This window comes from Prevotella sp. P3-122 (assembly GCF_002251365.1).
Classification (GTDB): Bacteria; Bacteroidota; Bacteroidia; order Bacteroidales; family Bacteroidaceae; genus Prevotella.
The window spans coordinates 57672-171197 of sequence record NZ_NPJH01000041.1 but is presented as its reverse complement, the minus strand read 5'-3'; the positions used below and the strand labels follow the sequence as shown (position 1 = coordinate 171197).

The 113526-nt window shown below is 50.1% G+C and carries 75 protein-coding genes (1 of these 75 cut by a window edge); 31 read left to right on the top strand and 44 right to left on the bottom strand.

Going from position 1 to position 113526, the window contains the following annotated elements:
• Positions 1–158 precede the first annotated feature (158 nt).
• The 5 genes from ltrA to CIL02_RS08150 all read right to left on the bottom strand — a co-directional run bounded on the left by ltrA (position 159) and on the right by CIL02_RS08150 (position 9632).
• Complete coding sequence (gene ltrA, locus CIL02_RS08170) at positions 159–1598, bottom strand: group II intron reverse transcriptase/maturase (RefSeq protein WP_094400737.1); 1440 nt, start codon at positions 1596–1598, stop codon at positions 159–161.
• Positions 1599–2106: 508 nt separating this feature from the next.
• Positions 2107–3552 carry a DUF5115 domain-containing protein gene (locus CIL02_RS08165; protein WP_240513586.1) on the bottom strand — a complete coding sequence of 482 codons (1446 nt, stop codon included), beginning with the start codon at positions 3550–3552 and terminating at the stop codon, positions 2107–2109.
• Positions 3553–3672: 120 nt separating this feature from the next.
• Positions 3673–4824 (bottom strand): SusF/SusE family outer membrane protein, encoded by a 1152-nt coding sequence (locus tag CIL02_RS08160; RefSeq protein ID WP_094400733.1) that lies wholly within the window; start codon positions 4822–4824, stop codon positions 3673–3675.
• 91 nt (positions 4825–4915) lie between these two features.
• A complete protein-coding gene (locus tag CIL02_RS08155) occupies positions 4916–6568 on the bottom strand; it encodes a RagB/SusD family nutrient uptake outer membrane protein (protein ID WP_094400731.1) in 1653 nt (550 codons plus the stop codon).
• A 19-nt stretch (positions 6569–6587) separates the two neighbouring features.
• Positions 6588–9632: a TonB-dependent receptor gene (locus tag CIL02_RS08150; protein WP_094400729.1), complete on the bottom strand. Its 3045-nt coding sequence runs from the start codon at positions 9630–9632 to the stop codon at positions 6588–6590.
• A gap of 384 nt (positions 9633–10016) precedes the next feature.
• Here CIL02_RS08150 and CIL02_RS08145 point away from each other — a divergent pair, with 384 nt between their 5' ends.
• From CIL02_RS08145 to CIL02_RS08100, 10 genes are all read left to right on the top strand, one after another.
• A complete protein-coding gene (locus tag CIL02_RS08145; RefSeq protein ID WP_094400727.1) occupies positions 10017–11042 on the top strand; it encodes a LacI family DNA-binding transcriptional regulator in 1026 nt (341 codons plus the stop codon).
• 127 nt (positions 11043–11169) lie between these two features.
• Positions 11170–12483, top strand: a complete 1314-nt coding sequence (locus CIL02_RS08140) for an MFS transporter (protein WP_094400725.1) — start codon at positions 11170–11172, stop codon at positions 12481–12483.
• Positions 12480–13055, top strand: a complete 576-nt coding sequence (locus CIL02_RS08135; protein WP_094400723.1) for a phosphatase PAP2 family protein — start codon at positions 12480–12482, stop codon at positions 13053–13055. Before CIL02_RS08140 ends, CIL02_RS08135 begins: the two co-directional genes overlap by 4 nt.
• Before the next feature lie 106 nt (positions 13056–13161).
• Entirely contained in the window at positions 13162–15894 is a 2733-nt protein-coding gene (locus CIL02_RS08130) for a 4-alpha-glucanotransferase (protein ID WP_094400721.1), read from the top strand.
• A gap of 70 nt (positions 15895–15964) precedes the next feature.
• Entirely contained in the window at positions 15965–18115 is a 2151-nt protein-coding gene (locus CIL02_RS08125) for a glycoside hydrolase family 97 protein (protein ID WP_094400759.1), read from the top strand.
• A gap of 293 nt (positions 18116–18408) precedes the next feature.
• Positions 18409–20283 carry a type I pullulanase gene (gene pulA / locus CIL02_RS08120; RefSeq protein ID WP_094400719.1) on the top strand — a complete coding sequence of 625 codons (1875 nt, stop codon included), beginning with the start codon at positions 18409–18411 and terminating at the stop codon, positions 20281–20283.
• A 23-nt stretch (positions 20284–20306) separates the two neighbouring features.
• Entirely contained in the window at positions 20307–22226 is a 1920-nt protein-coding gene (locus CIL02_RS08115) for a glycoside hydrolase family 13 protein (RefSeq protein ID WP_094400717.1), read from the top strand.
• Between the two features lie 209 nt (positions 22227–22435).
• Complete coding sequence (locus CIL02_RS08110; protein ID WP_094400715.1) at positions 22436–23422, top strand: metallophosphoesterase; 987 nt, start codon at positions 22436–22438, stop codon at positions 23420–23422.
• Between the two features lie 43 nt (positions 23423–23465).
• Positions 23466–26159 carry a TonB-dependent receptor domain-containing protein gene (locus tag CIL02_RS08105; RefSeq protein ID WP_094400713.1) on the top strand — a complete coding sequence of 898 codons (2694 nt, stop codon included), beginning with the start codon at positions 23466–23468 and terminating at the stop codon, positions 26157–26159.
• A 44-nt stretch (positions 26160–26203) separates the two neighbouring features.
• Positions 26204–27799: an Ig-like domain-containing protein gene (locus CIL02_RS08100; RefSeq protein WP_094400711.1), complete on the top strand. Its 1596-nt coding sequence runs from the start codon at positions 26204–26206 to the stop codon at positions 27797–27799.
• A gap of 825 nt (positions 27800–28624) precedes the next feature.
• Here CIL02_RS08100 and CIL02_RS08095 read toward each other — a convergent pair.
• On the bottom strand, positions 28625–29092 hold the full coding sequence (locus CIL02_RS08095; RefSeq protein WP_170935049.1) for a C-GCAxxG-C-C family protein: 468 nt from the start codon (positions 29090–29092) through the stop codon (positions 28625–28627).
• Positions 29093–29508: 416 nt separating this feature from the next.
• Between CIL02_RS08095 and CIL02_RS08090 the strand changes: the two genes are divergently transcribed.
• From CIL02_RS08090 to CIL02_RS08080, 3 genes are all read left to right on the top strand, one after another.
• Complete coding sequence (locus tag CIL02_RS08090) at positions 29509–32661, top strand: alpha/beta fold hydrolase (protein WP_094400709.1); 3153 nt, start codon at positions 29509–29511, stop codon at positions 32659–32661.
• 110 nt (positions 32662–32771) lie between these two features.
• Entirely contained in the window at positions 32772–33812 is a 1041-nt protein-coding gene (locus CIL02_RS08085; protein WP_094400707.1) for a YeiH family protein, read from the top strand.
• 16 nt (positions 33813–33828) lie between these two features.
• Positions 33829–34836, top strand: coding sequence for a glycosyl hydrolase 53 family protein (locus tag CIL02_RS08080; protein ID WP_094400705.1), 1008 nt, complete (start codon positions 33829–33831; stop codon positions 34834–34836).
• Positions 34837–35284: 448 nt separating this feature from the next.
• Here the strand turns inward: CIL02_RS08080 and tsf are convergent, their stop codons facing one another.
• The 7 genes from tsf to dacB all read right to left on the bottom strand — a co-directional run bounded on the left by tsf (position 35285) and on the right by dacB (position 41893).
• Entirely contained in the window at positions 35285–36289 is a 1005-nt protein-coding gene (gene tsf, locus CIL02_RS08075) for a translation elongation factor Ts (protein WP_094400703.1), read from the bottom strand.
• Between the two features lie 29 nt (positions 36290–36318).
• Positions 36319–37131 carry a 30S ribosomal protein S2 gene (gene rpsB, locus CIL02_RS08070; RefSeq protein WP_094400701.1) on the bottom strand — a complete coding sequence of 271 codons (813 nt, stop codon included), beginning with the start codon at positions 37129–37131 and terminating at the stop codon, positions 36319–36321.
• Between the two features lie 151 nt (positions 37132–37282).
• Positions 37283–37669, bottom strand: a complete 387-nt coding sequence (gene rpsI, locus CIL02_RS08065; protein WP_094400699.1) for a 30S ribosomal protein S9 — start codon at positions 37667–37669, stop codon at positions 37283–37285.
• Between the two features lie 10 nt (positions 37670–37679).
• Complete coding sequence (rplM, locus tag CIL02_RS08060) at positions 37680–38141, bottom strand: 50S ribosomal protein L13 (protein ID WP_094400697.1); 462 nt, start codon at positions 38139–38141, stop codon at positions 37680–37682.
• A 320-nt stretch (positions 38142–38461) separates the two neighbouring features.
• Complete coding sequence (locus tag CIL02_RS08055; protein ID WP_094400695.1) at positions 38462–39244, bottom strand: glycosyltransferase family 2 protein; 783 nt, start codon at positions 39242–39244, stop codon at positions 38462–38464.
• A complete protein-coding gene (locus CIL02_RS08050; protein ID WP_094400693.1) occupies positions 39241–40515 on the bottom strand; it encodes a glycosyltransferase family 4 protein in 1275 nt (424 codons plus the stop codon). Before CIL02_RS08050 ends, CIL02_RS08055 begins: the two co-directional genes overlap by 4 nt.
• A 64-nt stretch (positions 40516–40579) precedes the next feature.
• Positions 40580–41893 carry a D-alanyl-D-alanine carboxypeptidase/D-alanyl-D-alanine-endopeptidase gene (gene dacB, locus CIL02_RS08045; RefSeq protein WP_094400691.1) on the bottom strand — a complete coding sequence of 438 codons (1314 nt, stop codon included), beginning with the start codon at positions 41891–41893 and terminating at the stop codon, positions 40580–40582.
• A 227-nt stretch (positions 41894–42120) separates the two neighbouring features.
• Here dacB and nadB point away from each other — a divergent pair, with 227 nt between their 5' ends.
• Together nadB and CIL02_RS08035 are read left to right on the top strand one after the other, a co-directional pair.
• Positions 42121–43710 (top strand): L-aspartate oxidase, encoded by a 1590-nt coding sequence (gene nadB, locus CIL02_RS08040; protein WP_094400689.1) that lies wholly within the window; start codon positions 42121–42123, stop codon positions 43708–43710.
• 14 nt (positions 43711–43724) lie between these two features.
• A complete protein-coding gene (locus CIL02_RS08035) occupies positions 43725–45308 on the top strand; it encodes a beta-N-acetylhexosaminidase (RefSeq protein ID WP_094400687.1) in 1584 nt (527 codons plus the stop codon).
• A 233-nt stretch (positions 45309–45541) separates the two neighbouring features.
• Here CIL02_RS08035 and CIL02_RS08030 read toward each other — a convergent pair whose 3' ends face one another.
• The 4 genes from CIL02_RS08030 to CIL02_RS08015 are packed head-to-tail and all read right to left on the bottom strand — an operon-like array spanning position 45542 to position 49310.
• The gene (locus CIL02_RS08030; protein ID WP_094400685.1) at positions 45542–46240 is read right to left on the bottom strand and encodes a T9SS type A sorting domain-containing protein; all 699 of its coding nucleotides are present in this window, start codon (positions 46238–46240) and stop codon (positions 45542–45544) included.
• Between the two features lie 45 nt (positions 46241–46285).
• The gene (locus tag CIL02_RS08025) at positions 46286–47119 is read right to left on the bottom strand and encodes an Omp28 family outer membrane lipoprotein (protein WP_094400683.1); all 834 of its coding nucleotides are present in this window, start codon (positions 47117–47119) and stop codon (positions 46286–46288) included.
• A gap of 16 nt (positions 47120–47135) precedes the next feature.
• The gene (locus tag CIL02_RS08020; RefSeq protein WP_240513590.1) at positions 47136–48803 is read right to left on the bottom strand and encodes a DUF6029 family protein; all 1668 of its coding nucleotides are present in this window, start codon (positions 48801–48803) and stop codon (positions 47136–47138) included.
• Between the two features lie 15 nt (positions 48804–48818).
• Positions 48819–49310 (bottom strand): peroxiredoxin, encoded by a 492-nt coding sequence (locus tag CIL02_RS08015; RefSeq protein ID WP_094400679.1) that lies wholly within the window; start codon positions 49308–49310, stop codon positions 48819–48821.
• Positions 49311–49453: 143 nt separating this feature from the next.
• Here CIL02_RS08015 and CIL02_RS08010 point away from each other — a divergent pair, with 143 nt between their 5' ends.
• On the top strand, positions 49454–53257 hold the full coding sequence (locus tag CIL02_RS08010; protein ID WP_094400677.1) for a choice-of-anchor J domain-containing protein: 3804 nt from the start codon (positions 49454–49456) through the stop codon (positions 53255–53257).
• Between the two features lie 388 nt (positions 53258–53645).
• Positions 53646–54986 carry a DUF6080 domain-containing protein gene (locus CIL02_RS08005; protein WP_094400675.1) on the top strand — a complete coding sequence of 447 codons (1341 nt, stop codon included), beginning with the start codon at positions 53646–53648 and terminating at the stop codon, positions 54984–54986.
• Positions 54987–55281: 295 nt separating this feature from the next.
• Here CIL02_RS08005 and CIL02_RS08000 read toward each other — a convergent pair whose 3' ends face one another.
• The 9 genes from CIL02_RS08000 to CIL02_RS07960 all read right to left on the bottom strand — a co-directional run bounded on the left by CIL02_RS08000 (position 55282) and on the right by CIL02_RS07960 (position 67260).
• Positions 55282–55491, bottom strand: a complete 210-nt coding sequence (locus tag CIL02_RS08000) for a hypothetical protein (RefSeq protein ID WP_094400673.1) — start codon at positions 55489–55491, stop codon at positions 55282–55284.
• A gap of 102 nt (positions 55492–55593) precedes the next feature.
• A complete protein-coding gene (locus CIL02_RS07995; RefSeq protein WP_094400671.1) occupies positions 55594–57960 on the bottom strand; it encodes a TlpA disulfide reductase family protein in 2367 nt (788 codons plus the stop codon).
• Positions 57961–58420: 460 nt separating this feature from the next.
• A complete protein-coding gene (locus tag CIL02_RS16315) occupies positions 58421–58591 on the bottom strand; it encodes a hypothetical protein (RefSeq protein ID WP_170935047.1) in 171 nt (56 codons plus the stop codon).
• Between the two features lie 57 nt (positions 58592–58648).
• On the bottom strand, positions 58649–59323 hold the full coding sequence (locus CIL02_RS07985; RefSeq protein WP_094400668.1) for an ABC transporter ATP-binding protein: 675 nt from the start codon (positions 59321–59323) through the stop codon (positions 58649–58651).
• Positions 59324–59361: 38 nt separating this feature from the next.
• Complete coding sequence (locus CIL02_RS07980) at positions 59362–61695, bottom strand: ABC transporter permease (protein ID WP_170935046.1); 2334 nt, start codon at positions 61693–61695, stop codon at positions 59362–59364.
• A gap of 76 nt (positions 61696–61771) precedes the next feature.
• Positions 61772–63022, bottom strand: a complete 1251-nt coding sequence (locus CIL02_RS07975; RefSeq protein WP_094400663.1) for an efflux RND transporter periplasmic adaptor subunit — start codon at positions 63020–63022, stop codon at positions 61772–61774.
• 11 nt (positions 63023–63033) lie between these two features.
• Entirely contained in the window at positions 63034–64518 is a 1485-nt protein-coding gene (locus tag CIL02_RS07970; RefSeq protein ID WP_094400661.1) for a TolC family protein, read from the bottom strand.
• Between the two features lie 148 nt (positions 64519–64666).
• Positions 64667–65848 carry a PAS domain-containing sensor histidine kinase gene (locus CIL02_RS07965; protein WP_094400659.1) on the bottom strand — a complete coding sequence of 394 codons (1182 nt, stop codon included), beginning with the start codon at positions 65846–65848 and terminating at the stop codon, positions 64667–64669.
• 17 nt (positions 65849–65865) lie between these two features.
• A complete protein-coding gene (locus CIL02_RS07960; RefSeq protein ID WP_094400657.1) occupies positions 65866–67260 on the bottom strand; it encodes a sigma-54 dependent transcriptional regulator in 1395 nt (464 codons plus the stop codon).
• A 224-nt stretch (positions 67261–67484) separates the two neighbouring features.
• Between CIL02_RS07960 and CIL02_RS07955 the strand changes: the two genes are divergently transcribed.
• The 5 genes from CIL02_RS07955 to sprA all read left to right on the top strand — a co-directional run bounded on the left by CIL02_RS07955 (position 67485) and on the right by sprA (position 80230).
• The gene (locus CIL02_RS07955; RefSeq protein ID WP_141210171.1) at positions 67485–67670 is read left to right on the top strand and encodes a hypothetical protein; all 186 of its coding nucleotides are present in this window, start codon (positions 67485–67487) and stop codon (positions 67668–67670) included.
• Between the two features lie 539 nt (positions 67671–68209).
• Positions 68210–69808, top strand: a complete 1599-nt coding sequence (locus tag CIL02_RS07950) for an ATP-binding protein (RefSeq protein ID WP_094400653.1) — start codon at positions 68210–68212, stop codon at positions 69806–69808.
• Positions 69809–69828: 20 nt separating this feature from the next.
• Positions 69829–71427, top strand: coding sequence for an ATP-binding protein (locus tag CIL02_RS07945; protein ID WP_094400755.1), 1599 nt, complete (start codon positions 69829–69831; stop codon positions 71425–71427).
• A 395-nt stretch (positions 71428–71822) separates the two neighbouring features.
• Complete coding sequence (ruvA, locus tag CIL02_RS07940; protein WP_094400651.1) at positions 71823–72440, top strand: Holliday junction branch migration protein RuvA; 618 nt, start codon at positions 71823–71825, stop codon at positions 72438–72440.
• Between the two features lie 122 nt (positions 72441–72562).
• Entirely contained in the window at positions 72563–80230 is a 7668-nt protein-coding gene (sprA, locus tag CIL02_RS07935; RefSeq protein ID WP_094400648.1) for a cell surface protein SprA, read from the top strand.
• A 100-nt stretch (positions 80231–80330) separates the two neighbouring features.
• On the opposite strand, the gene CIL02_RS07930 is transcribed toward sprA, so the two are convergent.
• The 4 genes from CIL02_RS07930 to CIL02_RS07915 form a co-directional block, all read right to left on the bottom strand.
• Positions 80331–81137: a phosphorylcholine transferase LicD gene (locus tag CIL02_RS07930; protein ID WP_094400753.1), complete on the bottom strand. Its 807-nt coding sequence runs from the start codon at positions 81135–81137 to the stop codon at positions 80331–80333.
• Positions 81138–81191: 54 nt separating this feature from the next.
• Entirely contained in the window at positions 81192–81905 is a 714-nt protein-coding gene (locus CIL02_RS07925; RefSeq protein WP_094400646.1) for an SDR family NAD(P)-dependent oxidoreductase, read from the bottom strand.
• On the bottom strand, positions 81902–82354 hold the full coding sequence (locus CIL02_RS07920) for an adenylyltransferase/cytidyltransferase family protein (RefSeq protein WP_094400644.1): 453 nt from the start codon (positions 82352–82354) through the stop codon (positions 81902–81904). Before CIL02_RS07920 ends, CIL02_RS07925 begins: the two co-directional genes overlap by 4 nt.
• Positions 82355–82433: 79 nt before the next feature.
• Positions 82434–83882, bottom strand: a complete 1449-nt coding sequence (locus CIL02_RS07915; protein ID WP_094400642.1) for a lipopolysaccharide biosynthesis protein — start codon at positions 83880–83882, stop codon at positions 82434–82436.
• A 125-nt stretch (positions 83883–84007) separates the two neighbouring features.
• Here CIL02_RS07915 and CIL02_RS07910 point away from each other — a divergent pair, with 125 nt between their 5' ends.
• From CIL02_RS07910 to CIL02_RS07895, 4 genes are all read left to right on the top strand, one after another.
• Positions 84008–85000 (top strand): glycosyltransferase, encoded by a 993-nt coding sequence (locus tag CIL02_RS07910; protein ID WP_240513585.1) that lies wholly within the window; start codon positions 84008–84010, stop codon positions 84998–85000.
• A gap of 25 nt (positions 85001–85025) precedes the next feature.
• Positions 85026–85505 (top strand): GAF domain-containing protein, encoded by a 480-nt coding sequence (locus CIL02_RS07905; RefSeq protein ID WP_094400636.1) that lies wholly within the window; start codon positions 85026–85028, stop codon positions 85503–85505.
• Positions 85506–86134: 629 nt separating this feature from the next.
• Complete coding sequence (locus CIL02_RS07900) at positions 86135–86605, top strand: virulence RhuM family protein (protein WP_094400634.1); 471 nt, start codon at positions 86135–86137, stop codon at positions 86603–86605.
• Positions 86606–86696: 91 nt separating this feature from the next.
• Positions 86697–87185, top strand: coding sequence for a 3'-5' exonuclease (locus tag CIL02_RS07895; RefSeq protein WP_094400632.1), 489 nt, complete (start codon positions 86697–86699; stop codon positions 87183–87185).
• Positions 87186–87209: 24 nt separating this feature from the next.
• Here the strand turns inward: CIL02_RS07895 and CIL02_RS07890 are convergent, their stop codons facing one another.
• Both CIL02_RS07890 and CIL02_RS07885 read right to left on the bottom strand, forming a co-directional pair.
• Positions 87210–87407 (bottom strand): hypothetical protein, encoded by a 198-nt coding sequence (locus CIL02_RS07890; RefSeq protein WP_094400630.1) that lies wholly within the window; start codon positions 87405–87407, stop codon positions 87210–87212.
• A 111-nt stretch (positions 87408–87518) separates the two neighbouring features.
• Positions 87519–89993 carry a glycoside hydrolase N-terminal domain-containing protein gene (locus CIL02_RS07885; protein ID WP_094400628.1) on the bottom strand — a complete coding sequence of 825 codons (2475 nt, stop codon included), beginning with the start codon at positions 89991–89993 and terminating at the stop codon, positions 87519–87521.
• A gap of 137 nt (positions 89994–90130) precedes the next feature.
• Here CIL02_RS07885 and CIL02_RS16025 point away from each other — a divergent pair, with 137 nt between their 5' ends.
• A complete protein-coding gene (locus tag CIL02_RS16025) occupies positions 90131–90571 on the top strand; it encodes a hypothetical protein (RefSeq protein ID WP_141210170.1) in 441 nt (146 codons plus the stop codon).
• Positions 90572–91373: 802 nt separating this feature from the next.
• Here the strand turns inward: CIL02_RS16025 and ispF are convergent.
• The 6 genes from ispF to CIL02_RS07850 all read right to left on the bottom strand — a co-directional run bounded on the left by ispF (position 91374) and on the right by CIL02_RS07850 (position 99762).
• A complete protein-coding gene (gene ispF, locus CIL02_RS07875; protein WP_094400624.1) occupies positions 91374–91850 on the bottom strand; it encodes a 2-C-methyl-D-erythritol 2,4-cyclodiphosphate synthase in 477 nt (158 codons plus the stop codon).
• A 73-nt stretch (positions 91851–91923) separates the two neighbouring features.
• The gene (porV, locus tag CIL02_RS07870) at positions 91924–93060 is read right to left on the bottom strand and encodes a type IX secretion system outer membrane channel protein PorV (protein WP_240513588.1); all 1137 of its coding nucleotides are present in this window, start codon (positions 93058–93060) and stop codon (positions 91924–91926) included.
• A gap of 110 nt (positions 93061–93170) precedes the next feature.
• Entirely contained in the window at positions 93171–96710 is a 3540-nt protein-coding gene (gene porU / locus CIL02_RS07865) for a type IX secretion system sortase PorU (RefSeq protein ID WP_141210169.1), read from the bottom strand.
• Positions 96711–96735: 25 nt separating this feature from the next.
• A complete protein-coding gene (locus CIL02_RS07860) occupies positions 96736–97353 on the bottom strand; it encodes a fumarylacetoacetate hydrolase family protein (protein ID WP_094400619.1) in 618 nt (205 codons plus the stop codon).
• Positions 97354–97744: 391 nt separating this feature from the next.
• Positions 97745–98827: a linear amide C-N hydrolase gene (locus CIL02_RS07855; RefSeq protein ID WP_094400749.1), complete on the bottom strand. Its 1083-nt coding sequence runs from the start codon at positions 98825–98827 to the stop codon at positions 97745–97747.
• 158 nt (positions 98828–98985) lie between these two features.
• A complete protein-coding gene (locus CIL02_RS07850) occupies positions 98986–99762 on the bottom strand; it encodes a M15 family metallopeptidase (RefSeq protein ID WP_240513584.1) in 777 nt (258 codons plus the stop codon).
• Between the two features lie 237 nt (positions 99763–99999).
• On the opposite strand from CIL02_RS07850, the gene CIL02_RS07845 reads away from it, so the two are divergent.
• Entirely contained in the window at positions 100000–100821 is an 822-nt protein-coding gene (locus CIL02_RS07845; RefSeq protein ID WP_094400617.1) for an AAA family ATPase, read from the top strand.
• Positions 100822–100870: 49 nt separating this feature from the next.
• Positions 100871–101917 carry a DUF4435 domain-containing protein gene (locus tag CIL02_RS07840; RefSeq protein WP_094400615.1) on the top strand — a complete coding sequence of 349 codons (1047 nt, stop codon included), beginning with the start codon at positions 100871–100873 and terminating at the stop codon, positions 101915–101917.
• A 15-nt stretch (positions 101918–101932) separates the two neighbouring features.
• Here the strand turns inward: CIL02_RS07840 and CIL02_RS07835 are convergent, their stop codons facing one another.
• The 4 genes from CIL02_RS07835 to dxs form a co-directional block, all read right to left on the bottom strand.
• The gene (locus CIL02_RS07835) at positions 101933–102898 is read right to left on the bottom strand and encodes a type I phosphomannose isomerase catalytic subunit (RefSeq protein WP_094400745.1); all 966 of its coding nucleotides are present in this window, start codon (positions 102896–102898) and stop codon (positions 101933–101935) included.
• A gap of 87 nt (positions 102899–102985) precedes the next feature.
• Positions 102986–104443 carry a TrkH family potassium uptake protein gene (locus CIL02_RS07830; protein WP_094400612.1) on the bottom strand — a complete coding sequence of 486 codons (1458 nt, stop codon included), beginning with the start codon at positions 104441–104443 and terminating at the stop codon, positions 102986–102988.
• Positions 104440–105783 carry a Trk system potassium transporter TrkA gene (gene trkA, locus CIL02_RS07825; protein ID WP_094400610.1) on the bottom strand — a complete coding sequence of 448 codons (1344 nt, stop codon included), beginning with the start codon at positions 105781–105783 and terminating at the stop codon, positions 104440–104442. The genes CIL02_RS07830 and trkA overlap by 4 nt, the downstream gene beginning before the upstream one ends.
• Positions 105784–105841: 58 nt before the next feature.
• Complete coding sequence (gene dxs, locus CIL02_RS07820; RefSeq protein ID WP_094400608.1) at positions 105842–107722, bottom strand: 1-deoxy-D-xylulose-5-phosphate synthase; 1881 nt, start codon at positions 107720–107722, stop codon at positions 105842–105844.
• Between the two features lie 295 nt (positions 107723–108017).
• On the opposite strand from dxs, the gene CIL02_RS07815 reads away from it, so the two are divergent.
• Positions 108018–109424 (top strand): aminopeptidase C, encoded by a 1407-nt coding sequence (locus tag CIL02_RS07815; RefSeq protein WP_094400606.1) that lies wholly within the window; start codon positions 108018–108020, stop codon positions 109422–109424.
• Positions 109425–109457: 33 nt separating this feature from the next.
• Positions 109458–110606, top strand: coding sequence for a metallophosphoesterase (locus CIL02_RS07810; protein WP_170935045.1), 1149 nt, complete (start codon positions 109458–109460; stop codon positions 110604–110606).
• Between the two features lie 536 nt (positions 110607–111142).
• Here the strand turns inward: CIL02_RS07810 and CIL02_RS07805 are convergent.
• Positions 111143–112042 (bottom strand): diaminopimelate dehydrogenase, encoded by a 900-nt coding sequence (locus CIL02_RS07805; RefSeq protein WP_094400604.1) that lies wholly within the window; start codon positions 112040–112042, stop codon positions 111143–111145.
• A 197-nt stretch (positions 112043–112239) separates the two neighbouring features.
• Positions 112240–113526: the 3' portion of a carbohydrate-binding domain-containing protein gene (locus CIL02_RS07800; RefSeq protein ID WP_170935044.1), read on the bottom strand. 174 nt of this gene lie beyond the right edge of the window; only the last 1287 of its 1461 coding nucleotides appear in the window; the start codon falls outside the window, past its right edge — the gene reads right to left on this strand; it ends in the stop codon at positions 112240–112242.

Here is a 113526-nt window from a genome sequence, read left to right as displayed (position 1 = left end):
TTTCGTTTTATTTGTTTCAACCAAAAGCAATATAATATTTAATGCGAACATTTACAAATCTAACCAGCACTATTATATATGGAAACAACAAGAAGTTCGCATAAAATGGAAATTCGCATAACACACCACCGTACATGCGGTTCCGCATACGGCGGTTCCTATTTTGGATTCCATTCGAGATGCGAATCAAGCAGACAAGGAAAGCCTGCCTTTCGAAGATTGGCTGTAGAGGCTGCCATCTGCATTATTGGCGAGCCACTCACTCTCCAATACCCCCTGCAATATCCCCATTTGCGGGCATTGTATTCGTTTATCCCGCATTTGATAAGATTCCTGATTCGGGTTCTCGGGAGTTTCCAAGCCTTCCATATACACATGCGTATCCGTCGCCTTAACCACTCGTCGGTTTCAAGGCAGAGACGTTTCATGTTCGCAAGGTGGTAGTACCCTACCCAACCACCTATGTACTCTTTCAGTTTCTGCTTCCTCTTCTCATATCCCCACCCGTTGCTCCGACTTGTCAACTCTTTAAGAGCCGATTTCATCTTTGCCTTGGACTTGGGATGTACAGTGAGTTGGCATCTACCTTTGTGTATGTAAAAGGAATAGCCGAGATACTTCACACCTCTTATATACGAAACAACCGCCTTTTCCTTGTTCACCTTGAGGAAGAGCTTCCCCTCTATGAACTGGGTTATGGACGATTTCACACGCTCCGCAGCCCGCTTGGACTTGCAGAATATCATCGAGTCATCGGCATAGCGGACAAAAGGGAGACCTCTACGTGTGAGTTCCTTGCCCAACTCATTAAGCATGATATTGCTCAAGAGTGGACTTAACGGTTCTCCTTGGGGAGTGCCTTCCTCACTTGCCTCGAACATACCTTTGTTCATCACACCACTGCGGAGATATTTGTGGATAAGGCTTATCACCCTACCGTCCTTTATCGTGCGGTTGAGGATTTCTATGAGTTTACTGTGGCTCACCGTGTCGAAGAAACGCTCCAAGTCGAGGTCAACCACATAAATGTAGCCATCATCGATTATTTTCTGAGCACCTCTTAGGGCATCATGGCAGCCTCTTCTCGGACGGAAGCCGTAGCTTCTTGGAGAGAATTGACGCTCATAGAGGGGAGTTAGGGTCTGGTTGATGGCTTGTTGAACCAGACGGTCTATGACCGTGGGAATGCCCAACAGGCGCATCTTGCCATTGTCTTTGGGTATCTCTACCCTTTTTACTGGGTTCGGACGGTATGAACCGTCAAGCAGGGAACGGATTAGGGCATCCTTGTTAGCCAGGAGCCAAGGGAGCATTTGCTCACATGACATCTTGTCGATACCGCTACAGCCCCTGTTACGCCGCACTGCCTTGTAGGCTTTGAGTAGGTTATCAGGACTGATGATGCGCTCCAATAGGTGTTCCTTGTCGAATGGTACTTCCACGATGTTCTTGCTCTGGCAAGCGTCTCCTAACGTCGCCGAGCGGTCTTCCGTCATCCACATGAAGGTCTGCACTCCCACATATCCTTCGGATTCCGTCCTATCTTTCTGTGGGCAGCCCTTGACTTCTGCCAATGTTTTCTGCATTCTTTCCTTCATAAGGTACGTTTCAATTACTATCGTTTAATTTATAGGTTCTGCCCTTCATGGAGCGTTATCGAGAACTCCACTACTATGGCATCTGCTGACTTCTCACAGCAAGCTTTACTCCATGACTTTCGTAAAGGCAACTAATCGCCATGTCCGTGAGACCTCCTCGGATAAGGGCTTATTCTTTCCATCTTATACCCACTTCATTTACACCAACCATTCCGAATAGCTATAGGACTTTGATTTGTTCGGCAATCTCATCCATGGTCAAATGCCTTATATGAAGTTTCTGTACGTTAGGTCAGATGTTTGCCGCCAGCTTCTTTCAGATTCCACCTCGCAGTGGCCACCCTTGCTATTGGCTATACAATTCCCGCTATTAGGGCTTGTTAGGGACTTGCACCCATTAGAATAAACTCATGCCGAGCATACCGAAAAAAAGCGGCTCTCGCATTCCGAGAGCCGCCTTTTAATTATGAACACACACGACATATGTGTTTATATATTTGGCAAAGTGTTATTTTACTTCAACAAAGGCATAAGCACCTGTGATATCATTGAAATAGATGTTGTATGTACCTGCAGGAACAGAAATATTGCCACTGCCACCAGAAGTGATAAGAGTTCCCTTATTCTCATAGTTCTGACCTTCAGCAAAACCCCAGTTACCATCATCGCGCCACTTGTGATCAGCACGAATCTTCAAACCACCAGCAGGAATCTCTTGCTTGGCAAGATACCAATTGTGAGGAGCCACTTGCTTCAAGTCGATGTCATCACCATCACTCCACTTACCACCTACACCAATTAAGCCGACATACTCAAACTCAGTAGGATTCTGGTTAGCAAGTTTAGTCCACTTGTAAGTCATGGTTGAGAAATCTGCTGTAAATGTATAGTAAGCATTCTTCTCTGGACAAACGATAGCACCACCGTTGGCCTTCAACTTACCCTCAGCAGCACTTACGCCGTCACCAGCAGCAGAACCAAAGGCATTATCCCACTTACCAAAGTCACTGCCGAGCCAAATCTTCAAGTTTGCATCACCTGTCCACTTCGTAGTAAAGTTCTGAACCATAGCAGTTTCAGCAGTCATCAAGCAAGACATGTTTTGGTCGCTCCAGCTTTGCAAAGCACCTACAAGATAGTATTCTGGTGCGATTTGTTTGATGGAATAAGTGTAGTCCATCATGTTGATTGTCATTTGATAGGTACCAGCCTTTGCAATCTTACCAGCGTTAGCCTTTTCACCCTTTGAAGTAGTAGTGAGAAGTGTACCGCTCATTGCGTCGTCACCATCTTTTTCTACACCAACAACACCCTTAGGATTGTTTTCTACTGCCCAAATATTACCTGCATCTACATTACCCTGAGGAATAATCTTCCAGTATTGGTTATCGTCTGTTGTAGTAAACATAATGGTAAATACTGGATCCTCATAAACGTCTGCGTCTGAGTGAGTGAATTTGAATTTGGTGTCCAAACTCCAATCTGTCATTTGTCCAACCAGATAGTAGTTAGAGTCAATGAATGGAGCCTTTGGAGTCACTACGAGGTTAATCTTGCCTGCATCGATGAGAACAGCCTGACCATCCTTTACTGCGTCAACCAATACCTTGCAGTTGAATGTGCGCTGAACAGGCCGACGACCGAATGTCTCTACTGTAAGAGCTTCAAGAACAGATGCGTCCACGGTACCGTCATTTGCAAGGTCAATTTCTGTTTCCGTTGCACCCTCCACGCCTTCGGGAGTTGCTAAGAGGCGAATATTTTGCAGAGAAAAGCCTTCGGGAAGAGCTTCGCCAGTGAGATTTACAATCTTCACGTTAGCAGGAGCCTGTGCCATGTCAATGACTGCTCCCTCTGCTGCTGATGCGGTATAGCCAGGAATTGTTACAGCCTCTTCTTCTGGATATGACTGAGGGGAAGCCCAATCGTCAAAGTCTTCATCGCAGGATGCCATGAGGACTCCAGCAAGAGCAAATGCTAAATATTTTGAGATTTTCATATTGTCGGTTTTTATATAATTATGGTTTCTGTTTTTCCAGTGGGAGTTGGCTCCCACTGGAAGGAAAAGTATTTATTATTTTATTTCACCCGTCTCGGTGCCGAAGTTGATGTAGAGCTTCTGACCGATGGAACCTGAAACACGCTCCTGGTCGCCGCCTGTACCACGGTAGAGGAGTTTCTTATCAAATACCATGAACTCTGTATGCCACCACTCGTGACCCGGAACCTTCACATATGCACGTACACCCTGGGCAGCAGCAGGAACACCGAGGAATGCCGGAGATACGAAATCACCGTCGGCAGTCGCAGGAACAGTGAACATAGCACCCGGATACAGCTCGCCCCAGTTGGCGTCGCCGATACATGGTCCCATGAGCCATACCTCAGGCTTGTTGAACTGTACCTCGTAAGTGATGTTGCGTCCCTGAACGCCACAGGTTACAACCATGAGGTACCATCCTGGCTTGCTGGAAGCGATATTGCCGCCACCATCTACAATCTCGGATGCGAGGTCGCCGGCAACAGTAATGCCAGCAAAGCCAATTTCGCCACCATCCCAAGAGCGTTCCTGGTTGAACTTGATACCCTGGTCGCTGATGTATACCATATGCCAGAACATGTTGTCTGTTCCATAGACAGGAACCATGGAGAGGCTCTTGCCCCAATCCCATCCGCAGAAATCGCCTACGAGATAAAGATTTGAAGGAATGTTTACTGGAGGCAACGAGAACAGCAGATGCACTCTGTTCAGCTTAACGATGTTCTGAGAAACAATCTCCGTTCCCTCAATGGGTGTTCCGTTTACGGTAGTCATGACGGCACGGACACGAAGGTAAACAGGGATGTCCATTGGGAAGTCGGCCTCGGTCTTGCCCTGCTCTACGGCGCATGTGGTAAGGGTACTTGCGAGCAGTGCGGCGTTGACCTCAAGCTTTGCACCCTTGAAAGTCTGCTCCACCTCTTTATAGTTGGCCATATTCTCGTCAAGAGACACCTGTACGGTATACTGAGTGTTGGCAGGGAAACCGTAGTCGGGCTGAGAGCAAGTCAGTTCAATGATATCAGATTTTGCCAGGTCCAGATATTGGTCGGCAAGTGCTGGCGTATTGACATGGAACGTTGTGGGGGAGACAATAGTCGGGTTGTCGTCCCTATCGTCAGAGCATGAAGCAAAGACTACCAAGCCCAATGCCATCAGCAACGTTGATTTCAATATATTTTTCATATTGCGTTACGATTAATAGTTTTGTTGTTGGGAGGCACTGCCCATTGCCCTTTCGGGATAGGCAAGCCGCCCGTATGATAGAAGAATTGAATTAATAGCCAGGGTTCTGCTGGAGATTGCTGTTGGCGTTCAGCTCACTGACAGGAATTGGGAAGATGTTGAGGTGAGAGTCGAAATTCTTTCCTGCCAGATCATTGCCCTTCCATGACCAGTTGTAGTTGTTTAAGCCACCAAAACGTCCAAAGCGGATGAGCGTGGTACGGCGGAGTCCCTCGAAGTAGAACTCTCGTGCCCACTCGTCACAGATATCGTTGAGCGAATAGGAGTCAGACTCAGCACGTGTTGATGCGTTTGCACGCAAGCGGATGTCGTTGATGGCCTTGGTACCAACGGATGAAGTCTTGTTGCCGTTAAGGCGTGCGTCAGCCTCTGCAAGGATGAGGTAAGCCTCTGCCAAGCGCATGAAGAAGCAGTCGGCATCAGCAAATGACGGGTTATAGGCAGAGCTGCCATCGGTCTTGAAGTTTATGAACTTGCACACACCATATCCATTCTTGAAATCAGAAATCTTTGTGTTCTCAAGAGTGACAGGCGAGTTCTCGTCATCGGAATATCCCCAAAAGATAGCACGCTCGTCACCAGCATATGCAGGCATGTCATAAGACGGAACCTGTGGTACGTTGCCTGTAGGGAAGAACTTCAGTACGAGCTCCTTGCGGGCACGGTTGCCGGCCCATGCAGCAGACACGCAACCATTGATGCCTGCAGGATCGAATGGGCTGGCGTGCATCTTGTCGTTGAACGTAGAAGCTATGAGGAACAGAGTGTTGCCATAACTGCGAATGGTCTTGGAGTCCTGGAGTATTGGGAAGATAGCCTCCTTGGCGGCAGCTGTCTCACCATTATCGCCCATGAACAGCATCTGGTATGCGCTCCAGCCGTTTAAGCCCCTTGTGTTGAGCTCATAGCCAGAACCGATAACCTTATTGGCATATTCCTTAGCCTTTTCCCACTGGGCTGTGCCTGAATATACCTCGGCATTGAGATACAGGCGTGCAAGGAGCAACCATGCTGCAGCCTTGTCCACACGTCCATAATCAGCATCGGCCGATGTCTTTGCCTTTGGCTCAGACATGTTGGGTTCTACATTGTTGGTAAGCTCGTTTACGAGCCACTCGTACATCTCGGCCCTTGTATAGCGTACAGGCTTTGAGAGCGACTCAGAGAACGGCACGTTTCCGAAGGCGTCCATAAGTAGAGAATAGTGCATTGCGCGCAGGAAGCGTACCTCAGCTGTCTTTGTCGCGTCAGCATCACCAGCAACGGCAAGATACTGGTTGCATGCCGAGATGCCCAAGGTCAGGCGTGCGAAGTAGGCCTTCATCATCTGGTTGGAGTCGTCGTAGGTGTTTACCACAAGCTGGTCAAGACCATTGTCACCCCATCCGCAGATAGCCTCGTCGGTGGTAAGCTCGTTGGCATTCCACATGAGGCGGTAGAGGTTGGTCATACCCTCATCGCTATATCCCTTAACATCGGAGCCGGCATCACCATTGTCACCGTAACCCTCACCTGCCATTGCAAATACAGCATAGCACTTGTTGAACAAGCCGTCGTTGCTGTATTCGGTATCTATCTTTGGGCTTATTGGCTCAGAATCGAGGTCGCCGGTACATGATGTCGTACCTGCCAGGAGAAGAGACAATGCGGCAGGAGCCCAAGTTTTCATATTGAATGTTTTCATATCAATTCCTTGTTATTGATTAAAAATTGAGATTCAGACCAAAGATGAATGAGAACGGACGTGGATAGAGGTTGTTGTCGATACCGCTACCTACTTCGGGGTCTATTCCATCATACTTGGTGATAGTGAATACGTTGGAGGCTGTTGCATATACACGTCCGCTGAAGCCTTTGACGAAAAGGTTGTTGAAGCTGTAGCCGAGAGTGATGTTGTCGCACTTCAGGAACGATGCGTTCTGTACGAACAGGTCGGTAAGCTTGGAGGTGTTATGGTCAGACTGCCAGAAGAGAGAAGTAAGAGGGCGGTTGGGCAGGTATGTGCTCTGTGCCCATATAGCGTTCTCTGATGTCAGTCGCTTTGCCTGGTCGAAGTTGTTGTACACGTAGTTGCCTATGCTTGCACGGAGAGTGAAGCCAAAGTCCCAGTTCTTGTATTCCAGGCGTGATGAAAGGCCCATTGTGACAGGAGCTGCTATGTTCTTGTAGAGATAGCGGTCACCTTCCGTGATTTCGCCGTCACCATTGCGGTCAACAACACATCCCTCGATAGGTCTGCCGTTCTGGTCGTAAACCTGCTGGTAAACATAGAATGAGTTGGCAGCATAGCCTACCTGGTGTGCGAGCACCTTGTTGCTCTGGTCGATATTGTCGCCTGTGAGCACTGGCAGTCCACCCTCGGAGACACCTGTCAGGTCGGTAATCTCGTTCTTGTTGTATGTGAAGTTGTAGTCAAGAGACCAGAACCAGTCCTTAGTCTGCACAACCTTCCATCCGAGAGCAACCTCGACACCGGTGTTCTTAAGCGAGCCGATGTTCTGCAAGCCCATATCAGCAAAACCTGAGAGTGCTGCGACGGGAGCGTTGTTGATAAGGTCCTTGGTCTTGCGGTAGTACCAGTCAACACTTGCTGTTACGCGCTGGTCGAAAGCACCGAAATCAAGTCCTACGTTGTATGTAGTGGTTGTTTCCCACTTGAGGTCTTTGTTGAAATACTTAGGTGTGTACAGTTTTCCGTCACCTGCCATAGGATAGTATCCGTAAGGTCCACCCACTCTGTACTGGGCAATCCAAAGATAGTTGTCGATACCCTCCTGCTGACCTGTAACACCATAGCCGAGGCGCAGCTTAAGGTCTGACAACCAGTTGAGATCGCGTAAAGGCTTTTCTTCCTTAATCTTGTATGCGAATGCGAATGAAGGGAATGTTCCCCAATGTTCCTGGAAGCGGGATGAGCCATCACGGCGAACGGTAGCTGTAAGATAATAACGGTTCATCAAGATGTAGTTGGCACGGCCGAAGAACGAGACGAGGAAGTTCTCGTACTTGTCGAAGTCGGGCTGGTCGTTGAACACCTTGCCAGCATTCTCACCAGCAGTAGCAGGATAATACTGCATCCAGCTGTTGTTGTATCTGAAGAAGAAGTGCTGGTACTCGTAACCTGCCATCACGTCGAGGTGATGGTTCTTGTTGATATCCTTATAATATTGTGCGTATGCGGTGAGCAGCTCGTTGCGTTTAAGGTTCTTGTTATTAGAGCTACCACCATAATACATATTGGCGGGGTCGAACTGGTAGCAAGTGTTCTTGTCCTTGCCCTCAGCCACCTCAAGACCGAGGGTGGCGTGGAGACGCAAGTCCTCGAAGCCATGCACCTTGTAGTCTATGTCAGCACTACCGATGAAAGAACGTGTGGTCTGCTTGTTGTCGCTGCCATAAAGTACTGCCAACGGGTTCTTGGTAGCATCTTTATGTTTTGTGAAAGCCCACTGTGCATCACCAAGGCCAGATGCGGGTGTAAGCCACTCGAAGTAACCGCCAAAGTTCTTCAAGGTCTGTTCCATATTGTCGCCAATGAGCGCGATATGATATGGAGAGGTGAACGAATATGGGTCTTGAGTCGGGTCCATGTCGACGGCAGCACCAATAGCTTGGGTATTGGCTTTTTGGTTCTCTGAGTACATACCCTTGGCATTGAGGTTCAATGTCAGATGGTTGTCAAGCAAAGAGGGATTAAGGTTTACAGATGCTGTGTAACGGTCGTACTTGGAGGTCTTCAGAATACCCTGCTGGCCGGTATAGCCTACCGAAACACGGTATGGGAGCACGTCCTTTACAGAACCGGCAACCGTAAGGTTGTGGTCGTGGCTTACAGCAGTGCGGTAAATGAGGTCCTGCCAATCGGTGTTGGCTGTACCCAGAGCCTTGTACGGGTCGGAGTTCTCGCCGAAGATACCCTTGACGAAAGCACGGTATTCGTTGCCGTCCATCATGTCATGAGTCTTCTTCTTCGAGCTTACGGTGAGGCTACCAGAATAAGATACTGTGGGTTTCTGTCCTGCACGGCCTTTCTTGGTAGTGATGATGATGACACCGTTGGAGCCGCGGCTACCATAGATGGCTGTTGCCGAAGCGTCCTTGAGCACGTTGAACGACTCAATGTCCTGTGGGTTGATAGTAGAAAGAAGGTTCGCGCTGCCGTTCACCTTGTTGTTGTCCATAGGAACACCGTCAATAACCACCAACGGGTCGTTGGAGGCGTTGAGTGACGAGCCGCCACGGATGCGGATTTGAGTGCCTGCACCTGGCTCACCGCTATCACCAGTGACGTTCACACCAGCTATCTTACCCTGCATAAGGTCTTGTGCGTTTACGACAACACCCTTGTTCTTGGAGTCTGGCTTCAGAGCGGTTACCGAACCGGTAAGGTCGCTTTTCTTGGCAACACCATAACCGATAACCACAACCTCCTTGAGCGACTGGTTGTCTTCCTGGAGAGTGATTACCATGTTGTTGGAAACTGAGACCTTGGCCTGCTCATAACCGACATAGGACACCGTAACGGTGGCACCCTTGTCAGCCTTGATAGAGAAGTTACCGTCGATGTCGGTAACGGCACCGCCGCTTTGTCCGTTGACACGGATGGCAGCACCGATAATCGGCTCACCGGCAGAATCCTTCACATGTCCTTTGACAATCACTTGCTGGGCAAATGCTGTCGCAGAAAGGGCCAGTCCGCACACGAGCGTGAGAGCCCTTCGAGGCATTGTAATTTGTACCTGCTTCATTTTCTTAAGTTTTTAGTTATAACAATTTGTTGTTTGAAAATATTTCGGTTTAATCCACTATTTCATCAGTAGCTGATTATTCACACATTGAAGTATGTTGACACACAATCAGAGATAACTTATATAACTGTTCACGTTGCAAAATTAAATTTATTTATTTTACCACATACTTTTTTTTATGTAAAAACGTTATTTCTTTTGTGCAATCGTTTGCACAACAAATAATTCAAAATTTTTCAGCCAGCCATTCACGCAGGCTTTGTTTTATTTAATTTTGCATCTGTCAAATACACCTTTATATATAAATGTGGCAAATCTGCATATTTCTCCTCCAGGAAGAAGGGGAATAGCACAAGAATCCTATCAACGATTGTCTAATCGCCTATGAACGAACAGTCACCTATAACAATGAAAGATATTGCCACCGACCTTGGAGTATCGGTGGCGACGGTATCGCGTGCACTGAAAGACAGCCCCCGCATAAGCGTCGAGCAGCGGGAACGCATCAAGGAGTATGCGAGACAGCACAACTATTACCCCAACTTCATTGCCGAGAGCCTGCGCAACAGCAAGAAACGGCCACTGAAGACCATCGGTGTCATCATTCCAAACCTACCCCACTACTATTTCGCCTCGGTGCTGAGTGGCATAGAAGAGGAGGCATCGCTGAGGGGGTACACGGTGATGGTGGCGCAGAGCAACGAGAGGTATGCCAGGGAAGTGAAGATTTGCGAGTCATTCTACGACCACAAGGTGAGCGGGGTTATAGTGTCGCAGGCTAAGGACACACAGCGCTACGACCATTTCCAGAAGCTCATCGGACACGGCATCCCACTGGTATTCTACGACAGGATATCTACAGGAGTGAATGCCAGCCGAGTGGTGGTGGATGACTATATGGGTGCTTTCACGGCCGTTAACCACCTCATTGACACTGGCTGCCGGCGTATAGCCTTCTACGGCTCGCCCATGGGAATGGAGATTAGCAAGAACAGATATAACGGCTACAAGGATGCCTTGCTAAAGAGGGGACTGAAGCCCGACGACAGGTTTTTCCGCATCTGCGACAACCGCGCAGATGCAGAAATCATTACTCCCGACCTTCTGGCCTCGGAGGAAATACCAGATGCCTTCTTTGCAGTAAATGACGACACTGCCATAGGAATACTGTATTCTGCCAAGCGAATGGGCTACCGCGTACCCGAGGACATATCCGTGTGCGGATTTACAAATGGCGAAAGAGCCATATCATGCGACCCTATGCTGACTACTGTGGAACAACGGGGAAAGGTTGTGGGCGAGGAAGCGGCCAACATAGTGATTGGCCACATAGAAGGGTCGTTGCCCATGTCGCAGGTGGAGAAGCGCGTCGTAAGGACAAGACTCATCATTAGGGGAACTACCAGATGACAACGTAATTAGTAAAGGGAGATAAATGAAGATAAAGGGAGATAAAAGGAGATAAAGGAAGATAAAGGAAGATAAAGGAAGATAAATGACAAAACTTGAACATAATAACAAAAAAAATAATACATCTATGAAACAGAAACCTGACATGAATTTTTGGGGGCTATGGAACCTGAGCTTCGGCTTCTTCGGAGTACAGATTGCCTACGCCCTGCAGAGTGCGAACATCTCGCGCATCTTTGCCACACTTGGCGCCGACCCTCACGACCTGTCCTACTTCTGGATATTGCCACCGCTGATGGGCATCCTCGTACAGCCCATTGTCGGAACCCTGTCAGACAAGACATGGTGCCGCTTTGGCCGACGCATTCCCTATCTGTTTGTAGGAGCAGCCCTTGCTGTTGTTGTCATGTGCCTGCTTCCCAATGCTGGCTCATTTGGTTTGACAGTCAGCGCAGCCATGGTGTTTGGACTGGCAGCACTCATGTTTCTTGATACCAGCATCAATATGGCAATGCAACCGTTCAAGATGCTCGTAGGCGACATGGTCAATGAGAAGCAGAAGGCCAAGGCGTATTCCATACAGAGCTTCCTGTGCAATGCCGGCAGCGTGGCTGGCTTTGTATTCCCCTTCCTCTTCACATGGATAGGAGTAAGCAATATCGCAGAGAAAGGCGTAGTGCCCGATTCGGTTATATGGTCGTTCTATATAGGAGCCGCCATACTCATCCTGTGCGTGATATACACAGTAGCAAAGGTACGCGAGTGGAACCCCGAGGAGTACAACAGCTACAACGGCACCGACAGCAAGGATGCCGAGGAGGATAATGCGGGATGGATTACATTGCTGCGCAAGGCTCCTTCCACATTCTGGAAGGTAGGCGTGGTACAGTTCTTCTGCTGGGCTGGTTTCCTGTATATGTGGAACTACACCACAGGAGCAATAGCAGAGACTGTATGGAATACCACCGACCCCTCGTCGGCCGACTTCCAGACAGCAGGCAACTGGGTAGGAATACTGTTTGCCGTACAGGCTATCGGCAGCGTGGTATGGGCTATATGCCTCACGCAGTTCAGCAACACCAAGGTGGCATATGCCCTAAGCCTCGTGCTCGGAGGAATAGGCTTTGCGCTCATCCCGTTCATCCACGACCAATACCTGCAGTTCGTCCCCTTCCTGCTCATAGGCTGCGGCTGGGCTGCCATGCTTGCCATGCCGTTCACGTTCGTCACAAACGCCTTGCAGGGATACGGTCACATGGGGGCATACCTTGGACTATTCAATGGTACCATCTGCGTGCCGCAAATCATTGCCGCACTTTGCGGCGGCCTGCTGCTTAAGCTCGTAGGCTCACACCAGAGCAACATGATGATTGTAGCAGGAGTATTCCTGGTGATTGGTGCAGTATGTGTGGCCGGTATAAAGGAGAGCAGCAGGAAATGAGCATACGCAGACTACTGACAACGGCATTACTTGTCCTGACCTTTACAAACGCTGCCTTCGGGCAAGACAAGGAGTATCATGGCGACGGCATAGACGACGCCATGCGCTTCGTGCCCGTTGCCTCCGCATTTGTTCTGAAAGCTGCTGGCATTGACGGCACATCATCATGGGAAAGGCTCGTCATCAACTCTGCCGCATCGGTGGCTATCAGCTCTGGCGTGACATGGGGACTGAAAAATTGCGTGGACAGGCGGAGACCTGACGGTACGGACAACAACTCCTTCCCGTCTGGGCATACCACAGTGGCCTTTGCCGGTGCGACGGTTCTTTGCAAGGAATACTGGCACTCACACAAGTGGATATGTGTTGCGGGCTATGGCGTGGCTGCCCTCACGGCAGCCGACCGTGTGCGCCGCAACCGGCACCATTGGGACGATGTGGCAGCAGGAGCCGCCATTGGCATAGGAGGAACCATGCTGGGCTACTTCCTTGGCGACCTGATAACTGGAAACAGGGCAAAATACGATGTCGCCATAGGACCGGAGGGCATGACAGTAAGAGTTGGTTTATAGTATTATGCAAACGTTTGCACAACTTTTTCCTTTCAGAAATAACAATCTCTTCCATATTAATTAATGTAATTTACTACCTTTGAAGGCGATAAACAATTACCTGACTATGAACTTAAATTTCAACATTGAATACCATACCAGATTCGGCGAAGAATTGGTATTGAACCTAATCCATACAGACCAGAAAGGGAACCAGAAAGCCTCGCAGTTCAGAATGGGGACCAAAGATGGGCTCCATTGGTCATACCAGATGAATATGCCGGACAAGCAGTCGGGCACCATAATAGACTATTACTATAGCGTGGACTGCTCGGGAACAGAGAAAGCCCACGAGTGGACAACCTTCCCACACCGCCTCGAGCTGAACGCAAGGAAGGCGCATAACTATCATATCTATGACCACTGGACGGAAATGCCAGAGGACTCTTACCTGTACAGCTCGGCCTTCACCGACTGTCTGAACCGCCGCATCATCTCTGTCCCCGTAGCCTCTGACATGCCCAAGACCATCAGACTGTCCGTGAAGGCTCCGCAGCTGAGGGCTAACCACAGGCTGGTGATAACGGGTGCTGACGACGTGCTCGGAGCATGGCATGTGGACAAGGGCATGCGAATGACGGAGCACGTAAACAATGAATGGACTGTGGACATCAATGCCGACTCGCTGAGCAGCAACGAGATGGAGTTCAAGTTTGCTGCCATTGATATCAACAACGGAAATGCAGCCACATGGGAAACGGGCGACAACAGGACCATTGACCTTGTGCACCTTGCCGATGGCGACATATCTGTCTACAGCCTCGACCAGGCATTCTTCCCGTTCCACAACATCAAGATAGCAGGTACGCTTGTTCCCGTATTCTCGCTACGCTCAAAGACGAGCTTCGGCGTTGGCGACTTCGGTGACCTGAAAAAGATGATAGACCTCGTGGCACAGACCGGACAACGGCTGCTGCAGGTATTGCCTATCAACGACACTACCATCACCCACACATGGACGGACAGCTACCCATACAGCTGTATCTCCATCTTCGCCATCCATCCCCAATATGCCGACCTAAACCAGTTGCCGCCCTTGGCAGACAAGACATTGCAAAAAAAATTCGACCAGCTTAGGAAAGAGCTCAACGCACTGCCGAAGATTGACTACGAGAGGGTGAACAACGCAAAGGTGGAATACCTTCGCGAGATCTACGCCCAAGAGGGCAAGCGCATGATGGGTACCAACGAGTACAGGGCTTTCTTCAAGGACTCTGAGGCATGGCTCGTACCATACGCCCACTACTGCGTGCTCCGCGATAAGAACGGCACTGCCGACTTCAGCAAATGGGAGGGCAACACCACATGGAACGAGGCCGACCGCGACAAGCTCACCAACACCAGGACAGCGCTATACAAGGAAGCTGCATTCCATTACTTCGTACAATTCGTGCTAAGCCAGCAGATGAAGTCCGCGCACGACTACGCACGCTCCAAGCACGTAATACTGAAGGGAGACATACCTATAGGCGTCAACAGATACGGATGCGACGTCTGGATGGAGCCAAAATACTTCAATCTTAACGGGCAGGCTGGTGCCCCACCCGATGACTTCTCAGCAAACGGACAGAACTGGGGCTTCCCGACATACAACTGGGACGAGATGCTAAAAGATGACTGCGCATGGTGGGTAAGGAGATTCCAGAATATGTCGAAGTATTTCGATGCATACCGCATAGATCACGTGCTGGGATTCTTCCGCATCTGGGAGATTCCTGCCGATGCTGTTCATGGTCTGCTCGGACAGTTTGCCCCGTCTCTCGGCATGTCGCGCGAGGAGATAGAGGCTTACGGACTGCCATTCCACGAAGACCATTTCACAAGACCGTTCATCTCTGACTGGATAGTGGACAGGATATTCCACGAGAAAGCCGAGGACGTGAAGAGGCTGTATCTCAACCACAGCCATGACGACATATACGTCATGAAGCCCGAGTTCGATACCCAGAAGAAGATAGAAGCCGTCTTCGCCGCCGAGCGTCAGCAGCTGGAGGCAATGAACTCTGACAAGAAAGTACTTGCTGACCACGACAGCCTGCGCGACGGACTATACTCGCTGGTGAGCAACGTTCTCTTCCTGCGCGACCGCAAGGATTCCAACAAGTTCCATCCACGCATCTCGGCACAACAGGACTTCACCTATGAGGCTCTGTACGATTGCGACAAAGCCGTCTTCAACCGTCTGTACGATGACTATTTCTATCACCGCAACAACCAGTTCTGGTATCGTGAGGCTATGAAGAAGCTGCCTAAGCTCGTGCAGGCGACACGCATGCTCGTATGCGCGGAGGATTTGGGTATGGTTCCCGACTGCGTGCCATGGGTAATGAATGAGTTGCGCATACTATCGCTCGAATTGCAGTCTATGCCAAAAGACCCGTCCGTGCGTTTCGGACACCTGTCACGCAACCCATACCGCTCGGTATGCACCATCTCCTCGCACGACACCCCGACACTACGCCAATGGTGGGACGAGAACACCGAGCGCACGCAATGCTACTACAACACCATGCTCTTCCTGGGAGGAGCGGCTCCTCATCCACTGCCAGGCAAGCTGGCACAGGAAATAATCGGACGGCATCTGGCATCACCATCCATGGTATGCGTACTGAGCATACAGGACTGGATGGCTATGGACGAGGACGTAAGGCTCGCTGACCAGAACGCGGAGAGAATCAATATTCCTGCCAATCCGAAACATTACTGGCGATACCGCATGCACAAAAACATTGAAGACTTGTCGGCAAACAGAAAATTCTGCGACATGGTAAGAAACTCCATAATTGATAACGGACGTTGATAAAACAAAAAACATCATGAAGTACCAAAGAGTATTGTCCCCTAACACCCACGTTAGCAAGAAGGACAGCATGAAAATAATGGCATTGGGAATTGCCATGCTCCTGTGCCCACTGGCAGTAGCCGCCCAGACCGTCAGCTCACCCAACGGCAACGTGAAAGTGACATTCGCACTCACAGACAACGGCGTGCCCACCTACGAGATGTCGTACAAAGACAAAGCCGTGGTAAAACGAAGCCGGCTCGGACTGGAACTGGCAAAAGACAAGCATGCCTCAAAAGGCAAAAACGAAACCGACCTTATGGACGGCTTCAAGGTGACATCTACCAACTCATCGTCGTTCGACGAGACATGGACTCCCGTGTGGGGCGAATGGTCGCAGATACGCAACAACTACAACGAGCTGGAGGTGAACCTCAACCAGCCTGCCGCCGACCGCAACATCATCATACGCTTCCGTGTATACAACGAGGGAATGGGACTGCGATATGAGTTCCCACAACAGAAGTCGCTCAACTATTTCCTTATCAAGGAGGAGCATACGCAGTTTGCCATGACGGGCGACCATACGGCATGGTGGCTACCGGGCGATTACGACACACAGGAGCAGGAGACACAGGAGACGAAGCTGTCGGAGATACGCGGACGCTTCAAGCAGGCTGTCAACTGGGACAACTCCTCGGTCTCTGTGTTCTCGGAGACTGGCGTGCAGACAGCTCTGCAGATGAAGACTGCCGACGGGCTGTATATCAATATCCACGAGGCTGCCTGCGAGGACTATGCCACTATGCACCTTAACCTCGATGACAAGAACTTTGTGTTCGAGTCGTGGCTCACTCCTGATGCCACAGGACTGAAAGGATGCATGCAGACACCGTGTCACACACCGTGGCGTACGGTAAAGGTGAGCGACGACGCACGCGAGATGCTCTCCACATCGCTCACTCTAAACCTCAACGAGCCATGCAAGATAGAGGACACGTCATGGATACACCCAACCAAATACTGCGGCGTGTGGTGGGAGATGATTGTTGGCAAGAGCACATGGGAATACACCAGCGGACTGCCATCGGTAAAACTCGGTGAGACTGACTATACCAAGCTAAAGCCCAACGGACGGCATGGCGCCAACACTGCACATGTGAAGGAATACATAGACTTCGCCGCTGCCAACGGACTCGACCAAGTTCTGGTAGAGGGATGGAACATAGGATGGGAAGACTGGGCAAATATGTGGAAGCGCGATGTCTTCGACTTCGTAACTCCCTACCCAGACTTCGACATCAAGTACCTCAACGACTATGCCCACTCGAAAGGCGTGAAGCTGATGATGCACCACGAGACATCGTCGAGCACGCAGAACTACGAGCGTCATCTCGGCGAGGCTCTCGACCTAATGAACAAATATGGCTACGATGCCGTCAAGACGGGGTATGTAGGCGACATCATACCTCGTGGCGACTTCCATTATTCGCAGTCAATGAACAACCATTACATGTATGTCATAAAGGAAGCAGCCAAGCATCATGTCATGGTAAACGGACATGAGGCAGTGCGTCCAACCGGTCTGTGCCGCACATATCCTAACCTCGTAGGCAACGAAAGTGCACGTGGTACAGAGTATGAGGCTTTCGGCGGAAGCCGTCCCGACCACACCGTGATACTCCCCTTCACCCGCCTGCAGGGTGGTCCAATGGACTACACTCCCGGTATTCTGGAAACACAGCTGAGCACGTGGAGCGACAATCCAAACTATGTGCATACCACTCTTGTCGGCCAGCTGGCCCTTTACCTGACAATGTACTCTCCGCTACAGATGGCCGCCGACCTGCCCGAGAACTACAGGAAATATGACGATGCCTTCCAGTTCATACGTGACGTGCCTTGTGACTGGAGCGACTCCCGCTATCTGGAGGCAGAACCTGCCCGCTACGTGACTGTGGCGCGTAAGGACAAAAAGTCTGACAACTGGTTTGTTGGCGGAAAGTGCAACGAAGACGGACACCTCACCATACTTAACTTAGACTTCCTCGACAAGGGACGCAAGTATGAGGCCACCATATATGCCGATGCAAAGGATGCCGACTACGAGAAGAACCCCAAGGCATACACCATCACCAAGAAGACCGTTAAGCAGGGACAGAAGCTCAAGATACAGCAGGCACCAGGCGGTGGCTTTGCAATTTCAATAAAAAGCCTCACACCTAACCCCTCAAAATAATAATAAAAAAAAGCCTCACCCCCAACCCCTCTCCAAGAGAGAGGGGAGTGAAATGTTGAGGTGGGATAATTATGTAGTATCATATAAATAGCACATAATCATATATATAGCACATAATCATATAAACAGCACATAATCATATAACAGCACATAATCACATAAACAGCACATAATCACATAAATGACCTATAATGAAATTATCGAAAATATTCAAAGGAAAAAACATTCTTGCTCCCCTCTCTCTTGGAGAGGGGCTGGGGGTGAGGCTTTTATTCTTCCTACTTCCTTGTAACATGTCTGCGCAAACCACATTCAACGAGATGACCTACACCAAGGATGTCTCTTCGTTCAAGCTCAATGCACCGTCAAAGGCAAAGAGCGTCAAGGTGAACATATATAAAGAAGGTATTGGCGGCTCTGTGGTGAAGACAGTAAAAATGAAACGCACAGGCACCGACCAGTGGACTGCCGACATTCCAGGTGACCTCAAGGGACTGTACTACACCTTCCAGGTGCAGACAGGGAAGAAAGCCATGCAGGAAACTCCCGGTGTCTTTGCAAAGGCTGTTGCCGTGAATGGAAGAAGGGCAGCCATTGTCGACATGGGAGAGACAAACCCCGAGGGATGGGACAACGACAGACGGCCATTGACAAAATCGCCTGTAGACCTCGTCATCTATGAGATGCACCACCGTGACTTCTCTATCAGCCCGACGTCAGGACTGAAGAACAAGGGCAAGTTCCTTGCCCTCACCGAGCCCAAGGCAGTCTACTATCTGAAGAACCTCGGCGTGAATGCTGTACATCTTCTCCCTTCGTTCGACTATGCCTCCGTCGATGAGTCGAAGCCTGATGTACCGCAGTACAACTGGGGTTACGACCCATTGAACTACAACGTGCCCGAAGGTTCGTATTCCACCGACGCCACATGCCCCGTGGCGCGCATCAGGGAGTTCAAGCAGATGGTGCAGGCCCTACACAAGGCAGGCATCCGCGTCATTCTTGATGTTGTCTACAACCATACCTTCAATATCGAGGAGAGCAACTTCAACCTTACTTATCCGGGATATTACTTCCGTACCACAGCCGACGGCAAGATTTCCGACGGCTCCGGCTGCGGCAACGAGACAGCGAGCGAGAAGCCTCTCATGCGCCAGTTCATGATAGAGTCGGTGCTCTATTGGGCAAAGGAATACCATATCGATGGCTTCCGCTTCGACCTGATGGGCATACACGACATAGAGACCATGAACCTCATACGCAAGGCTCTCGACGAGGTAGACCCTAATATATATATGTATGGTGAGGGATGGAGCGCCGGCACTTGCGCTTATCCGGTAGAGAAGCTCGCCATGAAGGCCAACACACGTCAGCTCGACCGCATAGGCGCATTCTGCGATGACATGCGCGACGCTATACGTGGACCGTTCAACGATGACCATAAGGCAGCCTTCCTGGGTGCCATACCAGGCAATGAGGAGAGCATCCGCTTCGGCATTGCCGGGTGCATAGACCATCCGCAGATAGACATCTCTAAGGTCAACTACTCCAAGGCTCCGTGGGCAAACTCGCCCGCACAGATGATATCCTATATATCATGCCACGACGACATGTGTGTTGTCGACCGTCTTAAGGCAAGCATCCCGGGCATCACGACAGATGAGCTTATCCGCCTCGACCTTCTCGGCCAGACTATGGTCTTCACCTCCCAGGGTGTACCATTCATCTATGCCGGCGAGGAAGTGCTGCGCGACAAGAAGGGTGTACACAACAGCTTCAAGTCGCCCGACTACATCAACGCCATAGACTGGACCAACAAGGACCGTTACCCGCAGGTCTTCGACTATTACCGCGGACTTATGGAGCTGCGCCGTAATCACCCAGCCTTCCGTATGGCAGATGCCTCCATGGTGCGGCAGCATCTGGAGTTCATCCCGACATCCGACTGCACCATCTGCTTCCGCCTGAAGGACAATGCCAATGGCGACTCATGGCAAGATATTATAGTAATACTTAATGCGAGCAAAAAAGCCCAAAAGGTTACCATACCCGAAGGATGCTGGACCTCTGTTTGCGAGGGCGGCATCATCAACCTCGCAGGTATTGCCGAGTATAAGGGAAAAGAGATAAACGTTGCTCCGCAAGAAGCCATCATTATCCATAGATGAAAAATACAAAAATTCCACACCCGATGAAGACGACAATAGCCGCCCTACTTATGGGCACCGCAATGACAATGAACGCAGCTATGAAGGTAGACCGCATAGAGCCTACCGACTGGTATGTGGGCATGAAGGACACAAGCCTTCAGCTTATGGTATACGGACAAGGAATAAAGACCGCCGACGTAACCACCGACTATCCCGGCGTACGCATCGACAGCATAGTGCGCCTCGACAGTCCTAATTACCTTCTGATATACATGAACCTCGCTGAGGCACAGCCTGGCACTATGACCCTTAACTTCCGGCAGGGAAAGAAGAAGCAGAAGATTCCCTATCAGCTCAAGGCGCGTGAGAAGAGCGGACATGAGCGCATAGGCTTCAGCAATGCCGACGTGCTCTACATGCTCATGCCCGACCGCTTCGCCTCGGGAAGGACAGACAATGACCAGATGGATGGCATGCGTGCCTACAGGAACGACCGCTCGCAGCCCAGCCTGCGCCACGGAGGCGACCTTGAGGGCATACGCCAGCATCTCGACTATTTCAAGGAACTCGGCGTAACGGCATTGTGGTTTACTCCTGTTCTTGAGAACAACTCTCCCGACCATGGCACCCAGAGCACTTACCATGGCTACGCTACAACAAACTATTACCGCGTAGACCCACGCCTCGGCACCAACGAGGAATATCGCAGACTCTGCGACGAGGCACACCAGAAAGGCATAAAAATCGTCATGGACATGATATTCAACCACAGCGGCTTCGAGCATCCGTGGGTGGCAGACATGCCAGCCAAGGACTGGTTCAACACACCCGAGTGGCTGCTGCCTGAGAACCAGGCCAAGTCCGTAGCGCTAAAGACCATGGATGGCGACGCTAAAGTGAACGACAAATACCTGCAGACGAGCTATAAGCTCACACCCGTAATAGACCCCTATGCCAGCAAAGTAGACCTCAGAGAGACCGTAGACGGATGGTTCGTGCCTACCATGCCAGACCTAAACCAGCGCAACCCGCACGTGATAAAATATCTCATCCAGAACAGCATGTGGTGGATAGAGACCATCGGCATCGACGGCATACGCATGGACACATATCCATACGCTGACGCTGAAGCCATGGCACTATGGATGAAGGTCATTGGCGAGGAATATCCCAACTTCAACACCGTTGGCGAGACATGGGTAACGGAGCCTGCATACACAGCAGCATGGCAGAAGGACTCCAAACTGGCAAGAACCAACAGCTATCTGCCTACGGTTATGGACTTTGCCTTCTACGACCGCATTAACCAGGCAAAGAACGAGGAGACGGACGACTGGTGGCATGGCTTCAACAGAATATACAATAGTTTCGTCTACGACTACCTATACCCCAACCCCTCAAGTGTCATGGCATTCATCGAGAACCACGATACCGACCGCTTCCTGGGGAAAGGCAAGGACTCTACAGCTCTTAAACAGGCTTTGGCCATCTTGCTCACCGTAAACAGAATTCCACAGCTGTACTATGGCACAGAGGTGCTGATGAACGGCACAAAGGAGATTACCGACGGCAATGTGCGCAAGGACTTCCCCGGCGGTTTCCCCGGCGACGAGGTCAACAAGTTCACACGTGACGGACGGACACGGGCCGAGAATGCAATGTTCGACTGGCTGAGCCGCATACTCCACTGGAGGCAAGGTAACGAGACTATAACCAAAGGCGCACAAACGCAATTCATCCCCTACAAGGGTGTCTACGTCATTGCACGTACCCTCAACGGCAATACCGTGCTCACCATCCTCAACGGCAAACGCTCAGAAGCTCTCTTCGACGTGGCACGCTATGCGGAAGTAATAGGCAACCGCACTACGGCCACCGACATCACCACAGGAAACAAGGTTGACATAACGGCTCCTGTAACCCTTGCTCCACGCCAGACAATGATACTTGATATTAAGTGATCGCAAAGAAACACACCTATATAAGGTGGGGCTCATTATTCCCACCATAACCCAACTCCCACTATAAATGCTAGGAGGCTTCCTGACAGAAGCCTCCTTTTTTGTAACAGTTCCGAAACACCAATGACGCAGGTTCTTATTATCTGTGTCACCACGTTGTAACAATATGCCAGTACCTTTGCAGGCGAAAAATCAAATAGAAGATTTATATGGATTTATCTGTTAGCATTAAAAGCGCTAAGCGCAACCTGCTGATTGTATTTCTTGCAATAGCAGCATCAGTGATTGTTTTTTCAACAGCACACGCACAGTCTCCCACACAATGGGAGGAGCTGGAAGGCGACGTAAGCCTCTTTATAGGCAACGACCTTGGACGCAATGGTTATTACGACCAAAAGCCTATAGCCGAATTGATGGGCAAGATGGCTGAGACCATAGGCCCGGAGGCAGTGCTCGCCCTTGGCGACGTTCACCACTTCGGAGGCGTAAAGTCTGTCAACGACCCACTGTGGATGACCAATTACGAGCTTATTTATTCTCACCCAGAGTTGATGATCGACTGGATGCCTATTCTCGGCAACCACGAATACCGCGGCAACACCCAGGCTGTGCTCGACTACAGCAATGTGTCAAGGCGCTGGGTGATGGGTGGACGATACTATACCAGAGTATTCAGCGACGATGACAGCAAGGTGAGCGTAAGGATAGTGTTCATAGACACTACCCCACTGATAGACCGCTATCATAACAGCCCCACCTACCCCGACGTCAACAATCAGGATGTAAAGGCACAGCTGGCATGGATAGACACCACGCTCGAAAACGCCAAGGAAGACTGGGTGATAGTAGTAGGACACCATCCCGTCTACGCCCAGACCAAGAAGGACATCATCGAGCAGCAGGACATGCAGCGCAACCTGTTGCCAATACTTAGAAAATACAGCAAGAAGGTTGACATGTATGTCTGCGGACATATACACAACTTCCAGCACATACGCCGCGGCAACGACGGCATAGACTTCGTAGTCAACTCAGCAGGCTCATTGGCCCGCAGTGTCACGCCAACAGAAGGTACGGTGTTCTGCTCACCAGAACCTGGTTTCTCTGTCCTTACAGCCACACCTGAGAAGCTGTCACTGAGCATGGTCGACAAGACTGGAACAGTCATTCACAAGATAGAGAGAACGCACAAATAAGCATCGAGGCACAACTGAAACACGACTCAACGACAGGAAAAGCATGAGAACAATAGTGTTGGCCATTCTGCTCCTGGCTGCAAACATCGCCGCCCATGCCAGCATCGTCAAGGGCAAGATAAAAGACGTGCTGTCGGGAGAAGAGATTATTGGCGCATCAGTAATCATAAAGGGGTCCGGCAACAAAGGCACAGCCACCGGACTCGACGGCAGCTTCCAGCTGTCACTCAACAAATTCCCATGCACACTGGTGTGCAGCTACGTTGGCTACAAGACCAAGGAGGTTACCATAAGCAACAGCGACGACGTTGTCGACATTGACATGGAGGCTGACGCAGTAGCTCTGGGCGACGTGGTGATAGTGGCTGAGAATACAGGCTGCTCGGAGATGGGCGCAAGGCTCATGGAGCGCAACTCACTGAACGTTGTCAACGTAATGAGTGCAAAAGCCATCGAGCTGTCACCCGACATCACCGTAGCAAACGTCATACAACGTATGAGTGGAGTCACCATGGAGCGCAACAGTTCCGGAGAAGGACAGTACGCCATACTGCGAGGAATGGACAAACGGTATAACTACACTCTGGTCAACGGACTGAAAATACCGAGCCCCGACAGCAAGAACCGCTTTGTGCCACTCGACATATTCCCATCTGAGCTGCTCGACAGGCTGGAGGTGACCAAATCGCTCACTGCCGACATGGAAGGCGACGGCATTGGCGGAGCCGTAAACATGGTTATGAAGGATGCCCCAGCACAGCGGATGCTCACAGTGAATGTGCAGACAGGCTACAGCTCGCACTTCCTGAACAACGACTTCCAATCGTTTGTCCATGGCGACATAGTAGGCAGCAGCCCCAACGAACGCTTTGGCATGGCCTACCCTACTGACGAGGGCGACTTCAGCATGAAGAACCTTCATGTCAGCACGCGCAAGCCCCTGCCCGACATAGCTGCGGGATTTGCCTATGGCGACCGCTTCGCCAATGACCATCTGGGAGTGATGGCGGCCTTGAGTTTCCGCAACAGCAACAAAGGAAAGACCAGCGACATATACGACACGACAGCCGACAACGACGGGATACAGCGTGTGACGAACCGCTACTTCTCGGAAAACCAGACACGACTGGGAGCACATGCAAAACTGGACTATTACATAACGCAAAGACATAAACTCGCACTGTATGGTGGATATATGGATTTCGGCAACTCGCAAGTGAGGGATGCCTTTGCAGAGCAGGAGGAGACAATCCGCCTGCGCTGGCAGAGACAAACCATTGCCAACGCATCGCTGCTGGGTGAGCACCGGATGCTGGCTGGCGACGCGCTGACTCTGAAATGGGGTGCGAACATTGCCAAGGCTAACCAGAAGACACCAGACAACACGCAGATTCAACTCAACAGCAACACAGCCGGAACATCGGTATGGGTGAACAAGAACGTAGGAGCCATCAGGCGGTGGGAGCACAACTCCGACAGGGACATTGCCGGACACTTTGACATGGGTTACAAGATTAAGGCCGGACACACAACTCTCGACATCAATGCCGGAGGCTTGTACCGCGACAAGAAACGAGACAGCTACTACCATGAATACACTTTCCAGCCTTACGATGAGTCCAAGGAGACGCCCTACGACCAGTTCAAGGGCAGCGACTGGGACAACTACGACGGCATAAGCCTGCGCCTGAAGAGCTATACGCTCACCGACCCCATGAACTACGGTGCAACAGAGAAGATTGGAGCCGGCTACGGAAAGGCCACTCTGACAGCAGGCAAGTGGCAAATAGTGGCAGGACTGAGGGCTGAGAATACCCGACAGGGATATACTCTGCAGTTTGTGACCGACGGAAACGCAAACGCTGGAGAGCAACGCTACACCGACTGGTTGCCCGATGCCCACATCAAATGGAACGTACACCGCGACGCCAACCTCAGACTGTCGTACTACAAGGCCATCAACCGTCCGAGCTTCTTCGAGATTGTACCCTACCACATCATAAACGAGGACTACAACGAATGTGGCAACCCTGACCTGAAACACACCACAGCCGACAACTTCGACCTGCGGTATGAGTATTTCCCGGGACAAAGCGAGCAGCTGATGGTATGCCTGTTCTACAAGGACATTCACAACCCTATAGAATATGGCATGACAGCCATAGGACAGGAGACCTTCTACACCCCGGGCAACTATGGCAACGCTTCAAACTGGGGACTGGAGATTGACGTGATGAAATACTTCAACCGTTTCGGTATAAAAGCCAACTATACCTACACCCACTCGAAAATAACCACCACCAAGCTGCGTGAGCTTACAGCTGCCGACGGAACAATATACACCGAGCATGCCGACCAGAGCCGTCCGCTCTTCGGTCAGGCCGCCCACGTCTTCAACTGCTCGCTGCTCTACAAAGACGCCAAGAACGGATGGGACGCACAAGTGGCATGCTCATACACAGGCAAACGCATAGCCGTGATTGAGCGAATGTACGAGAATGACCGCTGGGACGCACCACTGTGGCAGCTCGACGCAAGCATGGAGAAGAAATTCAAGGGTGGATGGAGCGTATTCGCCAAGGCGCAGAACCTGCTCAACTCCGCAATCATCAGATACTATAATGCCAACGACCGCAACGCCAACTTGCAGAATGTACGCCGATACAACGGGGGCGTAGTGGAAAGGGAAGAGAAAAACGGAGTGAGCCTGACAGCAGGAGTAAGATGGAAGCTGTAAACGCACAATAACAGACAAAACAACATTACAACAAAAAAAATAGTATGAAGAAAGCAATGAGATTTCTGATGATGATGGCGATAGCCCTCACATCCGCAACAGTGACAACATCGTGCAGCGATGACGATGAGACAGTTACACTTAGCAAATTCACCATCGACCCGACAGCAACAACGCTGACACCGGGCGAGACTCTGAACGTTAACGTACAGTTCTTCCCCGAGAATGTCGAGGACAAGACCGTAGAATGGACATCTTCCGACAACGAAGTGGCAACTGTTGCCAACGGAGTTGTCACCGCCATAAAGCCCGGCTCTGCCACCATCACCGCTACTCCCGCAGCCATGCCTTCATTGGCAAAGACGCTTAGCGTAAGCGTTACCGCAAAGGCAATGACAGTATCAGGCGAGGTGTCAGGAACATGGGACGCATACACCACCGTAACCGTAAACGGACAGCTGAAAGTGCCTGCCGGCAAGAGCCTCACCATAGAAGAAGGTGTAGAGGTTATCTTCAACTCTGCCGATGCCAACGGAACAGGCATCGAGTTCACCGTAGACGGCAACATCTACTGCAAGGGTACTGCCGATGCTCCCATCCTCTTCTCTGTACCAACTAACGAGCGCAAATTCAGCAACGTCACCGATTGCAAAAACCTGTGGGGTGGCTTCATGCTGAACAGCAGCGACGCACAGGCTGAGGCACTCTTCGAGAACTGCATCATCGAGTATGCCGGCAGCGCAATGACAGAGAATTCACCATCAGTCATCTCTGGCATCTACACAGCAGGCGAGGACTACGGAGTACAGATTACTACCGGCCCGAATTTCCAGGGCTCGCTCGTAGTCACAGGGTGTGTGATAAGGAACGGATTTGCCGACGGCATATACATGCAGGGTGGACAGGCCATCATCACCAACAACACTTTCTCTGGCAATGGAGCTACTGGCGGCGAGGCCGTTAACGTGAAGGCTGGCACGAGCACTGTTGTAGCATACAACGTGATGTACAGCCCCAACACCAATGGTCTGAAGCTCTCAAGTTCTGGCCAGGACGATGCCGCAGGCCGCGGACAGGCCAAATGCGTGGCATACAACAACACCATCATCAACGCAGGATGGCGGCGTGACGGCACCAAGGGCGGATGTATCTACGTAGAGAAAAACATACTTGTCAACGTGTTCAACAACCTCATGGTGAACTGCAAGTACCGCGCACAGGTGCCCAAGTGGGGTACCCCAGGCATATCGGACGGATGCGACGACAAGTCGGTAATCGACTACAACTGCTATGCTGCCAGCGCAATAACCAGCACACTTCAGCAGGACATCGACGACGAAACTACAGTGCCATACCTCAACTACGTATCCAACAAGAACTACGCTGACGCCATTGACGCTCACAGCGTTATTGCCAAGGGAGCAAACGACCTGGGTGTAGCCTTCGCCAACTACGCACTTGACACCAACCGTCTGGACAATGCCGTCTATGACGAGGCTTGGGACTTCACTGCAAAGAGCCTGCCAGAAGGTGCCACCGACGGTGCATCGCTTACCGGCATAGTGAAGACATCGCTTACAGTAGGTGGAAAGACATACGCTGCCGATGCTCCGCAGAAATTCTTTGGAGCAAGAAAGTAACAGCCAACATACTTGGAAGAACCCAAAACAGCATGGAGGACGTGTCACAATCAAGTGACACGCCCTCCTTGTCTTATTAATAAGTAGGGTGTACAGTTTGATGTGCAAAAATTGAATATCCTAATTCTGAAGTTCATGTCGATAATTGTCGCGCTGAACCAAAGGTCGCCGGCTGAACCAAAGGTCGCCGGCTGAAAGGAAAGGCAAAGGAAAGGCAAAGGAAAGGCAAAGCGCAAAAGCGCATAGCCCAGGGTAAAGCGTAGCGGCACCCTGGGGTATTTCATATAGGTGATGGTCGCGCTGTAAGCGCAAAAGCGTAGATAACGGCTCTGTTGAAAAAACATGGCGATGGGACTCCTAAATGAAGGCAATGCTTTGCGTGGGCGGATGCAAAGCTTTGCGTGGGCAGATGCAAAGCTTTGCGTGGACAGATGCAAAGCTTTGCGTGGACGATTGCAATGCTTTGCGTGAGAGTTGGACTGAACTGGCACAGAAAAGTCTGTCCTATTCTGGATAAGATAAAAGGGGGAAAGACTCACCCTACGGGGCACTTAGCCCCCAGGAAATTTCTACTGAACCTAGATAACAGCAGGACAAATAACGCTTTTGCCCTTTCTTTAATTGACAATGTCTCCTTACACCCAGGATGCCGCTACGTTTTACCCTGGGCTATGTGCTTCTGCGCTTACAGTGCGTGCTGGTCAATGCGTGTTCGGTGAGCAAGTAGTCAGAGTAAATCAGGAACAGTTCCATTTTGGGTACATCAAACTTTACACCCTACCTAATAAATAGGGTCTCCAATTTGATGTGCAAAAAATGGATATCCTATTTATCCACATCCATCAGGAACTCCGCAAAGATGCGCGCAGCACTCTCCACCTTGGCCGCGCACGGCCTCACCTTGTAGTATTCGGCCGTGCGCTCATCAGGCACGTGCGTCACCTTTGTCTCCGGCCTCACCCCACCTATGCCGAGCAGTTCGGCACAGATGATGGAGCCGTTACGCTCCTTGAATGTGGCAAGGAGCCGCTGTACCACCTCGTAGCATGCGCTCTTGCCCTTGCGGTCGGCGCCATCTGTCTGACCGCAATGCAGTCCGGCGAGAATGACAAGTCCCGACACTGCACCGCACATCATGCGCATTCTGCCAACGCCGCCTCCGAAACCAGCTCCTATACGCTTGGCCATGTCGGCATCCAGTCCATACAAGTCTGAAAAGGCTGCGACAACACTCTGGCAGCAGCCATATCCCTGCATGAAATACTCTACGGCAAGGGATATCCTTTCTTCCAAATCTTTATCCATAGTCATTATTATATAATATGTATATTCTCTTTCGCTCATTCCAATATGGCATCTGCCGTCCAGCACGAATGCCATCAGGGACATCCTGCTGCAAAAATAAGCATTTATAGCGGAATACACACTTCTTTTGACAGATTTTTCTCAACCACCTAAGTGCTGGTAAAAAAACTCTGTGCGATTTATCTCATTAATCACCAGAAAAAGTCGGATGAACCTCATAATTGTCCACAAAAGAAAGAATATTCTGTAAAAAACAGCGATTTACTCATATTTTGTTGTATCTTTGCCATGTCAATGGTGAATTTCAGTCGCTTTAGTATGCAAATAATGCAGGCTGAAGTGCTACGGAATTTAGGTAAAAGCTCAAAATAAACTATTAACTTCACATCAATATCCAAATAAAAATGAAAGTTCGATTACCGATATTAGCATCATTAGTTTTAGGCATCCAGAGTGTAGCTGGCCAGACAATAGAGGATGTTTTTATGAATCCTCCTGCCGAGGCCAAACCTATTATGATATGGCAGTGGATGGACGGCATGATATCTGAAGAAGGAATAACCGCCGACTTGGAGGCTTATCAGAAAGCAGGCATCGGTGGTGTGCAGAACTTCCAAGTGGGAGGTACTGCACAGGGACTGGTGAAGGACACTGCCAATGCCATTGGCTCAGAGCGATGGCAACAGCTGATGCGATTTGCCATCAGCGAATGCCGCCGCCTGGGTCTTACGTTTGGAACGCACAATTGTCCCGGATGGTCGTCAAGTGCCTATCCTGCCGTCAAGCCCGAGTTCTCCATGCAGAAGCTGGTTTGGACCATGGTTAACTCACAAGGCAGGCGATATGTCAGCCTGAAACAGCCTGAGACCAATTTTGGCTATTATGAAGACATAGCAGTTGTTGCAGTTCCTGATGACAGCATCGTTCATACAGCACAGATTATTGTCTCTCCACAAGCCGCTTCCATCCAGCTTCCAAAAGGAAAATGGAAAGTCTATCGCTTCGGCCATACCGCCAATGGCAAGACCAACGGCAGCACGTCACCCGAAAGTGGTACCGGTCTGGAGTGCGACAAGATGAGCCGTGAGGCAGTTGCCCATTATTGGTCGACCTATCCTGCCATGCTGCTAAACCTTGCTGGTGAAGAGTCAGGCAATACGTTCCAACTATTGGAGATTGACAGTTATGAGGCTGGCGGTCAGGAATGGACAAAACGGATGCCAGAGGAGTTCTCGCAAAGAAGAGGGTATGACATGCTCAGATGGTTGCCTTCGTTGGCGGGGGTAGTAATCAACAGCCGTCAGGCTACAGAAAAGTTCAAGCGTGACTGGCGTGATACCGTATCAGATTTATTTGCTGAGAACTATTATGGCTACATGAGCGAGCTGGCGCACAAGCACGGTCTGCAGTTGTTGGTGCAACCATACGGTACCGGCTCTGCCAAGCCGTTCAATCCCATCAATACCGATAAGATAGTGCGCCAATTAGCCGCAGACGACCCAATATGTGCAGAGTTCTGGGCGAAGCCCACCAATTGGGGCTGGAAGGACATTCCCCGTGTAGTTAATGCTGCAAGGCGGGGCGGGCATGAAGTTGTCTACGCTGAGGGATTCACCTGTTGGCCGCTTCATGCATGGAAGGACGACCCGGCCCGGCTGAAAGCAATCGCAGACTCTTCCTTCTGCCTTGGCATCAACAGGTTGATGCTTCACGCAGCGGCCCACAATCCCTGGGTGAACGCAAAGCCGGGCATGACTTTCGGCATGTGGGGCACATGGTGGACACCAGGACAGACATGGTGGAAGGATGGTGCCCGTCCGCTGTTCTCCTATTTCGCCCGCTGCCAGGCGCTATTGCAGAGAGGACGTTTCGTTGATGACTTCAAGAGCAAGAATCCCTCGATGACTGCTGATGCAGACGGTATTCACTGGATACATCGCAAGGATGGCGAGGCTGATATTTATTTCGTTGCCAACGCCAAGGACTCTACCCTGACCACAACCCTAACCCTCAGTTTGAGTGGGAGGATTCCTGAAATATGGGATCCGGAAACCGGTACATGGTCTATGGCTGAGACATGGACGTCTGCCGAAGGAATGACACAAGTCAGACTTCAGCTGACTACACGCCGTGCCGTATTCCTTGTCTTAAGAGAGCAGACAACCGAACAAGGGCCTGGTCTAATGCCGCATCAGCCCGCTTCTGTGGAGGAAATAGTTCTCAATAACCCTTGGGCCATCAAATTCGACGATGGCAAGACAGCTGAGTGGACTTCGCTGTTGCCGTGGAACGAGTCATCCGATGACAATATCAAGTACTACTCAGGCACAGCACGCTATACGCAACATCTGTATCTGAAAGAGTTGGACCGAAACTACAACTACGTGCTGGATTTGGGTGAAGTGAAAAACCTCGCCGTAGTCAAGGTGAACGGAAAGATATGCGGCACACTATGGCGGCCACCCTTTACTGTCGACATTACTGACGCTTTGCTTGGAGGCGACAATACGCTGGAGATAGATGTCACCAACTTATGGGTTAATCGAATGGTTGGCGACGAGCAGGAACCAGACGATGTGGAATGGTCAGAGCCTGTGACCTTTAGCGCAGCCCCAAACTCGCCAAGTATCGGCAGGTTTATGAAGGAAGTGCCCGAATGGCTCAGCAAGGGGATGGCACGTCCCACAAAGCGCAAGGCTGTTGTCTCAATGAAATTCTTTGAGAGAGACACTCCCCTTCTTCGCTCGGGATTGATGGGACCAGTGGTATTGCAAAAGATTCCCACAGATGCCGAACAGCCATCCACTGAAGAAGAGCTACGGATAAAACATGGCAAGCATGAAATCTATGGTGTGTTGAGCACGCCCGACAATGACCAAAAGCGTCACCCGATAGTAATTGTGTCTCATGGTTTCAATGGCACGCATCATCATGGCCGTAATTATTTCAAGATGCTCAACGAACTGGGATATATGTGTTATGCCTTTGATTTCCCTTGTGGTGGAACAGGCAGCCGTACGGACAACAACACTGTGAACATGTCAGTGCCTGATGAGCAGAAAACATTGGAGGCTATCGTGCGATATTTCAAGTCACGACCTGATGTCGACAAGAAGAACATAGTGCTGTTGGGTGAGAGCCAGGGAGGACTCATATCAGCCTTGACAGCTGCCAGGATGAAAAAAGACATCCGCAAGCTGGTTCTTGTATTTCCGGCCTTATGTATTCCAGACAACTGGAACAGCCGCTATCCGCAGGTGACCGACATTCCGGATACTACAAGAATATGGCAGGTACCCATCGGACGGCGTTTCTTCACAGAGATACGGGATATGGACCCATATAAGGCTGTTGAGGCATACGAAAGCCCTGTCCTGATAATCCATGGCGATGCCGACGCAGTGGTTCCTATAGATTATTCGCGGCGGGCTGTCAAGTTGTACAAGAATGCCCGACTGGTTGAAATTCCACATGCCGGTCATGGGTTCAACGGCAAAGATTTCAAATGGTCTTTGGATAATATAAGGCAGTTCCTCGTAGAGAATGATTTTCTCTAATTACACTTGCATAATCCGTAATAATTGCCTACATTTGTAGCAAAACAGACGTTGGCGTCTGTATAAACAGGAACTAAAAAAATAATATCGTTCAACCAACAAACAACAACATGAAGATTTCAGAACAAAGAAGCAGCATGCTGCACGGAGTGCTGCTTATGACCCTCTTCGCCTGCGCCGCCTTCTATATAGGCGACATGGCCTTCGTAAAGGCATTGTCGTTCTCACCGATGATAGTGGGTATCATACTTGGTATGCTCTATGCCAACAGCCTCAGAAACAACCTGCCCGAGACGTGGACTCCCGGCATAGCCTTTTGCTCGAAACGGGTGCTCAGGTTCGGCATCATACTCTATGGTTTCAAGCTCACCTTCCAGGATGTGACAGCCGTTGGCCTTCCCGCCGTCTGCATTGACGCCATAATCGTTGTGTCAACAATACTCATAGGCATCGGTGTTGGCCGTCTGCTGAAGATGGACCGTGGCATAGCCTTGCTGACATCCGTAGGAAGCGCCATCTGTGGAGCGGCAGCTGTCCTCGGCACAGAGTCGGCCATCAGGGTAAAGCCTTACAAGACGGCAGTGGCTGTGGCTACGGTAGTGATATTCGGCACCACGGCCATGTTCCTCTACCCTGCCCTGTACCGTGCAGGCATCTTCGACCTTACACCGCAGCAGATGGGCATCTACGCCGGTTCCTCCATCCACGAGGTCGCACATGTGGTAGGTGCCGGAAACGCCATGGGAAAAGAGGTCTCCGATAGCGCCATCATCGTGAAGATGATACGTGTTATGATGCTCGTGCCCGTGCTGCTCGTCATTAGCTGGGATGTGGCACGCCAGGCCCGGCGCAATCCAGAGGCAGACACCATGGAGCGTGGGAAAATCAATATACCATGGTTCGCCATTCTCTTCCTTGCCGTCATCTGTTTCAACAGCCTGAACCTTCTGCCGGAGGCTGTCGTGGCAGGCATCAACACCTTCGACACCTTCCTGCTCACCATGGCTATGACAGCTCTCGGCGCAGAGACAAGCATAGAGAAATTCAAGAAGGCTGGAGCCAAGCCGTTCGTGTTGGCAGCCATACTCTTCGCATGGCTGCTCGGTGGCGGATATATGCTGGCCAAGTTTGTAGTACCAATGTTCGGATAACAGGGAGGGCACCGATATGAAAAGGCTATCATACTTTCTCGCCTCAGCAATGCTCGTACTCACCTCCATGAGTGCCAGGGCGCAGGAGACTTTCTGGCTTGGAGCGGACATCAGCGGAACAACAGAGATGGAGTCCAAGGGCATCAGGTTCTACAACAGCAAGGGAGAGATACGTGAGAACACTGCCCTGATGAAGGAACTCGGACTAAACGCCGTAAGACTAAGGGTATGGGTGAACCCGCGTGGAGGATGGAGCGGTGCCGAGGACGTGCTGGAGATGGCACGCCGCGCACGCTACTACGGAATGGCAGTAATGATAGACTTCCACTACAGCGACTGGTGGGCAGACCCAGGGAAGCAGCATATACCTGCCGCATGGCAGTATATGAAATTTGACGAGATGCGGCATGCCCTCGCCTGCCATACACGCGACGTGCTGAGACTGCTCAGAGAAAACAGCATCGACGTGAAATGGGTACAGGTAGGCAACGAGACCACCAACGGATTCCTATGGCCTGTGGGACGCGCATCGGACAACATGGAAAACTACGCATCGTTTACTCAGGCTGGCTATGAGGCCGTAAAGGCGGTGTACCCAGACGCAAAGGTTATAGTACACCTCGATGGCGGTTGCGACCGTAAGCGCTACGACTTCATATTCGACGGACTGCGCAAGTATGGTGCCAAATGGGACATCATCGGACTCAGCGTCTACCCCTACTGGGACATAGAGGCCAAGCTCGAGACCGACTGGCAGGGCACTGTGAGGGATTTCACGGAGAACATCAGATACCTAAGCCGGAAATATTCTACTGAGTGCATGGTCGTCGAGACGGGTGTGGAGGCTAAGAAACCCAAGGAAGGCAAGACGATAATGAAAGCCATCATCAACGCCGCACGCAACGACTGCGACGGCCACTGTCACGGCGTGTTCTACTGGGCACCAGAGCTCGAGGGCCACTACCCTCTCGGAGCTTTCAGCAACCACCGCCCAACAGAAATCATGGATGCGTTTGGAGAATAGGCTATTATCTCATATAAGATTGTTATTGTGTTGATAATTAGCGTTTTTGATATTGTTATTAATTAGGGTGTCCAATTTGATGTGCAAAAATGAATATCCTAATTCTGAAGTTCATGTCGGTAATTGTCGCGCTGTAAGCGCAAAAGCGCATAGCCCAGGGTAAAGCGTAGCGACACCCTGGGTTATTTCATGTAGGTGATGGTCGCGCTGAAAGCGCAAAAGCGTAGATAACAGCAGGATATATAACGCTTTTGCGCTTACAGCGCGCAAGGACAATGTCACATTACACCCAGGGTGCCATTTCGCTCTACCCTGGGCTATGAGTAGGTTGCCCTTTCTTTTTCACTGAGCCGTTTTATCCACTGAGCCAAGATAGTACCATTCCCGGCAAACCCAAAAAAAAGCGGGAAGGAAACCTTCCCGCTTTGATATTGATGTTGTGTTGAAATTACTCAGCCACGAGAGTGAAGCGCTTGTAAGCGACAATCTTGAGCTCAGCATCCTGCTTCTTCAGGAACTCAGCAACAGTCTGCTTGTCGCCATCACCGAACTGGAACTCCTGGTCAACGAGGCAGTTGTCCTTGAAGAACTTAGCCAGACGACCCTTAGCGATGTTCTGTACCATCTGCTCAGGCATGTTGGCGAGCTTCTGCTCAGCAGTCTCCTGCTTGAGCTTACGGATAGCGTCAGCGTCAGCCTCTGTGATGTTACCCTTACGGATACCCTCTTCGAGGTGCTCCTCGCTCTCAGCAATATAAGCGTTGTAGCCAGCCTTCTTGATGGCAGCAGCAACAGCCTTCTCTACCTGCTCTTCCTTGGTCTTCTGAACAGCTACCTTGTACTCCTCGTCCTTAACCTCCTGTGGTACGGAAGCCTCGTCGAGTGCTACAGGCTTCATGGCAGCAACCTGCATGGCAACCTTGTGGGCAGCCTCAGCAGCAGGCTTGTTTGTCTGAACCATTGTAGCGAGGGTATGCTTGTTCATGTGGTCGTAGATTTCGATGTTCTCGCCCTCGAGGAAGTTGTAGCCATCGATTTCCATCTTCTCGCCAGAGATACCAGAACGCTGCTGAACAGCAGTTGCAGCATCATCACCGTTAGCGAGCTTCAGGCTCTTAACCTCTTCGAGGTCCTTAGCCTTGGCAGCGATAGCAGCGTCGAGGATGCTTTCGGTAAGAGCGATGAAGTCTGCACCATTGGCAACGAAGTCAGTCTCACACTTTACTGCAACCATAGCAGCGAAGCCGTCAACCTTCTTTACGAGAACGCAGCCATTTGATGTTTCACGATCAGAACGCTTGGCAGCGATGGCAAGACCACGCTCACGAAGCAAGTCCTTTGCCTTGTCGAAGTCACCTTCGGCCTCTACAAGGGCTTTCTTGACATCACCAAGTCCGGCACCAGTCATTGTGCGGAGCTTCTTGATGTCGTCCATTGTTGGTTTGTAAGCCATAATATCTTTAAATTCTAAATTTTACAAAATTATTCAGCAGCTGGAGCTTCCTCTGCAGGAGCCTCCTCCTTACGTGCCTTACGTGGAGCACGCTTCTTGCCCTCGGCAGCCTCTTCAGCCTGCTCAGCAGAAGCCTTCTCGTCGGCCTTCTCAACCTTGCGCTCCTCAAGACCCTCGGCGATAGCGCCGCAAACAGCGTTGAGGATAGTCTCTACAGAGTCCTTAGCGTCATCGTTAGCAGGGATGATGTAGTCGATGTTCTTAGGATCAGAGTTGGTGTCAACGATACCGAAAACAGGAATACCGAGACGGTTAGCCTCCTTGACAGCGATGTGCTCCTTCATTACGTCGATAACGAAGAGTGCAGAAGGCAGACGTGTAAGGTCAGCGATAGAACCGAGGTTCTTCTCGAGCTTAGCACGCTGGCGGTTGATCTGCAGAATCTCACGCTTAGAGAGGTTAGAGAATGTACCGTCAGCCATCAGCTTGTCGATGTTGGACATTTTCTTAACAGCCTTACGGATTGTCGGGAAGTTGGTGAGCATACCGCCCGGCCAACGCTCGATAACGTATGGCATATTTACAGATGTAGCCTTCTCAGCTACGATATCCTTGGCCTGTTTTTTAGTAGCGACGAACAAAACCTTCTTGCCGCTCTTGGCAATAGCCTTCAAGGCTTCAGCAGCCTCGTCGATTTTTACTACGGTCTTGTTAAGGTCTATGATATGGATACCATTACGCTCCATGAAGATATAAGGAGCCATTGCAGGATTCCACTTGCGGCGGAGGTGTCCAAAGTGGCAACCAGCCTGAAGTAATTGGTCAAAATTAGTTCTTGACATTGTCGTTTCTTTTGTTTAAATTGTTGTTTACTTTCTTTTTAATTCTTTTGTTAGAACCAATCCGCGGGTAATCGTCCTTGCGGGCAAGTCGGGCGGATTTAGATGCTAAACTGTTCAGTGTTGTCAGCTTTTCTATTCTTCAGCTAAAACATTAACGCTTACTGAACTGGAAGCGGCGGCGTGCCTTTGGCTGACCTGGCTTCTTACGCTCAACAGCACGGCTGTCGCGTGTAAGGAATCCCTGTGACTTGAGAGCCTTCTTGTCCTCGGCATTGACTTTCACGAGTGCGCGGGCGATAGCAAGTCTAAGAGCCTGGCTCTGACCAGTGAAGCCACCTCCGTCAAGGTTAGCCTTAATATCATACTTCTCAGCAACCTCGAGCAGGTTCAATGGCTGCTTAACCACGTACTGCAGGATGGCTGATGGGAAAAACTCTGTCAAATCTTTCTTGTTAATGGTGATCTTGCCTGTTCCCTCTGTAAGGTAAACACGAGCTACAGCGCTCTTGCGGCGACCTATTGCGTTAATAACTTCCATCTTTGCTTAATTATTTATACTGATTAATATCGATAGTCTTTGGCTTCTGAGCCTCATGGATGTGCTCTGTACCCTCATATATATAGAGGTTGTTCATCAGTGAGCGTCCGAGAGGACCCTTAGGGAGCATACCCTTAACGGCGTGACGGATAATCTTGTCAACACCACCCTGACGCTTGCGCAGCTCAGCGGGAGTATTGAATCTCTGTCCGCCTGGATAACCAGTATAACGTGTGTAGACCTTGTCAGTCTCCTTCTTACCAGAGAAGACAACCTTTGCAGCGTTGATGATGATAACGTTGTCTCCACAATCTACGTGAGGAGTGAACGATGGCTTATACTTGCCACGCAGCAACTTTGCCACTTTAGAGCAAAGGCGACCAACAATCTGGTCACTTGCATCGATTACGACCCACTCCTTCTTAGCTGTTTCCTTGTTAACGGAAATAGTCTTGTAACTTAAAGTGTTCATCTTAAATTTTAAATTTTACTACTAAAAAACGTTTATACAATTATTATATACTACAGGCGCAGGCAATGCCTTGCACCCTGTCTGGGCGATTCACTAACCACCATGCCCGGCCAAAAGCACAGCTATTAACACTCCCAGACCGAGGGCTCTAAGTGTACCCTCCAAATAATCGGTCTGCAAAATTACTCATTTTATATGAGTTATGAGATATTAGGGGGAAAGGGATGCTTATATTTAGAGTTTTTTAACTAACGACAAGCGCGTACTGCCTACTGTATTCGTAAAAGTTGCATAGTGAAGATTGAGATGGAGACTACGTCTTACGACTTCTTGCGGATATAATTTCTTATGGCGAACCACAAGTGCATTATGGCCGTGGGAATCAGTCCGTAGTGGTGGCACATGATATGGAACCTTTCACGCAGCGAGTCCTTGTGATGCTGGTTTGTCATGCCTCCATCAAGGTAGTGGGCTACCACCATTCCCGTGTTGCGCATAGCGAGGTTACGCTTTGCCCCAAGCCTCATTATGCGTATGCACCAGTCTACATCGGCGCTGTAACGGTAGTGAAGGTTATATGGTGTGAGCTTAGCAAGGTCAGTCCTGGCATAGAACGCCTGATGGCACACCAGCATTCCTTTCAGGAACGAGCGCCAGGACAACTTTCGTGGAGCCATCAGGTGGCGGTGTCTGAGGAAGTTGCCGTCAGCATCTACGATGTCCGTATCTCCATATAGCACGGCAGGCAGTTCCTCGCCATCGCCCACAGCGGCCTCAACCATCTCCAACGTATCTGGTGCAGGAAACGTGTCGCCGGCATTGAGGAAGAGCACGTAGTCGCCTGTAGCCATAGCTATGCCCTTGTTCATGGCATCATACAGTCCCTTGTCGGGTTCCGATACCACGATGACGCGGTGAAGAGAGTCTTCCATTAGGTTTTTCTTACGATAAGCCTCAGCCAGAGCCACCGTGTCGTCAGCAGACGCCCCGTCTATGATGATATGTTCCACATCCTTGCATGTCTGTGCCATGACACTACTAAGAGTTGCCGGCAGCACCTGCGAGGCGTTATAGGTGATGGTGATTATGGAGAATGTTATCATATCTTGTAATTCTTTGATGCCAGAGCCTGGCTGTACAACTCTGTATACCTAAGAGAGACACTTGTTAGCGAATAACAGGTGTGAACCTTGCGCAGGCATGCCGCAGAAAGCTCATTCCAGTCAGCACCAGCAAGTACCCACCTGATGCCATTGGCAAAATCAGCGGCATCGCAATAGTTAGCCACATAGCCATTCTTCAGATGGTCAATCATCTCGGGAATGCCTCCAACCTTAAATCCCACACATGGAACCCCACAGGCCATAGCCTCCATGATGGTGTTTGGCAGATTGTCAGACAGCGATGGCGTAACGAACAAGTCGACAGCAGAGTAGATTGCCACGATGCGTTTTGTCTCGCTTACATATCCCAATGGATATGCCTCCATGGGGAGACGTTCGGCAATCTCCTCTGCCTGTCCGCCGAGTATTGCCACCACAGCGCGCTCACGGAACGAAGGGTCATCAGCCAAGAGACGGTTCAGACTCTCAATCAAGTAATCCATACCCTTTCGCGGGTCTGTAACCTTCTGCGACACGAAGAGAATAATCTGCTTGTCCTCTGGCAGTTGCAGTTGCTTGCGTGCTTCCACTTTATCTACGGGATGGAATATTCTGGTATCTATCGGGTTTGGTATAGACACAATACGCTGTTCCTTCAGCAACGCGCTCTGCCTCGCCTCAGAGCACAGCCATCTGCTACAGGCCACGAAACTTATGCTGCGCGAGGCGAGCATGGCTTTCTTTCGCTTCCACACCCTTGCTGCCAGGTCGCCCAGGCATCCTCCCTTATGCAACATTCCACATTCCCTGCAATGAGACTTGAAGCGCTCGCATCTCTCCGGATAATGGCAGATGGCTGTAGCAGGCCACAAGTCGTGCATCGTCCATACCACAGGCTTGCCGCTATCAAGAATTCTCCTTATGCCCCTCAGCGACAGCATGCCCTGATTTATCCAATGCAGATGAATGACGTCAGCCTCCTTAAATTCAGGAGTCTTTGTGATGTCGATGCCTGTATTGGCTATAGACACCGCAAAGAGGTTCTTGCGGCTGAAGAGATTGTTCAGCCATATCACAAACCGTTCGTAGACGAAGCTCCACGTTTTTCTGAACCAGCCGCCAACAGTCGCCACATAGAGGTGGTCGGTATTTTTCTCAACCACCAGCATCTTGGCCTGAACACCATTGTTGATAAGGGCCTTGGCGAGCCTGCTTGCTGCAATGGCTGCCCCACCCGTTCTCTCGCTTGTATTGACAATAAGGACTCTCATTATATATATTATTCAAGTTTCGTGTGTGCTCAACTATAGTATATGTATCAATAGTGCTGCACCCCTACCTGCACAGCAGCGCACAGACCTTGTCCTGGAAGTTTTTTCCGTTGTGGTTGTGCATTATGCCTTGGTTGATGATGGCAAAACACAGTCTGTGGCCGTTCGATGCCGTACAGTATCCAGCGAGCGAGCTGATGCCCGTCAGCGTTCCCGTCTTTGCCCTCACGTTACCATACGCCGCCGTGCCCCTCATCCTTGATTTCAGCGTTCCGTCAACGCCGGCCACAGGAAGGGCATGATACAGATGTGGAAATATGTTCTCGTTGCGGAAAGCATATCTTAGCATCCTCACCTCCAGCTCTGCCGAGACGTAGTTGTACAGCGACAGTCCTGAACCGTCAGCCACCTGGTACCTTTCCGGGTTCAGTCCCAACTTGGTTATGAGCCTGTTGATGACACTGCGTGCGTGCTTTGCCGTTGCCGGCCTGCTTCCAGACGAGGCAGCAATCTGGTAGAACATGGATTCTGCATACAGGTTGTCGCTCTCCTTTAGCATTTTCATGAGCACCTGCTCAATAGTATGGAAGCGTGAAATCACCGAGAATGCTCCCTGCGGCTTGCGCCTATCACAATTGAAGGACCCGCTCAGGAATCGGTATGCCCTGTCAGCGCTATCCTTGTCGATGATGGCCACTCCGTCGTCGGTGAGCTTCCGCGCAAGCCTTTCCACAAAGTTATTCTTTCGTCCAACGAGCAATGGCGACAGGCACGGATTGTCATCATCCCAACACCATCCCTCGCCCAGCGTCGCCGAGTCTTTCATAGTCTTGTCTGCATAGATGCCTCCCATTATGGTGTCGATGCCCATACGCCTGATGCTCTCCACGAAGGCGTTGAGGTCATCGTTGTTGAATCCCGGGTCGAAGCCTCCAACGCAGTAGATGTCTCCGCACAGCATCCTGCCCTTTACCTCGCCTGTGTAACAGAGGTCAGTCTTGAACTGATATCCGCCTCCGAGCTTATCAAGGGCTGCCACAGCCGTGATGACCTTCATTGTGCTGGCCGGCCTTAGCGTCTGCCTCTCGTTATAGCAGAATATTGCCGAGTCAGCGTCCAGGTCATAGACCATCAGTCCGAGCTGGCTTGTCTTGGTGATGTCAGACTGCACAAGGGCGGCAAGCCCCTCAACGACGGCTTGCGGCCATGGGCATGCAGAGGAGTCTGCCACGGCAGCTATGGTGTCATTGGGCATGTTGCCATCGTGGCTGCCGGCATCGCAATCCGTCAGCTCGCCAGCCTCATTATTTTGCGCACTTGCCGCAAGAACCGCACCAAAGGCCCAAAATAATATATATAATATCTTGTTCTTTATCATGACATAATCATTGAATGTGCAAAATTAGCAAAAAAACTTCGTTTGATGTGTGTATATTAAGATTTATTCGTACTTTTGCAACGGTCAAAGTCTATAGGGCTGAAGCATGAAGTATAAAAATAATAATGTAAAGCCTTCGGCCGCACCACACAATCTCCTCCCCTAACGGGGACCGTGCGAGAACCGCACAACGACGGGCACAGAACAAGAAACCTCAAAAGGCGTATATGACATACAAGTACGATTTTCTCATCATCGGCTCTGGAATAGCCGGTATGAGCTACGCCCTGAAAGTGGCAAGGGCAAAAAAGGGCAAGGTCTGCCTGATATGCAAGACCACACTTGAAGAAGCAAACACAGCGTTTGCCCAGGGAGGAGTAGCCTCCGTGACAAACATGTTGGTAGACAATTTCGACAAACACATTGAGGACACCATGGTTGCCGGCGACTTCATCAGCGACCGCAACGCCGTTGAGCAGGTAGTGCGCAACGCACCGTCACAGATAGCGGAGCTTGTTGGCTGGGGAGTGAACTTCGACCGCAAGGAGGACGGCACCTTCGACCTTCACCGAGAGGGTGGCCACTCGGAGTTCCGTATTCTTCATCATGCCGACGACACGGGGGCTGAGATACAGCGCGGACTGATGGAGGCCGTAAAGAGCAATCCCGACATAGACATCAAGGAGAACCATTTTGCCGTGGAGATTATCACCCAGCACCACCTCGGAGCACGTGTCACCCGCCGCACTCCATACATCAACTGCTATGGTGCATACGTACTGAACCCGGAAACGGAGAAGGTGGACACCTACCTGAGCAAGGTCACCGTGATGTGTACGGGCGGCTGCGGTGCTGTCTACCAGACAACAACTAATCCTATAATAGCCACCGGTGACGGCGAGGCAATGGTATACCGTGCCAAGGGAACGGTGCAGGACATGGAGTTCGTACAGTTCCACCCCACGGCACTCTATCATCCGGGTGAGACCCATCCCGCCTATCTCATCACCGAGGCCATGCGTGGCTATGGCGGCATACTCCGTCTGCCCAATGGCGAGTCGTTCATGGAGAAATACGACGAGCGTCTGTCGCTGGCACCACGCGACATCGTTGCACGTGCCATAGACAAGGAGATGAAGATACACGGACTCGACCACGTATGCCTCGATGTAACGCACAAGGACCCAGAGGAGACCAAGCACCATTTCCCAAACATCTACGCCAAATGCCTCTCCATAGGCATCGATATCACCCGCGAGTATATCCCCGTACGCCCTGCCGCCCACTACATGTGCGGAGGCATAAAGGTAGACCTCAACGGTCTGTCGAGCATAGACCGTCTGTATGCCTTAGGCGAATGCTCATGCACGGGGCTGCATGGAGGCAACCGACTGGCTTCCAACTCCCTCATCGAGGCCGTGGTATATGCTGACGCCGCAGCACGCCACTCCCTGCAGCACGTTGACGAATACGACTTCAACGAGAAAGTGCCAGAATGGAACGACGCAGGAACACTCACCAATGAGGAGAAAGTGCTCATCACGCAGTGCGTAAAGGAAGTCGGAGAAATTATGAGCAACTATGTTGGCATCGTGCGTTCCGACCTCAGGCTCAAGCGCGCATGGGACCGCCTTGACCTGCTCTACGAGGAGACGGAGAACCTCTTCAAGCGTGTGAAGATTACCCGTGAGCTTTGCGAGCTTCGAAACATGATCAACACCGGATACCTCATAACCCGAATGGCCATTGAGCGCAAGGAAAGCCGAGGACTACACTATACCATCGACTATCCGAAGCACGCATATACTAAAGAGTAATTTTTTCCAAGCCTATGTTTAAGAAATCCATCCTAATGACGTTGCTGGCTGCTATAGCCTGCAACGTCAATGCCAGTATCAGCAGTTCCAACTACAATGTCGTGCCCAAGCCGCTTTCCGTAACCGAGGACAAGGATCAGCCCTTCATCATCACTGCCTCCACAACAGTATCCTGCATGTCAGGTGGTGAGGAAATGAAACGTAACGCACAGTTCCTCACAGACTACGTGGCCGAGGCTACTGGCATAAGAATGCAGGCAGCCGAAAAAGCCTCAAAGCAATGCATACGCCTCGTCATAAACAACAAGATTACAGGAAAGGAAGCATACAGGCTTTCCGTCAGCAAGAAGGGCGTGACGATAGAGGCCGCAACGCCTCGTGGTGTATTCTACGGCATACAGACGTTGCGCAAATCGCTCCCCACAGTCAAGGTTGACACCATAACCCTGCCGGCAGTCACCATTGCCGATGAGCCGCGCTTCTCATACCGCGGCATGCACCTCGACTGTGCCCGTCACATCTTCCCGCTGAGTTTTGTGAAAAGATACATAGACCTGCTGGCCATGCACAACATGAATGTCTTCCATTGGCACATCACCGATGACCAGGGATGGCGCATAGAGATAAAGAAATATCCTGAGCTGACAAAGAAAGGCTCATGGAGACCAGAGACCGTCATCGGCAACAATTTCCCTCTCTTCGACGGGACCCCTTATGGTGGCTTCTACACCCAGGAGGAGGCACGAGAGATCGTACGCTATGCCGCCGACCGTTACATCACTGTCATTCCCGAAATAGATATGCCGGGACACATGCTCGGAGCCTTGAAGGCATATCCAGACCTGGGATGTACGGGAGGGCCCTATGAGGTAGCGACGACATGGGGTGTCTTTGCCGATGTGCTCTGCCTCGGCAACGAGAATGTGTACAGTTTCTGCCAAGATGTCCTCGATGAGATAATGGACATCTTTCCAGCCAACTACATCCACATAGGTGGCGACGAGGCTCCACGCGACCGCTGGGCAGAATGTTCCAAATGCCAGGCTAAAGCACACGAGCTGTCGCTGACCACCAACACTCTGCAAAGCTATTTCACCAACCGTATAGAGAAATATGTAAACAGTAAGGGACGGCGCATCATCGGATGGGACGAAATACTTGAAGGCCCCATAAACAAGAGTGCCACCATAATGAGCTGGCGAGGAATAAGTCCTGGCGTAGAGGCTGCCAGCAAGGGCCATGACGTCATCATGACACCCAACTCCCATCTGTACTTCGACTATTACCAGACCGAAGGCCGCAATGGTGGTCCTATACTAATCGGCGGCTATGTGCCGCTGGAGAAAGTATATAGCCTTAATCCCATCCCCGACGACATCCCTGCCGACCTGCGTAGCCACATCATTGGTGTTCAGGCCAACCTATGGACTGAATATATTGCCTATACCTCAATTGTAGAATACCAGGTACTGCCGCGCATGGCAGCACTTGCCGAGGTACAATGGACATCGGCAGCCAAGGACTATCCCGATTTCCTCAGCCGTCTGTCAAGACTCAGAGAGCTTTATGGCATCTACGGATATAATGTGGCGAAATAAGGCTGTATTATAAAAACATACAGCAATTTACAATAACAGAACCAAGGGACTAAGACTAAAAGAAAACACCCAAAAAGCAAGGATGCATGCGTCCATACTTTTTGGGTGCGATTATTTTTGTGCGACTACACTCAGACCTTAGCCCTTAGCCTTCAGACCTTAGTCCTTTGACCTTAGTCCTCAGTCCTCAGCCCTTAGTCCTTTATGCGTCTGGAAAGCAAAGAGCCTACCGATTATTTCAGCACAACCTTTCCGCTGATATTTGTGCCTGCCCCCTTAACGGCATACACGTATGTACCATTCTTCAGATTGTCGAGCGACAACGTTCCGACAGCAGCATCGACATTCCACTGTGCCACCTGCTTGCCAGAAACTGTGTACAGGCTTACTGTGCGTGGTGCGGCGGCAGCGAAAGTGTACGACATAGTACGGCCATCAAACATCACGCCATCATTTTCAGCCTCTACGCTGCCAACAGCCAAAACTGTAGGGTCGTTGGTCATGATTATTGTGAAGCTGATAGTCGACGAGCGGTCTGATGTATAATAGGCAGTAACCTCACACTTGTAAGTCTGAGTACCCTTTACCATCATACCACCACCATCAAGCTCGATATCGACAGATTCTCCAGCAGTCATGTCTTTAGTTTTTGAGAGGTTTTTTCCACTTATGCAGTTACCACCAAAGCAAAGGCCAACGCTACGTCCGTCAAGTGCCTTTACCTCTACAGTAACATTACCTGCTTTCTCTGAGCTGACGAAAACATAAGGTTTGAACATAACGGAGCCAAACTCTGCAAACGATGGGTCAACCTTGGATGATGTTATCGTTGCACCATTCTCTATGGTATTGCCATCCATAGTAAAGCTCAGCTGTGCGCTTGCTGTCAGCGCAGTAGCGAATAGAACTAATAGGGTAAAAATTTTCTTCATATAAATATTTTTTTCTTTTTATAATAATAGTTGAACAAATAACACTTACTCTTCTGGACAGAGCTTGCACTCAGCAGCCTGCATGACACCCTCCTTGTCGTTGTAGACGAAGGCCACAACAGCCAGGTTCCTGACATTCCAGATGTCCTTGACATCAACCGTAGCTGTGGCCGTGGAATAGACGTTAGACTCCAGGGCAATGTCCTCGCCCCACGTGCCATTGGCACTGCCACGGAAGACATGGTTGTGGACATAGTCCTTAATAAGCTTTCCGTTGTCTATCTGCACGGCCGTGATGTTGCTCTCCGTAACCCAGAGCTGCAGCTTGGCATTGGCATCTGTCTCGGGCAGCATCAGTGCTGTAATTTCAATCTTGGTACTGTCGTTGTTGTAGTGAGCCTCAAGGTTGATGGAAAGAGAAGTTGGTTTCTCAAGCTCCTTTCTGATAAGCTCCGGCCACTTTCCGCTAACGAAGAGTGACACCTCAGAGCTTCTGTCGAAGACTGCGCATGGAAAGCCGACCTTGTCGAGGTCACCCCAGCGGTCCGCATATTCCTGTCCCTCGTTGTTCTTTAGTCCCACAAAGCCAAAGCTGTTATCTTCCGGAAGGCTCAGCCCGCCGGCATGTATGCTTACCGTTATGAGCTGCTCGCCATATTGCTCCGTCAGCGCCGCAAGCCCCCTATGGGCATCAGGGCAGTTGGTACACTGCTGGCCCGTAAACTCCTCGATAAGCACATTACGCTTACTCTCAATAGTAGGCAGCTGTACAAACCTGTCAGCCTCATCAACCTCATCGCATGCAGAGAATGCCGCAATGGCAAACAGTGCCAGCACAGAGTTGCGGACTGTATTTCTGATATTGAATATTCTGTTCATAGTGTGAAGCCTGAATTTAGAAAGTATAGTTATACGAGATGTTCAGTCCCTTGCTTGCCGGAACATACCTGCACACGCCACCGGAGCAGTTGTAGCCAGCACGCGTGCGGCCATATCCGAGCATCAGGCGATGAGCCTTGTATGTACCAGTGACTGATGCCATATAATAATGTATGTCTGTCTCACCCGTATTCCACATGTCGCTTACGGTGAACATCAGGTACGGGAGGGCAGACAGCTCAAGCAGTCCAAACGCCCAGTCGCCCTGGTCCTGACTGGTTGAGAGATATTGCAGCTCGCCTCTTAGTGTGAACTTCTTGTTAATCTGATATTTACCCTCAGCCACACCGATATTGGCCTTGATGACACCGCCCTCGCCCTCTATGACAGTCTTGTCGTATCGCTGGTTCATATACATGAGGTTCAGCTTGAACGACTTGGAGAGCTTCTTCTCCATCTGCAGGTTGATGTCCTGATAATAGAGTTTTCCCATCTTGAAGAAGCCCGTCTCATAGCCGTCGGTACCCATGACCGTGTTGCCATAGATGGGTTCCACGGGGTCTTTGTCGAGACCACGTATATGACTGACATTGAGCTTCAGCTTGGTGCCATACTTGCCTCCGAGAGCCGAGTTGCGCTTGAAAGTATATCCGAACTCACCTTGAAAAGCCCATTCTCCCGGTGCAGCCTGGGTAGCATAGGGATAAAGTGCAGGCAGTGAGTATGTATGCTGGTATGCGAATGCCGGCATGTTGTTGACAAAAGCCGATGTTCCCGTTAACGACCTTCTGGAACGGAACGACATGTTCTCGCTGCGCTTGGCCTGGAACAGTGCGCTTACGCCCTTGGCAGAATACGATGCCGACAGCAGGACTGCCGAACCGCGGCGATAGATGTAGCCATTATCGGCAGATGGGTCCTGCGACCTCCATGCATACTCAGCCAGAAAGCTGTAGTTGCCAGTCTGCAGGCGTGACCTCACGTCGAAGGCATGCACCGTAGACGGCATATCTAACCGGAAGTTGGTGCCCGGCACGATGATGTTGTCACCATCCTCCTCGTAGTTGAGCAGCACGTATGAGCCGCCAACCATCCAAGAGATATTGTTCTCCTGCATGCGCTTGCTGTACTGGTCGATATTTATCTCCAGGTCGGCACCGGCGAGCCATGAATCCGTGTCCCAGTCCCAATAACGTCTCTGCACACCACCGAGAGCCTTGAACTGCACGCCCTTGATGGCATTCACAGCTACGTGCGCTCCCCTGATGGAGTTGTCTATGCCGAGGCTTCTCTCCTCGTATGTACGGAAGATAAGTCCGCTACCGAACTGGTCGTAGAAGTCGCCGAGGGTGACGTCGACACCTTTCCCAGTCTTGAACTTCGCATAGAGATAAGGTACGCCCCACCCCTTGAAATCCGGTTCGAAACCTGGCAACGGATACTCGGTGAACTCCAGTCTGGTTCCAACCTCGAGACTCTTGTAGGCAATGTTGATGTCGGCATAAGTATTGGTGAGCACATCTTCTTTATATGTACCCGTACCTATTTTATTATCCTCCTGGGGCACGAGGATGTCGCTCTGTATGCTTCCGTGCACAGAAACCTTGTCACCGTCCTGCGCCCACGCCTGTCCTGTGGCCATAGCTGCCATGAGGACGGAAGCCGCAAAAAACTTTGAATGCATCACTCTGTCCGGTTATTATTTAGCTACAAGTTCACGAATCTTCTCTATCAGATGGTTCTCTCCTCCATCGGTATATCCGCTTCTGGACTCAACAATCTTGCCATCGCCACCGATGATGAAGACGTGAGGAATCATCTGCACGCCCATGGCACGCCTGAACTCGCTGTTTGGGTCGAGCAGTATTTCGTATTCCCATTCCTCGCCATCCACCAGCGGTTTCACCTTGTGTATGTTCTGTGCCTGGTCGATGGAAATGGCAATGACCTTCATTCCCGTTTCCTCCTGCCAGTCTGCATACTGTTCGTGGATAGCCTTCAGCTCCCTGTTGCACGGCTTGCACCAGGTAGCGAAGAAACTGATAACAAAAGGTTTGCCGTCGTTACTGAGTTCCGACGTGTCAACTGTCTTGCCATCAAGGGTCTTAAGCTTCACCGATGGCAACTGTGCGAATAAGCTTGAGCATGCGCAAAGCATTACCAGCACAGACAAAAATCTAAGTCTTTTCATAAAAAGCATATTATTTAGTTGGCAAAATTACTCATTTTAAATTAAAAATTCAATAAAAAGGTCTTAAAAACTAAAGACTTTTGGCATTTTTGACATTAAAGTAGTAACTTTGCATGGTTTTTTAATATAAAAGTATCATTTTTATGTGTTTTAAGCAATCAATAACCAAGGCCTTGCTGCTTCTTGCGGTAGCCTTGTCATACCATCACATGTTGGCACAAGTCACACCTGAGGCGAGACTTACGAAGTATGGTATGAGCGACGGTTCCGTGATACGCGGAATATCAGACAATGGAAAGTGGGCCGTAGCCTACGGTTCCAACGGTGCCACATCTGAATACTCCTACCCGAAGCTTGTAGATGTTGAGAATGGCGTCGTGACAGAGTTGCTCTCAGCGAGCGACGCTGAGTCGGGCACGGCAAGCCAGGCCAATGACGTCACAGACGACGGCAAGATGGTTGTAGGAGGAATATCCGGCACTCCGGCATACTACAATACGGAGACCAAGCAATGGGTCAGACTGGAAGTTACACTTGGCAATACCGGTGGCCGTGTGATGGCTGTCACGCCCGACGGAAAGTACGGCGTAGGCCTCTGCACGCAAGGAGGTTACGACGAGGTGCCTACCATGTGGGACATGGCCACGGGCAAGCAAATCTCCACACCCAACCTTCCACGTGTAGACCTGTCAGGTACCTACGAGAACATGACCCGCTTTACGGGCATATCGGCCGACGGACGATACATTGTGGGCTGCGTTGACTACAGCTATCCGCAATATGTGATGTATTTCCTTTACGACCGGCAGACAGAGAGCTGGGACCCCATAGTCTTCGACTACAATGCAGACACCAATAAGTTCACAGCTAAGAAAAGCGGTGTACTGTCGCTCGACGGCATCTGCATAAGCCCCAACGGAAAGTGGGTGTCAGGCGTACTCTATACAGCCGAGGACGCAAGGTGTCCGTTCCGCTACAGCACAGAGACCAAGGAGGTGGAGTACATGATGAGAGCAGACGACCTCGACAAGGGTTGCGTTGTCATCGACGACAATGGCACCATCTACGCAGCCACACCGGCCGTAAGTCCCAGCCGCTCGCTCTATATCCTTCACGACAACTACTGGTATGGCCTTGACGAGCTGCTCCAGCAGAGGTATGGCATCGACTACTATACCCGCACAGGCTACTACAGCACAGGTCTTGCCTCAGCCATCTCCGCCAACGGAAAGGTTCTTGCAGGCATGGCATACATCAGCGAGGACAACTACGTGCTGGAGCTTCCAGAGTCGTTTGCAGAGGCTTGCTCCAAGGTAAACCTCCTTTCGACCTACAATGTAACCCCACGTTCAGGCTCATGCATCACCAAGGTTTCCAACGTGGCCGTGAAGTTCTCCCGCCGTGTGGCCGTGACAGGCTCCGTCAGCGACATCGCGCTTAAGGACGAGGACGGCAACGTAGTAAAGAGCGCTCTGAAGTTTGCTGCCAACGCCAGCGACCCAAGAACCGTGGACATCGGTTTCCGCACTACAGCACTGGACAAGGACAAGACATACAACATCGTCATTCCCGCAGGAACCATCTGCCTGGAAGGCGACCAGACCAAGACCAACGCCGAGATTACCATAACCTACATAGGTCACGGCGATACCCCGATAGTATGCACGGGCGTAGCTCCAGAGGAGCACAGCACCGTAGGCCATCTCGACATGACCACCAATCCCGTGGTGTTCACCTTCGACACTGACGTGAAGGTTGCCGATGGCGCAAAGGCACAGCTATACCGCAATGACGAGACTACTCCGATATGCGACCTGAACATCCTTGCCGGAACAAACAACGAGACTTACAATCAGGTTATTGTATATCCTACCAGCTCGCAGAGCCTCTACAAGGGCAACACCTACAGGGTGGTTATTCCCGAAGGCTCCATATCAGACGAGAGCGGTTACAGCTTCAACACAGAGGTAAGCGTCATGTACGACGGCTCATACGAGCGCACCATCGTCTCGGACAACACACATATTTATATAGAGAACTTCGAGGGCGGCATGGGCAACGTCATGCTCTACGACGGTGACAAGAACACTCCTACTGCCGAGATGGAGGCATGGAAGTTCAACTCTACGACTACAGCATGGTGGTATGCCGCTGACGACGACTACACTAATACCTGTGCCGTATCACACTCTATGTACACCCCTGCCGGCAAGTCTGACGACTGGATGGTAACACCACAGCTATATATCCCTGACGACAAGTGCTACCTGTCGTTCAAGGCCCAGAGCTACCGCTTCGGCAGCACCGACAACCTGAAGGTGATCATCTACTCTACCGATGATGTCTACAACGACCTTGATGCAGCTAAGATTGAGAAGTTCAGAACCGAGGGCAACATTGTCGTTGACAAGACCCTCTCGCCGGGAAGCTCCGAGGGTACACTCAATGGCGACTGGGAACTGTTCAACATAGACCTGAGCGAGTATGCGGGAAAGAACATATACATCGCCTTTGTCAACGAGAACGAGAACCAGAGCGCGGTATTCGTAGCAGAGGTGAACGTTGTCCACAACATGGACATGCAGATAGCACTTACGGGAGTTCCCGAGAGCGGTGTCGGCATGACAAAGCAGGCCATCAAGGGTAACGTAACCATCAAGAACGGCACTTCCACATACTCCTCTATCAAGGTGCAGCTGCTCGATGGCGAAGGCAACGTGGTAGACGAGATAAGCCAGGACGGCCTCTCGCTCAAGGCAGAGGATGTCTTCCCATTCGAATTTGCCAAGCCCCTGCCACTGACGAGCGGAACAGAGAACAAGTTCACCGTATACGTAGAGCTGAATGGCGGTGAGACCTTCGACCGTCTTGTCACCTCCATCAGGAACCTCTCGTTCAGACCAACCAAGAGGGTTGTCCTGGAGGAATATACCGGCGAGGCTTGCCCCAACTGTCCTCTCGGCCATCTGGCAATAGAGAAACTGGAGAAGACCTATGGCGACCGCTTCATTCCTGTCACCTACCACGTATACACTGGTGACAGCTTCGAGAGCGGCATGACCGACTACGCCACATACTATCTCGGCATGGCTGCCGCACCAACGGGACGCATCAACCGCGGCAACATCGTATCGCCGATGGTCAGCGAGACCGTAGACGGAGTGGTTGACTACTCATTCACATCAAGCACCCAGAAGCTGTGGTTGGAGACCGTCAGCGACGAGCTGTCCACAGACGCCGATGCCGACCTGTATATCAACGCCATATACGACAAGGCCACAGACGTTCTGTCCATACCATATGCCTTCAAGTACGCGCTCGACATGAGCAACCTCAACGTGGGTATGTTCTTCATCATCACAGAGGACAGCCTCAGCGGATATCAGCAGAACAACCTCTACAGCTTCTACGATGATGACCTCGGCGAGTGGCAGAAGGACGGCCTTTACGGCAAGAGCATCATTTACCCATACATCTTCCACGATGTGGCCCGCGCACTATACCCGTCGTCAAACTACAGCGGAATGCGCGGACTTGTACCTACCGAGGTGGAGAGCAACAAGGACTATACGGGCACCGTATCGTTCGGCATAAAGACCAACGCGCCATACGTCAGCAACATCTACAACTGCAAGGTGGTATGCATGATGATTGACGCCAACACTGGCCGCGTCATCAACGTTGCCCGCGCCAAGGTGTCAGACTCCACAGGCATCGAGGGTGTTGAGGGCGGCAACGGCTCTGCATCTATCAGCGTTGACGGAGCTGCCATTGTGGTTACTGCCAACGGCGAGGCATCGGTAAAGGTAATAGCTGCCGACGGACGCACACTGGCTGACACCACTGTCAACGGCTCTGCCGTAATACCTGTTTCCTACAAGGGAGTAGCAGTAGTGAAAGTATCTGGCAACGGACACTCTACCGTCAGGAAGGTTGTCGTTAGATAATTAAGTATCGCATGTCTCAGACTACAACATAAGCAAGGAGCTAAGTCTACATTAAGACTTAGCTCTTTTTTTGTGGGGAAAAGACATATTCATGCCAATGAGAATACCATTACATCTGAAGACTATTACCATTCCATCGCCTGAAAGGTTAATAACCTTACGGGCGAAAGGTTATTAACCTTACGGCTGCAAGGTTATTAACCTTACTGCCCATGCAAACATATGCGTTGCACTATCCATATATATCCGTAGCTCACATCATATAATAATCTGCTCTATCTAAATACGTCAAACTGATGTTTCAACATAGATATTCCCACTAAGGATATTTGGCAGTAAGGCTTTATTTTCCTATCTTTGTGCCGATTTTCTAATCATTCACCGTTCTATGGATATATTCAAGATAAGAAAAAGGGAAATACCTGCGCTCGTTGTCGGAATGACAATTCTGCTGGTTGTCAACGGCCTGATGATAGCCTACAAGTACGAGCTGTTCACCCGTGGGGGCAACCTCGGGTTCTGGACCATCTTCCACGACCATTTCACACTCTCGGGCTACGATCCATACATGTACATCACATTGTCACGCTGGAAGATATACTACACCCTGTCCCGTCATCCGCTTCTGACGCTGCTGCTCTACCCTCTCGCCATGCTCAACGGGTGGCTCATGGACATCACAGGCTGCAACTGCGCCATCTTCATCATGGCAGTGCTCTACACCCTGTGCGGCACCTACACATTCCTGTTCACCTATCGCATAGCCAACCGCCTGATAGGACTTGGACGGGCAGACTCCCTGCTGCTGTCCGTGCTTTTCTTCTCCTTTGGACATATCATGGCCGCCAGCGCCACCCCCGACCATTTTGCCCTGTCGCTGTTTCTTCTTTCGCTCACCCTGTATATTGCAGGAAGCATGATGCAGGAAGGCAGGAAGATGCCTGCCTGGCTGACGGCATTGCTGGCAACGGCAACAGCAGGCGTGACACTGACCAATGGTGCCAAGATATGGCTGGCAGCATGGTGGACCAATGGCCGGGCATTCTGGAGGCCACGCCATATAGCCGTTGCCGTGGGGCTGCCGCTTGCCATCATGGGAGGATGCTACTGGGCACAGTACGAGAACATGGTAAAGCCCGACAACGAGATACAGACAAGGAACATCGAGAAGAGGATGAAGAAGGACAAGAAGTTTGCCAAGAAATTCATGGCTCATCAGGAATGGATGAAACACCGCCGCTCATTCAACGACACGGACAACAGCATTCTGGAATGGATAGACACCAAGACATCACGCACGGCAACTGTCGTTGAGAACCTTTTTGGCGAGTCGTTCCAGTTTCACTGCGACTATCTGCTTCAGGACACAAACATGACGCGTCCCGTGATTGTGAGCTACAGGTCGTGGTACAGCTACGCCGTCGAGGCGGTGCTCGTAATATTGTTTCTTGCCGGTTGCGTATGCGGCTGGCCGTCAGCGTTCTTCCGTCTCGTCCTGTCGTGGTTTGCCGTCGACATGACCATGCACATGGTTCTTGGCTTTGCCCTCACCGAAGTCTACATCATGGCAAGCCACTGGGCCGTCATCGTCCCCATCGCCATGGGCTTCCTGCTGGCACGCCTGCACGGCCATTGGCAGACGGCCATGAGAATGTTGACAATCCTCATCACCATATGGCTGCTGGCGTGGAACGGAACATTGCTGGCAACGCATCTGCTGGGCTTATAGACAAGGGGACAGGGTCGAGTAGAGCGAGGGAGTTTCACCCTCACCCTCTCACAGAACCGTGCGTGAAAGTCTCCCCTCACACGGCTCTTCACACTCAACGCTTTGTGCATAGACATAACCTTGGGGTCTGACCTCTCTGCCAATGATAGAAAAGACTGCGGTCTTTGCTCGCTATCTCTTGCAGCCAAATGAAAGCTCGTGCCAACGAGAGCAGAGCATCAAGCAGGCTTGAATGCTATGCCGAGTGCAGCCGAGGTTGCAGGAACTGAAAGCTCGTGCCAACGAGAGCAGAGCATCAAGCAGGCTTGAATGCTATGCCGAGTGCAGCCGAGGTTGCAGGAACTGAAAGCTCGTGCCAACGAGAGCAGAGCATCAAGCCTGCTTGAATGCTATGCCGAGTGCAGCCGAGGTTGCAGGAACTGAAAGCCTTGACAATGGGCTTGCGATGGAAACGCTTGTATTTCCTGCGTATCCAATAGGCAAGCACCATGTTCAAGTGGTTCATGACCTTGACAAATTCTGTCTATCACAAATGTTAAAAAAAAAATGAGAAGGCGGGACACGGACCTGTCCCCTGTCCCGAACATGTCTCTGCGATAAACTTCGACTACTTTCCAAGTATCATCTTTACAAGGTCTTCCAATGAGTTGAGGTCGCGAGCATCCACCTTTATATCGAGGATATTGCCTTGCTTGTCAGTAATCTTATATGTTGGGAATGAATTAATCTGAAGGTAACGCTCAATGGCACTCTGTTGCGGAATTTCCAGATTGAAGTGTGTCACATTAGGACCTGTCACGTTGTATTCCTTGATTACATTCTCCCACGTGTCCATAGGACTGTTGTTTGCCAGGTACACAAACTGCATGTCATACTTTGCCAGACGCGCATATTCCTCCTCGGAATGCGACAGAGCCTCTTTGCAAGGACTACACCAAGTGCCCCACACATCTATCAATACGATCTTTCCCTTGTATGGTTCGAGCAGTTTCTTCAGTATTTCTTCGCCCTCTGTCATGCCTTGCACATCCTTGCCGGTGTTCAGTATGCGTTTGTCAAACTGGCGGTTAGTGAGAGCCTGGTAGTATTCATTCTTCTTCTCAAGGTCTGCATACACCTCAGGAGTGTCTATCCACACCTTGAGGCTATCCATGGTAGCGGTAGTTAAAGGCTTACGGTTATAATCCAATTCATCGTATGCCATCTTTGCCATCATTATGCTCTTGACGAGTTTGTCAGCGCCGATAGAATCGAGAGCGTTCAACTGATTCTGCCATCTTGGCAACAGAAGGTAATTGTTTGCCACGTCCCTTGCACGGGGAGAGTTGAAGATTCGCACCACCTGTTTGATGATATCCGCATTTGCAGCATTGAATTCGTTAGCCTTCTGCTGCTTTTTCTCCATTTCAGGAATAGCATCAATCTCCTTGTCAATTTCGTCCATACGCACCTTGTATTCTTTCAGCATATCCCGTTCTTTTTGGTCTGCCGTAATCTCATCGATGTGGTCAAACATGTTGAACGAGTATGTAGTCTGGACATTGAGCGTTGCATCGTCAAGATAGTCACACCAAAATTGTCTCACATCCCTATAGAGAGTGTATGGCTTTGGCAACTTCAGCCAGAAATTCTCGTAAGCATACTTTTTCGCATTCTCAGGGAAGTGGTAATCTTTCGCACGGAAACGTGCCTGTCCGAAATCATGTGCCTGCTGCCATGTGGCGCTTCCCTTGCAGTATAGGTTGAAGCGCGTGGAGAGAGTAGGGTGCTGTCGGCATAGTTCATCAACTTGCGCGTGCTGTGTCTTTATAAGACTATCTACCGAAGCAACGTATTTGTCGAAGTCGTCACCGTCTTCTTCCATGCGTATGCTGTTCCAGTTGAGAGGATGACGGAACAGTTCGTTCTGCAGACGAACATCCTCACCCATCCACATTCGGCGACCTTCCTTAAAGTCATAGAGCAGGAAGTATGTCTTGCCAGGCTCAAGCATGGTGCGCATGAAGCATCGTTGCCAGTCGCAGAAGAACTCTGAACTGTTCATGAGTGGAATCTTGATGCTGAATCTTCCCAGCGAATCCAGCTCCGCATTGAAGTTTACCTGTTCATCTTGGAAGAAATCCTGAGTGCCGAAGTCGAAAGTATTCATGCTGCGATAATGCTCAGGCATGTCCTTTATCCATCCTATCACGGTAGCCGTGTCAGTCTTGTAGTTTGTGTCCAAGAAGTCGGTGCGGGTGTCCTTTGTTGGATAGTAAGGCATGAAACGCTCCGTTATCATCGAATACACAGCCTTCCTGCCGTCAATAGTAATGGTGCGCTTACCCTTCTTGTCCTTTCCTACCATCACGTTCACGGTCTTTCCATCGCTCTCCAGAACAATCTGTGCCTCACCTTTGGTTGGATTTGTCTCCGCTTTCATGTTCCATATCTTGCAGTCATAGATGGCATAGTTGTCAATGAAGGCAATCTCCCAATCACCAGTCTTCTCGTTTCTCCAATATGAAGGGAACAACATCTTGTGGCGCTCCTCCACAGGTCGTATGCCCTTTATCTGAAAGGCACGCTCACCGTCGCCCTCAATGAAGTCAAACACCTTGGTGCCGAGAGGTAATGGCTTGAAGTGGAACACTATGTCCAGTTTGCCGTCAGCCTCTGTCTGGCGGTACTTATCAAACTCAATGCCATCTGCTGACACCACAGGATACCTCACGCCATCAGCAAGCAGATAAGTATCTTTTGTGAACTGAAAACGATAGTCAGGATAATCGGAACGCAACTGTACCCTTACAGCCATCGTTGTCTCATCCTTTTTCAGTTCCACACGGGTTACATCAATGACGGTGTTGAAGAACCCATCACCATAATCCGTACCAAACTCTGTCGTAGGGTTATCCCATACTGCTGGTTTCTGTGCCCATGATGCGGTAAAGCATAACAACGTCACAAACAGCGTATTAAAAAACTTTTTCATCTTTATTTTATTAGCAATTATTGGCGGTATTTACTTAAGTTCTACGGCTGGCATCACGATTGCATTCGTTATGATGGCATCTGCAAGACCATCATACTCTTTGTTGAATGTGCTCATAAAATGCCTTCAGGAAGTTTTGTCACCTTATGCTTAGTACGCGGAATGACATAGCTACCAGGCTTCACCCTATAGAAAGAAGCGAAGGTCTTTCGAGTTGCAGACTCTCGAACAGGAGCTTCAATATGCTTGAAATCTTCCAACTTTGGATTTCTAAGATCTATCATTACTGATTCGTTATCAAATTCTTATAAATAGGTAAACGCCGACCTTTTGCTCTACAAAAGTACTACATTTTTTCAATTACGATTCATCTTACCCTTAAAAGATGCTATGTGGGCGAAAAACATGCCATAATGTTGCTCAGATGTAACATTTCAACACTACTTCCATCCTTTCCCCTTTAGTTTATAGATGTGCCTTCATCCTGCACATTGGTCAGCATGAAGGTGCGGTCAAGGTGCAGGATGTAATGATCCACCGTCAGCTCCTGATGCACATACCGTGCAATGATGATGGCACCCGTGAGACTCACGATGAGTCCCACAACATTAATAAAGGTATATGTGCGCATGCGAGACAAATGACGCCATGCATGCTTGAAAATATAAAGCGAATTCATTCTTTCTTGTTACATCTCTACTTCGTTTACAATCTGTCCGTCAAAAAGGTTGATGGTACGGTCTGCATAGCTGGCATCTCGCTGCGAGTGAGTAACCATGACGATGGTGGTACCTTCACGGTGCAATTCCTTTAGGAGTTCCATAACCTCACGACCATTCTTAGAGTCTAGGTTACCTGTAGGCTCATCGGCAAGGATGAGTTTCGGGTTCGAGATTACGGCACGGGCAATAGCCACACGCTGCTGCTGACCGCCTGAGAGCTGGGCAGGGAAGTGCTTGGCACGATGTCCCATGGCTACACGGTCGATGACCGCCTTGACAGCCTCCTTACGTTCCTTGGCTGACACACCCATATAGAGTAGAGGAAGTTCGATGTTCTCGCTCACATTCAGTTCGTCAATGAGGTTGAACGATTGGAATACGAAACCGAGTGCTCCCTTGCGCAGCTTGATGCGGTCGCTCTCGCTGAGAGTGCTCACGTCCTTGCCATCGAGCATGTATGTACCCTCGGTTGGTGATGACAGCAGACCGAGGATGTTCAGCAGTGTTGACTTGCCACATCCCGAAGGACCCATGATGGCTACAAATTCACCTGCCTTAACTTCGAGGCTAACTTCACGAAGAGCCCATGTCTCTACGTCTTCAGTACGAAATACTTTCTTGATGTTTTCAATCTTAATCATAATGTTTATTTTTTTAATCGTTTAATTCTTTTCTATTCTTACTCCTTCACGATCATCTCGTCGCACTCTACTTTCATAACCTTCCTAATATGCCAGCCCACGATAAGGGCGATGAGGATGATGATAACGAGGGAGCCGAGAATGCACGGAATGACAGGGGAGAGTGTGGCATCGACAGAACCTTGCATTATCCCGTCCATCATCTGGTTAAAGAGTATTGCACCCGGAATCGCAATGAAGAGTGCGAGGACGATAAGAATGAAGTACAAGCGCCCGAAGAGGCGATAGATGTCACGTCGCATTGCTCCATGCACCTTGCGGATTGCCACCTCCTTGCGACGCGAGCGAGTGTCGAGAGCAATGGTACTGTAGATACTCATAGCACAGATGATGATGCTTACCGCGCCAAGAATCCAGGCGATAGTTTTCATGCTCCTGATTAAATTAATCTCGGTTTTTTTGTCGCAGAAGTTCTTTGCCATCTTATCTGATACAGATGGTGAAAGACGATGGATGGTTTTCTCCATATCGCTAATGAGAGAGGCATACCTGCCAGCCTTTGGCACAACGACATATTCAAAGCCACGACCTTCATTCCCTTGATGAATGTATATGGAGGTTTTCATGTTTGTATAAGGAATGTCAGGTATCGTTCCTGCGATAGGCAATGTCAATACTCCCTCATTCCAATCATTTAGTGTAAGCGTACCATTATCAATGACGCCCAACTCTTTCAACTGACTGTAGATGCTTTCATTCATCAGTACAAACTCCTTGACATTGTTATTCTTGGCAAACCAATGTGCTTTCAGATTGTAGAAAGATAGCAGAGTAGTGTCTGTTGCACAGAAGAATGGAAGGTAGTCTCTTTGCAAAGCAACCTTTGCTTCTTCATTTTCCGTAAGATTGAGAACCGGGATGTGTCCCTCTGAATGGCAAACCATCCTATCTACATCAGGAAGACGTCGTATCTCCTCTACGAGTTGCTTGGGATCGTCATCATGCCTCAAACTTAATGAAACGCAATTTTCATAGAAACTCTCGTCCTCAGGCAGATGGTAGGCATCCAGCATCTTGTCTGCCCAATTGAGAGTAATGAATGTACCACAGACAAAGACAATGCTTATGGCAATCTGAAAGCCAAGCATAGTGTTGCGGAAGATGTGGGTACGGCTGTGTCGCATGTTGGCTTCAAGACCTTTCTCCGACTTGCAAATGCGGATGAGGGCTATCCATATTGTCAGGCTACAGATAACAAACAAAAGAAGTCCTATCTGGCAGCTGTACATACCGAGATTGTGAATCACAAAGTCTCCCTCCGACATCAAGTCGGCTAACCTTGTGTAGAGGAAGTGCTCGATCCAGTTGCCAATAAGCACAGCTGTAATGACTGACATGCAGATAGTAATCAGTACTTCCGTACAGAAGAGGTAGAACAGCTGCCAGCGTGTAGCTCCATTCACAATGCGAAGCGACACCTCCCTACGGCGACTCCAGAAGAGTTGAATCTGCATACGTAGGAAACCAATGATAGCTGCAATCAGGATAAGTGAACTGACGAGATAGACAAGGGAATTGATAGTCAAGACCGCTTCCACACTCTCTCTGCCTGCTTCACTCTGGAGCTGTGCCTTAATCCCGAAAGGCTTGATGCGTGAGTTAATTTCATCCAAGAGCTGCTTATCAGTGCATTCTTCCTTTCTCGCAACATTTATCCATATGGCATAAGCCTCGGCTGAAGTCTCGCATTGCACACTTTCCACATCACCCAATGAAATATACATGTGTCGGGGACTGAGCGGACTGTCAAACTCAGAAAAATCTTCACACACATCTACTATTGTAAAAGGGATAGGGAATGTCTCGCTTGTATAAACCTGCACAGCACCAACGGGGTTCTTGTCGCCAAAGATGATTGTCGCCAAGCTCTTGCAGATGATGGCTTCACCCACTCCCAGCTTCTTTATCCTCTCGCCAGTGATGGCAGAACGGTGACCGTGGTAGTCAAACATTTCTGGGTCGATGATGCAGCAGTCAACAGCTTTCCTCAGTATAGAGGAATCAGAGAAATGGAACTCAAAACGATTTCCATACATAGTTCCATTCGGTACAGCCATCTTCTCTGCGCATTTCAATCCTCCGTCACCCTTTAATGCACGGATAATGTCTTTGTTTACTCGTACATAATTAGTATCCGCATCTGGAGCAAGATTAAGAGAGTCGAACCACACTTGATACGCTCTATCATAGTATGACTGATGATAGATGGTAGGAAGTTTGATTCTTTCAATTGCAGAATGTGCAAAGGCAAGCGTCACTATGCCTATAGCAATGCCCAGCACAGAAATTATTGTCTGAAGTTTGTACTTCATGAGATTGCGAATTGCAATCTTAAGGTTGTGAATCAATAAATACATAATTGTCTATTTTGACAAAAAGTTACACAAATCATTTGATTATAAGTTCTTCAATATCTCCAAACTTATCATATCCGCTGACAATCACGCGGTCTCCTTCGTTGAGACCACCAACTATCTCATAGTGTTGCGGATTCTGACGGCCAATCTCTATCTCCACCTTCGTTGCCTTCTTGCCATCGGAGGAGAGGCGGTAAATCCATTTCCCACCTGTGTGCTGGTAGAAGTCGCCACGAGGAATGATGATAGCACGCTCTGGTTTGCCAAGCTCTATCTGCACACGATAGCTCTTGCCAAGACGTATGTTCGATGGATTTTGTCCTGAGAAGACGAGGTCGACATCGAAGCTGCGCTCCTTCACCTCTGGCACTACTCTTGAGATGCTGAGAGGGAAGGTCTTGTCCTGATAGCTTATCTTGGCAGGGAGTCCTGCAGTTATGCGGTCGATGTAGTATTCGTTCAGCGAGGTGTGAACCTTATACTGTGACAAGTCCTTGATCTGACCGATGCTCATGCCCATAGATACCTGCTGACCTGGAGTGACGGCAAGGTAGCTCAGCTGACCAGAGATTGGGGCGCGCACCACAAGTCCATTGGTACGATTGTTTGCACGACTTAGCTTCTTGTTTTCTGCCTCGCGGTTGGCAACAACCATCTCACGGCGCAGTCGTGTGGCTATGGAATCATGACGCAGGCTCTGCATCTGCAGTTGAGTCTTCTGCTTCTGGTACTCATAATCCTCTTCTGCCACCTCCAGCTCAGCCTTGCTCTTGATACCCATGCGATACTCCTCGCGGCTCTGCTTGAGCGACTTGTCGAGGCTCGCCATCTGGTGCGAAGCGTCGAGAGCCTGCTGGCGCAACGTGATGCTCTTCTGTTCCATCTCTATCTCCTGCTCGCGATAGTTGCGCTGGCTGTTCTGCCATGAGTCGCGTTCGTCCTCAATGGAACGTAGCAGTTCGGGGTTGGTAAGCACGAGTATCGTGTCGCCCTCATTCAGTATAGCACCTTCCTCAGCCACGATGCGGCTTACGAATCCGCTCTCCATAGCATTGATTTGGAGTGTGAGGATTGGCTGAGTGACACCTTCCACATCCACGTATTCCATGAAGTGTCCGTTCTCCACCTCCACTATCTTATATTCCTCGGCATCAATGTTCAGTTGGCGAGGGCATACAATCAGCGTGATGACATACACCACGAAGGCGAGGAACGCTACGCCTGCCATAATGTAATAGCGGTACTTGATGTACCAGGGCTTTGGTTTAAGTTGTATATCCATGATGTTCTGTTTTATTCTATGGGTAATTCTTCCGAAATGGGTAGATTTCTCTCAAAATCGTATGCCGTCATTGAACGAATCGTATAATAAAGGCTCCAATATGTTTGCATAGCTGAAAGGTGACTACGGCGGGCTGCATTCTTCTCGTTTATTGATGAATTCAGGTCGAGTATAGAATTCCTTCCCATGATATAGAGTTGCCGAGCAACCGTATGTCGCTGGTTTGCTCTCTTGTCGGTAAGTTTCGCAATCTTGACCTTGTGAGCCTGCCTGTTGAATTGCATGACCAACTTTTCTATGTTCTGATAGAAGTCATTCATTCCTTGTTCTGCCTGAGTCTCTATCAATGCCAGTTGCGATTTTGCAACCCTCACGCGACCTTTGCCGCGTCCCCAATCAAGGATTGGCAAGACTATTGACACACTGGCATACTCCTGATTCATCAGGTTTCTGTATGCTGTGCCAAGTTCGTTTCCTGTTTGTGATAATCCAAATTGTAGGTAAAGGTCTGCTTTCAGCCCAGAGTTAGCTCGGGCGTTAGCGAGCGAACTCTTGCTCTCCGTCACAATACGCTTGTAATAGTCGGGATCGGGACTATTCTCTGTTGCTAGACTTATGGCTTCGTCAAGTGGTACGCTAAATTGCGGTACACTGTCGGGGATTATGAGCCGTATGTCGGTTGACTGTTCTAGCCCCAGAAACGAGCGAACGCTTTGCAACTGTTCTTGAAGAGAAATCTGTGCATCCATTACGTTGCTCTCTTCATTGAGCTTGTTGATTTCCAACTGGAGCATTTCGTTCTCGGTTATGGTTCCAATAGAATAACGCCCCTGAGCCATTTGGTAGAGTGTGTCTGCCGAAGCGTAGTTCTGTCGAGCCATATCCAGTTCCATTTGCGCTGTAGCAAGGCGAAAGAAATAATTGCAAGCGGTGGCAGAAACAAGCTCAAGTGTCTCTGCATATTGTTTCTTGGCTTCGCGGAAACGGATGGGCTCAATGAGTTTGTCCCATTTCAATGAGTTATAGCCGAAGAGGCTCTGCTGATAACCGATAGAGATGGGAGATGCGCTATAATTAGTCGATTTGTTTTGAAACTCATCAAGACGATTTAGCCTACTCTTCACAAAGAGACTACCACCCGTAAATGAGATATTCTGATTGATGGTCAACGATAGGTCTGCACCAAATTGGTCTTGACCGATAAACATTGCCGTTCCGTCTGACTGAGTGATTTTATTCACCTCTTTATTTATATAAGGTGAGGAACTGAGTGTAATAGACGGTAGGTAGTTTGCACGGAAATAACGATAGTTCCAGTAGGCTGAAAGAAATGAGTTTCTGGCGCTCTGTGCCGAAGGCGATTGAGTTTTGGCAATCTGGATGACAGATTGAAGATCCAACACCAACGAATCATTGGGGACAGATTCCGCCTTTCCTCTATTTGGAATGAAAAGGAGGAATTCAAAGACTAATGTGTATAATGTTCTTTTTGTCATTGGGCATGTATTTTTACTATTATATATAGCAAAATAGAAGCCAATAGTGTAAGTAACTGATTACTAATGTCTAATCCCAAATTGGTGTATTTTCCACCTGTGCGGAAACGCACGCCTTATGTGCGGAATCGCACGGTGCGCACACTATTTACAAAGGCAGAATAATCGTGAATAAAGAACCTTTTCCTATGGTAGAAGTGGCTGTTATAGTACCTCCATGAAGAGTGATTACCTGTTTGCAAATGCTGAGACCAATACCCGAGCCATCAATCTTGGTGGTAAAAAAGGGCACGAAGATGTTATCCAGCACGTCAGTAGCGATCCCAACACCATTGTCTTCAACTGTAATGCAGACTTCCCGCCCTCGTAACTGTTGCTTTATCGACAACGTGATGCACGGCTCACAGCATCCATCTGTGGCTTCGAGGGCATTTTTGATAAGATTGATTAGCACCTGTTCTATCTGTGTGCGGTCGATGTGAAGGAGTTGATCTTCATTCTCGGTCTTAAAGTGTATGCAGTCGGATTTATAGAGCTGCTTCAAATTGGCAAGAAGGTTGCCGACTGATACATTATCATACTGCGGAGCAGAAATGTACTGCAGCTTGCGGTAGTTCTCCACAAACTGCATGAGTCCTCCTGCACGGCGGTTAATGGCTTGTATTGCAGCAAGCATATCCTCATCCCTGAAGTTACTTTGCTGCATGGTGTCGCTGAGGGTGTCGGATAGAGAGATGATAGGCGTAAGCGAGTTCATTATTTCGTGAGTAAGTACCCGTACCAGTTTTTGCTGGGCATCAGCTTCACTTTGTTGAACTATAGTTTGAACATTCTGTATGGTATAGATGTGGAGTGTTAGTCCCATGGTGTATAGATAAGACATGCTGACCACATAGTCCTTGACAGAGCTGTCAGATTGTGGCTGGAAACGTACGAGTTGCTGTATGCCTGGCCGCAATTGCTGCAGAGTGGCTGGCAATTCTGCATCCACAGCAGAGAGATCGTTCAAATGCTGAATCTTGAATCCACACAGACCCTCAACTGCCGAATAGTTCATCCAACTGACCTTGCCAGAGGAGTCTGCAACTATCAGCATGTCGCTGACGGTGTTGAGAAGCGTATCGAAGTACTGATACTGCTTCTCTTGCCTCAGTTGGCCTTCACGGAAATCATTTATCACGGCATTCATTTCCTCGGCAAGCTTTCGTTCCTCGCCTTTCATGCCGTCAAGGTTAAACTGAAGGGAAAGGTCGCGGGTGCGCAACGAGTCGAGCATAAGACGAAGTCGCTTTATGCTTTTGCCATGAAGAATGTTTTCGATGAATGACATACTTTGCTGATTTCTTGTTAGATTCCTAATTTCTCAATCTTGCGGTATAAAGCAAATCGTGTGATGCCTAAGAGTTCTGCTGCACGGGTGAGATTGCCATTGCTCGCAGATATGGCACGAGCAATAGCTTTGCGTTCAAGCTCATCAAGGTTATAGGTCACTCCGATTTCATCCTGACTATCATTGCCAGAGTTGCTTCCGTCACCCTCCATTGAGAATGTACTTTTTCTTTCCAGCGGAATGTCATCCGCTTCGAGAATAGCCTTGTCTGAGAGGACGATGGCTCTTTCTATGCTGTGCTGCAGTTCACGGATATTGCCGGGCCATGAATGTTGCAAGAGTTTTTGTTTGGCTGATTCAGCAAGAGTCGGAACGCGCTTACCATATTTGACAGCCATGTTGCTGATGAAATGTTCAGCAAGCAGAATGACATCGTGGCCACGCTCACGCAAAGGTGGCAGGTGAAGCTCTATTGTGTTGATGCGATACAACAGGTCCTGGCGGAACGCACCCTCTCTGACCTTAGCATAGAGATCTGCATTTGTTGCACTAATGAGTCGCACATCTACATTCTTTGACTTGTTGCTACCGATGCGTGACACCACTCGTTTCTCAATGACCGTTAGCAGTTTCTGCTGAGTCTGAGCGGAAAGGTTGCCTATCTCGTCAAGGAACAATGTGCCGCCATCCGCAGACTCTACTCGCCCTTCTTTTGCGTTTTTGGCATCGGTAAAGGCTCCCTTCTCATAGCCAAACAGCTCGCTTTCAAACAGTGTTTCAGGAATACAACCAAGGTCGATGCAGACGAATTGCTTGTCGCTGCGTGTCGAGAGTTCGTGAAGTGCGTGAGCTGCCACATCCTTGCCTGTGCCGTTCTCGCCTGTTATCAGAACATTGGCATCTGTAACCGCCACTCGTGCTATCTGACGTTTCATTTCAATTATGGCAGGGCACTCGCCTATCATGCGACTGAAAGTCTCGTCCTGAACCGTCTGTACTGCTTCTCGTCCTTGTCGGCTATAACTCAGCTCGATGGCACTGTGCACAGTGTCGAGCATCTTTTGTTTGTCCCATGGTTTAGGAATGAAATCTATGGCTCCTGCCTTGATGGCACGAACCGCCTTCTCCGTATCTACATATGCTGTGATGAACAGCACCACGCTTCTCGGATTATGTTTCAATATTGCTTCAAGCCATTCGTAGCCTTCTTCACCACTGATAGCATCACGGCGGAAGTTCATGTCGAGAAGTATAACATCAGGGGCAAAGCTATCCATGAACTCGATGATTCGTTCTGGCTTAGTTATAGCTCTGATAGCTTCGACACGAGGTTTCAGCAGAAGGTTGAGAGACAAGAGGACATCTTCATTGTCGTCAACCAAGAGTATTTTCCCTTTTTTGGATTCTTCCATCTTTGTTTGCAAATTACCCTAACTAAAGTTTTCCACCCTTTGTGATGGTTTAATTGTGTATAAATTGATTTTATTTAACTATTAAAATAACAGGAGTTTGAAGAAAAAGTTGTAAATTAGCAAGTGAAAAGAAAACCAATTGCAACCTCAGCTCAGCCCCTGTTATGACTGCAAATTTAGAAAATATTCACGAGATATACAACATTGTTTGCCAGAAGAATCGCATGAACGCAGATATTATCAATCTTTTCGACCATTTTCACCTTTCTCAGAGGCTGAGGCACTTGAAGATGGAGAAGCAGCAAGGCATCTCGGCCTCTCTGCTGATAGTGCTGCTGTGCCTCTTCAGAATGTGCCATGAGAGTATCGGAAGTTTCTACTCGCACCAGTTCTACGGATTGTCCCTATGATTCTAAAGTCTTTCTTCACAAAATACTTCGGTTTTGCCAATGATAAGTTTAACGACTGAAATGTTGAGGGTCTATATATCTGTCCCTCTGACCCTATTTGGCTTAACGAAAACGTTCACTTGCGTTCAGCTCAGTAATACGTACCTCTCTGCAACGCTCACCACCGCAACGTTTCCGACTGCAGCAGCTTGCAGAGGGGTTGATGCCAGTGCCTGCACACCGACACCGAGAGACCTTCTCTCATTTCATTGGCAGTTACGGCTACATCTTATATGGAAGGTAGCCAACCCCTTTATATATAGATGTGCACCTCGTGGCACACGGACAGGTACATTGACTCTATTCAGCGGGTCAATGTACTTTCCCTCTGACCCACAACCATGGCAATTGCAGCTACTCAGACGTATAACCTTGATTCCTATAGATTTCTCCAATTATTTTATATTAATATGTTAATTTGAAGAAATAAAATATGCGTGTTACTTTGAAGAAATAAATAAAAAACGTATCTTTGCGGCAAACATCAAAAATGCCTTATTATGAAGTACCCTATAGGAATACAGAGCTTTGATAGAATACGTGAAGACGGTTACGTTTATGTTGACAAGACGGCATTGATTTATGAGCTTGTCAGCAAGGGTACTATTTATTTCCTCAGCCGCCCTCGCCGCTTCGGCAAGAGCCTGCTCGTCTCCACGCTCGAGAACTATTTCCTCGGACGTAGGGAACTGTTCCGCGGACTTGCCATCGACTCGTTGGAGAAGGAGTGGAAGGAATATCCTGTGTTCCATATTGACTTCAACGGAAAGAACTTCACCTCGCCGATGGAGCTCAAGGAAACCGTTGAGACCTTCGTCGCCATGCAAGAAGAGGTGTATGGCAAGAATCCCCTCGCCAACACCTATGGCGACCGTTTGGCATACGTTTTCGGGAAAGCCCACGAGAAGACAGGCAGACGTGTCGTGGTACTTATCGACGAATACGACAAGCCTCTGCTCGACGTGATGAATAGCGGCTTGCCTTCGCCCGTAGTGGCTGGAGACATTCAGACCCTTGAGGACTATAACCGAGAGATACTCAAGGGATTCTATAGTGCATTCAAGCTCACCGACAAGCATCTGCAGTTTGTGCTGCTCACAGGAGTGACCAAGTTCTCGCAGGTCAGCGTGTTCAGCGGCTTCAACCAGCCGAAGGATATCAGCAGCGACTCCAGATTTGATGCACTTTGTGGCATTTCCAAGGAAGAACTGTTGTCTGTATTCAAGGATCAGATAAAGGAACTTGGTGAGGCAAACGGCATGACAGAGGAAGAAACCATAGCAAAGCTGAAGCGGAAATATGACGGTTACCATTTCAGCAAACAACTGAAGGACATCTTCAATCCGTTCAGCATACTAAACTGCCTCGACTCTAACGACTTTCAGAACTATTGGTTCTCCACAGGCACCCCGACATACCTCATGCGCCTTTTGGCAGACAACAACGAGAACATCAACGAGCTGGCAGGCAAGGAATACCCTGCCGCTGAATTTGTAGATTACAAGGCAACAAAGCAAAAGCCGCTGCCCATGATCTATCAGAGCGGCTATCTGACCATAAAGGGCTACAACCGACGACGCGACACCTACCTGCTCGACTTCCCCAACGAGGAGGTGCGCAGCGGAATGGTAGCCGTATTGTCGTCCGACTACTTTGGCGACACAAGCAGTCCTTCCATGTGGCTCAACGACGTAAGCGACTCGTTGGAAGCGGGCGACCTCGAGAAGTTCAAGCTCCAGCTGACAGGTTTCCTCGCCAACATCTCCTACCGCTTCCAGCGCAAGCAGGATGCAAGGGAGTGTGAGCGTCATTTCCAGTACACCTTCTATCTCATCCTCCAGTTGCTCGGCAAATACAACACCTATGTTGAGAAGGAGACGAGCCAGGGGCGCATCGACTGCGTGCTGGAGTGTCCCGACTATGTCTATATCTTCGAGTTCAAGCTCAACTCCACGGCGGAAGCAGCCCTGAAACAGATAGACGACAAGGGCTACGCCCAGCCCTACGCCGCCGACAAACGCAAGATATACAAGGTAGGCATCAGCTTCTCTTCCGAAACTGGCACCGTCAACGACTTTGCCTACGAGCCTTGTGAGTAATAAATTAAAAATGCTTGATGATGAAATACCCTATTGGCATACAGAACTTTGATAGAATACGTGAAGACGGTTACGTTTATGTTGACAAGACGGCATTGATTTATGAGCTTGTCAGCAAGGGTACTATTTATTTCCTCAGCCGCCCTCGCCGCTTCGGCAAGAGCCTGCTCGTCTCCACGCTCGAGAACTATTTCCTCGGACGCAGGGAACTGTTCCGCGGACTTGCCATCGACTCGTTAGAGAAGGAGTGGAAGGAATATCCTGTGTTCCATATTGACTTCAACGGAAAGAACTTCACCTCGCCTATGGAGCTCAAGGAAACCATTGAGACCTTCGTCGCAAAATGTGAGGAAAAATATGGTAAGGATGAGCTTGCCAACACCTATGGCGACCGGTTAGCTTACGTTTTCGAAAAAGCCCACGAGAAGACCGGCAGGCGTGTTGTGGTACTTATCGACGAATACGACAAGCCGTTGCTCGACGTGATGAACACTGACACCCCATCACCTGTTGTGGCTGGAGACATAAAGACTCTTGAAGACTATAACCGCGAGATACTTAAAGGCTTTTATAGCATTTTCAAGCTCACGGACAAGCATCTGCAGTTTGTGCTGCTCACGGGAGTCACCAAGTTCTCTCAGGTCAGCGTGTTCAGCGGTTTCAACCAGCCTGCAGACATCAGCTACGACTCCCGTTTCGACACACTTTGCGGCATCTCCGAAAAAGAACTGCTTTCGGTGTTCAAGGATCAGATACAGGAACTTGGCAAAGTGAACGGCATGACAGAGGAAGAGACAATAGAAAAGCTGAAACAGAAATATGACGGTTACCATTTCAGTGATGGAATGATTGATGTGTTCAATCCGTTCAGTTTATTGAACTGTTTCCAAAAACGTAAATTTATGGACTACTGGTTCTCCACAGTCACTCCGACATACCTCATGCGCCTTTTGGCAGACAACAACGAAAATATCAACGAGCTGGCAGGCAAGGAATATTCAGCCGCAGAATTTGTAGATTACAAGGCAACAAAGCAAAAGCCGCTGCCTATGATCTACCAAAGCGGATATTTTACCATAAAGGGCTATGACCCGACATTCGATGTCTATCGTCTCGACTTCCCAAACGAGGAAGTGCGCAGTGGTATGGTAGCGCTGCTTGCGTCTGACTATTTCAGCGACGAGAACTATTCCAACTCGTGGCTTGTTGACGTCACCCGTGCCTTGCGCAGTGGCGACCTTGAGAAGTTCAAGCTCCAGCTGACGGGTTTCCTCGCCAACATCTCCTACCGCTTCCAGCGCAAGCAGGACGCGAGGGAGTGTGAGCGTCATTTCCAATACACCTTCTACCTCATCCTCCAGTTGCTCGGCAAATACAACACCTACGTTGAGAAGGAGACGAGCCAGGGTCGCATCGACTGCGTGCTGGAGTGTCCCGACTATGTCTATATCTTCGAGTTCAAGCTCAACTCCACAGCGGAAGCAGCCCTGAAACAGATAGACGACAAGGGCTACGCCCAGCCATACGCCGCCGACAAACGCAAGATATACAAGGTAGGCATCAGCTTCTCTTCCGAAACAGGCACCGTCAACGACTTTGCCTACGAGCCTTGCGAGTAATTGAAGATTTCCACCCTTGAAGGGCTGGAGCAAATTAGGAGAGCTATAGATAAATGCGTGGATAACCCAGGGTGTCACTTCGTTACGCTACATTTACCCTGGGTTATACGTTTTTGCGCTTACAGCGCGTGATTACAGGGTCATGGGGCAGTACTGCTGGCACGGGGTTTGGGGACATTGACCCGCAGAATAGGGTCAATGTCCCCAAGCCCCTTCCACCAATAAAGTCAAGAAATGGCGCAACTTCTCAACTCCAAGAATATGCTTTTACGAAAATGTTTCGCAAATTTGCACTTACCAGTTGAATCTGCGGCATTTCTTTCATCCCTGATGCAATAATCCAGGGAGAGATAGCGTTATAAGAAAAGAGTATATATACTTAAATATATTGTAATATGATAGAATACATACGGGGTGAGCTGACAGAGCTGACGCCCGCCATGGCTGTTGTCGAGGCTGCGGGAGTTGGCTATGCCCTAAACATCTCGCTTAATACATATACGTGCATACAGGGCAAGAAGGATGTGAAGCTGTATGTTCATGAGGCTCTTGTGACAGGCGGGCGTGATGACTCGTTCACTCTCTTCGGCTTTGCCACCAAACAGGAACGCGACCTCTACCGGTTTCTCATAAGCGTGAGCGGCGTAGGAGGCAACACGGCAAGGATGATGCTGTCGAGCCTGTCGCCTGCCGAGCTGTGCAATGCCATTGCCAATGCCGACGAGAGGCTGATAAAGAGCATCAAAGGAATAGGACTGAAGACCGCGCAACGCATCATCGTTGACCTGAAGGACAAGATTGTCGCCGAGGGCATTGCCGACAAGCTGCATGCAGGAGGCACTACTACGGCACCAACGTTCGACATGGGTGTCAGGGACGAGGCCGTCGGCGCGCTTACAATGCTTGGCTTCTCCCCTGCCCCAAGCAGCAAGGTTGTGCAACAGATACTCACCGAAAACCCGACAATGGCTGTGGAGACTGTTGTCAAGGAGGCGTTGAAGAGGATAAAATAAAACTAGGTTCGAAAGGTTTGAGGAGTTTGAGAGGTTTGAGGAGTTCCTATGCTCAAAACTAAGGGATTAACACCCAAGCACATTGAGTACTTCAGAAACTTAAATAAAAAAAAACGGTTACTATGAGGATAAGGAAAAAGTTTACGACAATGGTATTGCTGGCCGTACTGACAGTCAGCTATGCTCTTGGCGTGACTCTTTTCCAGAATGTCATACCTCGCAGACGCACGGCACAGCCAACGGTCGCCAACACCAAACTGCCTCAGGACAACAACAATGCCAGGCCCAAGATGCCTAAGCTGGAAATAGCCGAGGACACCATACCAGACTCCCTGCTGCATCCACGATGGAGGATACAGCGCATAACGCCGATGACCCTCAGCGACCTGGAGAACAGCGTCATAGACCTTCAACGGCCAGAGAACATGAAATGGGACATTGAGTACAATGACACCCTCGACCGCTATGTAGTAGGCACAAAAGTGGCTGGCACATGGGTCGACGCACCCATAATGATGACTCCCGAGGAGTATGCCGAATGGACCGAAAGACAAGAACGCTATGCCTTCTTCCGTGGGAAGAACGACGAGATATACAAAGCCAAGGGTAAAGAGAAGTTCGACTTCTCCGACATGCACTTCGACCTTGGACCAGCAGAGAAGATATTCGGTCCGGGTGGCGTGCGCATAAAAACGCAGGGAACGGCAGAGCTGAAGTTTGGCGCAACCATGAAGAACATCGACAACCCGTCGCTCCCCATACGCAACCGCAAGACCACAACCATAGACTTCGACGAGAAGATAAACCTCAACGTCAACGGCAAGGTGGGTGACAAGGTGAACATGAACCTCAACTACAACACCGATGCCACCTTCGACTTCGACACCCAGAACATGAAGCTGAAATACGATGGAAAGGAGGACGAAATCATTAAGCTCGTCGAGGCCGGCAACGTGTCATTCCCCAGCAACTCCTCGCTTATCACTGGTGCCAGCTCACTCTTCGGCATCAGGACTGACATGCAGTTCGGTAAGCTGAAGCTGCAGACGGTGGTATCGCAGAAGAAAGCATCGTCGAAGAGCGTCTCCACGAAGGGAGGCGTACAGCTGACACCATTCGAAATAAACGTTGCCGACTACGAGGAGAACCGTCACTTCTTCCTCTCCCACTACTTCCGCGACAAGTATGATGATGCCATGAAGTCACTGCCCAACCTCACTACGGGCGTAACCGTCAACCGTGTTGAGATATGGGTTACCAACAAGACGGGCTCTACGGCAAACACCAGAAACATCATCGCCCTGACCGACCTTGGCGAAAGCTCACACATATCAAACTCTCTGTGGCAACCGACTGGGACAACCGTTCCTGCCAACGGTGCCAACACTGAGTATGCGCAGATGGTAGGACAGTATGTCGCAGCAAGAAACATCGACCAGACAAGTTCCGTACTTGACGCCATCGGAGGATTTGTGGGCGGCAGCGACTACGAGAAGCTGCAGAGTGCCCGCCTGCTCAGCTCGTCGGAGTATACTGTCAACAGCGCACTGGGCTACGTATCGCTAAAGACAACGCTCAACACCGACCAGGTGCTCGCCGTGGCATACGAGTATACTTATGGCGGAGTAACATATCAGGTGGGCGAGTTCGCCTCTGACATCACCGATGTAAATCAGGCCCTATTCGTAAAGTCGCTTAAGAACACGGGTAACAGTCCGCAGCAAGGCAACTGGGACCTTATGATGAAGAATGTCTACGCACTTGCGTCAACGGTGGAGAAGGACAAGTTCAGACTCGACGTCAAGTATCAGAGCGACACCACGGGAGTATACATCACATATATACCCGAGACACAAGTCAAGGACCAGACGCTCATCAAGGTGCTGGGCGCCGACAGGCTTGACAACAACAACAAGGCACACTCCAACGGTTATTTCGACTATGTGGAGGGCTACACAGTGTCCAACGGCCGTGTGTTCTTCCCCGCTGCGGAGCCGTTTGGCAGCTACCTGCGCAATTATCTTGTGTCAAAAGGCGTGTCGGGACAAAAGGCCGACGGATATGCCTTCACCGAGCTGTACGACTCCACGAAGACCATAGCAAAGCAGATTGCCGAGAAGAACAAGTTCGTACTCATGGGACAGTTCAAGGGCTCGGCCGACAACGTCATCTCTCTCGGTGCCGCAAACGTGCCGCAAGGCTCGGTAGTGGTGACGGCAGGAGGCGTGACCCTTACCGAAGGTTCTGACTATACCGTGGACTACAACGCCGGCGAAGTGAAAATCATCAACCAAAGCATCATCGATGCCGGTACGGCCGTAAACGTCTCCTTGGAGAGCCAGACCGACTACGCACAGGAGAGGAAGACCATGTATGGACTCAACTGGGAGTATGACTTCTCCAAGAATTTCCAGCTCTCAGGAACATTCCAGCACCTCTCTGAGCAGCCCCTCACCACCAAGGTGGCCATGGGCAACGAGCCACTGAACAATACCATGCTGGGCCTCAACATCAACTGGAAGGCCGAGAGCCAGTGGCTCACAAACATGCTCGACAAGCTGCCGGGCCTGCACCTCACCGTGCCGTCAACAATATCGTTTACTGGTGAGTTTGCCAAGCTGTTTGCAGGCCAGAGCAAGGGTACGCAGGACAATGCATCGTACATCGACGATTTCGAGAACAACACCACCAAGATAGACGTGTCTACCCCTACCTCGTGGATATTGTCGAGCGTACCTACAATGTTCCCCGAATACGGTGACAAGACAGGACTTACGAGCGGTTATCGCCGCTCGCAGATGGCATGGTACAACATCGACCCGTTGTTCACACGCCGCTCATCATCGCTCACGCCCAGCCATATCAAGAGTGACCTTGACCAGCTGTCGAACCACTACGTGCGCGAGATTTACGTACGCGAGCTATACCCCAACCGCGACCAGAGCAGCTACAGCGGAGCTACAGCCACGCTGCCAATACTGAACATCGCATACTACCCCAACGAGCGAGGCCCATACAACTTCTGCACCGACGTGGCCACAGACGGCTCTCTACTCAACCCCACCACACACTGGGGAGGAATGATGAGGCGACTGGACACCAACGATTTCGAGACGGCGAACATCGAGTATCTGGAGTTCTGGCTCATGGACCCCTTCATCTACACCAACGAGCAGCCTAATGCCGCCGAATATGGTGGCGACTTCTACATTAACCTCGGCGAGGTGTCAGAGGACATCCTGCGTGACGGAAAGAAATTCTACGAGAGCGGCATGCCCGTTGACGGCTCACAGAGCTTCATCACCACACAGTGGGGAAAGATACCCACGCAATCGACTGTCACCTACGCCTTTGCCACCACCAAGGGCAGCAGGGCATTGCAGGACGTAGGCTTCAACGGGCTCAACGACGACGAGGAGCGGGCATTCCAGGCATACCAGCAATTCCTCACCGACATACAGGGAAAGGTGAACGCTGCCGTATGGGACTCCATATACAACGATCCGGCCAACGACAACTACCACTACTTCCGCGGAAGCGACTACGACCAGATGCAGGCTTCCATTCTCAGAAGGTACAAGTATATAAACAACCCGCAGGGCAACTCCCCAGACTCCGACAACCGCACAGAGAACTACGACACGTCATACAAGACCACTCCCGACGTAGAGGACATAAACCAGGACTATACGCTCAACGAGTATGAGAAATACTTCCAGTACCATGTGAGCATACGACCGCAAGACATGGTGGTGGGACAAAACCATATTGTTGACAAACGGGTATACACATCGACACTGCGCAACGGTGAGAAGGGCACCGCTACATGGTACCAATTCCGCATACCACTCAGGGAGTACCAGCAGAAGGTAGGCTCCATCAACGACTTCACGAGCATACGCTTCATGCGCATGTTCCTTACGGGCTTTGCCCATCCAGTGGTAATGAGGTTCGGAAGCCTCGACCTAGTAAGGGGAGAGTGGAGAATATACGAGCAGACACTTGACAACTCCGTAGCTGGCAGCGGAACAATATCCACAGCAGCCGTCAACATTGAGGAAAACAACGACAAGACTCCCGTCAACTACGTGTTGCCTCCAGGCATCAGACGTGACCAGGACCCCACACAGCCACAGCTCACCGAAGCCAACGAGCAGTCGTTGTCCATGACTCTCACCGGCATGTCGCCTGGCGAGGCCAAGTGCATATACAAGAACACCACCCTTGACCTGCGGCAGTACCGCCGCATGCAGATGTACGTGCATGCCAACGCACTGGAGAACGACGTCACCAATCTTGGCGATGACCAGCTGGCACTCTTCGTAAGGCTCGGCAGCGACTATAAGAGCAACTACTACGAGTACGAGGTGCCACTAAAGCTAACGCCTGGAGGACGCCTGTACGACAAATACTTGCTGGCAGACTGCGAGGCCGTGTGGCCGCAGGAAAACATGGTAGACATACCCCTCACCGTGTTCACGAAACTAAAGAAAGAGCGCAACCAGGCTAAGGCCAACGGTCTGGCATCCTACAACAGGGCCTACAGCGCATACGATGCCTCGCAGCCAAAGAACAAGGTAACCATCATGGGTAACCCTACTCTTGGCGAGGTGAAGACCGTTGTCATAGGTGTAAGGAACCTCGCATCGCAGAACAAGAGCGGAGAGGTATGGATTAACGAGCTAAGGCTTAAGGAGTACGAAAACTCAGGAGGATGGGCAGCACAGGGCAACCTCAACGTGCAGCTCTCCGATTTCGGTTCCGTAAACGTGCAGGGACGCTACGTCTCACAGGGCTTTGGCGGACTGGAGCAGGGTGTAGCCGAACGCACCACCGACGACACTGGCAACTACACCGTCACCACCAACTTCGACCTCGGGAAATTCTTCCCTGACAAGGCCAAGGTGTCGGTACCACTCTACTATTCCGTTACAAAGGAGAAGATTTCACCAAAATACAACCCTCTCGACAGCGACATGCTTCTCGATGACGCCTTAGAGTCGGCAGGCTCAAAACAGGAGCGAGACTCCATAGAGAGCATCGCCGTCACTAAGACCACACAGACCAACTTCTCGCTATCCAACGTGCGTGTGGGCATACAAAACAAACGGCACCCCATGCCCTACGACCCAGCCAACTTCTCATTCTCATACAGCCACTCCCACAACCACACAACGGGCGAGACCACCGTATATGAGAATGAGGACAACTGGCGAGGCTCCATGAACTATGCCTGGACACCAGTATACAAGGCATGGGAGCCTTTCAAGAAAATAAAGTCGAAGAGCAAGTGGTACGACATACTAAAGAAGTTCGGACTTAACTGGCTGCCGCAGACCATAGGCTTCAACACCGATATAACACGCAGCTACTACGAGCTTCAGGAAAGGGACATGGAGTCTACAGAGGGCAACCAGCTGCCGCTTACCTTCAGCGAGCAGTTCCTTTGGAACAGGGATTTCAACATAAGATGGGACCTCACGAAGAACCTTCACGCCAACTTCCAGAGCGCAACCCACGCAGAGATAGAGGAGCCATACACCCCCATAAACAAGGACCTCTATCCCGATAGGTATCAGGCATGGAAAGACTCTGTTAAGACCAGCCTACGCCACTTCGGTAAGCCACTCAACTACAACCAGTCCTTCCAGGCATCCTACCAGCTGCCGCTCAACCTCCTGCCCATATTCAGCTGGGTGAACGCCGACATGTCCTACAACGCCACATACCAGTGGGTTAGAGGCACCGACCTTGAGGACGGAACCTCACTCGGCAATACCATCAGCAACAACCGCAACCTGAACATAAACTCCACACTCAACCTTGAGAAACTCTACAACATGGTGCCATTCCTTAAGGCTACCAACGATAAGTTCAACAAGGAACCCTCACGCAACGAACTGAACAAGCGCAGGCAAGACAAGGCCAAGGCCAAGGAAGCAGAGAAGAGGAAGAAGGCGCAGGAGGCAAAGGCAAAGGCCGAAGGCGGCGAGGGCAACGGCGCAGAGGACGCCAAGGACAAGGCCGACGAGAAAGCGGACAAGAAGGCACAGAAGCAGAAAGACCAGCTGCCTAAGAACAAGAAAACCTACGAGAAGGAGGTAAAGCTAATGCCCGACACCACCATCACCGTGCAGCACGGCAAGAACACCAAGCGACTCATCGTCACAGCCAAGACTGAGGACGGCAAGACTTTCGAACTGAAATACAAGAAGACTGACGCCAACAAGATTGTCATTACCAATAAGGTAGACTCCGCCCTGTCAGTGAAAATCTCCGTCACCCCCAAGGAGCCTCTTGAGAACAAGGGATGGTACAAGACCGCACAAGCCATGGCACGCGTACTTATGATGGTGCGCTCAGTAGGCATCTCCTACCGCAACCAATATGCCATGACGCTGCCAGGCTTCATGCCCAACATCGGAGACGCCTTCGGACAGACCAAAGGCACGGGAGTGATGTCGCCAGGCCTCGACTTTGCGTTTGGACTAACGGGTGACTCCTACATAGAAAAGGCACGGGAAAACAACTGGCTGCTCATGAACGACTCTGTGGCAACGCCAGCCACCACCAGCTCTACCGAGGACCTGCAAGTCAAGATGACCCTTGAGCCGGTGAAGAACCTTAAGATTGACCTCAATGCCTCGCGCACACGCACCAAGGCACGCAGCATACAGTATATGTATCAGGGCAACCCCACAACCGAGAGCGGAACACTCACCATGACCACACTCTCGCTGAAGAGCGCCTTCGAAGGTGTTGGCGATGCCAACAACGGCTACCACTCGAAGTCTTTCGAGACCTTCTGCAACTCCTTGGAGTCGTTCCGCCAGAGAGTGGAGGCACGCTACTCTGGCCTCACCTACCCCTCGGGCACCACTCTGGCAGGACAGACCTTTGACCCGGCAAACGGAGGAGTAAGCAAGTACAGCAGTGATGTGATGATTCCGGCATTCCTCTCTGCCTACACCAGCATGGGTGGAAGCTCGCTCGACATATTCCCCGCTCTGTCACGGTTGCTGCCCAACTGGACCATACGCTACAGTGGTCTTAGCAAGTTGCCTTGGTTCAGCGATATCTTCAAGAGCGTGAACCTCAACCACGCATACAAGAGCATCTTCGCAATAGGCTCCTACAGCACATACTCCACATTCATGGAGGTGATGGGCGAGACAGTCGGCTTCGTTACCGATGCCACCACGGGTTCCCCCGTACCGTCGTCCATGTTCAATGTCTCCACAGTGAGCATCAACGAGGCGTTCTCGCCACTGCTCGGTGTTGATGTCACGCTGCACAACAACCTCACCTGCAAGCTTGAATACCGCACTACAAGGGTGCTGTCGCTGTCAATGACGAGCGTACAGATAAACGAGGCCACATCACATGACTGGGTGTTCGGGGCCGGATACAAGATCAACAACTTCCAACTCTTCGGCGCACGCAACCATAGGGCAGTGAAAGGAGGTGCGGGAAAGAAAGACAACGCTGATAACAAGTCAACAGCAAAGAACGCAAAGGGAGGAGTGAACCATGACCTGAACATGCGGCTCGACCTCAGCCTTCGCAAGCAGGCTACCATCGTCAGGGACATAGCCTCACTGACCAGCTCGGCAAGCAACGGCAACAACGCCTTCAAACTGAGTTTCTCTGCCGACTATACCGTCAGCAGGCTGCTCACCATGAGTTTCTACTATGACCGTCAGACCAACACGCCGCTTCTGAGCAGCAGCAGCTATCCGACAACAACTCAGGACTTTGGTCTGAGCATAAAGTTCAGTCTGACAAGGTAACAGAACCACACGCCACAAATAAAGCCTCACCCCCGTCCTTCGCCTTTGGCAAAGTTCGGGGGTGAGGCTATTTTCGTGCAGCAGTCAAACAGCATGCCTGCTATTCATAAATCTCCAGCTTGCCGACATGCGGCATAATCTTGTCGATGTCCGGCATCCTCATGTAGTCGCCATACTTCAGGGTGAGAGCAGCATGGACGTTGCCGGGGATAGGCATCTGATGACCCTCAAACTCGGTTGTTGTCAATGGGAATGTGTCTTCCATGTGTCGTGGATCATGATACGGTATTCCAAGCCCGTAGGTCTCGCGTGCCTTAGACATTCGGCAAAGAAGGCGTAGGACGGGGTAGCTGACGTAGCGGTTGAAGCGGGTGATGGCCCTTACCTTCCACATCTCACGGTTGCTGTCTCCCATGCTGTTCATTATCTTGTATACGTGTCCCTGCAATTTCTCCGAGAGCATGTGAATCCACAATGGCTGCTTGTAGAACGGGAATATGTCGATATATATGCCCTGCTCCTTCCATACCCGGTCATAGCGGTTGCCCTCCTCAAGGTGCGAGCGGCGGTCGCGCACCTTTGCGTAAAAGAAGAAATAGTTGGGGTCGGTGTCCTGTGACTGCAGGGCCATGGTTGACGGCAGCTCGTCGGGCAATACCCTCATCAGGCGCTCATAGTCGGGCAGCAGCATCTCTATATCGAGGTCATCATCCCAGGGTATGAAGCCCTTGTGGCGCACGGCACCAATGAGTGTTCCGCTGCTCAGCCAGTAGCGGATATTGTGTTTCTTGCATATTCTGTCCACCTCAAGGAGTATCTCCAACATACGGTGCTGCTGCCTGCGTAGCACAGACCCCTCGGGGTTGAACTTCCTCCTCAAGGCTTCCTGGTCAATAATGTTTCCCATGTTCATTATTATATAGTTGACATATCTTGAATTTCTCTTCGTACAGGGATGTTCCTACCTGTACGAATACCCTCCTGTTATCTCCAAAACAGAGCCATTGACATAGCTGTTGTCAAGACAGAATGCAAAGGCTGACACTATCTCGTCGATGGAGGCAAAGCGGTGGAGTGCAGTCTTGCGACAGATATTCTCCCGTATCTGCTGCGGTTTCTCTTTTTGCCATTCAGTCTCGACAAAACCTGGCGCTACGGCATTCACAGTTACGCTCTTGTCCTCGAAAACCTTCACGAGGTTCTTGACCATGGCATGTACGGCAGCCTTCACAACACCATAGCCGAGCACCGTGGCATGAGGGTGCAGCCCCATGGTAGAGCCTGTAAACAGCACATGTCCGCCTGGCTTTATTATTTGGTAAAGCTCACGCAACAATATAAGGTGTGCCGTCAGGCCAACCTCCATCATGGTGTCCCAATCACTGTCTGTGGTCTCGGTGAAGGACTTGCGTATGGTGGTGCCGGCATTGCATACTATGCAGTCTATGCTCGCCGATGCCTGCTTCACATGGCTGACAAAGGCGTATGTCTGCGAGCGATCTGCAAGGTCGGCCTTGACAAACTCCACTTTATCGCCAAGCTCGGCAGCTGCAGTATGTGCGGCATTGTCATCATGCCCATATGTGGCAAAGACCTTGTAGCCTCTGCATGCAAGCATACGCACGATGCCAAGTCCTATGCCCTTGGAGCCTCCTGTCACTATAGCCGTTTTCATTTTATGTCAGGATTAGGCTGATGGTCTATCTTCCCCTTAATCTCATCATAGCGCTCAACTATCTCTTTCTTGATGTTCGTCGTGGAAAGTCCGTCGCCGTAAGGGAAATAGAACACGCTCACGCCGAGATCTTTCAGATAGTCGTACTTGCCCGTCCAGTCATCGCCTACAACAAAGACGTCGATGTTCAGCTTCCTCACTATCTCCGTATGGTCGAGCGAGCGCTGTGGAATAACAATATCAGGATGCTTCAGAGCCTTGATGATGGCGATGCGCTCCTCGAAAGGAATGATGGGTGGCCGCTTGTAGCTGCACACCAGCTCGTCGGTGCTCACGCCAACAATCAGTGTGTCGCCCAGTCCTCGGGCATATTCTATCATCTTAAGGTGGTTGCTGTGGAACATGTCAAAAGTTCCTGACGTATAAACCACTACACGATTGTTATACATAATGGATATTTTTTATTATTCTGTTTTATGTTTGTTTGCAAAGTTACTCCTAAAGTTTGTATCTTGCAAATGTTTCCCGCTATTTGTTCTTCCTCCTTAGTTTGCTCATGGCGAACTCCACACATTCGTCGAGTATCTTCACACGAGCTATACGCATCACGGCATAGTAGAGCGTTACGGCGATGGCAATGCGGGTCGGCAGCAACAGGTAGAGACTGGATATGCCAAGCGTAAGGAGATAGGTCAGCGTCATGACGCCAGCTGCCGCAAGGGCAAAAGGCGCAGTGTCAGCAAGGAAATGCAAGAGACGGTAGCCCGACAGCCTGCGGGTGTACAGATGCCATACGAGAATCCACAGGATATTTATCACCACATAGCCCTCTACCATGTGCCGTATGCCCCAACGGGACATTACTATCATGGACAATATCTGAAGTAGGGCCAGGCCGAGGGTGCAGCGCAGGTAGATGTCGGAGCGTCCCTTGCTGATAATCATGTTCGACAGCACCGTAGATATAGGCATCACTGCCCCGCTTATGCACAGTAGCTGAAGCAGATGGGCGCTCTCTATCCACTTGTCGGTAATGGCGATGATGATAAACTCCTCTGCGACGAGGGCAAAGCCAAACAACAGTGGAAAGGATATGAATGCAGTAAACCGCACCATCTTGCGAAAGGCATTCATCTGACGCCCGCTGTCATCACCAAGACCTACGAGCACGGGCTGGGCCACCTGACTTACCATGCCCTGTACGAGCGAGAAGCACTTGAAGTCCCATTGGTATGCCTGATAATAGTAGCCAGCCTCACGCTTGGAAAACAGGTGGCCAAGCAGAATGTTCAGCACGTTGTTGTTGATGTGGGTAATAATGGTGGTGGCGAGAATCTTGCAGGAGAAACGGAACATGCGCATGGCTGGGCGTAGGTCGACACGCAGCGTCGGACGCCATGGGGAATAGCTCCATACCATGATGGTGTTTATGCCGACAAACACCAGTCCCTGAGTAGCCAGTGACCAATAGGCAAATCCCTGCCAGGCCATAATGGCACCGGTGGCACTCGACAGCAGGACTGCCGTCATTCCGGCTTTAGCCTGCTGGCTTACCATAAGGTTCTTGAAGAGGTAGGCTGACTGGGATGTGCAGAATGAGGCTATGACAATACTCAGAAAGGCATAGCGGCACAAGGGGGTCAGCTCCGGGGTGTGATAGAACCGTGCTATAAGGGGAGCACAGAGAAATAATATAATGTAAAGAGAACAGCCAACAATGATGTTGAACCAGAAGACGGAGTTGTAGTCCTCGTCACGGGGTGACTTGAGGTTGGCCAAGGCAGTGACGAAGCCGCTGTTCTGAAGTGCAGTGGCAACAAGTGAGAACACGCTTATCATGGCCATCATGCCATAGTCACCTTCATTAAGGAGCCTGGCGAGCAGTATGCCGAACACCACACCGACCACCTGCTGCACCCCATTGTTCATGCCTCCCCAGAAAAGGCCCTTGGCTGTCTTCTCCTTTAGCGTTTCCATGTTTTTTCCACAAAAGTAATGGTTATCTGTCTAAAATCAAAAACTTTTTGTTATTTTTGCGACAAAATTCTTCTATGAGGGCTTATTTCTACCATACACAAAACATACAGTATATCCTTGGGAAAATGGAAAAAGGAGAATTTCCCGCACATTTTCTCTATGGAGCAACCAAACTGGGCAACCACGGCATTGACGTAATATGGCACCGAAGCCTGACCTCAGCATCACGTTTCAGGCAGATGATGCACAACCTGTGGCAGATGGCGTTTGTACATCGCGACTATGATGTTATATACGCTACGCACTACCAGGGTATCGAGCCCCTGATATTCCTACGTGCTCTCGGACTGTTCCGCCGCCGCATTGTCCTCTGGCATCATCAGCCCATAATAGTAGCCCGAAGCTTCTGGCGCAACTGGCTCGGGAAACTGTTCTACAGAGGCATTGACGACATGTTCTTCTTCTCACGAAAGCTTATCGACGACTCCGTAAAGGCACACAAGACCGACCCATCTAAGTTCCATCTCGGACATTGGGGCGCAGACCTGGAGATGTACGACCGCGTGACGGCAGAGAAATGCGTGAGGCACGGCTTTGTGTCGACGGGAAAAGAGAAGCGCGACATGGCAACACTGGTCAGGGCATTCAACCAGACAGGGGCTCCGCTGAACATATACCTGAACACCAAAAACGGCAACTTCAGCTACAAGCAACTCTTCGAGACCCTTGAGCTCAAGGACAACATTCACGTGGAGTTCCCCGACAAGCTGATGCCCTACGAGCTGTCAAAGGAAGTCAACAAAGCGCAGTGTGTAGTCATCTGCTGCAAGGAGACATCCTATACGGTGGGACTGACCACGGTGGTCGAGGCTCTTGCCATGGGCTTGCCGATGATATGCAGCCACAATCCGCAGATACCGGTAGATATAGACGGCGAGCAATGCGGCATCACAGTACCATACGGAGATGTAGAGGCTTGGCAGAGAGCCATCACCTATATGCAGGAGCATCCTGACGAGGCTGCAGCTATGGGACGCCGAGGCCGCCGCCTGGCAGAGACAACTTATAATGACACTATCTGTGCCGCCGAGGTGGCACAGGTGATTTTAGGCAAATAACAGATACCACCTTTAGGCAAGCACTATGGACCATAAAACAAAAATTGAGAAATACAAAGAGATGATTAAGCTGGTCGAATCTTTCACCGCGAATGGCGGTGACAAGGTTTCAGTGATGGCCAACGTGACGGCAGTGATGAAGATGACGTTCCCTGAGACGTTTTTCTGGGTAGGCTTCTATGTTGTCAAGGACAATGTCCTGCTGGTCGGGCCATTTCAGGGCACGCCAGCATGCATGATGATAAAATACGGCATGGGAGTATGTGGAACGGCATGGGAACGCAGAGAGACACTTATCGTTCCCGACGTGGAGCTGTTTGACGGCCACATCGCCTGTTCGTCACTCTCACGCTCGGAGATAGTAGTGCCAGTGATGCTTGATGGCGAGGTTGTAGCCGAGATAGACATCGACAGCACAGACGTGGCATCGTTCGATGAGACAGACAGGACTTATCTTGAGGAAGTGGCGGCCATGGTAGCACCGTATTTCGGGCAAGATTCTTAGTTAGCTGTTCCTGACAAGGATACACACATATGCCTAAAACGCAGAATTATGCAGTTCACAAACATTGTGTCCGAACACAAGAATTTGATATGCATCAAGAATTATGCACTTTTCTGCATATTCTCCGTAATTATCTTGGCAGGAAACTTAAAACAGTGTACCTTTGCATCGTCAAAAGGTTAATAGATTGTTTAGGTTAGTAGTAATAGATTTAGGTTTTTAGTTATTAGGTTTAAGGTAGATTGTTTAACGATAACAATGGAAATCGTGAGATTTTCATTTATCACTGAAAAGGATTTTTAGTTAAACATAGGCTTTTACGCTGTGGCTCGTTGAGAGTCGCAGCGTAATTTTTTTTAGAGCCTCTTCTTGACATTATGATTATAGGTACATCAGCCATTTCAAGCACTTATATTTCGTCGAACTCACGTTGTTTATCCAGGAAACGAGCTGTTTTTCGCAGATATTTGCTAACTTTGCACTGAGGACGAAGCCAAGGAGGAATGTTTACGCCAGAATAAAGGTTGTCGAGTAAGTCCGTTCACTGGGTATGGACTGTAAAAAACTTAGGTGAATGAAAGGAATAATGTAAAGGTGATGTGGAATAAATACAATAAGGAATAACAGGTATGAATGAGAATAGAATAATAGCAAATAACGGCTCATCCATTGTGATCTATACGGCGGATGACGGCAACACCCAACTTGAAGTGAAGTTGGAGAAAGATACTATGTGGCTTACACAAAGCCAGATGGCAGAATTGTTTGGTATTGACCGAACCACTATACTGAGGCATATACGAAATATCTATAAATCAGAGGAATTAGAAGAATCTTCAACTTGTGCAAAAAATGCACAGGTTCGAATAGAGGGAAAAAGAATGATTCAAAGAGACATACCCTTCTATAATCTTGACATGATTATTTCTGTAGGGTATCGCGTAAATAGCAGGAAAGCCACGACTTTCCGTCGTTGGGCTACCTCTATCCTAAAGCAGTACATCATCAAAGGCTATGCCATAGACCAGCGTCGCCTCGACCACTATGACGAGTTGAAGGATGTGGTGCGATTGATGTCGCGTGCCCTTACCCTACATTAATGATTGCCGAGAGCCGTACGGAAGAGAAAGATGTAATGGTGAAAGTAGTGGTAAATCTAATAAATAAAGAAAATCAATAAGTACATCAGATATGCAAGACTTTGCTGCAATAGATTTTGAGACAGCCAACAACATTCGTTCGTCTGTTTGTTCAGTTGGTGTAGTGATAGTGAGGGATGGGGAGGTAGTGAATAAGTTCTATTCCCTCATCAAGCCCGAGCCGGAGTATTATAACTACTGGTGCAGCCAAGTACACGGTTTATCTGCTGAAGACACAGAGAATGCTCCTGTCTTCCCCGAAGTGTGGAAGCAGATAGAGCCTCTCATAGAGGGATTGCCGTTGGTGGCACATAACAAGGCTTTCGACGAGAGCTGCCTCAAAGCCGTCTTCCGAGTCTATCAGATGGACTATCCCGACTATGAGTTTTACTGTACCTGTGTAGCATCACGAAAGCATTGGCCTGGAGGACGCCACAACCTCGACATCATTGCCGCCCGCTGTGGATATGACTTGAAGAACCATCACCATGCCTTGGCGGATGCGGAGGCATGCGCGGCTATAGCACTAAAAATCATATAATTTACTATTGCTGTCCGATCAAAATCATGCAATGCTTTGCGTATGAGATGAGCTAACTGACACAGAAAGGGTTCCAGTAACGACACCACGCCCCACAGTTGACATATATACACGTCCGTACTCGTTCATGTCGCCTGACACAATATGTGCGTTGCCAAGACCACCAAACTGATGCAGATCATCATTGATGCGTATCCATGTGGTGGGCATCAATGCTACCATAAAGAGCACCAAAAAAACGCTTAATAGTATACTTCATATTGATTTATTATAATAATGACAAATACCATTTGGCCATAAAAGCACTTGCATTATCCTATGGCATGGATACTTCTAAATGCTTGTAAAGGTGTAGGTTTTGCCTGCTTTTGTAGTGATGTCATATTCATAGACTTTGGGGATGAAAGCTTTTATGCTCCTGCTTCCCCCTTCCTTGTTTATAATAGGTTGTTGAATGTCGGCTGGCGCAAAAAGAGGATTAGGACATTTGCCTTCAGCAGCCTTCAAGCCATTGCCTTTCAAAGGAACGGAGCTGCGAAGGCGAAGGGTGCCACCGATGGTGCTCTTTACTGTAGCCTTGCCAAGTTTGCCATTATTCCATGCGAGACAGACCTCGAATCCGCCACGAGCGCGAAGTCCGGAAATACTGCCTTCTGACCAATCGTCGGGCAGTGCAGGAAGAAGGTGAACGGCTCCGTCATGGCTCTGGAGAAGCATCTCTGCAATTCCCGCTGTGACGCCAAAGTTACCATCTATCTGGAAAGGTGGGTGAGCATCGAAAAGGTTAGGGAATGTGCGTCCGTCAGGATACTGGCTAGTGGTGCTCTTATTCTCGTCGGGGAGCAGGCGCAGCATATTCTTGATGATGGCGAACGCATGATTACCATCCAGCATGCGGGCCCAAAAGTTTGTCTTCCATCCAAGACTCCAGCCAGTTGCCTGGTCGCCACGATGCTTGAGCGTTGTGGCAGCGGCACGGAAGAGTTCTGGGTGAGAAAAAGGAGAAATTTGATTGCTTGGGTACAAACCATAGAGATGAGAGATGTGGCGGTGCTCGTTGTGAGGGTCATCGGCATCTTGCAACCACTCCTGAAGCTGGCCGTATCGCCCTACCTGCATAGGTGGAAGCTGTGAGAGAGCCCTTCTGAAGTCAGTCTGCAAGTCCTCGTCTTTGTTAAGTATAAGTGCTGCATTGAGGGCGTTGCTGATAGCATCGAAGACTATCTGATTATCCATTGTGCAACCCGCTGTAATGGGCGTTCTCTTGCCGCGAGGTCCTTGCTCGGGACTCACTGAGGGCACACAAACGAGCCATCCATACTGTGGATGGAGCTGCATGTAGTCGAGGTAAAACACCGCTGCGTCTCGAATCACTTCATAGTATTTCTCGAGGAACTGCTTGTCGCCTGTGTAGAGATAGTGCTGCCAAATGTGAGTGGTGAGCCAAGCCCCACCATTTGGGAATTCTCCCCACGCTGCACCATCTACAGGACCTGCTATGCGCCACAGGTCTGTGTTGTGGTGAGCCACCCAACCGCGACAGCCATACATTGTGCGAGCAGTCTCTTTACCAGTGACTGCGAGGTCAGCAATCATATCGAAGAGAGGCTGGTGAGTGTCGGACAAGTTAGTCACCTCGGCAGGCCAGTAGTTCATCTCCGTATTGATGTTGATGGTGTACTTCGAGTCCCATGGTGCATTGAGCTTGTTGTTCCAGAGTCCTTGCAAATTAGCAGGTTGACCACCTGGCTGTGAGGAAGAGATGAGGAGGTAGCGACCGTAGTTGAAGAGAAGCGCTACCATGCCCAGATCGTCAGGATTGTCGTAGAAGCGGTCGAGACGGACATTGGTTGGCAATTTGGAATTTTGTCCGCCGGTAAGGCGCAGCTTAGTAGTGTTGAACTGCTTGGCAAATGCCTTCATGTGGCGCACCTTCAACGCCTTGTAGGTATATGCCTTTGCTTTGCTTATTGATTGGGCTATAAGGGCAGTAGGATTAGCGGAGAGGTCGCAGAAGTTGACATAGTTGGTCGCAGAAGCAATAATGAGAGTGGCTGTGGTTGCGTTGTGTATCGTAACCTGTTTGCCGTCAGTCACTGTGGTGCCATCACTTGTCACCTCGACGCGGCATTCGGCAAAGACCTTGCCTTCTATGCCCTCTTGCGAAACAGGCTTCACATGGGCAAGAAGGGCATTGCCGCCTTCTGTGCTAATGTCGGCAGGTAACTGGCTATCGTATCGCATGCGGAAACTAAGAGCACCCTTGTGCGATGCTGTTATGCGCATAGCTATCACATCATCTGTCATAGAGGCAAACACCTCGCGAGTGTACTTCACTCCGTTGCATGTGTATTGAGTGGTGGAGATTGCATTATGTAGATCAAGCGAACGATGGTAGTTGCTCACCTTGCTGGCCTCCACTCCATCAAACTCGAACTTCAGGCTACCCATAGGGAGAAAGCGCATGCCGTGAGGACCTACGACAAAGTCGCGGTTAACAATTTTGGCAGCATCCTCTTCTTTCCCTTCGAATATGAGGCGACGCACCTCAGCAAGACTGGCCAGTGCGCGTGTACTATTATTACTATGTGGCCCACCACTCCAAAATGTCTCGTCGTTAAGTTGTATTTCCTCCGTCTCGGTGCCGCCATAAACCATAGCACCCATGTGGCCGTTGCCTAATGGCAGTGCTTCGAGCCATATATGGGCAGGTGAGTCATACCACATTGTATGGTCAGTGATGTCCGTCTTTGCAAACGCTACAAGCGGTACTGCTGTGCAAAAAAAGAATAATAAGAGTTTTTTCATAATAAAATCAATTTGTTTACAAAGATACTTATATTATCTCACAGTACCTATAAATAAATGCCAATTTCTTTTTGATTATTGCCACGTTGAAGTCTGGTGGCAAAAATCAATATTCTTTTAGCAAAAATAATAAGCGTATGACGGAGAATGTTTGTCAGACAAAGCAGGGCTATACCAATGCATCGCTGAACCCAGAGGTAATTGGAACGGGCGGTGTACCAACAGAGGAAAATGGATATACAGACTTTCACGGCTTCGTACCTTATATATATAATATAGACCAGTACAATGCTGAGCATGGCACCCATTACCAGTCGCCTTTAGGTGTGCTTTGCCAGAATCAGGAGAACTGTAAGCGCAAAAGCGTAGATAACAGCAGGACATATAACGCTTTTGCGCTTACAGCGCGCATGGACAATGCCACCTTACACCCAGGGTGCCGCTGCGCTCTACCCTGGGCTATGTGCTTCTGCGCCTACAGCGCGTGCTGGTCAATATATTTTCTGCGAACAAGTAGTCAGAGTAAATCAGGAACAGTTCCATTTTGTGTACATCAAACTGTACACCCTAATTATTAAATGAAGTGGGTGAAACCGTTTGCCATAGGAGATGAATACGTTTGCATCCCTGATAAGGTTAATAACCTTACGGCCTTAAGGTTAATAACCTTACGCCCGAAAGGTTATTAACCTTATCGGCAATGATATATATATGCATAGACCACGCAACAATATATTGTCACTCGAGATATAGCATGAACCGCAAATATGAATACGCCACAGACAAGATTTATAACCTTAGCGGCAATGAAGGTAACAAATACAGACCACACTGCTATAAATGATAATCACTCGAAATGTCGGATGAACCTCTATTAAATCTTCCGTTCATATTCTGGATAAGAGAGAAAAATGGAGGAAAGACTCACCATACGGGGCACTGTAGCCCCCCCTGGAATTTTCTACTGAACCATGCCATGTGCTTAGAACATGCTGAAATAATTACGCCGCGACTCTCAACGAGCCACGGCGTAAATTATGTTTAACTTCTTTATTCAATGTAATGAAAACCTCGCGATTTCCATTGTCATCCGTTAAACAAAAAATCAAATCTACCTTAAACCTAATAACTAAAAACCTAATCTATTACTACTAACCTAAACAATCTATTAACCTTTTGACGATGCAAAGGTATAGAGTTTTATCGACGTGAGCAAAAGAAAGCTAAAGAACAATGCTAAAACACGGCTTTTCTTGACACATATCAACAGGACGTGACCGAACACAATGCAAAAAGTGTTGCAAATATATTAAAACACCTTGCTTTTGTACACAAAAGCAGCCTTATTGCTTACACACGAACAAGCCAAGGTTTACATAATCAGCGAGATATGAGGCACACCGCATATGCGCTGATACCCTCCTCGCGTCCGGTAAATCCGAGTTTCTCGGTAGTAGTAGCCTTTATGGAAATCCGGTCACCGTCACAACCTATGACATTTGCAAGGCAAGCCCTCATCTTCTCGACATGAGGGTTTATCTTTGGCCGTTCGGCACACACCGTAGCATCGATATTACAAAGATGGTAGCCCTTAGATGCTATCAGGTCTATTGTTTTCCTCAGTATGATCTTAGAGTCCATATCAAGGGTCTCCGCAGAGTTGTCGGGAAAGTGGAAGCCTATGTCGCGCATGTTGGCAGCACCCAGCAGAGCATCGCAGATGGCATGTATAAGCACGTCGGCATCACTGTGGCCAAGCAGTCCGAGGCTATGTTCAATCTTTATGCCTCCGAGCCACAAGTCACGCCCTTCAACCAGCTTGTGGACGTCATATCCCATTCCTACTCTTATGTCCATTCTTACATTATTATATATGGTGTAGTAACTATTAGGAGACACCCTGCTGACTCCCATGAAACCTGACAATCTATCATCGTCTGTTGAAGAGGTCCTTGATACCGTCCATGTCGAAGCTCAGGGTGAAGCGCAATGTCTGGTCGAGAGGGTTGCTCTTGGCCGTAGCGATGACATATCCAGCGTCAAGCGAGAAGACATTCATACGGAAGCCCGCTCCCACGGTGAAATACTTTCTGTTGCCCTTGTTCTCGCTCTCGTGGTGGTAGCCCGCCCTGAGTGCGAACTTGTCGTTGTATATGTACTCAGCTCCCACGCTCCACTGTATCTCCTGCAGCTCCTCCTTGAAGCCATTAGGTGCATCTCCGAAACTCTTGAAGATACCACTTATGCTCGATACGTCGTAATAGTCCTTCTGCACCCTCTCGGTATAGTCCTCGGTGCTCTCTCCCTCGTTCTGCTTGGGGTATGTCGGCACAAGCAGCTTGTTGGCATCAGCAGCTATGGTGAAGCGGTTGTACTCGTCGATAGGTATCATGAGCGACGCACCGAGCCTGAGGTTTGTAGGAATGAACTCGCTGTTGTCATCGCCGCCGAAGGTAATCTTGCTACCGATATTCGAGACGTTGAGACCCAGTCCCAGCTGACATTCCCTTGGTCCAAGGTTAATGTAGTTCTGGTAATACATGGAGATGTCAGCAGCGAAAGCCGAACCGGGAGACGTATCCTCGGTATAGTCATACGTGAGGTCGGAGTATATCCACCTCACTCCTGCCGAGATGGAGAAATGCTCACTGAGCATGAGCGAGTAAGCCACGTCGAGCGACATCTCGTATGGATTAATCGTCATGTCGTCTTCTCCCGTCATGGAGCTGTTGGTATACACCTCTCCAAGCGAGAAATACCTCAGCGAGCCCGACACAGCGCTATAGTCGCCTATGCGGTAGTAGCCTACAAGGTATGCCAGGTCGATGTCCGACACCAGCTGGCGCAGCCACGGCGTATAGTTTAGCGCTACTCCCGCACGAGATATGGTGAATGGATATTTTGCCGGATTCCAATATTGCGATACCACATCAGGGTCAGTAGCGGCTCCCACGTCGCCCATACCAGCGGCTCTGGCATCAGGTGCGATGGTCTGCGATGTTACTGAGGTATTGATAGGATTGAACATGTTGGCCTTGTCCTGGGCTGCCATTTTCATTGGCAGCATCAGTATTACACATGCTATGATGACTATCTGTCTGGTGTTCATATTCGTCTTATTGCTGTTATTTTGTATTTTTTGAACTTATTGTACAGTATGTAAAACGTTGATTGCGCCTATTTATTGCCTATGACAACAAGTTTGTTGGCTTTGGTGGCCTGGCTGCTGCCGTCGCACGACACTCTTGCCCTGTACAGGTATACTCCCGTCTGCAGTTTTTGTCCGCCGTCGGTGGTGAGATTCCATTTCACGGTATACGTGTTGCCCACACTCGCGCCGCTCTCGCCATGCTTCCACAGCAGGCGTCCACTGGCATCGAAGACCTCTATCACCACGTCCATCTCGCCATTGTTTCGGTCGTGTGTCACTATGAATGTTGTCTCTGTGGTGGCAGGATTGTTGGTTGCGCTCACCTTCGTAACCCTTGGCTTGAGTCCGCTCACGACGTTGAAGTCGAGCTTGGCCACCGAGGAGTTGTTAAGAATGTCCCATGCCCTGAACTGCAGCGTGTGATGGCCTGGCTCCAGTTCCGGTATGGCGTAGTAGGTAGTACCGCTGGTATAGGTACCAAAGTCGTATACGAAATTGTCGTTGAGAACGTATGTTTTCGACACGTCGCCGTCAACAATCAGCTGCAGGTCATGGCCTATGCCGTTGCCTGTTGTATTGATGCCATCAGCATCAGTGATGTTCGCCACGAAGAATGGGGTGGTGTTGACGTCACCTCCATTGGTGAACAGCGGCGAGTTAAGGTAGCAGTATATTGACGGGCCAATGGAGTCGTTGTCGATATGCTCTGTACCTCCCACCTTAAATCTGGTGGTGGAGCCATGAGCTAACCTTCTATCGTCGCTGACGGCGTGGATAGTAATGTTTCCGTTGCCATTGCTGTAGTTAATATCCATTGGTACCGAGAATCTGAAGTTGAACGTTCCATTCCTCACGCTGTCGGCCCCGTTATAAAGGTATTTATTGTAGTCGTAGTAGGTGAAGGCCGTATCAGCTTTAGCAGACGAGTTCATGTTGCAGGTGATGAGCTGCCGTGAGTCTCTGACAGTCGCAGTGAGCAAACCATTGAAGTCGGGGCATCCCTCTATATGCCCCGCTACCCGTGCCATGCTTCCAGCCTTCATGGTTGCCACACTGGTGGGGTTGTCGGTGCTGATGCCGTTAATGGAGTCAATGACCACATTGTATGCAGGCAGATGCAGTGCCACGGCAGGGTCACCGAGCAATGAGTACTGCAGTTTGTTGGCCGTGCGGTCCTCACCCGATGTCACAAGGTAACACTTTGTCAGCCTCTGCGCCTCGCCTATGGTAATGGGGTTTCCCTGCTCATCGAAACTCAGCACATACCTCAAAAAGGCATGGTTAATGGACTTGTTTTGAAGCACGAACACCGTCCGTGTCGTTCCGAAGAAGGCCACTGCCCCACCCTTGCTGTTCAGCAGAGCAGTCTCACCGATGGTTGGCACCACTCCGTCAAAGGGCATAATGTCGCACGAGGCTGTTATCCACAGTGGGAGGTTGGTATTACTGAAGTCTACAAAGTCGGTCAGACGGAGTACGTTCTCGTGAGATATCTGGTCTGGGCGCCCATGGCCACCATAGTCAATTACGAGCGCGCCTGCGGCCTGCTGCTTAAGTATGGTGTTTCTCACCTCCGGATAGGTGTTGCCCGTTGCCGATGTCTCCTGCTGGTAGGCATCCCACATCACCTTCTTGACCAAGTAGCCCGGATGAGTGCTGCTGGTCTCATCGGCAACCGAGTTGATGTCCCTCATATGTACGTTGGCATCACCGTCATCGCCCAGAAACACCAGAGTGTTCTGCCAGCTTCCCGCATTGTTGTTCTCCACGTAGTTGATGGTCTTGTCTACTATTATCTTGGCCTCTGCGTCTGTCGTCACGGGAAAACGTCCCACTGCCACGTCTGGCTTATCCGACGTGAGCAGGCTTCCTCCCTCTCCGTCGTCAAGCAGACAGAAATAGCCATCGTCAACATAGCATGTAGTCTCACTGAACGAGTTCTCACTCTCATATGCCAGCAGGTAGTCGTCGGGCGACATCGTGCGGCAGTTGGAGGTGAGCATGCGGTTGTCCCACACGCAGTCGCCAAAAAGCAGCAGGAAGCGTGGCATGTCCTTGTCGTCCACGGTACGGTCGTAGAGCATCTTCAGGTAGCGGCGGTAGGCATTGGCATCGGGAGTACCACTGGAGAATTCGTTGAACAGTTCGTCTGCGGGCACCACTTTCACTCTCAAACCATCGTGACTGCGATGGAAATCGGCAAGCCTGTCGGCCTGCGCCCTGAGTTTTTGCGATGTAGGTATTATTATCACCATGTCGATTGCGCTGTCGGCATGCAGGTTCTGATTGGTTATGTGATATACATATTCCGGAGAAGGGTAAGTCAGGCTCAGCTCCGGTGCAGGCTTGGCCTTTGTCCATGCCATCGACACGAAGTCCAAGTGGACAGGACCTCCTGCTATAGTGGTAATTTTCACAGTGTCCTTGGCATGCAGCCCCTTTATACTATATGAGGCCGTCTCCTCGTTGCCCGTGTAATATTTCAGTTGACTTACGGAAATGTTGCCGAGGAGCGAGTCATTAATCATCACGCTCGCCGTGCTTACCACCCCAGCCGTGATGTTCACCGTGAGCTTTCCGGTTGTTGCTCCAGCCTCGTTGGTGAATACCGTTGTCTGAGTGCTGTTAAGGGGGATAGGCCTCACATCGAAGAGGTTACGTCCTCCGTGATACCATGCGAAACCATCGCTCTCGCTAATGGTGTGGTAGTAATCAGGCGAAGGATAGAACGCCTTGACAAAGTCGGCAGAGTCAGCTGTCAGCGGCTCAGCATCATTCTCGGTAAGGAAATAGTAGCCGTAATCGGAGTATGGGTTACGCGTGCGCCTTGCGCTGGAGTTAGTACTCCATGTCACAGGCCCCAATCCATAGAACACTTTCCTGCCGTCGGCCTCATACACGGGCACTTCCTTCAGATCATCATGGGCAGCAAGATATTCAGCATCGAGCTTCTCTGGCTGAAGGTTGCCTCCGTAGCCATACACCTTCACCTTTGCAAGACTTGTGAAGCCAAGTTTCCTCACATATGCATCGGTAAGCTGGTACAGTCCTGTCTCGGGGACCCTAATCTTAGCCCATTTTCCCTCTGCGAGCACAGACTTGGCTGCATATCGGCTTGCTGTCCCCGCAGCGCGCGTCTTAGCCAGAGCGCGTCTTTCCGCCTTAGTCTTTGGTGTAGCCTCTACTTTCAGCATGAAGCTTACGAGTATCTGTCCCCTACCCTCCCGCATAACGAGCGGGCGGAAGAATATCTCCAGACTTGCCTTCTTTCTGCTGACGGCTATACGCTGCGTGATAAGTGGCATTTCTGGCAGCTCGTCATCGGTCAGCGCCTCATAGTTGGTCAGGTCACGGTTTGTCATGTCAATAAACTCTGGGTACAGAATGCTCACCGTATACACCGAATCCTCATAGCTGCCCTCCAACGGTAGGGAATACGAGAATTCAGGCATCACGGAGTCTATCTCTACCTGTGATGACGTGAGGTTGAAGAAACGTTGCGCACAGGCAGGCTGGCATATTGCCAGCATGGCAGTGAGAAGCCAAAGGGCTGTTGCGTATCGCATATATATAATATGTGTAAGATAGGTTTTATTTGCAGTTAAACTCCAGAACCTTCCGGTCCTCAATATATCCTTCCATATGGTCACCTATGTTCACTGGTCCCACGCCTGCCGGCGTACCGGTGTATAGCAGGTCACCAGTCTTGAGGGTGAAGAACTGGCTGATGTAGCTAATTATCTCGTCAATCTTGAAAAGCATGTCACATGCGCACCCCTCCTGTACACGTGCGCCGTTGATGTCGAGGTGGAAGCGTAGGGCCTGAACATCCCTGAACTTATCCTTCTCCACCCACTCGCCAATAGCTGCCGAGCCGTCGAATCCCTTACATATCTCCCAAGGCAGTCCTTTCTCGCGTAGCCTTGTCTGCATCTCGCGTGCCGTGAAGTCTATACCTACGGTTACAGCATCGTAATATCTATGGGCAAAACGGACGGGAATGTTCTTTCCCAGCCTGCAAATCCTGACAACAAGCTCAGTCTCATAGTCAATGCGTCCCAGATGGTCAGGGACGAAGAAAGGCTTGTGGTCTTTCAGCAAGGCTGAGTCGGCCTTGGTGAAGATTACGGGGGCCTCCGGTTTTAATAACGTGCCGTGCAGTTCTTTATTGTGCAGGGCATAGTTCATTCCTATTGCAAATATTTTCATTTCTAAATCATTGTTATATAGTCCGTGTCCATTATACCATAGTATGTATGCCGTGCACGAACGTCGTTCAATGTGCAAATTTAGTCAAAAACTTTAAATTGAGCATGTCATATCCCCGAAAAAAGCATAATTTGATAGAGTGTCCCCCGTTGTTATCTACTCTTTTGCACTTTCAGCGCGACGATTACCGACATGAAAATACCCAGGGTGTCGCCACGCTCTACCCTGGGCTATGCGCTTTTGCGCTTACAGCGCATTCTGGTTACTATATTTGCAGCAAGCAAGTAAGTAGTCAACCAAAATCAGGAACCTACACGGTTTTCCGTTTGGGGGTACAACAAACTATACGCCCTAATAATTTGATGCCCATTGCCGTTTCCTTTGCTTCCTATTATTTCCCTATACGTATGGTCTCTATGGGCTGAAGCTTAACCTCGTCAAGCAATGCCGAGCTGTATTTTACCTTACCGAAGTCTACAGTGTTGAGGTCGAGGCAGCGGATGTTGCTGTTGTGCATCGTGCGATAGTATATTCGGCGGTTCTTAATGTCAGTGGCCACAGTCCACTGCGTTGCGCTCGGGATATCGGGCACGGGCTGCCCCTGAGCAAACTGTATGCCTGTGGGAATGTCGAAGTTGTTTAGGATATGGAATGCCTGTGTGACAGTTTTGCTGGCAGTCTCCATCCTGGGCGCCGTAGCTTGGAAGAAGGCTGCTCTGACGAACCTTGACGGTGGAGTCATATCGCCAGGTATGCCGTGGAGTCCCGCCCCTCCTCCGAAAGCCGTCAGCATGAGTTCGCCAACCTTATGCTCCTTTATGGGACCAGATGCGAGGTTGACGTAGTTGTTTAGATTGGTAATATGCCACTCGAAGCCCGGTGAATTGGTTAGTACGCCAAGGGTGTTCTCGTAGAACGTAGGCTTACCGCCAACTATCTCTAAGACCACCTGCCGTCCGTTCTCCTCTGTGATGCGCCAGTGGACGGTAGAGCCACGTGGGTCAATTGTAACGACATGAATGCCGCTGATGGCCTCGCGGACCTCATCTATCGTGCTGAAACGGGACAATATCCACGACACGAGCTGAAGGTCGCTGATGGTTGTAGACTTGCTGGCAGGGTCGTAGTCTTCATACTGACCATAGTCAGGGAAATAGAACAACGCTGCAGCCAGGCCAGCCTCGTTGAGCCCATCAACGACAAACTCCTCCTGCTCCACAGCGAGTCCCACATATCCGTACTTGGCCTTGAAGGTCATGCCCTCCTTCAGGCCTCCAGGGACATACGACTGCTGCGTGTAGCCTCTGGGAACAACAGAATACCTGCTTTCCAGGTCGTTGCCAGCCCATTCTATGGTGCGCGCCGTGATGGTGGCCCCATCAGCGGAATGGAGGGTGATGCCTGTGCAGGCGCGGGAAGAATTGACGATTGCCCCGATGGTGATCATTGTCACCAGAATGAATAAACGTTTCATAATGTTGCCTCCTTTTTTATATGGTTGTGGCTTCAAAGATAAACAGAAAAAGCGGGGCTGCAAAGATGGAGGCTCTATATTTTCGTACTTTTATGTTTCCTTTTGCTTTGTTGTGGCATAATGCCATTCTGGCGTTGCAAACAGCGAGGCAACAGGCATTATTTCTCGAAATGCTGGTAGTCCTTGCTGTTCTTCCAGTCACCGCCCCATAGAAAGCCATGTTCGCGGAACAGTCTGTAGCAAAGGTCGCCACGTGATATTTTGTATTTGAAGTTCCTTGTGCGGTCGCACCATTTGCCAGCCACTGCGGGCTGTACGATGCGACGGCCGTTGCGTGTCTTAACACAGGGATTGTAAAGGGGATTGATATCCACGGCCATTCCCTGTGCATGTTTTGACAAAGTACGTGCGCCAGCTACTTTACGGAAGCAGAAGCACGAGGAATTGTTGGCAGACATCGAACGCTCGTCGTTAGCGTCATAGTCATCTATCAGCACCATACGCTCAATAGGGTATCGAGCATCAAACAGCTTTCTGAAGATAGCTACGAGGTCAGCGGCTATAGCTTTGTTGCAAACCATCTCACCCGCAAGGATATTACCAACAGCATCGTAGTGGAGCAAACGCAAGTATCGGAGGTCGGCACGCACTATTTGGGGATTGTTCTTGAACGAGCGACCATTCATCCTGGCAAACACGCCGTCGCTGATGTGGCATACGGTGAAGCAACTGTCGAGTCCATAGCGTGCCACCTGCTCCTCGGTCATAACCACACCTGCCTTCCACTGCGTGGTGACACCCCGTGGCTGCGGTAGCTGCACAGGGCAAGCGTGGCTATCGGCCATGGCCTGCGGTATCATGGCGGTTACGGACAACGCTATGGCGTAGATCACGTGTACGAGAGTGGAACTTATGTGAATGCGAAATAACATCATACTGCTGTATATTTTTAAGACATGAGGTCTGAGGAGGCTTCTCTACTATAGCCTCAAACTTTAGTCCTAAGCCCTCAGCCCTTTGACCTCCCAAGCTGCTTCATTTACGCCACAAAGTTAGTGCTTTTTTCCTGTTTCATCCATGCTCAGCCTGAGCTTTTTGTAAAAAAAGTCAAAAGGATTGCTATTTTCGGCTTAATTCGCTATATTTGCAGGAAAGTAAACAATGTGAGCCTTATGCAGAAATATGCCGAATATATCAAACAAATAGAGATTGACTCGCTGTGGAGCGGCAAAAAGCACGTGGTGTGGAATCTTGACCGTAGAGTGAATATCCTCAGCGGTGTGAACGGAGTGGGCAAAAGCACAATCCTGAACAAGGTGGTGAAAGGGCTGTCTCAGGGAGGAGAGTTCCCGAGCCACATGCTAAAGGGCGTACGACTGAAGGTGGTACCCGAGGATGCCAGATGGATAAGGTATGACCTCATCCGCTCGTTCGATCGTCCACTGCTCAATCTGGATCTTGTCACAAAGATGGATCTCAGCCTGGCCACCGAGCTTGACTGGCAGCTCTTTCAGTTGCAGCGAAAGTATTTGGACTATCAGGTGAATGTCGGCAACCGAATTATCGAGGTTCTGCAGTCGGGAGACCCCGACTCAGCCTTGAAGGCTCAGAGTCTCAGCGAACCCAAGAGGAAATTCCAGGACATAGTAGACAATCTGTTTGCAGATACAGGCAAGAAGATTATCCGCACGGAGAACGAGATAAGGTTTACGCAGATTGGCGAGGTGCTACAGCCATACCTTTTGTCAAGCGGCGAAAAGCAGATGCTGGTAATACTGCTCACGGTGCTCGTAGAGGACAACTGCCCTTACGTGCTGTTCATGGATGAGCCTGAGGTGAGCCTGCACGTGGAGTGGCAGAAACAGCTCATCGACCTTATCATGGAGCTGAATCCCAACGTGCAGATTATACTGACCACCCACAGTCCGGCCGTAATAATGAACGGCTGGCTGGACAACGTCACCGAGGTTTCAGACATCACCGACCAGGCGTGATGCCATTATACACTGGAACAACTCTCCCAAAAAACATATTATTTCCGCTATGTCAAAAAGGCTTTCCGACCAAATATCATCGTCATATATAGAGGCTGCCAACAGGCTTACCTCGAAAAAGGCGAGGCGGCGTGTTGTCGCTTACGTCGAGAGCTATGACGACATTTTCTTCTGGAGGTCGGTGCTCAGCAACTTCGAGAACGAGAGCATGTTTTTCGAGGTCCTGCTTCCCGTGCGTCACGACCATCTGGACCGTGGCAAGAAGGCTGTATTGATGAGTCTCGTCGAGGGAAGGGTAGGACGTGACATGATAGCCTGCGTGGACGCAGACTACGACTATCTCATACAGGGCGCATCACCAACATCGCAGAAGATAATTAGCAATCCATACGTGTTCCATACTTACGCCTACGCCATAGAAAACCTTCAATGCTTCGCTCCGTCCCTCCACGACGTGTGCGTGGGAGTGACGCTTAATGACCACGCCATATTTGACATGAATGAGTACATGCAGCTTTTCTCGAAGGCCATCTTCCCATTGTTCGTTTGGAGTATATGGTGCTACCGTCACGACCATTACGGTGAATTCTGCATCACAGACTTCCTAAAGGTCATTGAACTTGGTAAATTCAGCGTAAGAAATGCCGACTTGCTGCTGCAGAACCTGCGACGGAAAGTAGACCGCCGATGTGCCGTGATGCGCAAACGTTACCCTGATGCCAAGAACAGCTATCTGGCCGTGAAGGAAGACCTAAAGCGGCTTGGGGTTACGGCAGATACCACATATTTATATATACAGGGGCATCATCTCTTCGACAAGGTTGTGGTACCAATGCTTGAGAACGTGTGCTCCATACTGGTTAAGGAAAGACAACAGGAAATAGCACGGCAGAGCGTACACGGCACCCAATGCCGCAACGAACTGTCGTGCTATGCAAACAGCATCGGCAATGTGACGATGATGCTGAAGAAGAATTATGGATATCTGCGCTCTGAGGTCCTCGCAAGGATTAGAGCCGACATTGCCAGCTACATTGAAAAACTCGCAGCCACAACCAATGGCGAGGATGACAAGGATAAGAGTCTCATCCCTTAAACTTAGCAATGCCTCTCACACATGTGTCTCTATGAGAGTCATTTTTCCCTCCGCAACAATATACTTGTTTGTTGCTGGTAGCAGGATGGTTTCTCCTGCAGTTAATGGCATATTATTTCCCTCGCTATCGGTGATGGTGCCATTGCCCTTGGTGGCAATGATGATGACGAAGCTGTCGATGGCGGCATAGTCAAAGTGAGCCTTGCCATTGACATCACAGACAGAGGTCTTGAAGTACGGACAGTCCACAACCTCAATGCTCTTGTTCTCTTGCTTCTCATATGTGATGCGGTTGTTGCTCCTTATGCTGTAATCGATGCACTCCATGGCCTCCTTGGTATGTAGCTGGCGGTAGTTGCCGTCCTTGTCCTTGCGCTTGAAGTCGTATATGCGGTAGGTGACGTCGCTGGTCTGCTGTATCTCCGCCACAAGGCACCCCTTGCCGATGGCATGTATTCTGCCTGCGGGGATAAAGAAGACATCGCCCTCACTGACGGTGTGCCTGGCCAATGCCTGAGTGATGGTTCCATCATCAACCATAGCCTCGTACTGCTGCGGTGTGATGCTTGCGGCAAGGCCGTTGTAGAGGAACGTGTCTGTGGATTCGGGCTCGAGCACATACCACATCTCCGTCTTTCCCCTTGGCTTGCCATGCCTGCGTGCAATCTCATCGTTGGGATGTACCTGTATGGAGAGGTCCTTATGAGCATCTATAAACTTTACGAGCAACGGGAACTCGTCGCCGAAACGCTGATAGTTTTCCTTTCCCACGAGCTGATCCTTGAGAGTGGCCACCAGTGTGTTGAGAGGCATACCCTCATATTCACCCTCGGCAACTACAGACTCGTTGCCCTCAACACCGGATATTTCCCAGCTCTCGCCCACATTCTCAATGTTGCAGTCGAGATGTTTGAGCGACAGAATTCTGTCGCCTCCCCAAATGGTCTGTTTAAGTAATGTTTTGAATTTTAATGGTCTCATATTAATATAATACGCAGAGATCATGAATTACACTTAATCTTCCACATTAAAAAAATTAAGACTTCCGCATCAAGTTCTCCCCTACCGTCAGTTTTCCTTCCAAAAGGCAGGAGTGAAGATTATCAGAACGGAGAATATCTCAAGACGTCCTATGAGCATCATGATTGCACTTAGCCACTTGGCTGCATCAGGCAGTCCGTCCCACGACATGATGGGGCCAATGGAGCTTCCAAGGGCCGGTCCGACATTGCCGATGCTGCTGAAGGTTATGCTTATCGCATCTGCACCCTCGATGCCGAACATCACCATGACGAATGTCATCACCGCAACAAGCATCAAGTAGCAGGCAAGGAAGGCCAGCAGGGTCACCCTTTTCTGCTGCGGCACGTTGATAGCATTGATTTTCAGAGGCAGCACGGCGGTGGGATGAAGTATCTGCCGGAACTCGTTGCTCACTATTTTCAGCAGCATCACCAAGCGTATGCTCTTGAAGCCTCCGCTCGTTGAGCCGGAGCAGGCACCAGAGAACATGCACAATGCCAGCACTACCCACGTGAGGTGGGGCCATGCCCCGGCGTCATCGTTGAAATAGCCCGTGGTAGTTATGAAAGACACCACCTGAAAGAGTGCGCTGCGGAATGCTCTCTCCATCTCATAGCCGCACTGCATCATCAGGGTATACATGATGCAGAGCGAACAAACGGCTACTGAAAGGAAGTAGAAGCGGAACTCCGTGTTACGGAACAGCTCGCGGAACTTCAGCTTAGCTGCCGAGAAGTAAAGCAAGGTGAAGCTCACTCCGGAGATGAAACAGAAAAACGTAGAGACATACTCCATCATGGGCGAGTGGAAATGTTGTATGCTGTCGTTGTAGATGGCAAAGCCTCCAGTTGCCGCCGACGTCATGGCGAAATTAATGGCCTCATACCAGTCCATGCCGCACAACAGGTAGCAGCCCATGCAGGCAAGGGTGATGGTGATGTATACCGCCCACAGCCACTTGGCGCTCATGGACAGACGCGGGTGGAGCTTGGTCCTTATGGGTCCCGTAGCCTCTGCGGCAAAGATTTTCGTCGAGCCGCCAACCATTGACGGCAAAAGAGCTATGGTAAAGAACACTATTCCCAATCCACCTATCCACTGGGTGAGAGAGCGCCAGAACAGTATGCCGTGAGGCAGCACCTCGACATCGTTCAGTATCGTTGCCCCCGTGGTAGAGAAGCCCGACATCGTCTCGAAGAAGGCATCAGTGAAATTGCTGATGTAGCCTCCAATGATATATGGCATGGTGCCGAAGAGCGAGAATACCACCCAAGCTAACGACACCACAAAATAAGCGTCGCGACGGGATAGGTTGTTGTCGGCATTATGCCCAAGGTATTTCAGGACTATTCCTCCCAGCGCCGTCACAATTATCGAAATAATGAATGCCGGCACATCATCCTCATGGTAGAAGAACGCCACGATGAGACACCAGAGCATGAGCGATACCTCTATGAAGAGCAGGGTGCCCAGGATTTTATATATAATCTTAGTGTTTATCAATTGAATAGCCTTTCTATCTTTTTCATGTTCTGTCCGTGGCAGAATACCACAACTGAGTCTCCAGCCTGTATCTGAGTGTTTCCCGACACCAGCATTCCGATGTTGTCCCTCACAAGTCCTCCTATAGTCATTCCCGGTGGCAGTCCCAGATCCTTTACAGGTTTCCTGGTTACCTTTGAGCCTTCCTTGGGTATGAACTCGGCCACATCGGCATTCGCCGACATCAGGAACGTGACGTTCATCACGTCAGCATCGAGCATCATCTGGTATATGCGGCTTGCCGCAATGGCCTTCTTGTTGATGATGGTTCCTATGTCGAGGCTCTCTGCCATGCTCGCATAGTCAAGGTTCTCCACCATGGCCACAGTCTTCCTCACACCGAGTCTCTTTGCCGTCAGGCATGCCAGGATGTTTGTCTCTGCATTGCCCGTCAACGCCACGAAGGCCTGTGTGTTCTTGATGCCTTCCTCAGTGAGCAACGGTATGTCGCGCCCATCTCCGTTTATGATGAGAGTCTTGTCGTTGTCGAGAATGTCGTTTAGATACTCGCAACGCTCAGGATTCATCTCTATGACTTTAACGTCCATATACTCGGGCATGGTCTGCACGGCTCTTACCGCAGTAGTTCCGCCACCCATCACCATGACATTCTTCACGTCGACATAGTGCTCCTTGCCCACAATCTTCCTTATATAGGGTATATACTGCCTTGTCGTCATGAAGTATGCCAAATCGTAAAGTTCCAGTTTATCATTTCCACCAGGTATGATAGTGTCTGTTCCTCTCTTGATGGCCACCACATGGTATGGGTCGTTTGGCCCGCTTATCTCTCTGAGTGGTTTGTTCAGAATCTCGCATGCCTCACGAAGTTTTATTCCCAGCATCACCAGTGCCCCGTCATGAACATCCCAACGCTGTCGTACCCACGACATCTTCAGTCCACTGATAATGTCTCTGGCTGCAAGTATCTCGGGATATATCAGCTCATCAATGCCCAGCCGCTTGAAAAACTCCTTCTTGTCCTCGGCGGTAAACTCGGCATCGCTGATCTTGGCCACGGTCTTGCGTGCTCCCAGCGCATGTGCTATGATACAGGTGTTGATGTTCAGACTCTGCGATGGCGTGACAGAGATAAAGAGGTCGGCAGCCGCGACCCCGGCATCCGTCAGGGTGTTGATGCTCGACGGAGAGGCCTCCATTGTCATGAGGTCAAAATCAGAGCCAATCTGCGCCAACCGTTCACCATCATCATCTATGATGGTAATATCATCGTTGTTGCGTGACAGCAACCTTGCCAGGTGCGTGCCTATAGCGTATGCTCCTATGATGATTATCTTCATAAGTTCATTATGGTATATAAGCTTCTTATGCAGTTTCTTTGTTATTTGTCCAATTATTCTAATGCCTCAACAAGCTTTTCCTTATACTCTCCTTGTCAAGTCCGACAATTTCTCTCAGTTCCTCAATGGTGCCATGTTCTACGAATTTGTCGGGCAGTCCGAGACGTGTCACAGGCTTCAGATACCCGTTGTCGTTCAGCCATTCCATCACTGCCGAGCCGAGGCCTCCGTTGCGTACTCCGTCCTCTACGGTTACTATTCTCTCATAGTTCTCAGCAACCTCCCTGAGCAGTTGTTCATCTATAGGTTTCAGGAACCTCATGTCGTAGTGTGCCGGTTTCTCGTCCATGGAGGCTATTACGTCAGCAACGTCGTTGCCTATGGGACCTATTGTCAGAACAGCCACATGACGGCCGGGGCTGATGAGGCGTCCACGTCCTACGGGAAGTTCCTCAAGTGCGCATCGCCAGTCAGCGTGCACGCCACGTCCTCTTGGGTATCTGATGACAAAGCCTCCCTTGTCTGACAATTGTGCCGTATACATCATTTTCCTCAGCTCATGCTCATCCATTGGCGAGGCTATCGTCAGGTTGGGTACTGCTCTGAGGAATGCCATGTCGAAAGCACCATGGTGAGTAGGACCGTCCTTTCCCACCAGTCCTGCACGGTCGAGGCAGAGCACCACGTGATAACCTGGCAGCGCCATGTCGTGGATGATGTTGTCGTAAGCTCGCTGCGAGAACGAACTGTATATGTTGCAGAATGGTATCAGGCCATCCTTCGCCATACCAGCAGAGAAGGTAACGGCGTGCCCCTCGGCAATTCCCACATCGAACGTACGGTCGGGCATAGCTTTCATCATGATGTTCATCGAGCACCCCGTAGGCATGGCAGGAGTAACGCCCACTATCTTTGGGTTTCTCTCAGCCAGTTCCAACAGAGTATGTCCGAATACGTCTTGATATTTCGGTGGTCTGCCATCAGAACTGTCCACAATGCGCTCCCCCGTCTTCGGATCGAATTTGCCAGGAGCGTGCCATACTGTTGCACTCTCCTCTGCGGGTTTATATCCTTTTCCTTTGATGGTATGCAGGTGTAGCAACTTCGGGCCTGTCATGTCCTTAAGTTGCCTAAGAACCCTTACTACTTCCTTGACATCATGTCCATCGAACGGTCCGAAGTACCTGATGTTCATGCCTTCGAAGATGTTCTGCTGATGACTGAGCACACTCTTCAGGGCGTTGTTGAGCCTTATTAGTCCCTTACGGCGGTTATCGTTCAGGTAGCCTTTAGAGTGCAGCCACCTCGACGCCTTGAAGCGCAGCCTGTTGTATGTCTCGTTAGTGTCGAGATTGAGCAGGTATTTCTCCATTCCGCCTACAGCACGGTCAATGGACATGTCGTTGTCGTTGAGGATTATGAGGAGGTTGTTGGGAGTCGACGACACGTTGTTCAGCCCCTCGAAGGCCAGTCCACCGCTCATGGCTCCGTCACCGATAACTGCCGCCACATGCCTGCCATTGCCCTCAACTTTTGCCGCTACTGCCATGCCAAGGGCTGCAGAAATAGAATTCGACGCATGTCCGCACGGGAAAGTGTCGTATGGGCTTTCGGCAGGTGACGGGAATGGTCTGATGCCGTGCAGCATGCGGTTGGTACAGAACTGCCTGCGCCGCCCGGTCAGTATTTTGTGGCCATAAGCTTGATGCCCCACGTCCCACACTATCCTGTCATCGGGAGTGTTGAATACATAGTGCAAGGCCACCGTTATCTCCACGACGCCGAGGCTTGAGGCGAAGTGTCCGGGATTTACCGACACCTCATCAATGATGTCCTGCCTCAGCTCGTCACAGAGCTGTGGCAGCTGATTGATGTCCAGCTTCCTCAGGTCGGCAGGATAATCTATCTTGCTCAATAGCTCGTATTTCTCTTCTGTCATCTCTTTAAGTTAGCATTTGCATGGTTGGTTTGAAATGCTCCTCCTTTTTCTCTTATTTATCCTCCTGTTAGGAATTTGAGTAAAGTTTTCCTTGGCTGCCAGCCAATTCTTTGGCAAAGATACTGCAAATATATTTAGTGGCAAAGGAAATTGTTTTTTTTATTTTCCTCGTCTACTGGTACCTTATATTTTTTTCGTTGCCAATGTCTTTTTTCCAGAATTTAATTGCGTGGCTCGCCATTTATTGCTATTTTTGCGGAATAGAGAATAAAAAAACAAATCTTTAATTACAACAATGAACCACAGAACAACTATTTTAGCTCTCAGCATGAGCGTTGCGCTCAATATGGGGGCGCAGACAAGAAACGGGGGCATCTCGCAGCAGATGCTCGATGATATCAGGAAAGTAGAGGCTGGCAATACGGCGGGCAAAGCTCTCTTCAACGCCATAGCAGCAAACAGCATTGACGACCTTGCCAAGAACCATGCCAACCAGGGTGCCGTGGACACGCATTTCTCCGTAGAGACTGCCAGCCAGAGCATCGCCGACCAAAAGAGCAGCGGGCGCTGCTGGATGTTCTCGGGCTTCAACGTTCTCAGGGCGAACTTTGCCAAGGAGCATGGCGACTCGCTAAACGTGGAATTCTCGCACGACTACCTGTTCTTCTATGACCAGCTGGAGAAGGCCAACCTCATGCTTCAGGGTGTCATCGACTGTGCGTCGAAGCCCATTGATGACCCACGCGTGCAGTTCTTCTTCAAGAGTCCCATTGGCGACGGTGGAACATTCTGCGGCGTTGCCGACCTTGCCGACAAGTACGGACTGGTACCCAAGAGCGTGATGCCTGAGACCTACTCGGCGGAAAACACCTCACGAATGTCAAGACTGGTGGCAAGCAAGCTGCGTGAGTTCGGACTGGAGCTGCGCGACATGGTTGCCAAGGGCAAGAATGGCAAGGCCATAGCCGAACGCAAGACACAGATGCTCACAACGGTATACAACATGCTCTGCCTGACGCTAGGCCAGCCTGTCAGCGAGTTCACATACGTATTCAAGGACAAGAACGGAAAAGCCGTTGGCGAGCCAAGGAAATATACACCCATGGAGTTCTTCCGCGAGACGGTGGGCGGACCTGTCAACGGTACATTCATCATGGTGATGAACGACCCAAGGCGACCGTTCCACAAAACATACGAGGTGGAGTATGACCGCCACACATACGACGGGCACAACTGGAAATACCTCAACCTGCCGATGGACGAGATTGCCGCACTGGCCATAGCATCGCTCAAGGACGGACGCAAGCTCTACAGCAGCTACGACGTGGGCAAGCAGCTCGACCGCAAGCGCGGCCTCCTCGACCTCAACAACTACGACTACGGGTCGCTGTTCTCAACTACTTTCGGCATGGACAAGGCGCAGCGAATAGCCACCTTCGACAGCGGCTCCACGCATGCCATGACACTTGCGGCCGTAGACCTCGATGCCGATGGCAAGCCGGTAAAGTGGAAGGTAGAAAACTCGTGGGGACCGGACTATGGACAGCGCGGATGCCTCATCATGACCGACAGCTGGTTCAATGAGTACATGTTCCGCCTCGTCGTAGACAAGAAATATGTTCCCGAGAACCTGCTCAAGGAGTATGAGCAGAAAGCGGTAATGGTAATGCCTGAGGACCCACTATTCCAAATGGATGAGTGATGCCCCAATAAAACACTTAGGATAATCGCATTAATGAGCAGGCAGTCTCTCCTCGCGGCGTTCTTCGCCGTACTGTATTTTGTGGCAATGGTGGCACCCGACATTTACATCCACACCACCTACGTCTCACCGCTCGGCTCCGCCTTGCTGGGCATGCTGTGGTGGCTGCCTTCAGCAGCCATAGTGGCAACTTTTGCAGCCGCACAGCTTGGTATCTGGCACAACACCATGTTCCGGGCATTCTTCGGGCTGACGCTCGTAATCATGTTCCCCAAACTGCTCTTCACCCTGCTTGCAGTAACCATGGGATGGAAGGTGGGACTCGGTGCGGCAGCAGTGTTGCTGACCGCACTGCTCTATGGTTTCATCTTCGGGTGGCGGCGCATAGTGGTCCGCACGGGCACTTGCCGCTCGAGGCTCTTGCCTGACGACTTCGACGGCTACTGCATAGTCCATCTTTCCGACCTTCACATAGGAACCTTTCTCCGCAACCCTGCCTTCATAGACTCTCTTGCCGATGCCGTCAACGGGCAGCATCCCGACATGGTGGTGTTCACAGGAGACCTGGTAAACGTTAGCGCAATTGAGCTGTTGCCTTTCAGGAAAACTCTCTCTGCCATATCAGCTCCCGACGGAGTATACTCCGTAATGGGCAACCACGACTACTGCATGTATGCGCAGGACTGCACGCACAGGGTTCATGGCCGCAGCATCACGGTGGCCGAACGCGACCGCATGCTGCTGCAATACATGGAGGACAAGATGGGATGGAGGATGCTGATGAATGAGAATGTTGTCATCAAACGTGGCAAAAGCTCCATCGCTATTGTGGGAGTAGAGAATATCGGCAAGCCGCCGTTCAAGTCATTTGGCAATCTCGCCAAAGCCCTAACAGGATTACCCGAGGGAATGTTCAAGATACTTCTCAGCCACGACCCCACGCACTGGCGCAGCGGAGTGCTCAACAAGACCGACATTGCCCTGACACTAAGTGGACATACACATGCCGGGCAGGTGCGCCTGGGCCGTTTCTCGCCTGCAAAATGGGCATACAATGAGTGGGGAGGAAGCTACGTTGAGGGCAATTCCATGCTGCACGTCTCTCCTGGCATCGGTGGTACCGTCCCCTTCCGCTTCGGTGCCTGGCCAGAAATAAATGTAGTGGTACTGAAAAAGAAATAAGGGATGCACGTGAAGAATTGTATTATGTAGAGTTGTCATTCCGCAACGCTAACATAAAGAAGTTGCTTTGTTAAGGTTAGAGTGACATATACAGTTCGTCCGAAATATGGAGTGATATCATATACATTATTATTATTGAAGAGGGTCTGATATATCTGTGATAGCCTACGCATACGTTTGCAAACCTGATAAGGTTAATAACCTTAAGGCTGAAAGGTTAATAACCTTACGGCCGAAAGGTTATTAACCTTATCAGCAATGAAAACAATATCTATAGACCACACTACTATTAACAGTAATCACTCGAAATGTTTGATGAGCCACAAATATCATATTGTGCCTCCTTGGTGGGACGCATGCTGTTGTATGTGGAAGGCGAATCTTGCTAACCGTACTGCAATATTTTGAATTACAGAGATTGATATTTACGAATTATGAGTTGCTGCTCTGCGGGCAACAACTCATAATTCATAACTCGGAATTCGCAACTCGTAGTCGGAGACCTGCGAATATCAAATCAGTTCATTGAACTCACGTCAAACAAGTGTCTTGATAATTTCCTCGCGCGATGCGGGAAGCATATCAATAACAGGTATCTCAGGCATGGTATAGCATCCTGGCTGCAGACGCATAGAAGCACGTGCCACATTCACCAGCACCTGTCCTGTGAGAGCAGGGTTGTTGATGCTCATATTGAACTCCAGCCTCTGGTTCTGTGTCTGTCCGCTCACGCCCTTGCGCACAAGGTTCACGCCATGTCCCATATCACGCACCTCGTCTACGGAAGGAACAGCAAACACGTGGGTCTCATCGTGTGAGAAATAAGGATCTGCCTTGATGTCCTTGGTCACTTCCTCGAGCGATGCACCATCCTCAAGCTCCACATATACCATGCGGCGGTGTATGCTCTCACCGAGAGGTATTGTCATGGACAAGGCATTCTTCACACCCTTCTTGCTCTTTACGCACACTGAATGTCCCATGGACATGCCCGGACCGAAGTTTGTATATGTCAGTCCCTTGGGGGCAAGGCTCTGCATCAGCACCCTTACTATAGAGTCGGAGCCTGGGTCCCAGCCTGCCGAGATAACGCTCACGGTATTTGTCTGCTTGTTAAGCGGCATCATCTCCGTGCGGTAGTCCAGAATACTGGTGTGTATGTCGTAGCTGTCTACAGTATTGATGCCCAGGGCGGTAATGGCCTTGGCATAGTCAGGACAACTGCGGGTGGGAGTCGCCAGAATGGCAACGTCTACGTCCTTGAGCTTGCTTATGTCGTCAACAACCTCATAAGCAGCAAGCTCTGCCGGCTTGTCCTTGTCACCCTGACGGCGTACGATACCTGCCACCTCGAAGTCGGGCGCTGCCTCCAAAGCCTGAAGGCTGAATTTACCAATGTTGCCGTAGCCAACTACGGCTGCTCTGATTTTCTTCATGTTCTATTGTGTCTATTAGTTGTTCGTGTTACATTTCCAGCCTGCAAAATTACACTTTTTCTTCGAAATAGCTTACATAAAGACATATTTTTTTGCTGTTTGTCAAAAAAAGAAGGGCAAGGAGACTATCTGCTCCTTGCCACTCGTGTTTCCTATATAATGTATTATTGTCCCAAAGCATAAAGGACTCACAGATTTCACATTGTCGGCGATGACACAAGGACTTTGCCACTGGCCACGCTGTAGTTGTCAGGCATGGTTGCGCTCACTCCGTTGTAGGAGAGAGTTTGCCCGGGTGTTACGCTGACCCCTGTATAGGTATAGTATTTCTGTGTTGCCGATGTAGGCTTGCTTGCCTTGCCTCCTACAGCCATGACCGTACCTCCGCTGATGGTAAAATAGTAGTCGGTCTTGAATGCGGAGCCTGAATCTCCTGATGCCGCAACGAGTATTGTTCCTCCGCTGATGTTGATGTCCGCATCGGTCTTTACTCCGTGGGGCTTAGAGTCTTCGGCACCATAGACGTACACTGCTCCTGTTGTTACCACGTCGAGTTTGCCTCCTGCGAGGGTAATGTTGTCGGTAGCGTTGATACCTTTTCCAGCCGAGCCTGTGCTGCTGAGTGTGAGTGTGCCTGATGTCATGGAGAACGCCCCTCCGGTCTTGATGGCGGCTGCTGATGATATGTCATTCTTTGTCGCGTCATAGCAAGCATTGCCCGTTGTCCTGACGGTTGCCGTAATGCCTGCGACCAAGATGGTACTGTCGGCCTTCACTCCCCTTGTAGCCTCGCCCGTTGTGGTAACGTCCATAGTTCCGCCTTCAAGGAATGCGAAGCCATTGTCGGCATACTGGTCTTTGGTGCCCTTATTGACACCCTTGAAACCAATGTCGACGCCGTCGCCTTGTGCGTTTACGGTCAGAGAGCCACCCGTCTGCTTGAAATACTCACTGACGTGTAGCCCATCACCCACAGCGTTGACATTGATTGTTCCACCCTCTATTATCAGGTGCTCGTCGCCTGTTATGCCGTGCTTGGCGTTTCCTGTAACGTTAAGCGTGCCTGCGCCGGTGAACTTGGCATGACCATTGACATAAAGGCATGCACTGTTAGCCATTCCCTGAGCGTCAGCAATGGTGCTTTGCCCTACAAGATTAATGGTGATTAGCTTTCCGTCCTGTATATTGATGGCGGCGCTGTCAGCATTTGTGAGCGTGAGGTTGTCGAGTATAACGGTTGCGGCATACTCGCCATCCATGTAGAAGGAGCCGTCAGCGGAAGTGCCACGAAGAGTGTACTCAACAGACTGCTGCAGCTCTGGTGCTGCAAGTATACTGACGTCGGCCCCATTGGCGTTAACGGTAAGGTAACGGGCAATGTTTCCCGCTACTACGACTTCTGCCTGTGTACCGTTGTAGGTTACGCTGACCGTGTTGTCATCAACGCCATCGGCAGTGACGGTCATGCTGGTCTGTGGCGTAAG

What these genes read in the sequence shown, in the direction of transcription:
- ltrA (WP_094400737.1), bottom strand. Translation starts at nt 1,598, where the DNA reads ATGAAGGAAAGAATGCAGAAAACATTGGCAGAAGTCAAGGGCTGCCCA.
- CIL02_RS08165 (WP_240513586.1), bottom strand. Translation starts at nt 3,552, where the DNA reads ATGGCATCCTGCGATGAAGACTTTGACGATTGGGCTTCCCCTCAGTCA.
- CIL02_RS08160 (WP_094400733.1), bottom strand. Translation starts at nt 4,824, where the DNA reads ATGAAAAATATATTGAAATCAACGTTGCTGATGGCATTGGGCTTGGTA.
- CIL02_RS08155 (WP_094400731.1), bottom strand. Translation starts at nt 6,568, where the DNA reads ATGAAAACATTCAATATGAAAACTTGGGCTCCTGCCGCATTGTCTCTT.
- CIL02_RS08150 (WP_094400729.1), bottom strand. Translation starts at nt 9,632, where the DNA reads ATGAAGCAGGTACAAATTACAATGCCTCGAAGGGCTCTCACGCTCGTG.
- CIL02_RS08145 (WP_094400727.1), top strand. Translation starts at nt 10,017, where the DNA reads ATGAACGAACAGTCACCTATAACAATGAAAGATATTGCCACCGACCTT.
- CIL02_RS08140 (WP_094400725.1), top strand. Translation starts at nt 11,170, where the DNA reads ATGAAACAGAAACCTGACATGAATTTTTGGGGGCTATGGAACCTGAGC.
- CIL02_RS08135 (WP_094400723.1), top strand. Translation starts at nt 12,480, where the DNA reads ATGAGCATACGCAGACTACTGACAACGGCATTACTTGTCCTGACCTTT.
- CIL02_RS08130 (WP_094400721.1), top strand. Translation starts at nt 13,162, where the DNA reads ATGAACTTAAATTTCAACATTGAATACCATACCAGATTCGGCGAAGAA.
- CIL02_RS08125 (WP_094400759.1), top strand. Translation starts at nt 15,965, where the DNA reads ATGAAAATAATGGCATTGGGAATTGCCATGCTCCTGTGCCCACTGGCA.
- pulA (WP_094400719.1), top strand. Translation starts at nt 18,409, where the DNA reads ATGTCTGCGCAAACCACATTCAACGAGATGACCTACACCAAGGATGTC.
- CIL02_RS08115 (WP_094400717.1), top strand. Translation starts at nt 20,307, where the DNA reads ATGAAGACGACAATAGCCGCCCTACTTATGGGCACCGCAATGACAATG.
- CIL02_RS08110 (WP_094400715.1), top strand. Translation starts at nt 22,436, where the DNA reads ATGGATTTATCTGTTAGCATTAAAAGCGCTAAGCGCAACCTGCTGATT.
- CIL02_RS08105 (WP_094400713.1), top strand. Translation starts at nt 23,466, where the DNA reads ATGAGAACAATAGTGTTGGCCATTCTGCTCCTGGCTGCAAACATCGCC.
- CIL02_RS08100 (WP_094400711.1), top strand. Translation starts at nt 26,204, where the DNA reads ATGAAGAAAGCAATGAGATTTCTGATGATGATGGCGATAGCCCTCACA.
- CIL02_RS08090 (WP_094400709.1), top strand. Translation starts at nt 29,509, where the DNA reads ATGAAAGTTCGATTACCGATATTAGCATCATTAGTTTTAGGCATCCAG.
- CIL02_RS08085 (WP_094400707.1), top strand. Translation starts at nt 32,772, where the DNA reads ATGAAGATTTCAGAACAAAGAAGCAGCATGCTGCACGGAGTGCTGCTT.
- CIL02_RS08080 (WP_094400705.1), top strand. Translation starts at nt 33,829, where the DNA reads ATGAAAAGGCTATCATACTTTCTCGCCTCAGCAATGCTCGTACTCACC.
- tsf (WP_094400703.1), bottom strand. Translation starts at nt 36,289, where the DNA reads ATGGCTTACAAACCAACAATGGACGACATCAAGAAGCTCCGCACAATG.
- rpsB (WP_094400701.1), bottom strand. Translation starts at nt 37,131, where the DNA reads ATGTCAAGAACTAATTTTGACCAATTACTTCAGGCTGGTTGCCACTTT.
- rpsI (WP_094400699.1), bottom strand. Translation starts at nt 37,669, where the DNA reads ATGGAAGTTATTAACGCAATAGGTCGCCGCAAGAGCGCTGTAGCTCGT.
- rplM (WP_094400697.1), bottom strand. Translation starts at nt 38,141, where the DNA reads ATGAACACTTTAAGTTACAAGACTATTTCCGTTAACAAGGAAACAGCT.
- CIL02_RS08055 (WP_094400695.1), bottom strand. Translation starts at nt 39,244, where the DNA reads ATGATAACATTCTCCATAATCACCATCACCTATAACGCCTCGCAGGTG.
- CIL02_RS08050 (WP_094400693.1), bottom strand. Translation starts at nt 40,515, where the DNA reads ATGAGAGTCCTTATTGTCAATACAAGCGAGAGAACGGGTGGGGCAGCC.
- dacB (WP_094400691.1), bottom strand. Translation starts at nt 41,893, where the DNA reads ATGATAAAGAACAAGATATTATATATATTATTTTGGGCCTTTGGTGCG.
- nadB (WP_094400689.1), top strand. Translation starts at nt 42,121, where the DNA reads ATGACATACAAGTACGATTTTCTCATCATCGGCTCTGGAATAGCCGGT.
- CIL02_RS08035 (WP_094400687.1), top strand. Translation starts at nt 43,725, where the DNA reads ATGTTTAAGAAATCCATCCTAATGACGTTGCTGGCTGCTATAGCCTGC.
- CIL02_RS08030 (WP_094400685.1), bottom strand. Translation starts at nt 46,240, where the DNA reads ATGAAGAAAATTTTTACCCTATTAGTTCTATTCGCTACTGCGCTGACA.
- CIL02_RS08025 (WP_094400683.1), bottom strand. Translation starts at nt 47,119, where the DNA reads ATGAACAGAATATTCAATATCAGAAATACAGTCCGCAACTCTGTGCTG.
- CIL02_RS08020 (WP_240513590.1), bottom strand. Translation starts at nt 48,803, where the DNA reads ATGCATTCAAAGTTTTTTGCGGCTTCCGTCCTCATGGCAGCTATGGCC.
- CIL02_RS08015 (WP_094400679.1), bottom strand. Translation starts at nt 49,310, where the DNA reads ATGAAAAGACTTAGATTTTTGTCTGTGCTGGTAATGCTTTGCGCATGC.
- CIL02_RS08010 (WP_094400677.1), top strand. Translation starts at nt 49,454, where the DNA reads ATGTGTTTTAAGCAATCAATAACCAAGGCCTTGCTGCTTCTTGCGGTA.
- CIL02_RS08005 (WP_094400675.1), top strand. Translation starts at nt 53,646, where the DNA reads ATGGATATATTCAAGATAAGAAAAAGGGAAATACCTGCGCTCGTTGTC.
- CIL02_RS08000 (WP_094400673.1), bottom strand. Translation starts at nt 55,491, where the DNA reads ATGAACCACTTGAACATGGTGCTTGCCTATTGGATACGCAGGAAATAC.
- CIL02_RS07995 (WP_094400671.1), bottom strand. Translation starts at nt 57,960, where the DNA reads ATGAAAAAGTTTTTTAATACGCTGTTTGTGACGTTGTTATGCTTTACC.
- CIL02_RS16315 (WP_170935047.1), bottom strand. Translation starts at nt 58,591, where the DNA reads ATGCGCACATATACCTTTATTAATGTTGTGGGACTCATCGTGAGTCTC.
- CIL02_RS07985 (WP_094400668.1), bottom strand. Translation starts at nt 59,323, where the DNA reads ATGATTAAGATTGAAAACATCAAGAAAGTATTTCGTACTGAAGACGTA.
- CIL02_RS07980 (WP_170935046.1), bottom strand. Translation starts at nt 61,695, where the DNA reads ATGAAGTACAAACTTCAGACAATAATTTCTGTGCTGGGCATTGCTATA.
- CIL02_RS07975 (WP_094400663.1), bottom strand. Translation starts at nt 63,022, where the DNA reads ATGGATATACAACTTAAACCAAAGCCCTGGTACATCAAGTACCGCTAT.
- CIL02_RS07970 (WP_094400661.1), bottom strand. Translation starts at nt 64,518, where the DNA reads ATGACAAAAAGAACATTATACACATTAGTCTTTGAATTCCTCCTTTTC.
- CIL02_RS07965 (WP_094400659.1), bottom strand. Translation starts at nt 65,848, where the DNA reads ATGTCATTCATCGAAAACATTCTTCATGGCAAAAGCATAAAGCGACTT.
- CIL02_RS07960 (WP_094400657.1), bottom strand. Translation starts at nt 67,260, where the DNA reads ATGGAAGAATCCAAAAAAGGGAAAATACTCTTGGTTGACGACAATGAA.
- CIL02_RS07955 (WP_141210171.1), top strand. Translation starts at nt 67,485, where the DNA reads ATGAACGCAGATATTATCAATCTTTTCGACCATTTTCACCTTTCTCAG.
- CIL02_RS07950 (WP_094400653.1), top strand. Translation starts at nt 68,210, where the DNA reads ATGAAGTACCCTATAGGAATACAGAGCTTTGATAGAATACGTGAAGAC.
- CIL02_RS07945 (WP_094400755.1), top strand. Translation starts at nt 69,829, where the DNA reads ATGAAATACCCTATTGGCATACAGAACTTTGATAGAATACGTGAAGAC.
- ruvA (WP_094400651.1), top strand. Translation starts at nt 71,823, where the DNA reads ATGATAGAATACATACGGGGTGAGCTGACAGAGCTGACGCCCGCCATG.
- sprA (WP_094400648.1), top strand. Translation starts at nt 72,563, where the DNA reads ATGAGGATAAGGAAAAAGTTTACGACAATGGTATTGCTGGCCGTACTG.
- CIL02_RS07930 (WP_094400753.1), bottom strand. Translation starts at nt 81,137, where the DNA reads ATGGGAAACATTATTGACCAGGAAGCCTTGAGGAGGAAGTTCAACCCC.
- CIL02_RS07925 (WP_094400646.1), bottom strand. Translation starts at nt 81,905, where the DNA reads ATGAAAACGGCTATAGTGACAGGAGGCTCCAAGGGCATAGGACTTGGC.
- CIL02_RS07920 (WP_094400644.1), bottom strand. Translation starts at nt 82,354, where the DNA reads ATGTATAACAATCGTGTAGTGGTTTATACGTCAGGAACTTTTGACATG.
- CIL02_RS07915 (WP_094400642.1), bottom strand. Translation starts at nt 83,882, where the DNA reads ATGGAAACGCTAAAGGAGAAGACAGCCAAGGGCCTTTTCTGGGGAGGC.
- CIL02_RS07910 (WP_240513585.1), top strand. Translation starts at nt 84,008, where the DNA reads ATGGAAAAAGGAGAATTTCCCGCACATTTTCTCTATGGAGCAACCAAA.
- CIL02_RS07905 (WP_094400636.1), top strand. Translation starts at nt 85,026, where the DNA reads ATGGACCATAAAACAAAAATTGAGAAATACAAAGAGATGATTAAGCTG.
- CIL02_RS07900 (WP_094400634.1), top strand. Translation starts at nt 86,135, where the DNA reads ATGAATGAGAATAGAATAATAGCAAATAACGGCTCATCCATTGTGATC.
- CIL02_RS07895 (WP_094400632.1), top strand. Translation starts at nt 86,697, where the DNA reads ATGCAAGACTTTGCTGCAATAGATTTTGAGACAGCCAACAACATTCGT.
- CIL02_RS07890 (WP_094400630.1), bottom strand. Translation starts at nt 87,407, where the DNA reads ATGGTAGCATTGATGCCCACCACATGGATACGCATCAATGATGATCTG.
- CIL02_RS07885 (WP_094400628.1), bottom strand. Translation starts at nt 89,993, where the DNA reads ATGAAAAAACTCTTATTATTCTTTTTTTGCACAGCAGTACCGCTTGTA.
- CIL02_RS16025 (WP_141210170.1), top strand. Translation starts at nt 90,131, where the DNA reads ATGACGGAGAATGTTTGTCAGACAAAGCAGGGCTATACCAATGCATCG.
- ispF (WP_094400624.1), bottom strand. Translation starts at nt 91,850, where the DNA reads ATGGACATAAGAGTAGGAATGGGATATGACGTCCACAAGCTGGTTGAA.
- porV (WP_240513588.1), bottom strand. Translation starts at nt 93,060, where the DNA reads ATGCTGCCAATGAAAATGGCAGCCCAGGACAAGGCCAACATGTTCAAT.
- porU (WP_141210169.1), bottom strand. Translation starts at nt 96,710, where the DNA reads ATGCGATACGCAACAGCCCTTTGGCTTCTCACTGCCATGCTGGCAATA.
- CIL02_RS07860 (WP_094400619.1), bottom strand. Translation starts at nt 97,353, where the DNA reads ATGAAAATATTTGCAATAGGAATGAACTATGCCCTGCACAATAAAGAA.
- CIL02_RS07855 (WP_094400749.1), bottom strand. Translation starts at nt 98,827, where the DNA reads ATGAAACGTTTATTCATTCTGGTGACAATGATCACCATCGGGGCAATC.
- CIL02_RS07850 (WP_240513584.1), bottom strand. Translation starts at nt 99,762, where the DNA reads ATGATGTTATTTCGCATTCACATAAGTTCCACTCTCGTACACGTGATC.
- CIL02_RS07845 (WP_094400617.1), top strand. Translation starts at nt 100,000, where the DNA reads ATGCAGAAATATGCCGAATATATCAAACAAATAGAGATTGACTCGCTG.
- CIL02_RS07840 (WP_094400615.1), top strand. Translation starts at nt 100,871, where the DNA reads ATGTCAAAAAGGCTTTCCGACCAAATATCATCGTCATATATAGAGGCT.
- CIL02_RS07835 (WP_094400745.1), bottom strand. Translation starts at nt 102,898, where the DNA reads ATGAGACCATTAAAATTCAAAACATTACTTAAACAGACCATTTGGGGA.
- trkA (WP_094400610.1), bottom strand. Translation starts at nt 105,783, where the DNA reads ATGAAGATAATCATCATAGGAGCATACGCTATAGGCACGCACCTGGCA.
- dxs (WP_094400608.1), bottom strand. Translation starts at nt 107,722, where the DNA reads ATGACAGAAGAGAAATACGAGCTATTGAGCAAGATAGATTATCCTGCC.
- CIL02_RS07815 (WP_094400606.1), top strand. Translation starts at nt 108,018, where the DNA reads ATGAACCACAGAACAACTATTTTAGCTCTCAGCATGAGCGTTGCGCTC.
- CIL02_RS07810 (WP_170935045.1), top strand. Translation starts at nt 109,458, where the DNA reads ATGAGCAGGCAGTCTCTCCTCGCGGCGTTCTTCGCCGTACTGTATTTT.
- CIL02_RS07805 (WP_094400604.1), bottom strand. Translation starts at nt 112,042, where the DNA reads ATGAAGAAAATCAGAGCAGCCGTAGTTGGCTACGGCAACATTGGTAAA.